The 115,343-nt window shown below is 57.2% G+C and carries 102 protein-coding genes and 2 tRNA genes (2 of these 104 cut by a window edge); 41 read left to right on the forward strand and 63 right to left on the reverse strand.

What is annotated here, in order from left to right; all coding sequences use genetic code 11:
- The 9 genes from WG622_RS04295 to coxB all read right to left on the reverse strand — a co-directional run.
- On the reverse strand, positions 1-152 hold the 5' end (the start) of the coding sequence (locus WG622_RS04295; protein WP_339402444.1) for a GNAT family N-acetyltransferase. The gene continues 433 nt to the left of window position 1, outside the view; the window shows 152 of its 585 coding nt (coding positions 1-152); its start codon is at positions 150-152; its stop codon lies beyond the left edge, outside the window.
- Positions 152-1,414, reverse strand: coding sequence for a M16 family metallopeptidase (locus WG622_RS04300; RefSeq protein ID WP_339402445.1), 1,263 nt, complete (start codon positions 1,412-1,414; stop codon positions 152-154). The genes WG622_RS04295 and WG622_RS04300 overlap by 1 nt, the downstream gene beginning before the upstream one ends.
- Positions 1,411-2,799 (reverse strand): threonine synthase, encoded by a 1,389-nt coding sequence (thrC, locus tag WG622_RS04305; RefSeq protein WP_339402446.1) that lies wholly within the window; start codon positions 2,797-2,799, stop codon positions 1,411-1,413. Before thrC ends, WG622_RS04300 begins: the two co-directional genes overlap by 4 nt.
- A 5-nt stretch (positions 2,800-2,804) precedes the next feature.
- Positions 2,805-3,497 (reverse strand): SURF1 family protein, encoded by a 693-nt coding sequence (locus tag WG622_RS04310; RefSeq protein WP_339402447.1) that lies wholly within the window; start codon positions 3,495-3,497, stop codon positions 2,805-2,807.
- 106 nt (positions 3,498-3,603) lie between these two features.
- Positions 3,604-4,404, reverse strand: a complete 801-nt coding sequence (locus tag WG622_RS04315; protein WP_209356651.1) for a cytochrome c oxidase subunit 3 — start codon at positions 4,402-4,404, stop codon at positions 3,604-3,606.
- 6 nt (positions 4,405-4,410) lie between these two features.
- Positions 4,411-5,019: a cytochrome c oxidase assembly protein gene (locus tag WG622_RS04320; RefSeq protein ID WP_339402448.1), complete on the reverse strand. Its 609-nt coding sequence runs from the start codon at positions 5,017-5,019 to the stop codon at positions 4,411-4,413.
- Positions 5,016-5,177 carry a cytochrome c oxidase system small membrane protein gene (locus WG622_RS04325; protein ID WP_209356653.1) on the reverse strand — a complete coding sequence of 54 codons (162 nt, stop codon included), beginning with the start codon at positions 5,175-5,177 and terminating at the stop codon, positions 5,016-5,018. Before WG622_RS04325 ends, WG622_RS04320 begins: the two co-directional genes overlap by 4 nt.
- A 1-nt stretch (position 5,178) precedes the next feature.
- Entirely contained in the window at positions 5,179-6,117 is a 939-nt protein-coding gene (cyoE, locus tag WG622_RS04330) for a heme o synthase (protein WP_339402449.1), read from the reverse strand.
- 88 nt (positions 6,118-6,205) lie between these two features.
- Entirely contained in the window at positions 6,206-7,060 is an 855-nt protein-coding gene (coxB, locus tag WG622_RS04335; RefSeq protein WP_339402450.1) for a cytochrome c oxidase subunit II, read from the reverse strand.
- A gap of 182 nt (positions 7,061-7,242) precedes the next feature.
- Between coxB and tldD the strand changes: the two genes are divergently transcribed.
- The 3 genes from tldD to topA all read left to right on the forward strand — a co-directional run bounded on the left by tldD (position 7,243) and on the right by topA (position 12,666).
- Positions 7,243-8,664 carry a metalloprotease TldD gene (gene tldD, locus WG622_RS04340; protein ID WP_339402451.1) on the forward strand — a complete coding sequence of 474 codons (1,422 nt, stop codon included), beginning with the start codon at positions 7,243-7,245 and terminating at the stop codon, positions 8,662-8,664.
- Between the two features lie 98 nt (positions 8,665-8,762).
- Entirely contained in the window at positions 8,763-9,887 is a 1,125-nt protein-coding gene (gene dprA / locus WG622_RS04345; protein WP_339402452.1) for a DNA-processing protein DprA, read from the forward strand.
- Between the two features lie 136 nt (positions 9,888-10,023).
- Positions 10,024-12,666: a type I DNA topoisomerase gene (gene topA, locus WG622_RS04350; protein WP_339402453.1), complete on the forward strand. Its 2,643-nt coding sequence runs from the start codon at positions 10,024-10,026 to the stop codon at positions 12,664-12,666.
- 34 nt (positions 12,667-12,700) lie between these two features.
- Here topA and WG622_RS04355 read toward each other — a convergent pair whose 3' ends face one another.
- Both WG622_RS04355 and WG622_RS04360 read right to left on the reverse strand, forming a co-directional pair.
- Positions 12,701-13,069, reverse strand: coding sequence for a DUF6768 family protein (locus WG622_RS04355; protein ID WP_209356659.1), 369 nt, complete (start codon positions 13,067-13,069; stop codon positions 12,701-12,703).
- Entirely contained in the window at positions 13,062-13,607 is a 546-nt protein-coding gene (locus WG622_RS04360) for an RNA polymerase sigma factor (protein WP_339402454.1), read from the reverse strand. Before WG622_RS04360 ends, WG622_RS04355 begins: the two co-directional genes overlap by 8 nt.
- A 178-nt stretch (positions 13,608-13,785) precedes the next feature.
- Between WG622_RS04360 and WG622_RS04365 the strand changes: the two genes are divergently transcribed.
- From WG622_RS04365 to aat, 6 genes are all read left to right on the forward strand, one after another.
- A complete protein-coding gene (locus WG622_RS04365; RefSeq protein WP_339402455.1) occupies positions 13,786-14,508 on the forward strand; it encodes a CoA transferase subunit A in 723 nt (240 codons plus the stop codon).
- Positions 14,508-15,137, forward strand: coding sequence for a CoA transferase subunit B (locus tag WG622_RS04370; RefSeq protein WP_339402456.1), 630 nt, complete (start codon positions 14,508-14,510; stop codon positions 15,135-15,137). The genes WG622_RS04365 and WG622_RS04370 overlap by 1 nt, the downstream gene beginning before the upstream one ends.
- A 201-nt stretch (positions 15,138-15,338) precedes the next feature.
- Entirely contained in the window at positions 15,339-15,875 is a 537-nt protein-coding gene (locus WG622_RS04375) for a LuxR C-terminal-related transcriptional regulator (RefSeq protein ID WP_339402694.1), read from the forward strand.
- Between the two features lie 166 nt (positions 15,876-16,041).
- Positions 16,042-16,557: an acetyl-CoA carboxylase biotin carboxyl carrier protein gene (gene accB / locus WG622_RS04380; protein WP_339402457.1), complete on the forward strand. Its 516-nt coding sequence runs from the start codon at positions 16,042-16,044 to the stop codon at positions 16,555-16,557.
- A 10-nt stretch (positions 16,558-16,567) separates the two neighbouring features.
- A complete protein-coding gene (accC, locus tag WG622_RS04385; RefSeq protein ID WP_339402458.1) occupies positions 16,568-17,917 on the forward strand; it encodes an acetyl-CoA carboxylase biotin carboxylase subunit in 1,350 nt (449 codons plus the stop codon).
- Between the two features lie 9 nt (positions 17,918-17,926).
- The gene (gene aat / locus WG622_RS04390; RefSeq protein WP_339402459.1) at positions 17,927-18,571 is read left to right on the forward strand and encodes a leucyl/phenylalanyl-tRNA--protein transferase; all 645 of its coding nucleotides are present in this window, start codon (positions 17,927-17,929) and stop codon (positions 18,569-18,571) included.
- On the opposite strand, the gene WG622_RS04395 is transcribed toward aat, so the two are convergent.
- From WG622_RS04395 to WG622_RS04405, 3 genes are read right to left on the reverse strand one after another with little or no spacing between them, the layout of a single operon-like run.
- Positions 18,517-19,053, reverse strand: coding sequence for a DUF2155 domain-containing protein (locus tag WG622_RS04395; protein ID WP_339402460.1), 537 nt, complete (start codon positions 19,051-19,053; stop codon positions 18,517-18,519). The genes aat and WG622_RS04395 overlap by 55 nt on opposite strands.
- The gene (gene mlaD, locus WG622_RS04400; protein WP_339402461.1) at positions 19,050-19,502 is read right to left on the reverse strand and encodes an outer membrane lipid asymmetry maintenance protein MlaD; all 453 of its coding nucleotides are present in this window, start codon (positions 19,500-19,502) and stop codon (positions 19,050-19,052) included. Before mlaD ends, WG622_RS04395 begins: the two co-directional genes overlap by 4 nt.
- Before the next feature lie 9 nt (positions 19,503-19,511).
- A complete protein-coding gene (locus WG622_RS04405) occupies positions 19,512-19,895 on the reverse strand; it encodes an NADH:ubiquinone oxidoreductase subunit NDUFA12 (protein ID WP_339402462.1) in 384 nt (127 codons plus the stop codon).
- 216 nt (positions 19,896-20,111) lie between these two features.
- On the opposite strand from WG622_RS04405, the gene nadA reads away from it, so the two are divergent.
- From nadA to nadC, 3 genes are read left to right on the forward strand one after another with little or no spacing between them, the layout of a single operon-like run.
- Positions 20,112-21,188, forward strand: coding sequence for a quinolinate synthase NadA (gene nadA, locus WG622_RS04410; protein WP_339402463.1), 1,077 nt, complete (start codon positions 20,112-20,114; stop codon positions 21,186-21,188).
- A 7-nt stretch (positions 21,189-21,195) separates the two neighbouring features.
- Positions 21,196-22,767 (forward strand): L-aspartate oxidase, encoded by a 1,572-nt coding sequence (locus WG622_RS04415; RefSeq protein WP_339402464.1) that lies wholly within the window; start codon positions 21,196-21,198, stop codon positions 22,765-22,767.
- Positions 22,764-23,612: a carboxylating nicotinate-nucleotide diphosphorylase gene (gene nadC, locus WG622_RS04420; RefSeq protein ID WP_339402465.1), complete on the forward strand. Its 849-nt coding sequence runs from the start codon at positions 22,764-22,766 to the stop codon at positions 23,610-23,612. The genes WG622_RS04415 and nadC overlap by 4 nt, the downstream gene beginning before the upstream one ends.
- A 35-nt stretch (positions 23,613-23,647) precedes the next feature.
- Here the strand turns inward: nadC and nusB are convergent, their stop codons facing one another.
- The 4 genes from nusB to WG622_RS04440 form a co-directional block, all read right to left on the reverse strand.
- Positions 23,648-24,121: a transcription antitermination factor NusB gene (gene nusB, locus WG622_RS04425; RefSeq protein WP_339402466.1), complete on the reverse strand. Its 474-nt coding sequence runs from the start codon at positions 24,119-24,121 to the stop codon at positions 23,648-23,650.
- Positions 24,118-24,669 carry a 6,7-dimethyl-8-ribityllumazine synthase gene (locus WG622_RS04430; protein WP_339402467.1) on the reverse strand — a complete coding sequence of 184 codons (552 nt, stop codon included), beginning with the start codon at positions 24,667-24,669 and terminating at the stop codon, positions 24,118-24,120. The genes nusB and WG622_RS04430 overlap by 4 nt, the downstream gene beginning before the upstream one ends.
- Before the next feature lie 3 nt (positions 24,670-24,672).
- Positions 24,673-25,791, reverse strand: a complete 1,119-nt coding sequence (gene ribB, locus WG622_RS04435) for a 3,4-dihydroxy-2-butanone-4-phosphate synthase (protein WP_339402468.1) — start codon at positions 25,789-25,791, stop codon at positions 24,673-24,675.
- Between the two features lie 140 nt (positions 25,792-25,931).
- Complete coding sequence (locus WG622_RS04440; RefSeq protein ID WP_209356675.1) at positions 25,932-26,519, reverse strand: riboflavin synthase; 588 nt, start codon at positions 26,517-26,519, stop codon at positions 25,932-25,934.
- A 142-nt stretch (positions 26,520-26,661) separates the two neighbouring features.
- Between WG622_RS04440 and WG622_RS04445 the strand changes: the two genes are divergently transcribed.
- The 3 genes from WG622_RS04445 to WG622_RS04455 all read left to right on the forward strand — a co-directional run bounded on the left by WG622_RS04445 (position 26,662) and on the right by WG622_RS04455 (position 31,177).
- Entirely contained in the window at positions 26,662-27,951 is a 1,290-nt protein-coding gene (locus WG622_RS04445; protein WP_339402469.1) for a capsule polysaccharide biogenesis protein, read from the forward strand.
- Between the two features lie 95 nt (positions 27,952-28,046).
- A complete protein-coding gene (locus WG622_RS04450; protein WP_209356677.1) occupies positions 28,047-29,180 on the forward strand; it encodes a polysaccharide biosynthesis/export family protein in 1,134 nt (377 codons plus the stop codon).
- Positions 29,181-29,182: 2 nt separating this feature from the next.
- Positions 29,183-31,177 carry a capsule polysaccharide biogenesis protein gene (locus WG622_RS04455; RefSeq protein ID WP_339402470.1) on the forward strand — a complete coding sequence of 665 codons (1,995 nt, stop codon included), beginning with the start codon at positions 29,183-29,185 and terminating at the stop codon, positions 31,175-31,177.
- Here the strand turns inward: WG622_RS04455 and ribD are convergent.
- The 3 genes from ribD to WG622_RS04470 form a co-directional block, all read right to left on the reverse strand.
- Positions 31,174-32,268 (reverse strand): bifunctional diaminohydroxyphosphoribosylaminopyrimidine deaminase/5-amino-6-(5-phosphoribosylamino)uracil reductase RibD, encoded by a 1,095-nt coding sequence (ribD, locus tag WG622_RS04460; RefSeq protein ID WP_339402471.1) that lies wholly within the window; start codon positions 32,266-32,268, stop codon positions 31,174-31,176. The two genes, WG622_RS04455 and ribD, sit on opposite strands and share 4 nt — an antisense overlap.
- Positions 32,265-32,732 carry a transcriptional regulator NrdR gene (gene nrdR / locus WG622_RS04465; protein WP_209356680.1) on the reverse strand — a complete coding sequence of 156 codons (468 nt, stop codon included), beginning with the start codon at positions 32,730-32,732 and terminating at the stop codon, positions 32,265-32,267. The genes ribD and nrdR overlap by 4 nt, the downstream gene beginning before the upstream one ends.
- A 124-nt stretch (positions 32,733-32,856) precedes the next feature.
- Entirely contained in the window at positions 32,857-33,270 is a 414-nt protein-coding gene (locus WG622_RS04470) for a secondary thiamine-phosphate synthase enzyme YjbQ (protein ID WP_339402472.1), read from the reverse strand.
- A gap of 127 nt (positions 33,271-33,397) precedes the next feature.
- Here WG622_RS04470 and WG622_RS04475 point away from each other — a divergent pair, with 127 nt between their 5' ends.
- Positions 33,398-34,120: a family 16 glycosylhydrolase gene (locus WG622_RS04475; protein ID WP_339402473.1), complete on the forward strand. Its 723-nt coding sequence runs from the start codon at positions 33,398-33,400 to the stop codon at positions 34,118-34,120.
- On the opposite strand, the gene WG622_RS04480 is transcribed toward WG622_RS04475, so the two are convergent.
- The 6 genes from WG622_RS04480 to WG622_RS04505 form a co-directional block, all read right to left on the reverse strand.
- Positions 34,117-34,650, reverse strand: a complete 534-nt coding sequence (locus WG622_RS04480) for an SRPBCC family protein (protein WP_339402474.1) — start codon at positions 34,648-34,650, stop codon at positions 34,117-34,119. The genes WG622_RS04475 and WG622_RS04480 overlap by 4 nt on opposite strands.
- Positions 34,651-34,710: 60 nt before the next feature.
- Positions 34,711-34,923, reverse strand: a complete 213-nt coding sequence (locus WG622_RS04485; RefSeq protein WP_339402475.1) for a hypothetical protein — start codon at positions 34,921-34,923, stop codon at positions 34,711-34,713.
- Between the two features lie 74 nt (positions 34,924-34,997).
- Positions 34,998-36,980, reverse strand: a complete 1,983-nt coding sequence (gene rpoD, locus WG622_RS04490; protein WP_339402476.1) for an RNA polymerase sigma factor RpoD — start codon at positions 36,978-36,980, stop codon at positions 34,998-35,000.
- A gap of 124 nt (positions 36,981-37,104) precedes the next feature.
- Positions 37,105-39,051, reverse strand: coding sequence for a DNA primase (gene dnaG, locus WG622_RS04495; protein ID WP_339402477.1), 1,947 nt, complete (start codon positions 39,049-39,051; stop codon positions 37,105-37,107).
- Between the two features lie 49 nt (positions 39,052-39,100).
- Positions 39,101-39,445 carry a hypothetical protein gene (locus tag WG622_RS04500; protein ID WP_339402478.1) on the reverse strand — a complete coding sequence of 115 codons (345 nt, stop codon included), beginning with the start codon at positions 39,443-39,445 and terminating at the stop codon, positions 39,101-39,103.
- 114 nt (positions 39,446-39,559) lie between these two features.
- A complete protein-coding gene (locus tag WG622_RS04505; protein WP_339402479.1) occupies positions 39,560-40,990 on the reverse strand; it encodes a Glu/Leu/Phe/Val family dehydrogenase in 1,431 nt (476 codons plus the stop codon).
- 344 nt (positions 40,991-41,334) lie between these two features.
- Here WG622_RS04505 and WG622_RS04510 point away from each other — a divergent pair, with 344 nt between their 5' ends.
- Genes WG622_RS04510 through WG622_RS04520 form a run of 3 tightly spaced genes read left to right on the forward strand, consistent with a single transcriptional unit; the run spans position 41,335 to position 44,149 of the window.
- The gene (locus tag WG622_RS04510; RefSeq protein ID WP_339402480.1) at positions 41,335-43,065 is read left to right on the forward strand and encodes a TadE/TadG family type IV pilus assembly protein; all 1,731 of its coding nucleotides are present in this window, start codon (positions 41,335-41,337) and stop codon (positions 43,063-43,065) included.
- Complete coding sequence (locus WG622_RS04515; protein WP_209356689.1) at positions 43,062-43,595, forward strand: TadE/TadG family type IV pilus assembly protein; 534 nt, start codon at positions 43,062-43,064, stop codon at positions 43,593-43,595. Before WG622_RS04510 ends, WG622_RS04515 begins: the two co-directional genes overlap by 4 nt.
- Positions 43,595-44,149, forward strand: a complete 555-nt coding sequence (locus WG622_RS04520; RefSeq protein WP_339402481.1) for a TadE/TadG family type IV pilus assembly protein — start codon at positions 43,595-43,597, stop codon at positions 44,147-44,149. The genes WG622_RS04515 and WG622_RS04520 overlap by 1 nt, the downstream gene beginning before the upstream one ends.
- Here WG622_RS04520 and WG622_RS04525 read toward each other — a convergent pair.
- Positions 44,146-44,631 (reverse strand): hypothetical protein, encoded by a 486-nt coding sequence (locus WG622_RS04525; protein WP_339402482.1) that lies wholly within the window; start codon positions 44,629-44,631, stop codon positions 44,146-44,148. The two genes, WG622_RS04520 and WG622_RS04525, sit on opposite strands and share 4 nt — an antisense overlap.
- A 24-nt stretch (positions 44,632-44,655) precedes the next feature.
- The gene (locus tag WG622_RS04530) at positions 44,656-45,699 is read right to left on the reverse strand and encodes an aldo/keto reductase (RefSeq protein WP_339402483.1); all 1,044 of its coding nucleotides are present in this window, start codon (positions 45,697-45,699) and stop codon (positions 44,656-44,658) included.
- Positions 45,700-45,843: 144 nt separating this feature from the next.
- Between WG622_RS04530 and WG622_RS04535 the strand changes: the two genes are divergently transcribed.
- From WG622_RS04535 to metG, 3 genes are all read left to right on the forward strand, one after another.
- On the forward strand, positions 45,844-46,494 hold the full coding sequence (locus WG622_RS04535) for an ImuA family protein (protein WP_339402484.1): 651 nt from the start codon (positions 45,844-45,846) through the stop codon (positions 46,492-46,494).
- A gap of 44 nt (positions 46,495-46,538) precedes the next feature.
- Positions 46,539-47,771, forward strand: coding sequence for an MFS transporter (locus WG622_RS04540; protein WP_339402485.1), 1,233 nt, complete (start codon positions 46,539-46,541; stop codon positions 47,769-47,771).
- Between the two features lie 130 nt (positions 47,772-47,901).
- Entirely contained in the window at positions 47,902-49,614 is a 1,713-nt protein-coding gene (metG, locus tag WG622_RS04545) for a methionine--tRNA ligase (RefSeq protein ID WP_339402486.1), read from the forward strand.
- Between the two features lie 51 nt (positions 49,615-49,665).
- Here the strand turns inward: metG and WG622_RS04550 are convergent.
- The 3 genes from WG622_RS04550 to WG622_RS04560 form a co-directional block, all read right to left on the reverse strand.
- A tRNA-Leu gene (locus tag WG622_RS04550) sits at positions 49,666-49,752 on the reverse strand.
- Positions 49,753-49,812: 60 nt separating this feature from the next.
- A complete protein-coding gene (locus WG622_RS04555) occupies positions 49,813-50,361 on the reverse strand; it encodes a tetratricopeptide repeat protein (RefSeq protein ID WP_339402487.1) in 549 nt (182 codons plus the stop codon).
- A gap of 30 nt (positions 50,362-50,391) precedes the next feature.
- Positions 50,392-50,868, reverse strand: a complete 477-nt coding sequence (locus WG622_RS04560) for an Lrp/AsnC family transcriptional regulator (protein ID WP_339402488.1) — start codon at positions 50,866-50,868, stop codon at positions 50,392-50,394.
- 105 nt (positions 50,869-50,973) lie between these two features.
- Between WG622_RS04560 and putA the strand changes: the two genes are divergently transcribed.
- Complete coding sequence (putA, locus tag WG622_RS04565; RefSeq protein WP_339402489.1) at positions 50,974-54,393, forward strand: bifunctional proline dehydrogenase/L-glutamate gamma-semialdehyde dehydrogenase PutA; 3,420 nt, start codon at positions 50,974-50,976, stop codon at positions 54,391-54,393.
- Between the two features lie 42 nt (positions 54,394-54,435).
- Complete coding sequence (locus WG622_RS04570) at positions 54,436-55,206, forward strand: rhomboid family intramembrane serine protease (protein ID WP_339402490.1); 771 nt, start codon at positions 54,436-54,438, stop codon at positions 55,204-55,206.
- A 23-nt stretch (positions 55,207-55,229) separates the two neighbouring features.
- Here WG622_RS04570 and WG622_RS04575 read toward each other — a convergent pair whose 3' ends face one another.
- Complete coding sequence (locus tag WG622_RS04575) at positions 55,230-56,021, reverse strand: inositol monophosphatase family protein (protein ID WP_209356700.1); 792 nt, start codon at positions 56,019-56,021, stop codon at positions 55,230-55,232.
- Between the two features lie 85 nt (positions 56,022-56,106).
- Positions 56,107-57,012 carry a LysR family transcriptional regulator gene (locus WG622_RS04580; RefSeq protein ID WP_339402695.1) on the reverse strand — a complete coding sequence of 302 codons (906 nt, stop codon included), beginning with the start codon at positions 57,010-57,012 and terminating at the stop codon, positions 56,107-56,109.
- Positions 57,013-57,108: 96 nt separating this feature from the next.
- On the opposite strand from WG622_RS04580, the gene metF reads away from it, so the two are divergent.
- Positions 57,109-57,975 (forward strand): methylenetetrahydrofolate reductase [NAD(P)H], encoded by an 867-nt coding sequence (metF, locus tag WG622_RS04585; RefSeq protein WP_339402491.1) that lies wholly within the window; start codon positions 57,109-57,111, stop codon positions 57,973-57,975.
- Between the two features lie 63 nt (positions 57,976-58,038).
- The gene (locus tag WG622_RS04590; RefSeq protein ID WP_339402492.1) at positions 58,039-58,539 is read left to right on the forward strand and encodes a PaaI family thioesterase; all 501 of its coding nucleotides are present in this window, start codon (positions 58,039-58,041) and stop codon (positions 58,537-58,539) included.
- On the opposite strand, the gene WG622_RS04595 is transcribed toward WG622_RS04590, so the two are convergent.
- Complete coding sequence (locus tag WG622_RS04595) at positions 58,495-59,586, reverse strand: T6SS phospholipase effector Tle1-like catalytic domain-containing protein (protein ID WP_339402493.1); 1,092 nt, start codon at positions 59,584-59,586, stop codon at positions 58,495-58,497. The two genes, WG622_RS04590 and WG622_RS04595, sit on opposite strands and share 45 nt — an antisense overlap.
- Positions 59,587-60,278: 692 nt before the next feature.
- Here WG622_RS04595 and WG622_RS04600 point away from each other — a divergent pair.
- Both WG622_RS04600 and WG622_RS04605 read left to right on the forward strand, forming a co-directional pair.
- A complete protein-coding gene (locus tag WG622_RS04600) occupies positions 60,279-61,343 on the forward strand; it encodes an Mrp/NBP35 family ATP-binding protein (protein ID WP_339402494.1) in 1,065 nt (354 codons plus the stop codon).
- Positions 61,344-61,687: 344 nt separating this feature from the next.
- Positions 61,688-62,629, forward strand: a complete 942-nt coding sequence (locus WG622_RS04605) for a hypothetical protein (RefSeq protein ID WP_339402495.1) — start codon at positions 61,688-61,690, stop codon at positions 62,627-62,629.
- Between the two features lie 34 nt (positions 62,630-62,663).
- On the opposite strand, the gene WG622_RS04610 is transcribed toward WG622_RS04605, so the two are convergent.
- The 3 genes from WG622_RS04610 to WG622_RS04620 all read right to left on the reverse strand — a co-directional run bounded on the left by WG622_RS04610 (position 62,664) and on the right by WG622_RS04620 (position 65,542).
- The gene (locus WG622_RS04610; RefSeq protein ID WP_339402496.1) at positions 62,664-63,155 is read right to left on the reverse strand and encodes a DUF2244 domain-containing protein; all 492 of its coding nucleotides are present in this window, start codon (positions 63,153-63,155) and stop codon (positions 62,664-62,666) included.
- Entirely contained in the window at positions 63,156-63,779 is a 624-nt protein-coding gene (locus WG622_RS04615) for a class I SAM-dependent methyltransferase (RefSeq protein WP_339402497.1), read from the reverse strand. It abuts the gene before it with no gap.
- An 83-nt stretch (positions 63,780-63,862) separates the two neighbouring features.
- Positions 63,863-65,542 carry a cytochrome c oxidase subunit I gene (locus WG622_RS04620; RefSeq protein WP_339402498.1) on the reverse strand — a complete coding sequence of 560 codons (1,680 nt, stop codon included), beginning with the start codon at positions 65,540-65,542 and terminating at the stop codon, positions 63,863-63,865.
- Positions 65,543-65,794: 252 nt separating this feature from the next.
- On the opposite strand from WG622_RS04620, the gene WG622_RS04625 reads away from it, so the two are divergent.
- A complete protein-coding gene (locus tag WG622_RS04625; protein WP_339402499.1) occupies positions 65,795-66,520 on the forward strand; it encodes an SDR family NAD(P)-dependent oxidoreductase in 726 nt (241 codons plus the stop codon).
- Positions 66,517-67,251, forward strand: coding sequence for an SDR family NAD(P)-dependent oxidoreductase (locus WG622_RS04630; protein ID WP_339402500.1), 735 nt, complete (start codon positions 66,517-66,519; stop codon positions 67,249-67,251). The genes WG622_RS04625 and WG622_RS04630 overlap by 4 nt, the downstream gene beginning before the upstream one ends.
- On the opposite strand, the gene WG622_RS04635 is transcribed toward WG622_RS04630, so the two are convergent.
- The 4 genes from WG622_RS04635 to WG622_RS04650 form a co-directional block, all read right to left on the reverse strand.
- Entirely contained in the window at positions 67,248-68,591 is a 1,344-nt protein-coding gene (locus tag WG622_RS04635; RefSeq protein ID WP_339402501.1) for a CoA transferase, read from the reverse strand. The genes WG622_RS04630 and WG622_RS04635 overlap by 4 nt on opposite strands.
- Before the next feature lie 90 nt (positions 68,592-68,681).
- A complete protein-coding gene (locus WG622_RS04640) occupies positions 68,682-69,152 on the reverse strand; it encodes a c-type cytochrome (RefSeq protein ID WP_339402502.1) in 471 nt (156 codons plus the stop codon).
- A 111-nt stretch (positions 69,153-69,263) separates the two neighbouring features.
- Positions 69,264-69,908 carry a lipoyl(octanoyl) transferase LipB gene (gene lipB / locus WG622_RS04645; RefSeq protein ID WP_339402503.1) on the reverse strand — a complete coding sequence of 215 codons (645 nt, stop codon included), beginning with the start codon at positions 69,906-69,908 and terminating at the stop codon, positions 69,264-69,266.
- A gap of 4 nt (positions 69,909-69,912) precedes the next feature.
- Complete coding sequence (locus tag WG622_RS04650) at positions 69,913-70,692, reverse strand: LytTR family DNA-binding domain-containing protein (RefSeq protein ID WP_339402504.1); 780 nt, start codon at positions 70,690-70,692, stop codon at positions 69,913-69,915.
- Between the two features lie 105 nt (positions 70,693-70,797).
- On the opposite strand from WG622_RS04650, the gene WG622_RS04655 reads away from it, so the two are divergent.
- Both WG622_RS04655 and WG622_RS04660 read left to right on the forward strand, forming a co-directional pair.
- Positions 70,798-71,283, forward strand: coding sequence for a DUF2306 domain-containing protein (locus WG622_RS04655; protein WP_339402505.1), 486 nt, complete (start codon positions 70,798-70,800; stop codon positions 71,281-71,283).
- A gap of 75 nt (positions 71,284-71,358) precedes the next feature.
- A tRNA-Leu gene (locus WG622_RS04660) sits at positions 71,359-71,445 on the forward strand.
- 116 nt (positions 71,446-71,561) lie between these two features.
- Here the strand turns inward: WG622_RS04660 and WG622_RS04665 are convergent.
- Positions 71,562-73,271, reverse strand: a complete 1,710-nt coding sequence (locus WG622_RS04665) for a putative glycosyltransferase family protein (protein ID WP_339402506.1) — start codon at positions 73,269-73,271, stop codon at positions 71,562-71,564.
- Between the two features lie 109 nt (positions 73,272-73,380).
- On the opposite strand from WG622_RS04665, the gene WG622_RS04670 reads away from it, so the two are divergent.
- Together WG622_RS04670 and WG622_RS04675 are read left to right on the forward strand one after the other, a co-directional pair.
- On the forward strand, positions 73,381-74,838 hold the full coding sequence (locus WG622_RS04670) for a UbiA family prenyltransferase (RefSeq protein ID WP_339402507.1): 1,458 nt from the start codon (positions 73,381-73,383) through the stop codon (positions 74,836-74,838).
- Positions 74,835-75,200, forward strand: a complete 366-nt coding sequence (locus WG622_RS04675) for a DMT family transporter (protein WP_339402508.1) — start codon at positions 74,835-74,837, stop codon at positions 75,198-75,200. The genes WG622_RS04670 and WG622_RS04675 overlap by 4 nt, the downstream gene beginning before the upstream one ends.
- Positions 75,201-75,268: 68 nt before the next feature.
- On the opposite strand, the gene WG622_RS04680 is transcribed toward WG622_RS04675, so the two are convergent.
- The 5 genes from WG622_RS04680 to WG622_RS04700 form a co-directional block, all read right to left on the reverse strand.
- Positions 75,269-76,021 carry a CpsD/CapB family tyrosine-protein kinase gene (locus WG622_RS04680; protein WP_339402509.1) on the reverse strand — a complete coding sequence of 251 codons (753 nt, stop codon included), beginning with the start codon at positions 76,019-76,021 and terminating at the stop codon, positions 75,269-75,271.
- A 90-nt stretch (positions 76,022-76,111) separates the two neighbouring features.
- Positions 76,112-78,211 carry an NAD-dependent epimerase/dehydratase family protein gene (locus tag WG622_RS04685; protein WP_339402510.1) on the reverse strand — a complete coding sequence of 700 codons (2,100 nt, stop codon included), beginning with the start codon at positions 78,209-78,211 and terminating at the stop codon, positions 76,112-76,114.
- A gap of 1 nt (position 78,212) precedes the next feature.
- Complete coding sequence (locus tag WG622_RS04690; protein WP_339402511.1) at positions 78,213-79,193, reverse strand: glycosyltransferase family 2 protein; 981 nt, start codon at positions 79,191-79,193, stop codon at positions 78,213-78,215.
- Positions 79,190-80,437: a glycosyltransferase family 4 protein gene (locus tag WG622_RS04695; protein ID WP_339402512.1), complete on the reverse strand. Its 1,248-nt coding sequence runs from the start codon at positions 80,435-80,437 to the stop codon at positions 79,190-79,192. Before WG622_RS04695 ends, WG622_RS04690 begins: the two co-directional genes overlap by 4 nt.
- A complete protein-coding gene (locus tag WG622_RS04700; protein WP_339402513.1) occupies positions 80,425-81,549 on the reverse strand; it encodes a Gfo/Idh/MocA family protein in 1,125 nt (374 codons plus the stop codon). The genes WG622_RS04695 and WG622_RS04700 overlap by 13 nt, the downstream gene beginning before the upstream one ends.
- Before the next feature lie 153 nt (positions 81,550-81,702).
- Between WG622_RS04700 and WG622_RS04705 the strand changes: the two genes are divergently transcribed.
- The gene (locus WG622_RS04705; protein WP_339402514.1) at positions 81,703-82,452 is read left to right on the forward strand and encodes a WecB/TagA/CpsF family glycosyltransferase; all 750 of its coding nucleotides are present in this window, start codon (positions 81,703-81,705) and stop codon (positions 82,450-82,452) included.
- Here the strand turns inward: WG622_RS04705 and WG622_RS04710 are convergent.
- The 11 genes from WG622_RS04710 to WG622_RS04760 all read right to left on the reverse strand — a co-directional run bounded on the left by WG622_RS04710 (position 82,449) and on the right by WG622_RS04760 (position 106,482).
- A complete protein-coding gene (locus WG622_RS04710; protein ID WP_339402515.1) occupies positions 82,449-83,942 on the reverse strand; it encodes an O-antigen ligase family protein in 1,494 nt (497 codons plus the stop codon). The genes WG622_RS04705 and WG622_RS04710 overlap by 4 nt on opposite strands.
- 94 nt (positions 83,943-84,036) lie before the next feature.
- Positions 84,037-84,702, reverse strand: a complete 666-nt coding sequence (locus WG622_RS04715; protein ID WP_339402516.1) for a sugar transferase — start codon at positions 84,700-84,702, stop codon at positions 84,037-84,039.
- Positions 84,703-85,241: 539 nt separating this feature from the next.
- Entirely contained in the window at positions 85,242-86,507 is a 1,266-nt protein-coding gene (locus tag WG622_RS04720; protein ID WP_339402517.1) for a Wzz/FepE/Etk N-terminal domain-containing protein, read from the reverse strand.
- An 84-nt stretch (positions 86,508-86,591) separates the two neighbouring features.
- Positions 86,592-87,317 (reverse strand): 4'-phosphopantetheinyl transferase family protein, encoded by a 726-nt coding sequence (locus WG622_RS04725; protein ID WP_339402518.1) that lies wholly within the window; start codon positions 87,315-87,317, stop codon positions 86,592-86,594.
- Complete coding sequence (locus WG622_RS04730) at positions 87,314-92,047, reverse strand: MupA/Atu3671 family FMN-dependent luciferase-like monooxygenase (RefSeq protein ID WP_339402519.1); 4,734 nt, start codon at positions 92,045-92,047, stop codon at positions 87,314-87,316. Before WG622_RS04730 ends, WG622_RS04725 begins: the two co-directional genes overlap by 4 nt.
- The gene (locus tag WG622_RS04735; RefSeq protein ID WP_339402520.1) at positions 92,044-93,072 is read right to left on the reverse strand and encodes a glycosyltransferase family 2 protein; all 1,029 of its coding nucleotides are present in this window, start codon (positions 93,070-93,072) and stop codon (positions 92,044-92,046) included. Before WG622_RS04735 ends, WG622_RS04730 begins: the two co-directional genes overlap by 4 nt.
- Positions 93,069-99,455: an SDR family NAD(P)-dependent oxidoreductase gene (locus WG622_RS04740; RefSeq protein WP_339402696.1), complete on the reverse strand. Its 6,387-nt coding sequence runs from the start codon at positions 99,453-99,455 to the stop codon at positions 93,069-93,071. The genes WG622_RS04735 and WG622_RS04740 overlap by 4 nt, the downstream gene beginning before the upstream one ends.
- A 98-nt stretch (positions 99,456-99,553) precedes the next feature.
- Positions 99,554-100,942: an oligosaccharide flippase family protein gene (locus WG622_RS04745; RefSeq protein ID WP_339402521.1), complete on the reverse strand. Its 1,389-nt coding sequence runs from the start codon at positions 100,940-100,942 to the stop codon at positions 99,554-99,556.
- Positions 100,939-101,766: a glycosyltransferase family 2 protein gene (locus tag WG622_RS04750; protein WP_339402522.1), complete on the reverse strand. Its 828-nt coding sequence runs from the start codon at positions 101,764-101,766 to the stop codon at positions 100,939-100,941. The genes WG622_RS04745 and WG622_RS04750 overlap by 4 nt, the downstream gene beginning before the upstream one ends.
- A gap of 96 nt (positions 101,767-101,862) precedes the next feature.
- A complete protein-coding gene (locus WG622_RS04755) occupies positions 101,863-104,676 on the reverse strand; it encodes a calcium-binding protein (RefSeq protein ID WP_339402523.1) in 2,814 nt (937 codons plus the stop codon).
- Positions 104,677-104,823: 147 nt separating this feature from the next.
- A complete protein-coding gene (locus WG622_RS04760; protein ID WP_339402524.1) occupies positions 104,824-106,482 on the reverse strand; it encodes an ABC transporter permease in 1,659 nt (552 codons plus the stop codon).
- Between the two features lie 85 nt (positions 106,483-106,567).
- Here WG622_RS04760 and WG622_RS04765 point away from each other — a divergent pair, with 85 nt between their 5' ends.
- Entirely contained in the window at positions 106,568-107,443 is an 876-nt protein-coding gene (locus WG622_RS04765; RefSeq protein ID WP_339402525.1) for a hypothetical protein, read from the forward strand.
- 4 nt (positions 107,444-107,447) lie between these two features.
- On the opposite strand, the gene WG622_RS04770 is transcribed toward WG622_RS04765, so the two are convergent.
- Positions 107,448-107,708: a DUF2312 domain-containing protein gene (locus WG622_RS04770; RefSeq protein ID WP_209356736.1), complete on the reverse strand. Its 261-nt coding sequence runs from the start codon at positions 107,706-107,708 to the stop codon at positions 107,448-107,450.
- Positions 107,709-107,852: 144 nt separating this feature from the next.
- On the opposite strand from WG622_RS04770, the gene WG622_RS04775 reads away from it, so the two are divergent.
- Entirely contained in the window at positions 107,853-108,068 is a 216-nt protein-coding gene (locus WG622_RS04775) for a hypothetical protein (RefSeq protein ID WP_339402527.1), read from the forward strand.
- 3 nt (positions 108,069-108,071) lie between these two features.
- Here the strand turns inward: WG622_RS04775 and WG622_RS04780 are convergent, their stop codons facing one another.
- A complete protein-coding gene (locus WG622_RS04780; protein WP_339402529.1) occupies positions 108,072-110,132 on the reverse strand; it encodes an enoyl-CoA hydratase-related protein in 2,061 nt (686 codons plus the stop codon).
- 169 nt (positions 110,133-110,301) lie between these two features.
- Between WG622_RS04780 and WG622_RS04785 the strand changes: the two genes are divergently transcribed.
- Genes WG622_RS04785 through WG622_RS04800 form a run of 4 tightly spaced genes read left to right on the forward strand, consistent with a single transcriptional unit; the run spans position 110,302 to position 112,478 of the window.
- Positions 110,302-111,165: an MBL fold metallo-hydrolase gene (locus WG622_RS04785; protein ID WP_339402530.1), complete on the forward strand. Its 864-nt coding sequence runs from the start codon at positions 110,302-110,304 to the stop codon at positions 111,163-111,165.
- A gap of 10 nt (positions 111,166-111,175) precedes the next feature.
- Positions 111,176-111,601 carry a YeeE/YedE family protein gene (locus WG622_RS04790; RefSeq protein WP_339402531.1) on the forward strand — a complete coding sequence of 142 codons (426 nt, stop codon included), beginning with the start codon at positions 111,176-111,178 and terminating at the stop codon, positions 111,599-111,601.
- A gap of 1 nt (position 111,602) precedes the next feature.
- The gene (locus tag WG622_RS04795) at positions 111,603-112,031 is read left to right on the forward strand and encodes a DUF6691 family protein (protein ID WP_339402532.1); all 429 of its coding nucleotides are present in this window, start codon (positions 111,603-111,605) and stop codon (positions 112,029-112,031) included.
- A 15-nt stretch (positions 112,032-112,046) separates the two neighbouring features.
- Positions 112,047-112,478 (forward strand): protein tyrosine phosphatase family protein, encoded by a 432-nt coding sequence (locus tag WG622_RS04800; protein WP_339402533.1) that lies wholly within the window; start codon positions 112,047-112,049, stop codon positions 112,476-112,478.
- Positions 112,479-112,481: 3 nt separating this feature from the next.
- Here WG622_RS04800 and WG622_RS04805 read toward each other — a convergent pair whose 3' ends face one another.
- Entirely contained in the window at positions 112,482-115,157 is a 2,676-nt protein-coding gene (locus WG622_RS04805) for an ATP-binding protein (RefSeq protein WP_339402534.1), read from the reverse strand.
- Positions 115,158-115,343, reverse strand: partial view of a hypothetical protein gene (locus WG622_RS04810; protein ID WP_209356744.1) — the 3' portion only. Its footprint extends 96 nt past the window's final position; 186 of the gene's 282 nt are visible here — the last part of the coding sequence; the start codon falls outside the window, past its right edge; its stop codon occupies positions 115,158-115,160.

Genomic DNA, 115,343 nt, shown 5'->3' on the forward strand with positions numbered 1-115,343 from the left:
AGGTGATCCACTGCCCAGGCAGGCTCCCAAGGCGCAAGGAAATCAATGCTGCCTTCGCGTTGCGCAGCCCATGCGCGAAAGTCGCTATGGATCGGCGGGCGCAAGGTCATCCGCTCTGTCTCGATCCGGACTTTCTTGCGCGTCAGTAACATCAGGCAGCGCGGCGGGTTTGGAGTTTCTCAAGCTCGGGTGCAGCCGCAACCGGCCCGTAAAGCGCCAAGGCAGCGCGGGCGTTGACCGCCATATGGGCGGCAAAGTCCCGCACGCCCGCGTCCGAGACCGCGTCGATCTTGGCCACGGTTTCCTCAAGGCCAGGAACACGTCCCCAGATCGAAACCATTCGGGCCAGACGTTCTGCGCGGCTTGACGGGCTTTCCAACCCCATCAGCATGCCTGCTTTCATCTGCACCTTGGCGCGTTCGATTTCAGCAGAACTCATGTCGTCTGCGGCACGCTTAAGCTCATCAATCGTGATGTCGGCCAGATCCGCGACCTGATCGCCCGACGTGCCCGCATAGATCGTCATCATACCGCTGTCGGCATAGGCTCCTGCCGAGGCATAGATCGTGTAGCAAAGCCCGCGCTTCTCGCGCACCTCTTGGAAGAGACGCGAGGACATGCCGCCACCCAGAGCAATCGAATAGATCTGAGCCGTATAGATGTCGTCGTTCTTATAATCCGGGCTCTCAAGACCCAGTGCGAAATGCGCTTGCTCCAGGCTCTTCTCGGTGCGGTATTCACCGCCCTCAAACCGCGCAGCCTCCATCGGACGGAAAGAGCCTTTGGGCAGATGGCCAAACATCTCTTCGGCGACTTTCACAATCTCGTCGTGATCCACACCACCGGCGGCGGAAAGGATCATTCGCTCAGGTCTATAGTGTTCAGCCACAAAGGTCTTGAGATCATCGCGCGTGAAAGCACTGACCCGTTCCTGAGGCCCAAGGATCGTGCGACCCATTGGCTGATCAGGATAGGCGCGCTCTTGCAGCCAATCAAAGATCACATCATCCGGCGTATCCAAAGCCTGACCAATCTCTTGCAGGATCACGCCGCGTTCGACCTCGATCTCGTTCGGGTCAAAGACAGGGTTTAGAAGGATGTCGCCGATCACATCAATCGCCAGCGGCACATCGCCTTTCAAAACGCGCGCATAATAGGCTGTGACTTCGCGGCTGGTATAGGCGTTGATATAGCCGCCCACATCTTCAATCGCCTCGGCAATTTGCAGCGCGTTGCGCTTTTCAGTGCCTTTGAACGCCATATGCTCAAGAAAATGCGCGATGCCGTTTTGCGCGATGCGCTCATGACGCCCGCCTGCTGTCACCCAGATGCCGACTGAGGCCGATTGCAGGCCAGGCATATGTTCCGTGACAATGGTGAACCCATTGGAAAGAGTGTGAAGTTTTACCGTCAACGCGCAGCGATCCGATCTTTGATGAGAGTTTCCAGAAGGGCCAATTGGTTGGGCACCTTACAGACCCGTTCTTCTTTGTCCATCATATCCGCCATGTGGGGTGGCAAGCCGGGGCGCGTGCCCATGGCGGCCTCAACCGCATCCGGGAATTTCGCGGGATGCGCGGTGGCAAGTGTGATCATCGGAACGCTCGACAGATGCTCATTGCCGACCTTCACGCCCACAGCGGAATGCGGGCAAAGGACTTCGCCGCTGGCGGCATATTCGGATTTGATGGTAGCTGTGGTCTCCTCCTCAGAGGCGCGACCCGAAGCGAAATTCTCGCGCAGCATTTCCATCGCGCCTTGGCTGATGGTGAAAGAGCCGTCTTTGAGGTCTTCCATCAATTGCGCGACGACAGAGCCCTCTCGGTCATAAGCGTCAAAGAGCGCACGCTCAAAGTTCGAGCTGACCTGAATGTCCATAGACGGGCTGATCGAGGGCGTTACGCCCTCTTTGGTATACGCGCCGGTTTCCATGGTGCGGTGCAGGATGTCGTTCTGGTTGGTGGCAATCACAAGCTGCTCAATCGGCAGCCCCATGCGCTTGGCGATATAGCCTGCAAAGATATCCCCGAAGTTGCCCGTTGGCACGGTGAAGGAAACCTTGCGATGCGGCGCGCCCAGCGACACAGCAGACGAGAAATAATACACCACCTGCGCCAGAACCCGCGCCCAGTTGATCGAGTTCACACCGGCAAGTTTCACCCCGTCACGGAACTCGAAATCATTGAACATGTCCTTGAGACGCGCCTGACAGTCGTCAAAGTCTCCGTCCAAGGCGAGCGCGTGGACGTTGTTGTCGGCTGGAGTGGTCATCTGTTTGCGCTGGATGTCGGACACACGACCATCCGGGAACAGAATAAAGACGTCGACATTATCAAGGCCGCGGAAAGCCTCAATCGCGGCGGAGCCTGTATCGCCCGAGGTCGCGCCGACGATGGTGACTTTCTCACCGCGGCGGGTCAATTCGAATTGGAAAAGCTGACCGATCAACTGCATCGCGAAATCTTTGAAGGCGAGCGTCGGGCCGTGGAAGAGTTCCAGCAGATAGTGGTTTGGCGCAAGCTGCACCAAAGGCGCGCGGGCTTCGTGGCGGAAACCGGCATAGGCGCGTTCAATGATGCCTTTGAATTCCTCGTCGGTGAAGCTTTCGCCAATGAAGGGTTTCATCACCTCAAAGGCCACCTCTTCATAGGTCTTGCCTGCCATAGCGGCAATCGCATCCGCCTCAAGCGTCGGGATCTTCTTGGGCACATAAAGCCCCCCGTCCCGAGCAAGTCCTGTCAGCATCGCCTCGGCAAAGCTGAGTTCTGGGGCGTCCCCACGGGTAGAGATATATTTCACGTCTCTTAGACCTTATGTTTTGCGCGCATGCGGCGCAGGTAATACAGCGTCATCGCCAGCCAGACCAGAGCCAATCCGTACCAGGTCACGGCATAGTTCAGGTGATCGTTCGGAATGCCGGTTCTCGTCACCGGCAAGGGCGTCACGGCTGGGTTTATTTGCGACGTTTTGCGCGCCACGATGAGGATCGGGGCAGTATTCAGCGCGGCGGCCATGGCATCGACGTCCCGTGCGAACCAGATATTGGCGGCGAGATCATTTTCAGGCGTATAGCTGTCGCGCTCCTGGGGCCAATGCAGATTTCCCTCGACACGCACGTCCACCTCATCTCGCGCGGACGCTTTGTCTTCGGGTTTGATCCAACCGCGGTCGACCATAATGCGGCGACCATCCGTCAGTTCGAAGGCGGCAATTACGCGATAAATCGCGCCGGTCGCTTTAGAGGAGGCATAGACGTGCAGTTCCTCTGTCGTCATCAACCCCTCCGCGGTGACGGCGAGATAACGATCTGCATTGGGGTCGATATCTTCAGGCAGGGCCACCGGATCGGCCGCAATTCGAGCATCGATCTGTGCAAGAATGTCCTCTTTCCATTCCAGTCGCCGCATCTGCCAGTTGCCCAGCGACACGAGGATCACGATGCCAATAATACCAAACCCAAGCGGCAGGATCAGACGACGCACATCAAGCCCTTTCAACACAGACCTTCAAAACGAAAATCGCGGCGAGGTGCCCCGCCGCGATTTGCTTTAATCCTATCAGGCAGAAAGGTTCAACCTTTCGCGCCTCGATCGCCCGAGCGACTTATTGGCCCCAGACGTAGACGGCTGCGAACAAGAATAGCCAGACAACGTCAACAAAGTGCCAATACCACGCCGCTGCTTCGAAACCGATGTGGCGTTCTGGGGTGAAGTGACCGCGCAGCGCGCGCATCAGGCAGACGAACAGGAAGATCGTGCCAACCACAACGTGGAAGCCGTGGAAGCCTGTCGCCATGAAGAAGTTCGCGCCATAGATGTTGCCAGCAAAGCCAAAGGCCGCGTGGCTGTATTCGTAAGCCTGCAGAACGGTGAACACAGCACCCAGAGCAATCGCGATGATCAGCCCGTTGACCAGATCCTTACGGTTGTTCTCATGTGCAATCGCGTGGTGCGCCCAAGTTGCCGCACAGCCAGAGCACAGCAGGATCAGAGTGTTAATAAGTGGCAGGTGCCAAGGGTCAAATGTCTCGATGCCCGCAGGTGGGAACATGCCGTCAATCGCTGGGCTGTCTGGGCCCATTGGGTACATTGCGTGCTTAAAGAAGCTCCAGAACCATGCCGAGAAGAACATGACTTCGGACATGATGAAAAGGATAACGCCGTAACGCAGACCGATCTGAACAACAGGCGTGTGGTCGCCCTGATGGCTTTCCACAACGCATTCAGACCACCAGCCGAACATGACGTAAAGCACGCCAACGAGGCCGATCAGGAACATCCATGGACCATTGTCATGGAACATGAAAACTGCGCCAACAAGCATGATGAAGCCCGCAAGTGCGCCCAGGAATGGCCACCATGAGGGGTTCAGAATGTGATAATCGTGATTTTTAGCGCCTGCCATGAGTTGTCATCCCTCGTTGGTGCTGGTGTTTAGGATAGGTTCTACAGAATTGACGCCCGTGGTCAATTCCGCGATGTCTTCGGGAAGATCGATTTCATAGAACGTATAGCTCAAGGTGATTTCCTTGATGTACTTCGCGTCCCGATCTTCAATCATTTCCGGATCAACAAAGAAGGTCACTGGCATGTCGACGCGTTCGCCGGGCATGAGGACCTGTTCGGTGAAACAGAAACATTCAATCTTTGAGAAAAACGCGCCGGCCTCGTAGGGGGCAACGTTAAAGCTCGCCTGCCCTGCGATGGGGCGGTTGGTAGGGTTATAGGCCTCATAAAAGGCCAGGCCCGTCTCGCCAAGGCGGACGGCCATCTGATGCTGTTGGGGTTTGAACTCCCACATCATGTCGCGGGATTTGCTGGCGTCGAAAACCACTTTCACAGTCTGATCCAGAATCACGTCAGATTCTGCATCAGCTTGTTGGGTCACGCCGCCAAAGCCGGTCACCCGGCAGAACCAATCATAGAACGGCACTGACGCCCAAGCCAGCGCGCCCATCGTGACTACGACGCCCGCAAGCTTGAGAACTGTTTTGCCATTGCTGTTGACGGGTTGGGTCATTGATTAGCCTCCTGTGCCGCCAGAGCGCGGCCCTCAGAGGTGACTTTCACAACCGTCAGCCCCATGAGCAAGACGACAAAAGCGCCCAGTACGAGGGCAAGACCCAGATTGCGACCAAAACGACGGTGGTGGATTTCGTGATCTTTGTGGATCGCCATCTTACCAGCCTCCAAGACCGTAAGGGGCCAGCGCCACCTCGGCCAAAATCGCACCGAAATGCAGGAATAGATACAGAAGCGAGAGGCCAAAGAAGCGTTTCTCGACCTTATGCTCGTCGGCCTCACAGGCCGCGTCGTCACGACGCCAGATCCGGATCGCTCCCACAATGAACAAGGCGTTCAGCACCAGCGCGGTCGCGAGGTAAATCGGACCACCCACAGAGGTGAAGCCCATGCCAATCGCAATCGCTGCCAGAAGCAACGTGTAAACAAGGATATGATTCCGAGTCGCCGGACGCCCGTGGGTCACGTTCAGCATCGGAACGCCCGCGTCGCGGTAGTCGGTCTTCATAAAGAGGCAAAGCGCCCAGAAATGCGGCGGCGTCCACATGAAGATCAACAGGAACATCAGAGTGCTCTCAACCGACACGCCGCCGGTCACCGCAGCCCAGCCCACCATCGGAGGGAAAGCGCCCGCCGCGCCACCGATCACGATGTTCTGCGGGGTCCAGCGCTTGAGCCACATGGTGTAGATCACCACATAGAAGAAAATCGTAAAGGCCAGAAAGCCGGCCGCGAACCAATTGGTCGCAAGGCCCAGCATAACTACCGAGAAAACGGACAAAGTGATCCCGATGGCAAAGGCTTCGTCGCCAGTGACTTTGCCGGATGGAATAGGGCGGCTCTGCGTGCGGGTCATGATGGCGTCGATATCCGCGTCATACCACATGTTCAGCGCACCCGAAGCCCCGCCCCCGATGGCGATGCAAAGGATCGCTACAAAAGCGACGAACGGGTGAATGGAGCCCGGTGCAGCCAGCAGCCCCACCATGGCGGTGAACACAACCAGTGACATCACGCGCGGCTTCAGCAGTGCAAAGAAATCCCCGAAAGAGGCCTCTTTGGTCTGCGCTGGCGTATGGATGCTGGCGTCGCTCATGATGTGTCCAGGGTCTCTCTTGTCAGAAGGGCGAGCCTAGGCTCGCCCGATCCACTTTAATGGGGCACGGGCTGTGCCCCAGAAAGGCTTAGCTTTCTGCCGCAACCCAAGCGTCAAACGCTTCTTGGGAGACGACTTCGACGGTGATCGGCATATAGGCGTGGTCCTTGCCGCAAAGCTCGGAACACTGACCAAAGAAGATGCCTTCTTTTTCAGCTTTGAACCAAAGTTGCGCCAGACGGCCAGGCACTGCGTCCTGCTTCACACCGAAGGATGGGATGGTCCAGGAGTGGATCACGTCATCCGCAGTCACGCCCATCACAACAACGGTGTTCACTGGGATAATCACGCGGGTGTCGGTCGCCAGCAGGAATTCGTCATCGTTGTAGCCTGCGTTCACAAGCATGCCGCGCATTGCGTCAGAGTTTTTGAACGCTTCGACACCAGCTTCTTCGTCAGCTTCGGTGATGGTTGCCGGGTGGCCCAGCATGTAGCTGTCAAATTCGATGCCCTGCTCTGGGTATTCGTAGGTCCAGTACCACTGGTGGCCGGTCACTTTAATATAGAGCTCACCTTCAGGGATCTCTTGCTGCTTGAAAAGAACAGGCAAAGAGAACGCGCCGATGATGACCAGCACCATAATCGGGCCAAGGGTCCACGCCACCTCAAGTGGAGTGTTGTGCGTAAAGGTGCCTGGTTCTGGGTTGCTGCGGCGGTTGAAGCGGACAATGCACCAGATCAACAGCAACGCGACAAAGATGGTGATCGCGAAGATGATGTAGTTGATGAAAGTATCCAGCCCCTGGATGTCACGTGCCAGTTCAGTGGTGGCTGGCTGAAAGTTCAGACCTGCGTCTGAGGGCTTGCCGATTGTCTCCTGAGCCATTGCTGGAAGTGCGAGAAAGGCTGCCCAGAGTCCCATGAGGGTCGAAAGAATTCGCATGTGTCACCCGTGCGGTTGCGTATTTCGTCGTGTCTTATTCGGTCTTCCGCGCCATTGGCAATGGAATCCCATTGTTTTGTCGGTGCTTTGAACCATATTCTGCGCACCAGATAAAGGAATATACTTGCGGCAAACAGCCGCTTTTTTGATTTGCTTCAAAAAACCTGAAAGGCAAGCACTCTATGGCAGACGCAAAATTCGCCCCGTTTGAAACTATGCTGGATGAAAATCGGGCTTTGGCCATGCTGCAAGAGGCCACGGCGGGTGCTGAGGACGGTGAGTTATTCCTGGAGCGTTCGCGTTCTGAAGCACTGGTTTTTGATGATGGTCGCGTAAAAACAGCAAGTTATGATGCAACTGAGGGCTTTGGCCTGCGTGCGGTGAACGGCGAAGTGGCCGGATATGCCCATTCCTCTGAGATTTCCGAATCTGCATTAAAGCGTGCCGTTGCAACCGCACGGCTGGCCGTTGGCAAGGGCGGTGGCGCTTTGGCGGCGGGGCCCTCTGCGACAAATCAAAAGCTTTACACCGACAGCGACCCCATTGGATCTGCAAGCTTTCCCGTCAAAATCGACACCCTTAGGGAAATTGACGCCTTCGCCCGCGATTTGGATTCGCGGGTGGTTCAGGTCAGCGCGACTCTGATGGCATCGCTGCAAGAGGTCTTTATTCTGCGCCCCGACGGCACGCGTATCTCCGACGTGCGCCCAATGACTCGGGTCAATGTCTCGGTGATCGTCGAAGATCAGGGCCGCCGCGAGTCTGGATCCGCCGGTGGTGGTGGTCGTGTCGGGCTGGATGGTCTGATCGCTGCCGAGGACTGGCAAGCGAAAGCGCGAGAAGCGCTGCGGATCGCTTTGGTCAACCTAGAGGCCGTCCCTGCCCCCGCTGGCCAGATGGATGTACTGCTTGGCCCGGGCTGGCCCGGCATTTTGTTGCACGAAGCGGTGGGGCATGGGCTTGAAGGTGATTTCAATCGCAAGGAAAGCTCTAGCTTCTCGGGTCGGATCGGGGATCAGGTGGCCTCTAAGGGTGTCACCGTGATTGATGACGGCACCATCCCAGATCGCCGCGGCTCGTTGACAGTGGATGACGAAGGCACGCCAAGCCGCAAGAACACTTTGATCGAGGACGGTATTCTTGTGGGCTACATGCAAGATCGCCAGAATGCGCGCCTGATGGGGGTTGAGCCTACAGGCAATGGACGTCGTCAAAGCTATGCCCATATGCCGATGCCGCGCATGACAAACACATATATGAATGGCGGTGACAATGATCCCAAAGACCTTCTGGCGGATCTGAAAGACGGCATCTATGCGGTCGGCTTTGGCGGCGGTCAGGTTGACATCACCAACGGCAAATTCGTTTTTTCCTGTACCGAGGCCTATCAGGTCAAAGACGGCAAAGTCGGTGCCCCCGTCAAAGGCGCAACCCTGATCGGAGACGGCGCCACCGCGATGACGCAGATCCGCGCTTTGGGCAACGATATGGAACTCGACCCTGGCATGGGCACCTGCGGAAAAGCAGGCCAAAGTGTGCCCGTGGGCGTCGGCCAGCCGACAGTTTTGATGGGTGGGCTGACGGTCGGAGGCTCTGCGACCTAAGTTGTAAGTTGAGCGTCGTCCAAATTTTGCCATCTTACTTTACGGTCCATTAACCAAGGATTCGTAAGACTTGGCTCTGCAAGCAGGCGGAGCCAAGGATGACCGACGGTCAGTTTTCTTCCACTCACCCCAAGAACCCACCCACCACGGAAGATGAACGGTTTCTCTGGCTCCGTCTCTTGCGCTCGCGACGTGTGGGGCCGGCGACGTTTCATCGGTTGATGGATGAATATGGGTCGGCACAAGCCGCGCTATCCGTTTTGCCTGAAATTGCGGCTGAAGCTGGGGTTGACGATTATAGGATCTGCCCCGATGGCGTCATTGAGGCTGAACTCAAAGCGGCCCGCAAAGCCAAGGCGCGGTTAATTTGTTATGGGGATCCCGACTATCCTAAACCACTTTATGATCTGAGCGACGCCCCCCCTCTTTTGTGGGCACGTGGCGATATCGGATTATTACACCGCGACGCGATCGCTCTCGTTGGTGCTCGCAATGCGTCGTCTCTGGGCTGTCGCATGGCACGCAGCTTGTCGCTGGAACTTGGCCAAATGGCGCAGGTGATCGTCAGCGGTTTGGCCCGTGGCATCGATGCCGCGGCTCATGAAGCCGCTTTGAAAACCGGAACGATTGCAGTTTTTGGCGGAGGCGTGGACAGGATCTACCCCGCCGAAAACAAGCCACTAGCCCAAGATATCCTGAAACAAGGACTGATCCTGTCCGAGCAACCCATGGGCTTGCAGCCACAAGCGCGGCATTTCCCTGCGCGCAACCGGATCATTTCAGGACTTTCCCGCGCCGTCGTCGTCGTTGAGGCCGCCGCCAAATCAGGTTCTCTGATCACCGCGCGCAATGCGCTTGATCAGGGGCGTGACGTGCTTGCGGTACCGGGTCATCCCTTTGATGCACGTGCCGCGGGGTGCAATATCCTTATCCGGGACGGCGCGACTTTGGTGCGCAATGCCGAAGACATTATTGAAGAACTCGCAATTCCCGAGCCCGTGCAACCAGATCTACCACTGGCAGGCGCAGGCCAGGACAGCCTGAGCGACTCAGCAAAGCTCCACGACAGGATCCTCAATCGATTGGGGCCGATCCCATTGGCCGAGGACCAGTTGATCTTTGATCTCAAGTCTAAGGCGAAATCGCTGGCCCCTGCCCTGTCCACACTCGAGCTCCACGGGAAAATCCTGCGTCGCGCAGGTGGGCTCTTGTCTCGGCGGTAATGTCAAACTACATGCCGTCAAAGCCTGCGGCGCGGGTCCGGTTTTCCAGTGGTCATTGACAATGCCCCCTTCCACCGCACATCTTCTGCCGCCATAAGGCCAAGAAAAACGAGTCTTGAGGAGTCGAGAATTAAGCATGCCCGTCGTCGTCGTCGAATCCCCGGCAAAAGCCAAAACTATCAATAAATACTTGGGGTCTGACTACACGGTACTCGCCTCTTATGGCCACGTGCGTGACCTGCCTCCGAAGGACGGATCGGTCGACACGGACAATGATTTCGCGATGACATGGGAAGTCGGCAATGACAGCCGCAAGCATGTCAAAGCCATCGCGGACGCCCTAAAAGAAGACAACAACCTGATCCTCGCGACCGACCCCGATCGCGAAGGAGAGGCGATTTCTTGGCACCTCGAAGAAGCCCTGCGCAAGCGTCGCGCCATTAAGAAAGACACGCCCGTCAGCCGCGTGGTTTTCAACGCGATCACCAAGTCGGCTGTGACCGAAGCAATGCAGAACCCGCGACAGGTCGACGAACCTCTGGTTGAGGCCTATCTGGCGCGTCGTGCTTTGGATTATCTGGTGGGCTTTAAACTCTCGCCCGTGCTCTGGCGCAAACTGCCGGGCGCGCGCTCTGCTGGACGGGTTCAGTCGGTTTGCCTGCGTTTGATCGTCGAGCGCGAAGAAGAGATCGAAGCCTTTAATGCGCAGGAACATTGGTCCGTGCGGGCTTTGCTGCAAACACCTCGCGGCAAGGATTTTGAAGCGCGTCTGACTGTGCTGGGCGGTCAGAAACTGGACCGCATGTCGCTTAAAGACAGCACGGCTGCGGAACTTGCAGTTCAGGCCGTAACCTCCCGCAATCTTTCTGTAAAATCGGTCGAAGCGAAGCCCGCGACGCGCAATCCGTCCGCGCCCTTTATGACCTCGACGCTACAGCAAGAAGCCAGCCGCAAGTTCGGCATGGGCGCGCGGCAATGCATGAACACGGCGCAGCGTCTCTATGAGGCAGGTCTGATCACCTATATGCGGACCGACGGCATCGACATGGCGCCTGAGGCCGTGATGGCCACGCGCGACACGATCAAAGATCGCTATGGCGAGGACTACATCCCGAAATCGCCACGGATGTATAAAAACAAGGCCAAAAACGCGCAGGAAGCGCACGAATGTATCCGCCCGACGGATATGAACAAGGACGCGAGCCAGATTAAGGTGAGCGAACCGGACCAGCGCAAACTTTATGACCTGATTTGGAAGCGCACCATCGCCTGCCAGATGGAGGCCGCGCGGCTGGAACGCACCACGGTGGATATCGCCTCTGACGACGGTCAGGTCGAGTTGCGCGCCACCGGCCAAGTCGTCATGTTTGACGGCTTTATGAAGGTCTATGAAGAGGGTCGCGACGACGTTCAGGACGACGACGACAAGCGCCTGCCTCAGATCATGCAGGGCGAAGCGGCGGTGTTCTCGTCCAAAGGCCTCGCGGATCAGTTTAACAAGGCCGCCGGTCGCGAAGGCGATGTGATCGAAGCCACCCGCGCGGACAACGCAATACTGTCTGAAAACGCGGGCGTTCTGGCCTTGCAACACCACACACAACCGCCGCCCCGCTATACCGAGGCGACCTTGGTTAAACGCATGGAAGAGCTGGGTATCGGACGTCCGTCGACCTATGCCTCGGTCATCACGACGATCCAAGACCGCGAATATGTACGCAAGGACAAGAACCGTCTGTTCCCTGAGGAAAAAGGTCGGATCGTCACGATCTTCCTCATGAACTTCTTCCGCAAATATGTGGGATATGAGTTCACGGCGAACCTTGAAGAGAGCCTGGATGACGTTTCGGCCGGCGATCAGGACTATAAAGAAGTCCTAGCAACCTTCTGGCGCGATTTCTCGGCAGCCATTGCAGAAACCAGCGATCTGCGGGTGTCAGAGGTTCTTGATAAACTCGACGCAGCGCTTGCCCCGCAGCTTTATCCGCCGCGTGAGGACGGGTCAGATCCACGCATTTGCCCGAAATGCGGCACGGGCCAGCTCCATCTCAAAACCTCACGCACTGGCGGTTTTGTCGGCTGCGGCAACTATCCGGAATGCCGTTATACACGCCCGTTGAATGGCGACTCTGATGACACGGGCGATGTTATCCTCGGTCAGGACGAACACGAGAATGATATCCTGCTGCGCAAGGGCCGCTTTGGTCCCTATGTGCAGCGCGGTGAAATCACCGAAGACAACAAGAAACCCGACCGCTCCTCCCTGCCCAAAGGCTGGGACGCGGCGGCGATGGATCTGGAAAAGGCGCTCACGCTGTTGTCCCTGCCCCGCGCAATTGGTCTGCACCCTGAGGGCGGCGAGATCACTTCGAACTTTGGCCGCTTTGGTCCCTATGTGATGCACCAACTGCCGGATGAGGCGAAACCTGTTTATGCGAACCTCAAGGACCCCAATGATGTCTTTGAAATAGGCATGAACCGTGCCGTCGAACTCTTAGCAGAAAAACGTGCGAATCCAGGGCGACGTGGGTCATCAGCAGCCGCGAAACCGTTGCGTGAGATGGGCGAACACCCAGATGGTGGCGCCATGAACATTATGGACGGTCGTTATGGACCCTACGTGAAATGGGAAAAGGTCAATGCGACCCTGCCCAAGGACGTTGAGCCCAAGGATGTGACTGTCGAAATGGCGATTGAGCTGGTCAATGAAAAGGCGGCCAAGAAGGGCACGCGCAAAAAGACCACCAAAAAGACGACCAAGAAAAAAACCGCTGCGAAATAACATAGGCCGGGAGATGTCCCGGCCTTTTCATTTTTCAGTCGTTGCGCGCCATAATCAGTTGCAACCGTTTCACTTCGCGGATCACTCGGTCGGCCTGAAGCTGTGGCATCAGGCTCAGCTTAAGCTGCGTTGCCATCAGGATCAGAACGCCACCGCTGACACCCCATTTCACCGCCAAGATCGCTTCGGTCGCGCCAAAAAACTGAACCGCGCAATAAAGCCCGACCGCAAAGAGCGCGATCTGCACAATCATCACAACCCAAGTGACCCAACCCAGCTTGCCGCCAAACTGCGACAGCCCCAGCTGGAACCAGCCAAGCTCTTGCGTCTCGCGCAGGATCTCACTGTCTTGCCCTTTCAGAGCATCTTCGATCATACGATCAAGGTCATTTTTGCTAGACATCCAAGTCTCCTTTCAAAGCGTCTTTCAGCGACATGCGCGCCATTGAAAGGCGCGATTTTACCGTGCCCACCGGCACATCCAGCGAGACGGCCACCTCGGCTAGGCTCATGTCTTCTAGGTAGAACAGCGCAATGGCCGCGCGCTGGGGTGTTGGCAAGGCGTCTATGGCTTGGCGAAGGATCTGTGCCTCTTCGTTCAGATCGACTTCACAGCTGTCCTCAATGAGAGGCGTAATCTCTCGTTTGGCGTCCTGGACCCGAATGCGTTTTTCTATGATCCTGTAGCAACATCGAGATACAATCCGAGTAGCCCACGCCGGAAAGGCCGCCACGTCTTTCAGCTTTTGCAGGTCGCGAAAGATCTGCACCCAAGCGTCTTGCACAGCGTCCTGCGCCTCGTCTTTGCCGTTCAGCAACCGCGCCGCATGCACCAAGAGGCGAGGTCCGCGAAGGCGCACCAGCTCAGCCATCGCCGCGCGCCGCCCAAGGCGCGCTTCGATCACCAAAAACTCTTCTAAGGCGCGGCGTTTGCCGGTCATGTTTTGCCCTTTCCTGGCCAACTATCCTATAGTGCGCGTGATCGGGCAAAAGGTTCAGTGCGGCGGTGAAAAAAACGCCCCTTGCGGTAAGTCCGTAGTAATACCGGACGCCCCTGTATGCGTTGACTTGAAGCAAGGCAAAATTCAAAAACACGCCAAATGGAATTGGGAGACATCCATGAAAAAAATCTATGCAAATGCAGCGGAGGCGTTGGATGGCCTCTTGCATGACGGCATGTTTATTGCCGCCGGAGGCTTTGGCCTCTGCGGTATTCCGGAACTGCTCTTGGACGCGATCAAAGACGCGGGCACCAAGGATCTGACATTTGCGTCCAACAACGCGGGCGTGGATGACTTTGGCATCGGCATTCTGTTGCAGACCAAGCAAGTTAAGAAGATGATCAGCTCTTACGTAGGTGAGAACGCGGAATTCATGCGCCAGTATCTGTCGGGTGAGCTGGAGCTGGAGTTTAACCCTCAGGGCACTCTGGCCGAGCGTATGCGCGCCGGCGGCGCAGGCATCCCGGGCTTTTTCACCCGCACTGGCGTGGGCACCGTGATCGCCGAAGGCAAGATGGAGAAGCAATTCCCAACTGGCCAAGACGGCGCCATGGAAGACTATATCATGGAAGAAGGCATCTTTGCGGATCTTTCGATCGTAAAGGCGTGGAAAGCAGATGAGACCGGGAACCTGATCTTCCGTAAGACCGCGCGCAACTTTAACGCGCCAGCGGCGACCTGTGGCAAGATCTGTATCGCCGAGGTCGAAGAGATCGTTCCAACCGGTTCGCTTGACCCGGATGCGATTCACCTGCCTGGCATCTACGTGCACCGCATCATTCAGGGCGACCACGAGAAGCGCATCGAACAACGCACCACACGCAAGCGGGAGGAAGCATAATGCCTTGGGATCGTAACCAAATGGCGGCCCGCGCCGCGCAAGAACTGCAAGACGGCTGGTATGTGAACCTGGGTATCGGTATCCCGACGCTCGTGTCCAACTACATTCCAGAAGGCGTTGAAGTGACGCTGCAGTCTGAAAACGGCATGCTGGGCATGGGCCCTTTCCCATACGAGGGAGAAGAGGATGCAGACCTGATCAACGCAGGTAAGCAGACCATCACCGAGCTGTCTCAGACCGCCTATTTTGACTCCGCGCAATCCTTTGCGATGATCCGCGGTGGCAAGATCGCCATGGCGATCCTGGGCGCGATGGAAGTGGCCGAGAACGGCGATCTGGCGAACTGGATGATCCCGGGCAAGCTGGTCAAAGGCATGGGCGGCGCGATGGATCTGGTCGCAGGCGTTGGTCGCGTTGTGGTCGTCATGGATCACGCCAACAAACACGGCCAGTCCAAAGTTCTGAAAGAATGCACCCTGCCGCTGACTGGTAAAGGCGTTGTTGACCGCATCATCACGAACCTCGGTGTTCTGGATGTTGTCGAAGGCGGTTTGAAGATTGTCGAGTGCGCCGACGGCGTCACCGAAGAAGAGCTGCGCGCGGCAACTGAGGCGACCCTGGTCGACTAAGTCATTTTGACATGAATTTGGAAAAACCCGGCCTTGCGCCGGGTTTTTTTGTTTTGTTAGCCTGAGAGCGAACAGACGATCAGAAATCTGCTTTGTGACGCTTGGTAGTGACGCGGCAATAAACAGGTGGCCTCTTCTTATCTATGCGCAAACTGTGTCCTTGGCTTGCGGGGCCAACCAGTGCATTCTGCCGCCATGAATATTTCAGAACTTGCCTACCAGCACGCCCCGATCGGGATGTGCATGCTGGACAAACGCCGCATCCATGCCGCCAACAAAGCCTTTGGTGAAATGTTTGGAATCTCGCCAGAAGACTGCTCTGGGAAATCCATCGCGGAATTTTATGCCAGCCAAGAAGACTTCGAAAGCTTTGGCGAAAAAGTACGCGCCGCCATGGAGGACACAGGGCGTTACAACGACGAACGCATCATGCGGCGCGCCGACGGGAGCCTGTTTTGGTGTCGCGTGCGAGGCAAGTCTCTGTCGCCGGACAACCCGTTTCAAAGCGGGGTTTGGACATTTGCAGACCTGTCGGACGAACGCCCCGTCGTCGAACTCACCCAACGCGAGCGTGAGGTGGCGATCCTGACCTGCCGGGGTCAGACCTCTAAGGAAATCGGGATAGAACTGAACCTAAGCTACCGCACTGTCGAAGAATACCGCGCACGGCTTTTGCGAAAATTCGGGGCCCGCAAATTGGCCGAATTGGTCGCGAAACTTTCTGGCATGCCACTGTGATTTTCCGCATGATCTTTAGGGGATGGATCGAAAATCGTTAACCTAGGGTAAGAAATGCGGTGTTTTCCCCGTTCCCCGAGCTTTTCCTTAGCTTTCTGATAGCCTATATACAGCCGTTAGGGAAAACCAAACAGACGCGCAGCTGTCGCGCATCAGAGGATATATTATGAGCAAGAAGACCCACGACGCGGACGTCTCCTTTATTCAGGCGCTGGCCGAATTGCTTGAGAAAAACGATCTGACCGAACTGGAAGTGATGCGCGAATACGGCGACAACGACAGCATGAATGTGCGTGTCAGCCGTCAAAAAGAAGTCGTCACCATGGCGGCCCCCGCCCCGGTGGCAACTGCGCCAGTGGCCGCGCCTGCGGCACCGGCGGCACCGGCGGCTCCTGCAACTGCGGCACCTGCTGCGCCTGCGGCGAGCAACGAGGATCCTGCAAGCCATCCGGGCGCTGTGACCTCTCCGATGGTGGGCACGTGTTATCTGCAGCCAGAACCCGGCGCGCCTGCGTTTATCACCGTGGGGGCTCAGGTGGCCGAAGGTCAGACCATCCTGATCATCGAAGCGATGAAAACCATGAACCAGATCCCTGCTCCAAAAGCAGGCACCATCAAGCGCATTCTTGTTGAGGACGGCGGCACGGTTGAGTTCGGCGCGCCTCTGGTCATCATCGAATAAGGTATTCGCGATGTTTGATAAAATCCTCATCGCCAACCGCGGAGAAATCGCACTTCGCGTGATCCGCGCGTGCCGCGAGATGGGCATCAAGTCGGTCGCGGTGCATTCCACCGCAGATGCGGACGCGATGCACGTGCGCATGGCAGACGAAGCGATCTGTGTCGGCCCAAATGCGGGTACTGACAGCTATCTGAACATGGCGTCCATCATCGCAGCCTGCGAAGTCACGGGCGCACAGGCGATCCACCCAGGTTACGGCTTTCTGTCTGAGAACGCACGTTTCGTGGAAATCGTCGAAGACCACGGTCTGACCTTCATCGGCCCAAGCGCCGCTGACATCAGCACCATGGGCGACAAGATCACCGCCAAAGACACCGCCAAGAAGCTGGGTATCCCAGTTGTGCCGGGCTCTGAAGGTGGAGTTCCAGATCTGGCCGCTGCCAAAAAGATCGGCGAAGACTTCGGCTATCCGGTCATTGTCAAAGCCACCGCCGGCGGCGGCGGGCGCGGCATGAAAGTCGCTCTGACCGCAGACGATATGGAAGAGGCCTTTGGCACCGCGCGTTCCGAGGCGAAAGCGGCCTTTGGCAACGACGAAGTCTATATCGAGAAATACCTCACCACCCCGCGTCACATCGAGATCCAGGTCTTTGGCGACGGTCAGGGCAATGGCGTCCATTTGGGCGAGCGCGATTGTTCTTTGCAGCGTCGCCACCAGAAGGTCTTCGAAGAAGCCCCCGGCCCCTGCATCACCCCAGAAGAACGCGCCTATATCGGCAAAGTCTGCGCCGATGCGGTTGCCGAAATGGGCTATCGCGGGGCTGGCACCGTCGAGTTCCTTTATGAGAACGGCGAGTTCTATTTCATCGAGATGAACACCCGCCTGCAGGTGGAACACCCTGTTACCGAAAGCATTTTCGGCGTCGACCTCGTGCGCGAACAGATCCGCGTGGCGGCCGGCATGCCTCTGTCCTTCACGCAGGATGACCTTGAGATCAACGGTCACTCGATTGAGGTACGGATCAACGCGGAAACCTTCCCCGGTTTCGCGCCACGTCCGGGCAAAATCAGCCATTACCACGCGCCAGGCGGCCTCGGCGTGCGCATGGACAGCGCGCTCTATGATGGCTACTCGATCCCGCCCTACTACGACAGCCTCATCGGTAAGTTGATCGTGCATGGTCGCGACCGTCCAGAGGCACTGGCGCGTCTGCACCGTGCCCTTGGCGAGTTGATCGTGGATGGGGTTGAGACCACCGTACCGCTGTTCCATGCTCTGTTGGAAGAAGCTGACATCCATTCCGGTGACTATAATATTCACTGGCTGGAGAAATGGCTGGACGCCAACTACGGCGCCTAACGCCGCGCCATGAGCCGCCAAGAGATCACCCCCGATCTATTGATGCAGGCCTATGCCATGGGTGTCTTTCCCATGTCCGAACATAAGGACGACCCAGAAATTTTCTGGGTCGATCCGAAACAAAGGGGGATCCTGCCACTTGATCGATTTCATATCTCGCGCAGCTTGTCCAAAGCGTTGCGGCGTGGGGATTATGAGGTGACGCTTAACCGCGACTTCGAAGGCGTTCTGGATGCTTGCGCGGACCGTTCCAACACTTGGATCAACGACAGGATTCGAAGCCTTTACATAGGCTTACACCAGAAGTCTCAAGCCCATTCTCTGGAAGTCTGGCGCGAGGGTAGCTTGATCGGGGGTGTCTATGGCGTCGCCCTAGGCGCTGCGTTTTTCGGCGAAAGCATGTTTTCGCGGGCTACGAATGGCTCCAAAATCGCGCTCGCCTATCTGACAACGCATCTTCGAAATTGCGGCTACACGCTCTTTGACACGCAGTTCATCACGGATCATTTGGCCAGCCTAGGGGCCGAAGAAATCCCCCGCGCCGACTATCAATTCCTGTTAAAAGACGCCATTCACCGGCGCGCAGACATCACAGGCGCTCAGTTGCCAGATGTCTCTTCTGTACTGGCGTCCGCGACAGCCGCATCGGCCTGACATCGCAGCACCCAGACGTCAAACCGCGCGTGATCCATCGCGTTCAACGCAGGAGACGACGCAATCATCCAGCCTTGAAACACAGGGGCTGCAGTGTTCGCCTCTTCGACAATGGTCAGATAGGCATAGGCTTCGCCCGTTGCATTGTCGTCAGGGTGGCGGCATTCCGTCAGACCAATCCGCAAATACCCAAAGACTTCGGATTGCCCATCAGCCAGCGTGATATCCCGCACTTCACCGGTGGTTTTGTCCAAAGCCCTCAGATCAACGCCCGAGCCTTTGACCGCGCGTACCTCTTCGGTGATTTCCTCAAACAAAGACGCGCCGCGCAGGAAGACATCACTGTCAGTTTCCGTGATGAACCCGGTTTCACCGTCCACCGGATCATCCAAGGATTCGACAATGATTTCCTGAGCTTGCGCCGAAGCCGCCGACAAAATTCCAGCCAAAATGGCCGCTTTTACAGAACGCAAAGCGCTCATTCCTCGCCACCGCTCACAAAGCGCATCAGCAAGGACACAAGGCTGACGGCACCCTGAGTATCGATGATCTCGGAGCCCGGTTCCAGGTTGAAGGGTGAGCCACCCGGCAGAACCTCGACGAAATTCCCGCCGAGCAAGCCTTCTGACGAAATCACAATCGCTGAGTCATCTGGCAGAAGGATGCCGTCTTGAACATTCACAGTCGTATTGGCCCGAAACGTCACCGGATCCAATTCGATCCCTGTCACCGTGCCAACCTTAACGCCCGCCAGCCGCACATCGCTGCCAACACTCACGCCTTCAATCGAGCGGAAGGACGCGCTGAGCTCATAGCCAGAGCCGCCCGAGCCAAAGGTCGCGACCTGCCCCATATAGGCAGCAAACCCGATCGCAGCGGCCAGAACCAGCCCGCCAACGGCAATCTCAGTACGTTGCGTAGAGGAGGACATGACCCGATCCTATTCCGGAGACCACGCGTCGTAGTCGCTGCGCTCTACCGGTGCTTTGGAGCGGATCGAGCCCGCCGGCGCATAGGCCATCATCGTGCCCGTCAGGTTTTCCTGATGCGGCTGCTCCCATGATTTTTTCGGCAGTGGCTTCTCGCTTGGCAACTCGTCAAAAGTGCGGTGCAACCAACCGTGCCAGTCAGGCCCAATACGGCTTGCCTCGGCCTCGCCGTTGTAGATCACCCAGCGTTTGCTGTCATTCTTGGTGCGGTAATAGACATTGCCCTGATCGTCTTCGCCAACTTTCTCGCCTTTGCGCCAGGTAAAGATCCGCGTGTTCAGCGTCTGGCCCTTCCACCAGGTCACAGCGCTAAGAAGCGTGTTCACAATGCCCATATGTGCCTCCTAAGTTCGTGATCTCTATGCCCCATTCCCCATCAAAGGTCCAGTCTTTGAACACGGGCGAGCGAAGCTATGCCGCACGGGTTTCATCTTGCCAAAAATACTCAAATCGGAACGCTTGTTTCGCAAAAGCGCGGCCTATCGGGAATAACCCCGCGTTTTCCCCGTAAAACCTTTATTTCACTGGCCTAAATTGTAACAGCACTGTAAATGCCACCCAAGCCACAGCCAACCGGAGCCAAGCCGTTGCTAGATATCACGACGAAACTGTCAGACCACTATGATCTTGCACCGAATCCAGACCTCGCCGCGTCGATGGCCGACATCTATGACCGGATGGATCGCGTCGTCAGCCCTGCCGACTGGGCGATCTATGCGCCCTACGTGAAGGCGATCAACGATCTGAAACGCGAGCGAAATGCGGTTGTTTTGGCCCACAACTACATGACGCCGGAAATCTTCCACGGCATTTCCGATGTCTCGGGCGACAGCCTGCAGTTGGCGATTGAGGCCACCAAAGTCGATGCCGATGTAATCGTCCAATGCGGCGTGCATTTCATGGCCGAGACCTCAAAAATCCTGAGCCCTGAAAAAACCGTCCTCATGCCGGACATGAGCGCAGGTTGCTCGCTCGCGGAATCCATCACCGCCGAAGGCGTCGAAGAAATGCGTGCCAAATATCCCGGCGCGCCTGTGGTCAGCTATGTAAACACGACCGCCGAGGTGAAAGCTGCCTCTGACATCTGCTGCACCAGCTCTAATGCGGTGCAGATCGTGGACGCGATGGAGAGCGACACCGTCATCATGACCCCAGACCAGTATCTGGCGCTGAATGTGGCGAACCATTCCAAGAAGAAAGTCGTCTTCTGGGAAGGCTCCTGCATCGTCCACGAGCTTTATACAGCGGACGACCTGAAGGCCTACCGGGAGTATGATCCTGAGGTGAAAATCATCGCCCACCCGGAATGTACCCCTGCCGTTGTGGCTGAGTCCGACTTTACTGGTTCGACCTCGGGCATCATCAAATGGGTGCATGACAACAAACCCAAGAAGGCGATGTTGATCACTGAATGTTCGATGGCCTCCAACATCGCCGACGAACTGCCAGAAGTGGATTTCGCCAAACCCTGCAACATGTGCCCATACATGAAGAAAATCTCTTTAGAGAAGGTTCTTTACGTCTTGCACACAATGGAAAATCAGGTCGAAGTCGACGCAGACGTCGCTGAAAAGGCGCGACTTTCCGTGCAACGCATGATCGACCTGTCTCAGAAACTGGGCCTCTAAGCACCTCATGCAAGAGATCAAAACAGATCGGGTCGTGATCGTCGGCGCAGGCCTCGGCGCGCTTTATGCGGCGCTGAAACTGGCCCCGACACCGGTTGTGATGATCTCTCCAGAGCCTTTGGGCGAAGGCGCAAGCTCTGCCTGGGCGCAGGGCGGCGTAGCGGCGGCGATGGCGGATCAGGACAGTCCCGAGTCCCACGCCGAAGACACGCTGAGTGCTGGCGCAGGCACGGTCGACGCCGACGTCGCGCGCATGGTCACCCGCGAGGCGCGCGATCATATTCTGGATCTGACGACGCTCGGCACGCCTTTTGATCGCACAGAAGATGGCGGCTATGTGCTGTCTCGCGAGGCCGCCCATTCCTATGCCCGTGTCGTGCGCGTGAAAGGCGACCAGGCGGGGGCCGAGATCATGGCCGCCCTGATCGAAGAAGTCCGCGAAACGCCATCAATTCAAGTGCTTGAGGGCACGATGGCTGTGTCACTCGACACCGAGGGCGGCGCGGTCACAGGCGTTGCGATCACGCAGAGTGACGCGGATTGCTCGGTTTCGATCATGCTGCGCGGATCGGCTTACCTATTGGCGGGCGGCGGCTCTGGCGGGCTTTACGCGCTGACCACCAATCCGCATCGCATTCGCGGTCAGGTGATCGGCATGGCGGCGCGCGCGGGCGCTGTGATCGCAGACGCCGAATTCGTCCAATTCCACCCGACGGCCATGGATGTCGGCGAAGACCCTGCCCCCTTGGCCACCGAAGCCCTACGCGGCGAAGGCGCGACGCTGATCAACGAGGACGGTGAGCGGTTCATGCTTTCGGTCCACCCCGATGCGGAACTCGCGCCGCGCGATATCGTCGCCCGTGCCGTCTTTGCGCAGCATCAGGCAGGCAACCGGCCGATGCTTGATACGCGCGAGGCGATTGGGGCCGAGATCATCGACCTGTTCCCCTCAGTTGCGGAGTATTGCGCGCGCAATGGCATTGATCCGGTCAGGCAGCCGATCCCCGTAGCCCCTGCTGCGCATTATCACATGGGCGGGATTGCGACTGACGCCGAGGGCCGCGCGAGCCTTGGAAACCTTTGGGTTTGCGGTGAAGCGAGCTCGACAGGCCTGCATGGCTCTAACCGTTTGGCCTCTAACGGATTGCTTGAAGCCTTGGTCTATGCGCGCATCTGCGCTGAGGGCATCAAGGTGCAGAGGGTTGAGACGCAAGCCGCTGAAATTAATATGGATTTCAAAGGCACAGCAAAAGCGCCGGAAGCCGACGACGTGACACGACTTCGGTCCACGATGTCCAACAATGTCGGCGTGATCCGCGACGCAAAAGGCCTCGCCGAGGCGTTGAACACCCTGCAAGAGATCGAGGCAAACGCCCAAAGCGAAAGCCTTTTGAACATGTGCGCAACAGCCACGCTGGTCGCGGCCTGCGCCTTTGTGCGCGAAGAATCCCGCGGGGCGCATGCACGCTCTGATTTCCCCGACCCTATGCCAGGACCCGGGAAACGTTCTAAAATGACCCTATCTGAGGCGCGCGCCATCCGCGCCCGCGTCACCGCCAAAACCGAGGACCCCCTATGAGTTTCGCCACCGTCCCCGATCTGATCCTGGAACCGATGGTCAAAGCGGCCCTCATGGAAGACCTCGGAAGCTATGGCGACGTCACCACGCGCGCGGTGATCGCTGCGGACACGACCTATGCGGCGCGGTTGAACGCCCGCGAGGACTGTGTGGTCTCGGGGATGCAAATCGCAGCATTGGCGTTTCGCATGGTCGATCCTTCGCTTGAGGTCACAACACGCGTTGGGGATGGGGAAAGTGCCGAAAAAGACACGACGCTGATGGAAATCAAAGGCTCTGCGGCCTCCATCCTATCAGCCGAACGCGTGGCTTTGAATTACGCGGGCCGCTTGACAGGCATCGCGACCAAAACCGCGAGCTTTGTTGCCGAGGCCGAGGGCACCACCGCCCGCGTCACCTGCACGCGCAAGACCACGCCGAATATGCGCTTGGCGGAAAAGCTGGCTGTGCTGCACGGCGGAGGCTACAATCACCGCTATTCCCTGTCCGATGCGATCCTGATCAAAGACAACCACATCGCCGCTGCCGGTGGGGTGAAACAAGTTCTGGAAGCCACCAAACGCCACGCCAGCCACATGATGGCCGTTGAGATCGAAGTCGACCGTCTGGATCAGTTGGAAGAGGTTCTGGCAACCGGTGGTGCGTCAGTCGTGCTCTTGGACAATATGGACAATGACCAGCTGCGCGAGGCAGTTGCGATGGTCAATGGCGCGATGAAAACCGAAGCGTCGGGCAATGTGAAACTTGACCGGATCAAGTCGATTGCAGCGACAGGTGTGGACTACATCAGCTCAGGCGCGCTGACCCATTCGGCGCGCACGATTGATCTGGGATTGGATTTCTAGAGGCCCCTCATCGGTCGAGGCCTCGCCCTCTTCGCCTAAAACGCTTCAGGTTTGGCTTCGCGTGCCATGTGATCGAGCACGGCATTCACGAAGTTGCCTTCCTTGCCTTCCGGAAAGAAGGCCTGAGCCACCTGCACGAATTCCACGATAACCACTTTGGGCGGCGTCTCGGTTTGGGTCAGCTCTGCCCCCGCCGCGCGAAACAAAGCCCGCAAAGTGCTGTCGATTCGCCCCAAAGGCCATTTCGCCACCAGCGCACGATCCGTCATCTGATCCACCAGCGCCTGATGGTTCACCGCCTGCTCCAGCAGCTCGGAAAACAGCGTAACGTCGCCCTCAAGCATCTCATAGTCTTCGAAGACTTCACCAAAACGGTGGTCCAGAAATTCCACGCGCACCTGATCAAAGGTCTGACCAGATTGCTCCATCTGATAGAGCGCCTGCACCGCGAACAGACGGGCGGCGGACTTCATCTTGCGTTTTTGGTTACCTGAGAGCTCAGAGGTCATGCGGTCGGGGTATCCTTTGTCGCGCCCGCGATTTTAAATTCGTCAGTGGCCGGAATAAAACCGACTCCCTTACGCGGGCCGCCCCATTTGCGCGAAAGCGCGATGAGATGCAAGGCCGCAGCGGCCGCTCCGCCGCCTTTATTTTGATCTTTGGGATCGGCACGGACTTCGGCCTGGGGCCGGTTTTCCACGGTCAGGATGCCGTTACCGATGGAAAGCCCTTGCAAACCAAGCAGTTGGATCGCGCGCGAGCTATCGTTGCAGACCGTATCATAATGAGTGGTTTCACCACGGATCACGCAGCCCAAGGCCACAAACCCATCGAAATTCGCCATGCGACCGGCCATGCCAATGGCGGTTGGGATTTCCAAAGCGCCGGGGACTTCGACGATCTCATATGTGCCGCCACAGGCCTCGATTTCGGCCACAGCGCCCGCGACCATATTGTCGGCGATGTCTTTGTAGTAAGGCGACACGACGATCAGGATCTTCACCGGACGGTCAAATTCCGCGCGCGGCATGATGTAATGTTGTTCGGATCCGGCCATGATTTACTCCACTTCGATCGGGCGAGTGTCGGTGATTTCCAACCCATAGGCCTCTAGGCCCAGATAGACGGCCTGCGGGGAATTTGTCAGCAAGACCAGCTTGTTAAGGCCGAGCTTTGACAGGATCTGCGCGCCGATCCCGATTTGTTTGACGGTGCGGGGGCCCTCGTCCTCTTCGACAAACAGACGGTTCTTGGGAGACCGGAAAAGGCAGACAACCCCCCGCCCCTCGCGATCCACCGCTTCCATGGCCGAGCGCATCTCATCGGCACGTTTTGCGCCAAGGCCGAGCATGTCTTTTTCGACTTTCAGCGCGTGGGTGCGCACGAGCACAGGTTCATCCGTTGTGATATCGCCTTTCACCAAGGCCACATGTTCCACGCCATGGGTTTGGTCGGTGAAAATATGCATGTCCCATTCGCCGCCGAATTCGGAATCTACGGTGCGGCGGTCAGTTAATTCGACAAGATTGTCATTGCGGGAGCGATAGGAGATCAGGTCAGAAATCGTGCCGATCTTGAGCCCATGTTTGCTTGAGAATTCAACAAGATCCGGCAGACGCGCCATCGTGCCGTCTTCGCGCATGATCTCGCAAATGACTGACGCCGGATAGTGGCCGGCAAGACGGCTGATGTCACAGCCTGCTTCGGTATGCCCTGCCCGCACCAGAACGCCGCCTTTGCGCGCGCGCAGAGGGAAAACGTGACCGGGAGTCGCAATATCAGCGGGCCCGCATTGTTCGTTGATCGCGGTTGCGACGGTCAAAGCGCGATCGGCCGCGGAGATGCCCGTGGACACACCCTCACGCGCCTCAATAGACACCGTAAAGGCCGTTTCATGACGAGAGGAGTTGTGCATCGCCATCATTGGCAGACCCAACTGGTCAATGCGCTCGCTGGGCAGTGTCAGACAGATCAACCCGCGCCCATGGGTGGCCATGAAATTCACCGCGGCGGCGTCTGCAAACCCCGCTGGGATCACCAGATCGCCTTCGTTCTCGCGGTCTTCATGATCGACAAGCACGAACATACGCCCCTGACGGGCCTCTTCGATGATCTCTTCGATGGGGCTGATTGCATCGCGCAGAGACTGTTCGATGGGTCCGGGGCTTTCAAACGCCATGGGCTTGCCTTTCCAAAAATCCTGCCTCGGAGATAGCCTGATTAACGCGAAAATACCAGTGTAACAATTTCACCCCGCCCCAAAACGCAAAAGGGTCGCCCCTTGGCGACCCCTCAAATTCCATCAGCAAAGACAGATATTTACGACATATCCTGCAGCCGCGCCACGTAACGCGCGAGCGTATCAATTTCCAAATTGATTCTGTCGCCAACCGCGACATCGCCCCAGGTCGTCACCTCTTTGGTGTGGGGGATAAAGTTGATTCCAAAGTCGCAGCCCTCGACTTCGTTGACCGTCAAGGACGTGCCGTTCAAAGCAACAGAGCCCTTGGGCGCGATGTATTTCGCCAAAGCCTCAGGCGCGCGCAAAGTCACGCGCGTGCTGTCGCCTTCGTCCTGCATTGCAATCACCTCGGCGACGCCATCCACGTGGCCTGAAACGATGTGGCCGCCCAGTTCGTCTCCGACCTTGAGGGCGCGTTCTAGGTTCACGCGTTTGCCAACAGTCCAGGCATCCAGATTGGTTTTGGATACGGTTTCCGCCGAGATCTCGACGTCATACCAGTCATCGCCCATCGCGATCACCGTCAAACAGCAGCCATCGCTCGCAATCGAGGCGCCCATATCGATGGTCGAAATGTCATAAGACGTGCCAATCCGCGCTCGCAGATCGCCGCGCTTCTCAAGCTCTCGAATTTCGCCGATATCAGTGATGATGCCTGTGAACATGGTGTCTCTCGTGTTGCATTCCGGACTCAGACCTAAACAAGAGCGCGGCTCGGCACAAGATGCCATAGTTTGGCCACGAAAAACCGTTAACCTCTCTGAAGAACAAGTGCTATAGACTTAGGTAACCAACACGAGCGCAGATATGCAGCCGAGCAGCGAAAACCGCAGTTTTCTTTTCTTACAGGGGCCTCATGGGCCTTTTTTCCGGTTGCTGGCCGATATGGTCGCGAAATCTGGCGCGGACATCTGGCGGGTTGGGTTCAATGCGGGCGATCAGGCGTTTTGGTCTGATATGTCGCGCTATATCCCCTATCGTGGCGATCTACTCGATTGGCCTACGGAATTCACCCGGATTGTTGACGAGAAAAACGTCACGGATGTCGTGCTTTATGGCGACACACGCGGCGTGCACGCCGAGGCAGTTCGGCTCGCGAAAGCACGCGGCCTGACCGTCCACATTTTCGAAGAGGGCTATTTGCGCCCCTTCTGGGTCACTTATGAGCGCGATGGCTCAAACGGACATTCCCGACTGATGGACATCACCATTCCTCAAATGCAAGAGGCCTTGGCCGGTGCGGATATGGAATCCCCTATGCCTCCGGCGCATTGGGGCGACATGCGTGAGCATATCTTTTACGGCGCGCTTTATCATTGGTTCGTGATGTTCGCGAATGGCAAATACCCTGCGTTTCAACCACATCGCGCATTGAATGTGCGGCAGGAATTTGCGCTGCATTGCCTGCGGCTTTTGAAAATGCCCCGCCACGCGATCCAACGCCGGATAGCCACCTGGCGGATCCGCCATGGTGGCTTCCCCTATCACCTGTGCCTTTTGCAGCTGGAACATGACACCAGCTTTCAGGAACATTCACCGTTTTCCACCATGAGTGAATTTATCGAACTGGTGGTTGAAAACTTTGCGCTTGGCGCACCCAAGCATCACCATCTGGTGTTCAAAGCCCACCCGCTTGAGGACGGCCGTGTGAAAGTGCGCAGTCTTGCGATGGAATTTGCCCGCAAATACGGCGTCGCAGATCGTGTGCATTTCGTACGCGGCGGCAAACTCGCGCAGTTGCTCAATGAAACCCGCAGCGTGGTCACCGTGAACTCCACCGCCGGGCAACAGGCGCTTTGGCGCGGCATTCCGGTCAAGATCTTTGGCAAGGCGGTCTATGACCAGCCCGAATTCATCAGCGATCTGAGCCTGCGGAACTTCTTTGCAGAGGCCACACGCCCGGACATGGCCGCCTATCGCGACTATCGCCGTTTTTTGCTGGAAACCAGCCAGATCGCTGGCGGATTCTACGCACATCGCGGCCGCCAACAACTCTTGCGGCAGGTGGTGGATATGATGCTCGCAAAGGAAGATCCCTACGCCGCGCTCCAATCCGGACGCGCCGCGCCGAGGCAACAGTTGCGTGCGATCAGCTAAAAGACACAAGGTCTAGCGCTGGATTTTATCCCAGTAATCTGGTAATTTAGCGTTAATAATTGAGGCAGAAAAACATAGGTCGAGGAGACCGAGCAGTGAAAACCCATTCCTCCCGTTGGGCGAAGTCTATCGCCGTGGTGGCGGCTTTGGCCGTTGTAACGTCATGCGGCTTGCCCCGCTCTGGCCCGAACAAGCGCGAGATTTATTCAGGGTCCGTTCAACAACAGGGCGACGCTTTTGTGGTGTCCGTCAATGACCGCGTGACCCGAGCCACCGCTGTGGATATGGCGCTGGGGTTCTCGAATAAATTCAAAAACGCGGGCATCCTGGGATCTGACATTATTAGCCCCGGCGACACTCTGTCGCTGACCATTTGGGAAAACGTCGACAAGCCTTTGCTTGGCCCGGAAGGTCAGGTTGCGGCCGTTCTAGAACAGGTTCAGGTCGATGGCTCTGGCCATATCTTTGTGCCCTATGCAGGCCGCATCCGCGCGGCAGGCAACACACCAGAGGCCGTGCGCCGCATCATCCGCGGCAAGCTCGAAGACCAAACCCCCGATCCACAGGTCGAAGTGCGCCGCGTGGCGGGCGATGGCTCTACCGTGTCGATTGTGGGCGCGATTGCAGGCCAAGGCGTCTATCCAATCCAACGCCCCACCCGCACCCTGTCTGCGATGCTTGCGCAGGCTGGCGGTGTCACCGTACGCCCCGAAGTGGCGCAGGTCACAGTCACCCGCGGCAAGGAAACCGGCAAAATCTGGTTCCAGGATCTTTACGACAATCCGCATCTGGACATCGCGCTGCGCGGCGGCGACCGCATTCTGGTCGAGGCCGACACCCGCGCCTTTACAGCCCTTGGCGCAACTGGCACCCAGACGCGTATGACTTTTGACAACCAAGCCATTTCGGCGATTGAGGCAATTGCCCAAGTCGGAGGCCTGAACACCCGCGCAGCTGACCCGACCGGCGTTTTTGTCTTCCGCAACGAACCTGCAGAGATCGCGAATGTCGTGATGGGCCGCGACGATCTGATCGGCGCACAGCGTCTGGTCTATGTGCTTGATCTGACGCAGCCCAATGGCATGTTCCACGCGCGTGACTTTGTCATTCGCGACGACGACACGCTTTACGTAACCGAAGCGCCGTTCACCCAGTGGGATAAGACGATCTCGGCGCTCACCGGATCTGCAGGCCAAATCAGCGGTCTGACGTCTTTGACAGGCGGCTAAGGGTGATCACGCCCCATAATGAAAGCCCACACGCCGAGGACCAAAATCCTCGGCGTGTTTTTGTCTATAACGGCGGCTTTCTGTGGCAACGGCGCCTGCGGCGGATCATGCGATTGGCTGGCTATCCCATTGCATTGGGGCGCCCCCGCGAAGGTGATCTGGTGGGCGTATGGGGACAAAGCCCCATCGCGCCACGAGGTGAAGCCATGGCTGCGCGCTATGACGTCCCGCTTTTGCGCGTCGAGGATGCCTTTTTGCGCTCTCTTCACCCGGGCCGCGCAGGAGAGCCTCCGATGGGGATCCTTATCGATCAATCGGGCGTTCACTTTGACGGGCGCACGCCCAGCGATCTGGAAACGCTCTTGGCCACGCATCCTCTTGATGACGCAGCGCTTTTGACCCGTGCCCGCGCCGCGATTGAGCGGATTCAGGACGCGCATCTCAGCAAATACAACGCATTTCTGCCCGACGCCCCTGCCCCCCAGCCGGGCTATGTCCTCGTCATCGACCAGACCCGTGATGACGCTGCGGTGCGCGCCTCTGGCGCAACGGATGCCGACTTTCAAGAAATGCTGGTGATGGCGCAAGAGGAGCATCCCGGTGTGCCTGTGCTGATCAAAACCCATCCAGAGACCCAGCAAGGGTTTCGCGAGGGGTATTTCGGCCAAAAGGATGTGAACGAACGGGTCAAACTTTGGGATCAACCGATTTCGCCCTGGGTGCTGTTTGAAGGCGCCGTTGGCGTTTATACGATATCCTCGCAAATGGGGTTTGAAGCGATCTACGCAGGCCATAAACCACGCGTTTTTGGCCAGCCGTTTTATGCAGGTTGGGGACTGACCTCTGACCAAAACGCGCCAGCGCGGCGGCAGCGGGTTTTGACCAAAGCCCAACTCTTTGCCGCCGCGATGATGCTATACCCGACATGGTACGATCCATTGCGAGACCAGCTTTGCGAGATCGAAGACGTGATCGGCGCGCTGGAGGCGCAAGCACGGGCGTGGCGCGAAGACCATCAAGGCTGGACAGGCGACAACATAAGACTCTGGAAACGCGGGCATTTTCAGAAGTTTTTCGGTGGCACAAAGCGAATGGGTTTTGGCAAAGCAAAACCAGAGCGCCCCGCGATGGTCTGGGGCGCCAGCGATCAGGACGCCACCCGCGTCGAGGACGGCTTCCTTAGATCGCGAGGTCTAGGCGCCGAGTTGGTCCCGCCTTTATCGCTGATCCTTGACCGTTCGGGGATTTACTTTGACCCCTCTCGCCCCTCAGATTTGGAAACGCTGATCTCCAAACGCGCACGCCTCTCGCCTGCCCAAACACAGCGCGCCGCGCGTTTGATCGAGGCGATCACGGCCCATCATCTCAGCAAATATAATCTGGATGGGCAACTCCCTTCCCTGCCCGAAGGTCACCGAATTCTCGTGCCCGGTCAGGTCGAGGACGATGCCTCTATCCTCTTAGGAGCAGGCGAGATCCGCACAAATCTTGACCTGCTAACCGCAGTGCGCGAGGCCAACTCGGACGCGGTGATTATCTATAAAGAACATCCCGATGTGGTCGCAGGTCTGCGTGCAGGCAAGGTCGAGAACGCCGGTGACATCGCGGATGTTGTCATCAAGGATGCGAATATCTCGGCCCTGCTCGCCGAGGTTCAGGAGGTGCATACAATGACCTCTCTCACCGGATTTGAGGCGCTGATGCGGGGGCTGCCTGTGACGACATATGGCGCGCCATTCTATGCGGGCTGGGGGCTCACGCGGGACATGTCCGAGGTGCCCGAGCGCCGCACAGCAAGACCGAGCCTTGAAGGTTTGGTCCATGCCTGCCTTATCGACTACCCGCGCTTTTTTGATGCCAAGGTAGGCTTGCCCTGCTCCGTTGAACACGCTGTGAACTTGCTGAAATCAGGCGAAATCGCCCATCCGGGTCGCCTGAACCGTTTGCTGTCTAAGGCACAGGGGGTCTTTGCCAGCTATCAGCACCTCTGGCGTTAAGGGCGACGCCAAACGCTCATGATGTCATCGCCAACACGCTCTTGCGTCGCAAGCTTAAGGCGTGGGGCTTCGGCCATTTTCTGAACCCCCAAAGCGCCAATACCCGGATGCCCCTCAGCCCCAAGCGCCAGACCGGCCGTAAAGACGATCAGTTGATCCACCAACCCCGCCTGCAGCAAAGACGCCGCAAGAGACCCGCCGCCTTCACAGAAAACACGCGTAAGCCCCTGCGCCCCAAGCGCCGTGAGCAGAGCGCCCGGATCAAGCTGAGCCCCGTTTAGGTCACACGGCAGCAGGGTCGCGCCGGCCACTGACCAGCTTGTCTTACGCGCCTCCAACGCGTCGGGCCCATGCACCAGCCAAACAGGCACATCCCGCGCGGTTTTGGCCAAAACACTGTCCATCGGCAGATCCAGACGACGGCTGGCCACCACGCGCACCGGTTGATGCGCAATGCCCATGTCACGCACGGTCAAAGAGGGATCATCGGCCCGCGCTGTGCCTCCGCCTACAAGCACTGCATCGTGATTGGCCCGCTGCGCATGAACGCGACGCCGCGCCTCGGGACCTGTGATCCATTTGCTTTCGCCAGTCGCCGTGGCGATCCGCCCATCCAGCGTCATGGCGAGTTTCAGAGTTACAAAGGGCCGCCCCGCGTCGGTTTTCAGGAAAAAGCCCTTTAGATCCCAAGCCGCCTCGTCCGCCAAGACGCCTGTGGTCACGTCAATCCCCGCATCCTCTAGCATCTTGAGGCCACGCCCAGACACCCGCGGGTCATTATCTCTGAGCGCCACAACCACGCGCGCGACGCCCGCCTTGATCAGCGCCTCTGCGCAAGGCGGGGTTTTTCCATAATGAGAACAAGGCTCTAAAGTGACATAGACCGTTGCCCCCAAAGCGGCCGCGCCCGCTTGCGTCAATGCCTGAGGTTCCGCATGCGGCCGTCCGCCAGGGGCCGTGGTGCCGCGACCGACGATGCGCCCGTCTTTGACGATGACGCATCCCACAGCCGGATTAGGCCAGCAAAGCCCCTGCCCGCGTCGCCCCAACGTGAGGGCGAGCGCCATGTACCTTTTGTCGTCGTGGATCAATCTTCGGGCTTCACGTCTGGCCGCAGCTCTGAGACGAATTTGTCGAAATCATCCGCCGCTTGGAAGTTTTTATAGACCGAGGCAAAGCGCACATAGGCGACCGTGTCGATGCGCGCGAGGGCTTCCATGACGATCTCGCCGATGGTCTTGGACGGGATATCGGTTTCGCCCATGCTTTCCAGACGGCGCACGATGCCAGAGATCATCTGATCGATGCGCTCTGGTTCCAGCGGGCGTTTTTGCAGAGCGATGCGGATCGAGCGTTCCAGCTTGTCACGGTCGAAATCTTCGCGACGGCCGCTGGATTTCACCACCACCAGATCGCGCAGCTGCACGCGTTCATAGGTGGTAAACCGGCCCCCACAGGACGGACAAAACCGACGCCGCCGGATCGAGACATGATCCTCTGCAGGGCGTGAATCCTTTACCTGGGTGTCAACATTTCCGCAAAATGGGCAGCGCATTGTGGTCCCCCAACCTTCAACTCTGTCAATCGTATTGGGGCGTTCCCCCAGTTATCCACAGGCACTATAGGGGCTATACTTCACTTTGGGTAGAGGGGAATTTCACCCCCCAGATAAAGCGTAACTACGCGTTAAAGTGAGAGGCAATTCGGCGGGTATGGGGCGCGTTTCGGTGTTCAAACACATAGATCCCCTGCCATGTGCCCAGCATCATTTGCCCGTTCTGAACAGGGATCGACAGGCTGACGGGCATCATGGCCGCTTTGATATGGGCGGGCATGTCATCAGGGCCTTCGTAAGTGTGTGTCAGATAGGACATCGAAGGATCCGTCGTCGGAGGCACCAAACGGTGGAAATAGTTCTGCAGATCCGTTTGCACTTCGGGATCGGCGTTTTCCTGAAAAAGCAGGCTGGCCGAGGTGTGGCGGATCATCAGGGTTAATAGCCCATCGCCTGCGCCCACACAGGTGCGCGCCACGTCACGTGTGATTTCGTAAAGGCCAGCACCTTGCGTCTGGATTGTCAGCTCTTGGATCATAGAGAGACCCTGATACGGGCAACGACCAAAGGCAAGGCGTTAACCATAATCTCGGAAATTTGTTAACTTTTGCGCACCAGCGCGAATAGTTAACAAAACCTTAACGCCAAAACCCAACGAGGCCGCGATGCTGAAACGCGCTCTGCTGTGCTCTGCCCTGAGCACTGCCACCCCTGTGCTGTGCAATGCTCAAGCCGTTGACGGTTTTGACGAGAGCTTTCGCAGCCTGAGCCCTTCAATGTGGCATGTGGCGCAATATGACTTTAGTCACTCCAGCTTTGACACAGATTGGCGGCGCGCCCGCGTCAGCATCAACCACGGTCTGCGCCTGAGCCTTGCGCCCCATGCAGGCGGGCTGAACCACTTTGCTGGCGGCTCTGTTCGTACGTTAGAAACGCTTCACTACGGGCGCTATTCGGTGCAGATCCAACCCGCAAAGGGCGACGGGCTCGTGACTGGGTTTTTCACCTATACCGGCCCTTACTACGGCACGCGTCATGACGAGATCGATATCGAGTTTCTGGGCAAAGACACGACTAAACTGCATGTTGCCTGGTTCGTGGACGGTCAACTGCGTGAACGCGATATTCCGCTCGGGTTTGACGCCGCTACGTGTCTGCACACCTATGAATTTGACTGGCACCCCAAAGGGATAGACTGGTTTGTGAATGGCAGGAAGGTCTTTGCCATAGACGCCGATATCCCGCGTATCCCGGGGCGGCTCTATGCCAATATCTGGGCGGTGGACCCCTCTATTGCCAATTGGGCGGGGCGCGCAGACCCCGCGTTGCAGGCCACCTCTGTGATCAAATCGATCAGCTTTCGCCCCTATCAGATCCCAGAGTCTTAGGCGCCCTCAACCAGCTTTTTCAGATTGTTAAGACCCTGCTCATAATCCGGCCCAACCCAGCCATCCATCATCAGGCCCATCCAGCGAAACATCGGGTTATTGCCATTGTCAGAGGTAAAGCCCCAGGTGACCGCTGTGCCACCCTCTGCGGCGACCAGATTAAAATAGGCCGTGGCCGTACCCATCTCACCGAAATCCAAGGCCGTGACCAGACGCCGAGGATCTTGCGCCTCGATGATAATCATATTGCCAGAGCCAACCTGCGGATGTTCGGACTGCCAGCTCATCGCCGCGCCGACGCCTTCGGGGACATCATTGAACGCAAGCTGGATGTCAGGGTCGCGGTCGAGCCATGGCGACCAGGACTGATTGGCGCGGAGGTTCGCGATATAGGGAAAGATCACTTCGGGCGCTGCATTCATTGTCACCGTGCGCGCAACAGAGGTCTCCTTTGGCAAAAGAAACGCCCCGCCGACGAAGATCACGGCCAGTAAAACGAGCAGGCGAACAACCCATTTGATGATACGCATAACACGCTCCCCTCTTAACCCTGAGAAGCTTATATCATGAGGTCGCCAAATCGCGAAAAGTCAGTGGGTCGGCTTGCGGATGATCACGCGGGCAAGGATCCACGACAGGATCAAAACGATGATCAAATAGATCAGGATCGGAATGCCGCCCATGAAAGAAGCCACAAGAACAAAGGCATAGAGGCTATTGGCCATTTCAGCGAGCCAGCCCCAATCCGGCGAGCAAGCCGCAACCTGCATGGAGCCTTCGTTCCAGCCGCTACAGCGGGACATGATCCAGATGGGCACAGCAAAGCTGAGAAAAAGAAAGGCGAGGAATACTCCTCGCCGTTTCCATTTGTATGTCACTACTGGTCCAGGAAGCTCCGCAGCTTCCTGCTCCGGCTTGGGTGCTTGAGTTTCCGCAAGGCCTTCGCCTCGATCTGACGGATCCTCTCGCGGGTCACGCTGAACTGCTGACCGACTTCTTCGAGTGTGTGGTCGGTGTTCATGCCGATACCAAAGCGCATCCGCAGGACCCGTTCCTCACGCGGCGTGAGTGACGCCAGAACGCGCGTCGTGGTTTCCTTGAGGTTCTCCTGAATGGCGCTGTCCAGAGGCAGCACAGCATTCTTATCCTCGATGAAATCGCCGAGCTGTGAATCCTCTTCGTCGCCAATCGGGGTTTCGAGCGAAATCGGTTCCTTGGCGATTTTCATCACCTTGCGGACCTTTTCCAAAGGCATCTGCAGCTTTTCTGCCAGTTCCTCTGGCGTCGGCTCGCGACCAATCTCGTGCAGCATCTGACGGCCAGTCCGCACCAGCTTGTTGATCGTCTCGATCATGTGGACCGGAATTCGGATCGTACGGGCCTGATCGGCAATAGACCGAGTGATCGCCTGACGGATCCACCAGGTCGCATAGGTCGAGAATTTATAGCCGCGACGGTATTCGAATTTATCGACCGCCTTCATCAGGCCGATGTTACCTTCTTGAATAAGATCAAGGAATTGCAGGCCGCGGTTCGTGTATTTCTTGGCGATCGAAATCACCAAACGAAGGTTCGCTTCGACCATTTCTTTCTTGGCCTGACGGGCTTCTTTTTCGCCCTTCTGCACTTGGTTCACAATGCGGCGGAATTCAGGGATATCCAGACCGACATATTGACCGACTTGCGCCATGTCGCCACGTAGCTCTTCGACCTTTCCAACAGAGCGTTCCATGAACATCTGCCAACCACGGCCCGGCTTTTGAGACATCTCGTCCAGCCAGTTCGGGTCGAGTTCGCGGCCACGGTAGGCCTCGATGAATTCTTTACGGTTAATACGGGCTTGGTCCGCCAGTTTCACCATCGAGCTGTCAATCGACATGACACGGCGGTTAATGCCGTACAGCTGGTCGATCAGTGCTTCGATACGGTTGTTGTGCAGGTGAAGCTCGTTCACCAGCTCGACGATCTCGGAGCGCAGTTTCTGATAGGTCGCCTCTTCTTTGTCCGAGAAGCTGTCGTCCTCGTTCAAGGTCGCAGAAATCCGAAGATCCTGCATATCCGAGAGCATCACATAGTCTTCGGCGATGCGGTCGAGCATCTCGAGAACGCGCGGCTTCAGAGCGGCTTCCATCGCGGCCAAAGACATGTTGGCCTGATCATCGTCGTCATCATCATCGTCGTTCTGGATCGGATTGCCGTCGGCATCCAGCTCTTGCTCGGCCTCTTTCTTTTCAGGCTTCGCCGCCGAAGAGGTGTCGACGACATTCTCTTCCTCTTCGCCGTCCTCGTCCATCTGATTGCCAAAGGTGGCCTCTAGGTCGATGACGTCGCGCAGAAGAATGTCTTCGGACAGAAGTTCGTCGCGCCAGATGGTGATCGCTTGGAAGGTCAGCGGGCTTTCACAAAGCCCGGCGATCATCGTATTGCGGCCCGCCTCGATGCGCTTCGCAATCGCGATCTCGCCTTCACGAGACAAGAGCTCAACAGAACCCATCTCGCGCAGATACATCCGGACAGGGTCGTCGGTACGGTCTAGCTTTTCCTGATTGCCAGAGCCCAGAGCCACTTCGCGGGTATTGGACGAGGTATCGACCAGCGCTGTGGTCTTTTGTTCTTCTTCCTCGACCTCATCGTCCTCGATGATGTTGATGCCCATCTCAGACAGCATCGACATCACATCTTCGATTTGCTCGGAACTCACCTGATCAGGCGGCAGAACCTGATTGAGTTGATCATAGGTGATGTAGCCACGTTCCCGCGCCTCAGCGATCATTTTCTTGACCGCAGCCTGGCTCATATCCAGGGAAATCTCGGCGTTTTCGTTGTCGGTCTTTTGGTCGTCGTTATCTTTGGCGGCCATGTTCTGCTCCTACACCTGAGTCTCGGGTGATTCGTTGACACGAATCAATAGCGTGATTCTGTGATTCGCACACCCAGATAACCCCGATTTCTTTATCAATTCTTCACCAAACGTGATGATGTGATCATGACTTGCGTTTGGTAAAGCTAATCTTCTCCATCAGCGCGTCCAGTGCGGCACGCTCGTCTTTGTCGATGGCGGCGCCATTGTCGCCCACCAAGTATTCTGCAGAATCTTCCTGAAGGCTGCGCACCGCTTGGTCGCGCTCCTTTGCGGCTTGGCTGAGACGCCATGTGACGGCCTCATCCGCGATCTCTGTCAGGTTTTCCTCTGCTTCGGCAATTTCAGCGCTTAGACCGGCCTCGGAGCTCAGTTTTCGCAGTTCCTCGGAAATGGTCAGACGCGCGCAGTCTACATCCCCCTTGCGGCGCAACGGGGGTGCAAGACGCACATGTGGATTGCCCATCAGGAAATCAAGGGCTTCGGGGCCCATTGAGTCCTCAACAACGGTTTTTAGATCGGTGACTCCGCGATGGGCCTGCCGCAGCAAGAGATCCCGCAGAAAGTTGTGGTCTTGATCATCACAGGTGAGGTTTTCCAAACCGGCCTCAAATTCATCCAGAACGGCAGGGGTTGCGATGATGGACGCAAGGATGACCGCCTCGCGCATATGGCGCTGGCGTGCCTCATCGGCCGAGACCAAAAGCGAGGCTTTGGTCGACGCCTGCGCGCCGCTGGGCGCTCCCCATTTGCCGCGGGGCTTGAAGCCGCCTTTTGCACCGCCGCGCTGGGGTCGGAATAGCTGCCAGCGCAGGTCTTTGATCGTCTCGCCATAATGGGCGCGGATGGACGGGTCTTTGATCAGTTTGATCTTGGCACGCAGAGCCTTGTCCAACGCCGCTTTGCGTTCGGGGCTGTCAAAGACCTTGCCTTCGATTTCGCGCTGCCAGAGCAGGTCCACCATGGGCCGCGCCTGATCCAGAATGGTCTGCATGGCCTTGGTGCCGCCGGATTTAATCACGTCATCAGGGTCTTGGCCCTCGGGCATAATCGCAAAGCGCAGGCTTTGGCCTGCCTCTAGCATCGGCAAGGCCAAATCGATCAGGCGCATGGCTGCGCGTATGCCAGCTTTGTCGCCATCCAAAGCGACAATCGGCTCAGGCGACATGCGCCACAAAAGCTGGAGTTGGTTTTCGGTGATCGCCGTGCCCAAAGGCGCAACGGAGGACGTGAACCCGGCCTCAGCCAGAGCGATGACGTCCATATAACCCTCGGCCACCACCAAAGGCTGACCTTTGCCCGCGGCGGCACGGGCGTCCTTGTGGTTATAAAGGCTCCGCCCCTTATCAAAGATCGCGGTCTCCGGTCCGTTCAGGTATTTCGCGCGGGCATTTGGATCAAGCGCCCTGCCCCCCAGCGAAATGCAACGCCCGCGAGCGTCGCGAATGGGAAAGATGATCCGGCTGCGGAACCGGTCATAAGGCGCGCGGCCATCGTCGGGCACGGCAGCCAGCCCTGCATCAATTACAAGCTTGGGATCGATGCCCTTGCCTGTGAGATGCTTAAAGACCGCGTTGCCTTCAGGCGCGTAGCCGATGCCGAATTTGTCTTGTGTGTCCTGAGACATGCCGCGCCGCTCAAGATAGGCGCGCGCCTCAGCGGCTGCACCGGTTTTGAGGGCCATGCGATAGAATTGCACCGCCTGCTCCATCACCTCGACAAGCTGGCCGTGACGGTCGGCCTTTTCCTGCGCACGGGGATCGCGGTCGGGCATTTGCATGCCGGCCTCATCCGCGAGGATTTTTACGGCCTCCATGAAACCGACATTCTCGGTTTCCTGCACAAATTTAAAGGCATCCCCTTTGGCGTGACAGCCAAAGCAATAGTAAAAGCCTTTGCTGTCATCCACATGAAAAGACGCGGTTTTTTCGTGGTGAAAAGGGCACGGTGCCCACATGTCACCCTTACCGGGATTAGACTTGCGGCTCTCCCATTGCACTTTGCGCCCCACCACCTGAACCAGGCTGGTGCGGCTGCGCAATTCATCCATGAATCCGGGAGGCAGGCTCATGCGCTACTATAGGAATGGGCAGGCTTGAATGTCCAGAAGCCTCGGGCGCTTATTCGCTTGCCTCGGCGTCGTCCTGCGGCAAGCAGCTGGCTTTAAAGGCCTCACCTGCTGCACCCGGAACCACCGCCTCTTCGGGAAGCGAATAGAAATAGGTCACCAAAGTCGGCACACCCGCGTGATAACGTTCATCCACGGCTTTGCGGCCACGGGTTAGAAGGCGCGTCGTGCGACGCTCGGATTTACCGTCCTGGCGATATTCCGCAATCAGATCAGAGATCTCGGCCATCGCGAGGCAATCTTCTTCGGAAATCTTGGCGGCACTTTCGCTGACCACATCCTCAGCCAACAGAGGGCTTGCGGCCATCATCAGAACAAAGCTTATGGTCTTGCGCATCTCTCACTCCTTTACAGGTGGTGTTCTGTTTGTGCCCAGCGCGTGCGTGTTTCGCAAGGGGGAATAAAAAAGGGGCACCCTCAGGACGCCCCTTCTCGCAAAACTTTGACAGGCTCAGAGGCCCTTCGCGCGATAGCTCGATGCAACTTTGTCGATGGACACCAAATAAGCCGCCATGCGCAGATCCTGCACATCATCGCGCCCATGCCAGATGTCGCGCATGGACTGGTAAGCAATCCGCATCGTGTCATCCAGACCCGAGCGCACCAATTCCAGCTCGCCCGCACCTTTCAGGTATTTCTCTTTAAAGCTCGCATCCAAGCTCCAGGAGTCGCCGACGCTGGCCGACAGGTTTTCGAGCTGGTCGACCACCAATTGGTGCCGGCTTTCTTCCTGACGACGCTGCATCCGGCCAAAGCGGATGTGGCTGAGGTTCTTGACCCACTCAAAGTAGGACACGGTCACACCGCCGGCGTTGGCATACATATCCGGAATGATCACACAGCCCTTTTCGCGCAGGATCTTGTCTGCGCCTGCCGTGACCGGGCCATTCGCAGCCTCGATGATCAGCGGCGCTTTGATGCGATCAGCATTAGAGAGGTTGATGACCCCTTCCATAGCCGCGGGGATCAGGATGTCGCACTCTTCTTCCATGACCGCTGCACCGTTTTCGGTGTAGCTCGCATCCGGGAAGCCTTTGACACCGTCATGCTTGACGATCCATGCGCGAACATCCTCGACATTCAGCCCGTCTGGGTTGGTCAAAGCCCCGTCGCGTTCGATAATGCCGACGATCTTACAGCCATCCTCTTCGCTGAGGAATTTCGCAGCGTGATAGCCCACATTCCCAAGACCCTGCACAATGACGCGCTTGCCATCCAGAGTGCCTGACATATTGGCTTTCTGAACATCACGGACATCTCGGAAGAATTCCTGCAACGCATATTCGACGCCGCGACCCGTGGCCTCGACACGGCCCGCGATGCCGCCTGCATTGAGCGGCTTGCCCGTCACACAGGCGCGCGCGTTGATATCTGTGGTGTTCATCCGCGCATATTGATCGGCCATCCAGGCCATCTCGCGCTCACCGGTGCCCATGTCCGGCGCTGGGACGTTTTGGGATGGGTGGATTAGGTCGCGTTTGGCAAGCTCGTAGGCAAAACGGCGGGTGATTTGTTCCAATTCGTATTCATCCCACTCGCGCGGATCGATGCACAGCCCACCTTTGGATCCACCAAAGGGCGCCTCAACCAAGGCGCATTTATATGTCATCAGCGCTGCCAGCGCCTCGACCTCGTCCTGATTAACAGAGGTGGCATAGCGAATGCCGCCTTTCACAGGCTCCATGTGTTCAGAATGCACAGAGCGATAGCCGGTGAAAGTCTTGATCTCTCCGCGCAGCCGCACGCCGAAACGCACAGTGTAGGTGGCATTACATACTCGGATTTTTTCCTCTAATCCCGGCGGAAGATCCAACAGTCCAACCGCACGGTTGAACATCAAATCTACGCTTTCTCTGAAACTTGGTTCGTTTGCTACGCTCATAATTAACCCCTAACGGCCTGCAACGACTCTCATGCCTAAATGGCTGCGTTAACTATGCCTGAACCACAGGGAGTTGCGAGCGAATTCGTCCGATCCGGTCCAAATTTTGCACAAATTTTAGTCAAAATGAAAACTTTCTTAAGGGCAGTAAATTTGCTGCCGCGCAGCATGCTGAATGTTTGCGCTAGCGTGCCCAACTTTACCCCAGAAGCTTAAAAGCAAAGGCCACAGAATTGGGCGAAGACTGCCTTATTTCAGCCCGATTCCAGCATCAATGAGGTTTGTGAGGGAGTGTATCTGGCGCGATTGCCAGAACAGCGTACCCGTGAACCAGTGAGGACACGATGCGTGTTTTTGGAAAAAACAACGACGTGAACAGACTTCGGCGCTTTGCCAAGCAGTTTCAGCGTGACGAAAGCGGAAGCATGATCTTTTTCGGGATCATTGTCTTTCTGGTTATGCTTTTGGTGGGCGGCATTGGTGTCGACTTTATGCACGCCGAAATGCGCCGAACGAAGCTGCAGGATACTCTGGACCGCGCCGTGCTTGCGGCGGCCTCATTGGATCAGGACCTTCCCGCGCAGGATGTCATCCAGGACTATTTTGCCAAAGCCGACATGAGTGATCACCTGGGTGATGTCACCGTGGACGAAGGGCTTGGATATAAATCTGTGACAGCCACCGCCGATACCTCGATGGACACGCAGTTCATGAATCTGGCTGGCGTCAGTTCGCTTGCAATGTCCGCCGCCAGCGCTGCGGAAGAGCGCATCGGTGGCGTTGAGATTTCCTTGGTTCTGGACGTCTCAGGCTCCATGGGCTGGAACTCTCGCCTGACCAACCTCAAAATCGCGGCCAAAGACTTTATCGACACACTCACAACCACAACAGAACCCGGCAAACTGTCGATCTCTATCGTTCCTTATGCCACACAGGTCTCTGCCCCCAGCAATCTCATGGCAGAGCTGAATGTCACAAGTGAGCACAGCTACTCGAACTGCGTCAACTTTAGCGCCGCAGACTATGAAGAGACGGGATTGGATTTCACCGAGACCCTGCAGCGCACCATGCATTTCAGCCCATGGAGCGATTATGACGGACGTCCCTATGATCCAAAGCGCTTGGTCAGCAGCCCGGTCTGTGAACCCGACACCGATGCAAGCCGCCAAATTCAAGTTCTGCAAAACGATGCAAACGCGCTGAAAACCTTCGTCGACTCAATGTGGGCCGGAGGGAACACCTCCATTGACGTTGGCATGAAATGGGGCACCGTTCTGTTGGATCCATCGTTGCAGCCCGCGATCGGCAATCTGATCACAGCAGGTGCCATCCCTGGTGATTTTGTTGAACGCCCCTATTCCTTTGACGCGGGCCAGACGCTCAAGGTCATCGTTCTGATGACCGACGGTCAGAACACGTCGCAATACTACATTGAACCGGACTACCGCGAGGGTGAGTCCAACATCTGGTGGAACGACCAAGAAGAGAAGTATTCGGTCTATATCGGACAGGACACAGGCGATGAGGACAACGACGGCAACACCGAAGAGCCGATGTACTATTGGCCGCATCTGGATGCTTGGCGTGACCACGCCTATGGCGAGGGTACCTATGAGGAAACTCAGGTAACGTGGAAATGCCGCTCCTATCGCCGCAACGGATCCTGCCGTCGGTATCGCAAGATTAAGAAGGTGGTCACCGTCAACGAACCCGGCTCCGCCGAAGTCCTGAGCTATGCAGACCTCTGGGCCTATACCTCGATTGAACACAACGTCGAGCACCACTATGAGCCATGGATGTACTATTGGGACGCACAAGCGGACTGGTATGATGGCGTCTTTGACGCGGTCGGTAGCACCGAGAAGAACAACCGCACCAAGGACATTTGTGACGAAGCCAAGGATGAAGGGATCGTGGTCTTTACCATCGGCTTTGAAGCCCCCTCTTCCGGTCAAGCAGTCCTGAAAGACTGCGCCAGCTCGGACAGCCATTACTTTGACGTGCAAGGCCTTGAAATCAGTGATGCATTCTCGGCCATCGCCTCATCCATTCGCCAGCTAAGGCTGACCCAATGATCCGCCGCACGACATCATTTCTGCGCCGCTTTAAGCGCGATGAGGACGGCAACGCTGTCGTCGAATTCGCCCTACTGGTGCCGATCTTCATCTTCTTCATGATGGCCGCTGTCGAAGTCGGCATGATGTCGATCCGCAATACGATGCTGGAACGCGGCTTGGATCAAACCGTCCGCTGGATCCGCCTGAATACAGGTGCGGCGCCGACCCACAATGAGCTCAAACAGATGATTTGCGCCCAAGAGGTTGTGCCGGATTGCATGGAAAATCTGCAGTTGGAAATGGTGCGTCGCGACATCCGCAACTGGCAAGCTCTACCTACCGAAGTCTCCTGCACAGATCGTGCCCTAGAAGTACAGCCTATGGCGAACCTGAGCTTTGGGATGGACAACGAACTCATGATCCTGCGCGCATGCGCCAAATACGAACCGATCTTTCCAAGCACATGGTTCACCAATGAACTCACTCTGGATGAGTCAGGGGACGCCCGCCTGATCGCCATGACCGCCTTTGTGCAGGAGCCACGCTAATGTTTGCGCAAAAGATACTGAGATCACTCAAGAATTTCCGCGATGACACAAGAGGTGTTGTCTCGGTCGAGATGGTCCTGATCCTACCGCTGCTGTTCTGGTCTTTCGCGGCCGTTGCAACCTTCTTTGACGCCTATCGCACTCGGTCCTTGGCCGAGAAAGCCGCCTTTACCATCAGTGACATGCTGTCACGCGAAACCAACGCGGTCACGGCGCAATATATCACCAACACACGGGCCCTGTTTGACGAATTGGCAAACTCTCGGTCCGCAAGCTCTCTGCGCGTGAGTGTGATCAGCTGGAATTCAGCCCTCAATGCCTATGAGGTCGATTGGTCCGAAGCCCGTGGGGACGAATTGGTCGCCCTGCAGACCTCAGATATGACAGCGCTTGAGCCACTGCTTCCGGTAATGTCAGAAAGTGATGATCTGATCCTGGTGGAAACTCTGAACGACTACACACCGCGTCTGAACGTCGGCATCGGAGAGGTCGCAATCGACACCTTCGTCTTCACCCGCCCCCGCTATGCGCCGCAGTTGGTGTTCCAGAGCTAGTCTTCGAGTTGCCCGCGCTCGACCAAAAGCGCTTCGATGATCTGCGCCATGGCTTTGGTCTGATGCCCTGGAGCAACGCCCCCAACCCCGACACGGCGTCCAAATCGCCACCAAAGGCCCGGCGCCCAGCGCGCGGTTTCGGCCTTTGAGTGGGCAATCAGCATGAAGCCATTGGACGGCTTCAGCGCGAATACTCCGCGTTCGACTTTCTTGATTACATCGAGCGGCATAATCTCTTCGCCGGTGCTGGAGGTCAGCCCCTCGCGGGTCAGAATGATCCGATCCCGCGTGGCGCGGAAGGTACGGAACGCCATGCCAAGCGATCCAAACCCCAAAACCACGAGGAAGATCTGCCAGCCAAAGCTAGGCGGCGTGTTCATCGCCACATAGACCAGAATAAAGCCCAAGAGGCCCTGCATCGCCACAGCCAACCAGCGGCGCGGCACAGAGGCCCCGACTTCGGCCAAGATTTCGTCGTTCATATATCCCCCCGCTTCGCGCGCGCTTTAATAGGGCATTGGGTGCGCGCGATGTGCGGCGTCAATATCCTTCATCACCTCAGGGCTCAAGACAAGATCCTTGCCCGCAATGATATGGGCGAGCTGATTGACATTGGTTGCCCCAAAGATAGCCGACATCATAAAGGGCCGCTGCATACACCAGGCCAGCGACATATGCACCAAATCCAACCCGTGTTTCTGAGCCACCGCCATATAGGCCTCCACAGCTGCCGGCGCGCGATCTGACACACGTCCGCCCAGGTTGCCATTGATGTCCATTCGAGAGCCCTTTGGAACCGCGCCATCGCGGTACTTGCCCGTCAGATACCCAGTCGCCAGCGGCGAAAAGGCCATAAGGCCGACGTTTTCATTCACAGAAAGCTCTGCAAGATCAGTGTCATACATGCGGCACATCATGGAGTATTCGTTCTGAACACTGGCCACACGTGGCAGGCCTTTGTCCTCAGAGATCCGCAGCCATTGCGCCGTACCCCAGGCGCTTTCGTTGGACAGCCCAAAGGCGCGGATGCGACCCTTGGCGACCTCTTTCTGCAAAGCCTCAAGCGCGTCTTCCATATGCGCCAGCGTCTCGGCCTTGTTCTGTCCCGAGGGGTCATAGGTCCAGTTCTGACGGAACATATAGCTGCCGCGGTTGGGCCAGTGGAATTGATAGAGGTCGATGTAGTCTGTTTTCAGCCGCTTCAGCGAGCCTTCGATCGCTTCTGGAATAGTTTGTGAAGAAATCGGCGCGCCGTCGCGCCAGATTTTAAGCCCCGCGCCCGAGTGTTTGGTTGCCAGCACGACCTCATTGCGGCGGCCAGTTTTCTCAAACCAATCGCCAAGGAATTCCTCAGACCGTCCGGTGTGCTCGACGGCAATCGGATTGACAGGATACATCTCGGCGGTGTCCCAAAAATCGATCCCGGCCTCCAGCGCCATATCCATCTGCTGGAAGGCGTCATCCTTGGGCGTCTGCGTGCCAAAGGTCATGGTCCCAAGGCTCAGGGCCGAGACCGTGATATCTGTTTGTCCAAGTGGATTGCGTTTCATGTCCCTGCCCTTTTCGGAGTTGCTTGAGACATAGCTATGGCTTTGCACCGTTTGCGCAACCGCTTGACTGCAAGTTTTCGCGCAAAGATCGGGTTGGTGCAAAATCACATTGAGAACAAAATAAGAACATTGTAATTTTTGAGCATGTCGACTCACCCTCTCAAACGCGGCCGCGAACGCCCTGTGCCGGAATTAACCCTTGCGCCGGATATCGCCCTCAGGCTGGGGCGGCTGCATGAGGCCTGTGGATCCGCGCGCCGATCCCTGGCGCTTTGGGTGGCCAGCCGGATGCAGGGGCCAGTGTTCTGGATCTCTCCGCCCTGGACGGTAGAGCAGCTTTATCCGCAGGGGATCAAACATCTGCTGCATCCGGGGCGCGTGACCTTTCTGTCCCCCACGCGGGCGGAGGATGTGCTCTGGACCTTGGAAGAAGTCTTGCGCAGTGGCGAAGTCCCTCTTGCGATTGGGGATCTGCCGGGCATTCCCGCGCTGACACCCGTGCGGCGCTTGCATCTGGCCGCCGAACAGGGTGGCGCGGCGGCGGGGCGTCTGCCTTTGGGGTTGATCCTGACCCCCGGCGATGGCGGTGCTGCGGGCGTCGAAAGCCGCTGGCAGATGGAGCCGCGCCACACGCGGGGTTTGAACAACTGGGATCTGAAGCGGCTGCGCGCCCGGACCGCACCGGTCAAAGACTGGCCTGTGACGATGGGCGCACGTGGCTTTGCGCTGGCGCAGCGCAAGAAAATCGCGACTGACACAACAAAGGTGAAAAACGACCTCGAGAAGGTCGAATAAACACAAGCGACGGTTGTTTCGAAGGCGTCTATCCTAAAGATGTTATGCGCCTCTTCATTTCCTTCTCCGCTCTCTTCCTTTCGGTCATCCTGCTGCAACTCTCAAACGGCGGGGTTGGTCCGCTAGACGCGCTCAGCGGCATCGCACTGGGATTCACCACCGCAGAAATCGGCCTCTTGGGCTCGGCGCACTACCTAGGCTTCTTTATTGGTTGCTGGTGGGCCCCCCGTTTGATGGGAGACGTCGGCCACTCGCGCGCCTTCGCGGTCTTTACGGCCATCGGCGCCATTGGCCTCTTGATGCACTTCCTGATCATCGACCCCATCGCCTGGGCGATTATGCGGATCGCCGCTGGGTTCTGTATTGCGGGAAGCTATACGGTGATTGAGGCCTGGCTCCATGCCAAGCTGACCAATGACATCCGTGGCCGCGCCATGGGCACTTATCGCGTTGTCGACATGGGTGCCTCACTGGCGGCGCAAATGGTGATTTCTGTTTTAGAACCAGCCTCTTATGTCTCCTACAACATCCTTGCCTTGGTCTGTTGCGCAGCGATCATTCCACTAACTTTGACCAAAGCCAGCCAGCCCTCTATGCCCGAGACCCCTCGCCTGAGGCCGCAACTGGCGCTCATCAGCTCCCCCCTTGCGGTGGCGGGCGTGATCGTTGCGGGCATCACCTCGGCCAGCTTTCGCATGGTGGGTCCGGTCTATGGCCAAGAGATCGGGCTATCGCAGGCCCAAATCGGTTGGTTCCTTGCGTCCTTCGTAGCAGGCGGCGCGCTCGCGCAATTGCCGATGGGTTGGCTTGCAGACAAATACGACCGGCGTTGGGTTCTGATCTGGATCTCGGCGGGGTCTATCGTGGCCTGCGCCGCAACGGCGACCCTCGGAGGGCCACCGGCCATGACGCTGATCCTCGGAGCTTTTGCTGGGTTTGTCACCTTTCCCGTCTTTTCCATCGCCTCCGCACACGCCAATGACTTTGCCAGTGATGATCAACGGGTCGAACTCGCTGCAAGCCTCATGTTTTTCTTTGCCGTTGGCGCGATTGCTGCGCCCTATGTGGCGTCGACGTTGATCGCAGGCTTTGGCCCCTCTGCCCTCTTTGTTCTGATCTCGGTCGGTCACGGGTTCCTTGTCGCCTTCGGCCTCTGGCGCATGCGGTCGCGTCCTACCGAGGACGAGCGCACACGCTACATCTGGGCACCGCGCACGTCTTTCATTATCGGTCGCCTCACAGGGCGAACGCAGCGCTCTGAAGACCGCGAGGGATGAGGGGCGCTGCCCCCTTGGCCTGACGGCCAATTCCCCCGGAGTATTTTCGGCAAGATGAAAGCCGCGCGACACTCTGGAACTGGCTGCGGCTTTGCGTTAGGGAGTTCGCGAACGAACGAAGGATAGCTTTATGGCGCGCCACCTCATTACCTCTGCCATTCCTTATATCAACGGCATCAAGCATCTGGGCAATCTGGTGGGAAGTCAGCTGCCGGCGGATCTGTTTGCGCGGTATCAGCGCGCGCGCGGGCATGAGGTTCTGTTTCTTTGCGCGACGGATGAGCATGGCACACCTGCGGAGCTGGCGGCGGCGAAAGCCGGTAAACCTGTGGCCGAGTATTGCGCCGAGATGCATGAGGTTCAGGCCAAGATCGCCGAAGGGTTCCGCCTGTCTTTTGATCATTTCGGGCGGTCATCGTCAGAGCAGAACCAGAAGCTGACCCAGCATTTTGCGGGGCAACTGGCGGACAACGGGCTGATCCGCGAAGTTTCTGAGACGCAGATCTATTCCAATGCGGACGGGCGCTTCCTGCCGGATCGCTATATCGAGGGCACCTGCCCGAATTGTGGCTTTGAATCCGCGCGCGGTGACCAATGTGACAATTGCACCAAGCAGTTGGATCCCACCGATCTGATAAACCCCTACTCCACGATTTCAGGCTCCACCGATCTGGAGGAACGTGAGACCAAGCATCTCTATCTGCGCCAATCTGAAATGCGCGAAAAGCTGGGCGAGTGGATCGACAGCAAGCATGACTGGCCGGTTTTGACCACCTCGATTGCCAAGAAATGGCTGAACGACGGCGATGGTCTGCAGGATCGCGGCATCACGCGGGATCTGGACTGGGGTGTACCGGTCAAAAAAGGCGACGAAGACTGGCCCGGCATGGAAGGCAAGGTCTTTTACGTCTGGTTTGACGCGCCTGTGGAATATATCGCCTGCGCTCAGGAATGGGTCGATGCGGGCAAAGGCGAGGATTGGGCGCGCTGGTGGCGCACGGACAAGGGCGCAGAAGATGTGACCTACACCCAGTTCATGGGGAAGGACAACGTGCCGTTCCACACCCTCTCCTTCCCTGTCACGATCTTTGGCTCGGGCGAGCCTTGGAAGCTTGTCGATTACATCAAGTCTTTCAACTACTTGAACTATGATGGCGGCCAATTCAGCACATCGCGCGGACGCGGTGTGTTTATGGATCAGGCGCTTGAGATACTACCTGCTGACTACTGGCGCTGGTGGCTCTTGAGCCATGCACCGGAAAGCAGCGACAGCGAATTCACCTGGGAGAATTTCCAGAGCTCAGTCAACAAAGACCTCGCGGACGTACTTGGCAACTTTGTCAGCCGTGTCACCAAGTTCTGCCGCTCTAAGTTTAGCGAGGCGGTGCCCGAAGGCGGCGACTATGGCCCCGAAGAACTGGCACTGATCGAGGATATCTCGGCGAGGGTATCCGCCTATCAGGCGCATATGGACGCGATGGAAGTCCGCAAATCCGCTCAAGAGCTGCGAGCGATTTGGGTTGCGGGTAATGAATACCTGCAGACCGTCGCGCCATGGTCGACGTTTAAAGAAGACCCAGCCAAGGCCGCCGTTCAGATCCGTTTGGCGCTTAACCTGATCCCGCTCTATGCGGTGCTGTCCGCGCCGTTTATTCCCGATGCTTCTGCCTCTTTGCTAGAGAGCATGAACGCCGAAGGCACCGAATGGCCAAGCGATGTTCCGGCCGCGCTTTCCGCTCTGCAAGCAGGTCACGCATTCACCGTTCCCGAAGTGACCTTCCGCAAGATCACCGATGATGAGCGCGATGAGTGGCAAGAGAAGTTCGCTGGCACGCGGGACTGACAAGCCTCTCACAAGAAACAAAAAAGCAGGCCCAGCAGCCTGCTTTTTCTTTGGTACCCTCGGCCGGACTCGAACCGGCACGGCCTATACGGCCTAGAGATTTTAAGTCTCCTGTGTCTACCATTCCACCACGAGGGCGCAGATTGGTGAGGCCGGACAATAGCGGCAAGTGACTGGGTGTAAAGGGGGATTTATGCCCTAAAGGTCTTCGCCCGGCTTTGGGTGCGGCGCGCGTAAGAGATGGCGTTCTTGCACCCATGGGTTCAGCTCGACGGCTGCCGCCAAAGCGTCCTGCGCTTCGGCCTCTTGCCCCAGGGCCAGAAAGGTCAGCCCCTGCCCCGTGAGAACCCCAACGTGACGCGGGTTCAAAGCACGGGCTTGGGCCAGATCATCACGCGCAGCAGAGAAATCCTGGCGCAGGAAATGCACGAAGGCGCGCTGGTTCCAGCCCTCTGCATAGGTCGGACAGTAATCAACCAATTCGCTCAAGGCCTCGATCGCACCAAGAAAATCGAAGCCCGCGCGTTTCTCCATACCGCGGTCCAGCAAGGCCTGCGCTGTCGCATCCGGAGCCTCCGTCCAGAGTTCCCACATCTGTTGAGAGAATTCCTCGGCCACACGCTCATTGGGCGCCATGCGAGCGCTTTCAAACAAAGCCTCCAGTTGCTCTGTATGATCAGGCCCATCGGGGCAAGCATTCACAGCAAGCGGGATCGAAAGACATATGGCGGACAGCAGAATGCGCATGACCTAAGGATGGCGCAAACCGCGCGCCGATCAAGTCACATTCCCGAGACCGATTTCCTTGACTGCCTCCATCGCGACAAAGGTTGAGGTGCTGGAAACATAGGGCAACGCCGAAATCTTTTCCCCAAGCACGCGCCGATAGGCCTCCATGTCGCTGGTGCGGACTTTTAGCAGGTAGTCGAAATTGCTCGCAATCATATGGGCTTGCTCGATTTCCTGAACTTTGGAAATCGCGTCATTGAACGCTTGCAGCGCCTTTTCCTTGGTGTCCGAGAGTTTCACCTCGACAAAGGCCACATGGTTGAACCCAAGTTTGATCGGATCCAGCATCGCGCGATAGCCAACGATCGCCCCCTCGCCCTCAAGACGGCGCACCCGCGCCTGTGTCGGACTTTTGGACAGGCCGATCTCGCGCGCCAGATCCGTGATCGAGATCCGCCCGTTGCGCGCCAGCACGCGCAGGATTTTGTGGTCAAAACCGTCAAGGTCCAGTTTTTCACTTTGCATAGAAATACTCGAAATTTCGATCCATCTGCATCGCATATCACACCCAATCAGGAAATTCGACCTTAGAATCGCTGCTATCATAGGCCATTCACCAAGGAGGCCCTCATGACAGATTCCCGCCGTTCCATCGATACAGAAACCTACGCCCCAGAGGCTGAGGTTCTTGCCAAGCTTATCGAACAAGCAGGTCTTGACGACACTGCCCGCGCTGCCATTGGCCAGCAGGCCGAACATCTTGTGCGTCAGATCCGTGGGAATTCGAAACCGGGTCTCATGGAAGTGTTCCTGGCGGAATACGGCCTGTCCACCGACGAAGGCGTCGCGCTCATGTGTCTGGCCGAAGCGCTGCTGCGTGTGCCAGATGCTGAAACCATCGACGCTTTGATCGAAGACAAAATCGCACCGTCTGATTGGGGCAAACACCTTGGGCAGTCCACCTCGTCTCTGGTGAACGCGTCCACGTGGGCGCTGATGTTGACAGGCAAGGTTCTGGACGACGGCGACAGCGGCGTCATCAGCGCCTTGCGCGGTGCGATCAAGCGTTTGGGTGAGCCTGTCATCCGGACAGCCGTGGGCCGCGCGATGAAAGAAATGGGCCGTCAGTTCGTTCTGGGTGAAACCATTGAAGCCGCGATGAAACGCGCTCAGGAAATGGAAGCACAAGGCTATTCCTATTCCTACGACATGCTCGGCGAAGCCGCGAAAACCGACGCCGACGCAATGCGTTATCACCTCGCCTACTCCCGCGCGATTTCTGCGATTGCGGCGGGCTGTACGAATGACGACATCCGCGACAATCCGGGCATCTCGGTGAAGCTTTCCGCTTTGCATCCCCGCTATGAAGTCGCGCAAAAGGCCCGCGTCATGGACGAGCTGGTGCCACGCCTGCATGGCCTTGCACTCTTGGCGAAATCTGCGGGCATGGGCCTTAATATCGACGCCGAAGAGGCTGACCGTCTGTCTCTGTCTATGGATGTGATCGAAGCGGTTCTGGCTGATCCAGCTCTTAAGGAATGGGACGGCTTTGGCGTAGTGGTGCAGGCCTATGGCAAGCGCGCCGCCTATACGCTGGACTACCTCTATGAACTCGCGACCCGTCTGGACCGCAAGATCATGGTGCGTCTGGTGAAAGGCGCCTATTGGGATACCGAAATCAAGAACGCGCAGGTGATGGGGCTGGACGACTTCCCTGTATTCACGGCCAAAGCCGCGACCGACGTCAGCTATATCGCCAATGCGCGCAAACTCTTGGGCATGACCGACCGGATCTATCCGCAGTTCGCAACGCATAACGCACACACGGTTGCGGCCGTTCTGGGCATGGCCGAAGACTTCGACACCTTCGAATTCCAGCGCCTGCACGGCATGGGCGACGCGCTGCATGATGTTGTTCTAAAAGAAAATAAAACCCGCTGCCGAATCTATGCCCCTGTCGGCGCACACCGTGATCTCTTGGCATACCTCGTGCGTCGTCTGCTGGAAAACGGCGCGAACAGCTCTTTCGTGAACCAGATCGTGGACGAAGAGGTTCCGCCATCCGTAGTCGCGCGTGATCCGTTTGAGGCCATCAAAGACGAGCTGCCGAAACTGCCAACCGGCGACGAGCTATTTGAGCCCGAACGCCCGAACTCCAAGGGCATGGATCTGCGCGATATCCCAACAATTGAGCGTCTCGAAGAGACCCGCGCGCCATTCCGCAAGACCACTTGGGCGGCAAGCCCTCTGATCGCGGGCAAAGCGCAACCAAAAGACGCGCAGCCCGTGGAAAACCCTTATCAGCCCGCGGATTCAGCAGGCACGGTCGCGCATGCCAGCGACGCCGACATCGAAACCGCATTGACCTCTGCCAAACCATGGGACGCGGACGCCGAAACCCGCGGAGCCGTTCTTGCGAAAGCTGCTGACCTCTACGAGGCCAATGTCGGCACCTTCTTTGCCCTTCTGGCACGCGAGGCAGGAAAAACCCCGCTCGACCAAATCGCAGAACTGCGCGAAGCGGTGGATTTCCTGCGCTACTACGGAGCCAATGCGCCAACCACGCCACTGGCGGGTACTTTCACCTGCATCAGCCCTTGGAACTTCCCATTGGCGATCTTCACCGGCCAGATCGCGGCGGCTCTGGCGGCAGGCAACGCGGTGCTCGCAAAGCCTGCGGATCAAACGCCCCTGATCGCCTATGAAGCTGTGAAACTGCTGCATGAGGCAGGTGTCCCACGCGAAGCTCTGCAACTTTTGCCAGGTTCTGGCGCCCATGTCGGGGCGGCTCTGACGTCGGATCCACGTGTCGACGGTGTGTGCTTCACTGGCTCTACCGCCACAGCCAAACGCATCCGCAGCACCATGGCAGACAACCTTGCACCAGGCGCGCCTCTGATCGCGGAAACCGGCGGTCTGAACGCAATGATCGTGGACTCCACCGCCCTGCCCGAACAGGCCGTGACAGCCATCGTCGAAAGCGCCCTCCAATCTGCTGGCCAACGCTGCTCCGCCCTGCGCTGCCTCTACGTGCAAGAGGACATCGCAAGCGATCTGCTGCATATGCTGAAAGGCGCTGCCAAAGAGCTGAAGATGGGCGATCCTTGGGAATATTCCACCGATGTCGGCCCGCTGATTGATGCGACCGCTCAGGCACGCTTCAACGACCATATCGCCGCTGCACGCGCCGAAGGCCGCGTTATGTTCGAACTGGACACACCAAACACCGGCAACTTCCTGGCACCAACCATGATCAAAGTCGGCGGTATCGAAGACCTCAAGGAAGAGATCTTTGGCCCCGTGCTGCATGTGGCGACCTTCAAAGCCAACGAGCTGGACAAGGTCATCGCGGCGATCAATGCCACCGGATATGGGCTGACCTTCGGCCTGCAAACCCGGATCGATGACCGCGTGCAGCATGTCTCGGAAAGCATCCATGCGGGCAACATCTATGTGAACCGCAACCAGATCGGCGCGATCGTCGGCAGCCAACCCTTTGGCGGCGAAGGCCTGTCCGGCACAGGCCCTAAGGCAGGCGGCCCGCAGTACCTCTCGCGTTTCGCAAAGCGGGAGACCCCGTCGGTTGACACCACATGGCCCGACGCAGCCGAGGCCACGAAAGTGGCCCAAGCCATCGCCGACTGCCCTGCTGGTGCTGCGCCTGTGACGACATCCCTGCCCGGCCCAACCGGTGAATCCAACCGTCTGGCGCATTTCGCGCGCGACCCGTTCCTGTGCCTGGGACCAGGCCAGTCCACCGCCGAAGCGCAACGCGACGCAGTCGTCGCAGCCGGTGGCCGTGCGGTCATCGTAGATCGGAAAGTAGACCCACAACAGCTCGCACATCTTGAGGGCATCGCAGGTGCAATCTGGTGGGGCGACGCAACTCAGGCCCGCGCCTATGATCAGGCACTGGCGTCTCGCGATGGTGCGATCCTGCCTCTGCTGACCGGCCAACCGGATGCAGGCTATGTGCGTGGCGAGCGTCACGTCTGTGTCGACACAACCGCCGCCGGCGGCAACGCGGCACTTTTGGGTGGGGCCTCCTAAGCCCCACTTGACCTGGAGCACCCAAGTGGTCACCTATCAGACATGTTTCCGATACGTGACCACAACCCCTCCGGGCGCACGCCCTATGTGACCTACGCCCTGATCGCCATTAATATCGTGGTGTTTCTTTACAGCTTTGGCCTTGATGGGCGCGGGCTGAACCAGTTTTATTCCGACTACGCTATGTTCCCCGCGCGGATCAGCCAGGGGCAGGATCTGCAGGGGCTGTTTACCTCGATGTTCCTGCACGGCGGCTTTATGCATCTGGCGGGCAATATGCTGTTCCTCTGGATTTTCGGAGACAATCTAGAGGATGACATGGGCCATGTGCCTTTTACGCTGTTCTACCTTGCAGGCGGCATTGGGGCAGGCCTCGCGCAGGTGATATCAGAGCCCATGGGCACGATCCCCACGGTCGGAGCCTCTGGTGCCATTGCCGCTGTCATGGGCGGATACCTTTTGCTCTACCCACGCGCCAAAGTCGATATCCTATTGATTTTGATCATCTTTTTCAGGATTTTCACGATCCCCGCATGGGTCATGCTGGGCCTGTGGTTTGCACTTCAACTGGTGAATGGAGTCAATGTCGACCCCGAAACCGGAGGCGTGGCCTATTGGGCCCACGCAGGCGGCTTCATCATCGGCTTCGCCATGGCGCTGCCGCTTTGGCGGCGCAAGGGCGGCACAGACTACTGGAGCAAAACCGAAGGGCACCCGCCCCATCCAGAGGCCGAATACCGCCTAAGCCGCAGCAATGTGCCAACCGTTGGTCGAAACAGGAGCAACGTGCCAAGGATTGGTCGACGCCGTTAGGCTACGACCAAGATTTGCAGGAATTAAGTGTTGCGAATGACCTTCGCGAATTGATCAAAGATCGGCTCATTCGCTGCCAGAACGGTGCCGCTTTCCAGCACAGAATCTTCTTTGTCCATCGCCTCAACGAAACCACCGGCTTCTTTGACGATCAACATGCCAGCCGCCAGATCCCAAGCGTTCAGCCCGCGCTCCCAATAGCCTTCATAGCGGCCCGCCGCCACATAGGCCAAATCCAGAGCCGCAGAGCCCCAGCGACGCACACCGGCGCACGCCGGCATAATCCGCGCGAGATCTTGCAAGGTCGTTGGCAATTCAGGACGGCCCGCAAAAGGAATACCGGTGGCAAACACGCTTTCGATCATCCGGTGGCGGCTCGACACACGCAGACGTTTGCTGTCATTCAACCACGCGCCTTCGCCGCGTTCTGCATAGAACATCTCGTCTTTGGCCGGGTCATAGACCACACCCGCAACGATCTCGCCCTTATGCTCCAGCGCAATGGAAATCGCCCAATGCGGCATGCCGTGCAGAAAGTTCGTGGTGCCATCCAGAGGATCCACGATCCAGCGACGGGTCGGATCCTTGCCGTCCTGGCCACCGCCCTCTTCACCCAGCCAACCATAGGTCGGACGTGCGCCCAAGAGTTCCTCTTTCAGAACCGCCTCAGCCTGCACATCCGCGCGGCTGACAAAATCGCCTGCCGATTTCGCCGAGACCTGCAGGTTCTCAACCTCGCCAAAGTCCTTAACCAGACCGCGGGCCGCTTTACGTGCGGCTTTCATCATGATGTTGAGATTTGCGCTGCCAGCCATGGCTCGGCTCCTTTGATATCAGAGCGCGCGTATACGCCGCAAAAGCGGCTTTGCCAAGGGTGAAACCGGGGGTTTTGGGCGTATTCTATGCCTCTTGCAGACGCCGCGCCTCTTGGCCTGCAAGCCGGATCAAATCGGTCATGAAAGGTTTCTCAAGATCAGGCGTTCTGACAGCGGCATAGAGCCCGCGTGTGACGCCCTGTTCGGTTAGCGGACGGGTCACATAATCCGAGTTGTATTTCACCTCGCGCACCACCCAATCCGGCAGCACCGCGACGCCGCGATTTGACGCCACAAGCAAGAGGATCACGGCAGTCAGCTCAGCTTGACGCACGCGGTCTGGCTCGACCTTGGCGGGCATCAAGAGCTGGCTGAACACATCCAAACGGCTGCGTTCCACAGGGTATGTGATCAAGGTTTCGCCGCGGAAATCCTCGGCGTCCACCCAGTCTTTCTGCGCCAGTGGGTGATTGGCTGACGCCACAAAAACCGGATTGTAATCAAAGAGATGCTTGAACTCGACGCCCGGAAGGTTTTCCGGATCAGAGGACACCACAAGATCCACGTCTTCTTTTTGCAACGCGGGCATGGCGTCAAAGGCAAGCCCCGGGCGGATGTCCACGTCCACATCAGGCCAGCTCTTGCGGAAGGTCTCAAGCACCGGGAAGAGCCACTCAAAACAGGCGTGGCATTCAATCGCAATGTGCAGGCGGCCAGACTTGCCGTCGCGCAGCCCCATGAACTCTTCTTCAAGGGCCTCAACCTCGGGCAAAACCTGTTGCGCAAGTCGCAACAGGCGCTGCCCCGCCGCCGACAGCTTCATAGGTTTTGAACGGCGCACAAAGAGTTCAATCCCCGCTTGATCTTCTAAACCTTTGATCTGATGGGACAAAGCGGACTGGGTGATATTCAATTGATCCGCCGCACGGGCCAATCCCCCACATTCGTGGATCGCCTTAACCGTGCGAAGGTGGCGGAATTCAATGTGCATCTTCATGTTGAACTCATGTTCTTGTTGAGAATTATGAAGTTTTCTCACAATGCTGCACGTGCAACAAGGGGTCAACGCAAAAATTGGACTAATACGATGACCACGCCTGATATTTCCTTTGAATTCTTCCCGCCCCGCAATCTGGAGGCGTCTTTCCGGCTGTGGGACACGGTTCAGGCACTGGCCCCTCTCGCTCCCCGCTTCGTCTCGGTCACCTACGGTGCAGGCGGCACCACCCGTGACCTGACGCGCGAAGCGGTGGAAACCATTCACAACCACAGCGGCCTCAAAGTCGCAGCGCATCTGACCTGCGTGGACGCCACCCGAGAAGAGACCATCGGGATCGCGCAGGAGTTCGCAAAAGCAGGTGTAAGTGACATCGTCGCCCTGCGCGGCGACCCGCCAAAAGGCAGCGCGGGGTTCACGCCGCATCCCGAAGGCTTTGCCAATAGTGTCGAATTGATCAGCGCTTTGGCCGATACGGGTGATTTCAACATCCGCGTAGGTGCCTACCCTGAGATCCACCCGGAAGCGGCTGATCAGCAAGCCAATATCGATTGGCTTAAGGCCAAGATCGACGCGGGGGCCTCGGAAGCTCTGACGCAGTTTTTCTTTGAACCTGAAACTTTCCTGCGGTTCCGAGACGCCTGTGCGAAGGCGGGTATCGATGCGCCGATTACGCCGGGCATTCTGCCGATTGAGAACTGGAAGGGCGTGCGCAACTTTGCACTGCGCTGCGGCACCTCCATCCCCGCATGGCTGGATGACGCCTTTGAAAAAGCGATCCGTGATGGGCGCGAGGACCTTTTGGCCACAGCACTTTGCACGGAAATCTGCTCTGCCCTAATCGATGAGGGCGTCGACAAGCTGCATTTCTACACGCTCAACACACCAGAGCTGACCCGCGACATCTGTCACGCCATTGGCGTCACCCCCGAAGTGAAACTTCAGAACGTAGCGTAATTCAAACTGGGCATTGAATTCGCTGCTGTTTGGCCGCCTCCTACTCCCTGTGAGGAGGCGGCCATGTCACAACGCAAAATAGCAAATTCCATCGACGAACTCCCAACGTTCCAAGACATGCTGTCCATGTCCGGGTTAGAGTTCATGCAAGGCGTCCGAGACGGAACCCTCGCGGGGCCGCCGATTGGGCGCACACTGAACTTCGGAGTTGCCGAGGTGGAAGAAGGCCGTGTGGTGTTTGAAGGCCGTCCACAATTTGAGGCGACCAACCCCCTGCGCACCGTGCATGGCGGCTGGTATGGCACCGTGTTGGACAGTTGTATGGCCTGTGCCTTTATGACGACCTTGGACAAGGGCAGCTACTACACCACATTGGAATTCAAAGTGAACATCATCAAACCCATTCCGCTTGATACGCCAGTGCGCGCCATCGGAACTGTTCAACATGCAGGTCGCAGCACGGGTGTTGCCATTGGGGAAATCAGGGGCAAAGAGGACGATCGGCTTTACGCGACCGGATCAACCACCTGTATTGTTATGAAAGCCGAACCGCCTCACCAATAGGCTTGGCACAATCCGCCAGCGCCGCTTCACCTTTTCGGGCACCGTATCATGAATACGTTCTGACGCGTCCTGTCCTACTTTCCTTCTGTGACGCGCAAGAAACAATTTCCCCCAACCCCGCCAAGTGCCAATCGAAGGCGCGGTTACATCCATGGGAAACCGCGCTTTCCAACCCGCGGGCATCTCCAGACCACAGCGCTCTGCGTTCTCAAGCATCCAAACCAGTGGAATATTGGCCAAAGGACGTACGTCGCTCATCCCATCGATTTGCCCACCGACATCTCCGTGGGTCCCCCGGAACCATACCTGTTCCACATTCCCCTGCCAGCCATTCTCAGTGGACCACATGACCGGCGCATAGACGGATCTGGTTTCGTTGAGCGCCAATGCGTGAAACCCATTGCGCACCGACTGACCAAGCCGGTGGTCGTGAAAGTCGTGCTGACGGTCTGAAAGTTTCCAGACCAGAGGCAGACGCACGCCCAAAGCCTTCACGGTATCCCATACACCGATCATCTGAATCTCGACGGTCTCATGGCAGAATGCTTTGGCAAATTCACCCACGACCGGAGCATTTGGGTCCGTTTCATAGTGGCGATAGGCCTGACGTATGTTGCGTTCGGTCGCATGCTGGGCCTGAAGCAAACCAATTCGGTCAATCACGCCTGCCAAGGAGCGCACCGCAAAGGCACCCCGCGAATAGCCAAACAGAAAGATTCGGTCTCCGGGTCGATAGCGCGACGCCAAGACCCCATAAGCACGTCGGATCTGACGGTTGATCCCGCGCCCCATCATAATATCCGGCGCATTGTGCCATTTGGTGAATTGCAATCCAGCCTCATAAAACAGGCTGATTCCACCCTTTTCAGACAAAAGCTGATACGTGCGACCCGCGTTGGTCTCCATCCCCTCTTCGAGCGAGGACATGGTGCCATCCAGAATAATCACATGCGTGCGCACCCCGCGTATGGGGGCTGCGTTTTCCTGAGATCTTAGCCCGCCACGGAGCCAGTCCCGGATTTTGGATGTAAAGCGAAAAACCTTCATACCCGCGTGCACTGCTCTTCTTTTGGTCAGATTACACTACCAGAATATGGTTAATTTTTGGCCTGCATAGGGAAATCCCCTCGCGCGGGATCAGCTTCGCGTGACTGCTTTGAAATCCCCCACCCCCAGAATCAAAAACGGCGGCACTAGGGAGGAGGAGTGTGCCGCCGTTCTTGGTTACCTAGGCCATAGGGAGGAGAAGAGGCCTTCGGTATCTCGGTGGGCGCTCGGCCCGGAATTGGTCCGGCGGCTCCAGGGAGGAGGAGGGAGCCGCCGGTCTTGTTGCAAGCGCCCCTAGGGAGGAGGAACGGAGCCCTTGCAATCTCTTGGGCACGAGGCCCGGAATTTGCGCGGCGACACCAGGGAGGAGGAGGGTGTCGCCGCAATCATCAAAGAGCTAGGGAGGAGGAGAAGCCCTTCGAATTCAATATCTGTGACCGCGCTTCGCGGTGTGAGCGATAACAATCCAGAGGGTTTGTTGTTGCTCTGTTGTGATTGAATATAGATGAATGCTGCGACTGCACAATATCCGCCTGCGCAATGCTGCCATGCAGAAAGTGAATAGCTCGTAAATTTTGTGTTTGTGATCAAAGATTAAGCAGTGAGACAGCCTGTCGCCGGGATTTTGCTGGCAATTGGCCTTGTTCTCCCTAGGTAAGAAGACTTAGAGCAGGGTGAACAAGGAGATTCAGATGGCTGTTTCGCAGGACGACGTAAAAACCGCATTGGAACAATTGAGCTTGCCTGACGGCGGTACTCTGGTCAGCCGGGATATGCTGCGGGCGTTGACAATCGACGGAGACACCGTCCGCTTCGTGATCGAAGCCCCCTCCCCTGAAATCGCCAAACATATGGAGCCCCTGCGGCAAGCCGCCGAACGCGTGGTGCAGGCCCTGCCCGGCGTCAGCAAAGCCTCGGTCGCTCTGACGGCTCCGACGGTAGAAAAACAGCCACCGAGCCTTAAAGTCGGAGGTCACCCGAAGCCACAGCAAGGGCCGATGACTGTCCCAGGTGTCAAAAGCATTATTGCAATCGGATCTGGCAAAGGCGGCGTCGGAAAATCAACTGTTTCAAGCAATCTGGCGGTGGCCTTGGCGAAGCAGGGTCGCAAGGTTGGCCTGCTGGATGCAGACATCTATGGCCCCAGCCAACCGCGCATGATGGGCATCAACAAACGCCCCGCGTCGCCAGATGGGAAAACCATTATTCCCCTGAAATCTCATGGGGTTACCCTGATGTCCATCGGCTTCATGCTCGAAGAGGACAAGGCCGTCGTCTGGCGTGGACCAATGCTGATGGGGGCACTGCAACAGATGTTGGGGCAAGTGGAATGGGGCGAGTTGGATGTGCTTTTGGTCGACCTGCCGCCCGGCACAGGCGACGTGCAATTGACGCTTTGTCAAAAGACGAAGATCAGTGGGGCGATCCTTGTGTCTACACCTCAGGACGTCGCTCTTTTAGACGCGCGCAAGGCGATTGATATGTTCCAGACGCTCAAAACACCGGTCTTGGGAATGGTCGAGAACATGTCGACCCACATCTGCAGCAACTGCGGTCACGAGGAACACATCTTTGGGCATGGTGGAGTTGCGGCTGAAGCGGAAAAACTAGGCGTACCTCTATTGGGGGCCCTGCCAATTGATCTGGAAACCCGACTTGCCGGAGACAGCGGTACGCCAATTGCCGCCAAAGAAGGACCGATGGCGGACGCCTATGCGCGCATTGCACAGGGAATGATCAAAGGCGGAATTGCATAGGGCCGCAGTGAGCAATCTCCTGAGTGAGAGAAGGAAGCAGCAAATCTCTAGGTAATATGATTCGCTGCCTCTTTCTGATTTGAAAGTTATTGCGCCACTCTTCGCCTTATTATTGGGCGACTAGGTGCAAAACGGTTATGCAAACGCATAAACTGCGGGCAAAATTCACCTAGGCCATTGATGCAAAAGAAATTTCACGCCCGAGTTGAGGCATAACAGGTGTTTACAGCTTGACCATACAGGGTCCCGAAGTTGTACAAACCCGCAAAATAATCAATGAGCCTACATCCCACGTAAGATCTGCGCGAAGGACACTGTCGGCCAGCACAATCGAGTAAGCAATCTTGGCCAAAACACTGTTCTGCGCCCGCAATATCTTTGCGCCGATTTTCATTGGCGTGTCCCTCTTTGCAACTTCTGCAAGCGCTCAGTCACGCGCGGCGATGCAATCGATCGATTGCGAAAGAGTGACCGTATATGGATCAGTGTCCGCGCAAAAAGATGACGGAGTTATTGATTGGCTGGCGCTTACCAACCAAGCAGAACTGGGAACCGGAGAAATAGAGAGCCATGACGGCTGTCTCATCGACACAAACGGCGTTGGAGCAAATGAGATCGTCACATCTGCGCTTGAAGGGGCAGCAATCGCCGACGACATAGATGGAGAGGTGAAAATCCATCAACTTGGCACTAAATTTCGTGGGGAACGCGATCACGGAAGCACACTTCAGTCAGAGGGAGCTAACACCGAGAATGTCAGCTTCTTAGAAGCGATTAATAAGCTGCCAACCTTCGTGATCATTCTGTTGACGCTTATTCCTCTGGGCGCAGCCGCAGCCATTCTGCGCTATATCGCGATAACTGTTAAAAGCGCAACAAACACCAGTGGCCGTCGTTTTACCTGCCGCATTCCCGCAGAAATCACCGTTTCAGGCAGAACAATTGACGGGCGTATCATGCGCTTTGGACCAAACACCTGCAATTTCGTCCCAAACTCGGAGTCCGACGCCGACATGATTGCCGGGATTCTGATGAAATCAGCGGTGCCCGACTTTGATTTGAACGTTGGGTCTGTGTCGTTGCCAATCATTCCCGACACCCCAGGCAGCCGCTTTACTGTTCTATTTTACGTTAATCCGCTGTCCCCTGAGCAAATCGAAACCCTGAAAGGGCTCTCTCTGACGGGGGTCAGGATTGAGAAGCAGTCCACGCCGCCTAAACGGTCCGCGCATAGAGAGAGCCTGCGCGCATCGCGCTTGCGGCGCATGCAGAGTGCAGCGACCTAAAGTATGTGAAATTGACTGAATCGTGCGCAAAAGCTTACTTGCGCGCGGCTGTCGACAAATAAGTCTGTACTTCATTAAACAGATCTTTCCGCTCGTCCTCTGACAGAAATCGCCCAAGTTCTACTTGGCGTCCGTTGCCCGATAATGTCACGTAGTTTGGGACAGGCCCGCCCTCTTTGTGCAACTCGGCACGCACCCAATAGATATTACATTCCCAGGACAAATCATCGCCGCGCGCTGGCCGATGTGTCAGTGTCAGAATATCCCCAGCGCGCGTTATGTCCTCAGAGACCTCACCGTCCTTGTAGGACCGCCTCAGAGCCGCCCAGAGCGCCCATACGGCTGCCCCTAGGAACGGGAGCATCCACCAGAGTACCGCGGTCCCAAGGACGCTGAGCAGAGGCAAAGTCAGAAATGCCACGGTAATCAAGATCACGGCGGCAAAGCCACGTGGAGGCAAAGACCGATGGGCGGTCAAAGTCAGGACTTCTGGGCCCTCTGGCGTGTCCGTCCAGTGGTACGGCATCTAGGCTTTCTCCGCGGCAAACAGAACAGAGCGGCCTTTGACCCGCGCATCTTCGAGATGCAGCTCAACATGACCAAAACCGCCAGCCTTCAACAAGCGCTCATATTCCGATGGATCTAGGCTGCCGTGATAGACGGTCTCTCCGCCGACCGTACCAAGCGCCGTGCCCTCAGCAGGCCCCACTGTCATCATCAGACGCCCATTGGGTTTGACCATGTCAGCCAGCTTCGGGAGAAGATCTCGCTGGTCTTCTGGACTCAGATGAAAAAATGCGTCCCAGCTGACGATGGCGTCAAAAATGCCCTCTTGGTCCAGACTACGCATATCTACCACTCGGAACCGGGCGGTCGGAACGTTCTGCCGTGCCAGCTCGATCATCGGGGCGCTCGCATCAACGCCCGTCACGTCAAACCCAGACGCAACCAAATGCGCGGCAATCGGGCGCCCTGCCCCACAGCCCAGGTCCAGAGCAGCAGCACCTGCGGGAAGCCCCTCTGTCAATCGATCCAGCCACACCCGCTCATAGAGACTCTGGTCGCGCGTCTGGTCCCAATGCGTGGCCTGACGCTCATAGACGCCAATGGTGCCCATGCGCAGTTCTTCTATGTCGGTGTCGCCTGTCATCAATCTGAACCTATGGCCCATCGGGCAAAAGAAAAGGCCCCGGAACTCTCCGGGGCCTCGTATTTCGCTTTACCTAAGAGGGATTAGTGCGCGTGGCCTTTGTCCCAGTCTTCCTGCTTTGGCAGGATTTCGAAGGTATGCTCTGGTGGTGGGCAAGGAAGTGTCCATTCCAGAGTATCTGCGTATTCGTTCCAGTAGTTGTTCTCGGTCACGCGACGGCCTGCAAAGACGCCGTAGAACATAATGCCGAAGAACAGGATGAAGGACGCGAAGGAAATGAACGCACCGTAAGAGCTGATCTTGTTCCAGTATGCGAAGGCTTCTGGGTAGTCGATGTAACGACGTGGCATACCCTGACGACCCAAGAAGTGCTGTGGGAAGAAGGTCAGGTTTGCGCCGATGAAGAAGGTCCAGAAGTGGATCTTCGCCGCGAACTCTGGGTAGTGACGACCGGTCATCTTACCGAAGTAGAAGTAGATGCCCGCAAAGATCGCGAATACCGCACCCAAGGACATAACGTAGTGGAAGTGCGCAACCACATAGTAGGTGTCGTGGTATGCACGGTCTACGCCCGCCTGGGACAGAACGATGCCGGTCACGCCGCCTGCGGTGAAGAGGAAGAGGAAGCCGAAGGCAAAGAGCATAGGCGCTTTGAATTCGATCGATCCGCCCCACATGGTCGCGATCCAAGAGAAGATCTTAACCCCAGTCGGTACCGCAATAACCATCGTGGCCATCATGAAGTAGGACTGCTGTGTCAGGGACATACCCACGGTGTACATGTGGTGCGCCCATACGACGAAGCCCAAAGCACCGATCGCGATGATCGCCCAGACCATTGGCAGGTAGCCAAAGACTGGCTTACGCGCAAAGGTCGCGATGACATGAGAGATGATGCCAAAGCCCGGCAGAATAACGATGTAAACTTCTGGGTGACCAAAGAACCACAGAATGTGCTGATAGAGGACTGGGTCGCCGCCACCTGCTGGGTCAAAGAAGGTCGTGCCAAAGTTACGGTCGGTCAAGAGCATGGTGATCGCGCCCGCCAGAACTGGCAGCGCCAGAAGGATGAGCCATGCGGTCACGAAGATCGACCAAGAGAACAGAGGCACTTTGAACAGGGTCATGCCTGGGGCACGCATGTTCAGGAAGGTGGTGATCATGTTGATCGCGCCCAGGATCGAGGACGCACCGGATACGTGCACCGCAAAGATCGCGAGGTCCATGGACATGCCCGCCTCGGTGGTGGAGAGCGGCGGGTAAAGAACCCAACCCACACCAGAGCCTGCCAGACCGTTACCGCCTGGAGAGAACATGGAGACAACACCCAGAGACGTACCCGCAACATAGAGCCAGAAGCTCAGGTTGTTCATTCGTGGGAACGCCATATCCGGCGCACCGATCTGCAGAGGCATGAAGTAGTTACCAAAACCGCCAAACAGCGCTGGGATAACCACGAAGAACATCATCAAAACACCGTGGTAGGTGATGAAAACGTTCCAAAGGTGTCCGTTCGGGGTACAGCCTTCGTTGGTCGCGTTCAGATGGAAGAAACGGCTGCCTTCAGTACACATGTACTGAACACCCGGTTCCATCAGCTCAAGGCGCATACCGACGGTCAGGGCAACGGCGATAAAGCCTGCCAGCGCGGATACGATGAGGTAAAGAATACCGATATCTTTGTGGTTGGTGGACATGAACCACCGAGTGAAGAAACCTCGGTTGTCTTCGTGTTCGTGGCCGTGAATGGCTGCGTCTGCCATGCCTCGCCTCCTGTTGAGTGCACGTAAGAACAGCAGAGTCGCCTCTACCGTTCGGATTCCAGCTTGTTTTAGTGCGATGGGCAGGGTTCGGCAATGACCGTCTTTGACGCAGGACAAGAAAAAATGTCGCGCCCACGAGGGCAGCAGGGTGTTTTTCAAGAGCCAAGGGCGGAAATTTGTCCGAACGCTTCGGATTTCGCTTGGTATCAAGGTCAAAGCGCTCCTAGCCTTCTTGCTGAGGGAGGCTGAAAAATGCAGGGAATTTCAGGAAAATACGCTCTGGTTACCGGTGCGGCGGGGGGAATTGGGCAAGCCATCGTGGCCCGTTTGCGCAAAGAGGGTGCAATCGTCTGTGGAACCGACCGGGAAACTGCGGAGGCGGATCACTTTATCCAAGGCGATCTCATGGATGCGCGCTTTGCTGATTCATTGCCCCAAACAGCGCAAGACATGATAGGCGGTCTGGATATCGTGATCAACAATGCTGGCATCATCACCCGAGGCGAGATCACGCAGGCGACTGACGAAGACTACCGCCGGACAATGGCGATCAACGTCGAAGCCCCCTTCCGCATTTGCCGAGCAGCTATTCCTTTGATGGCAGACAATGGTGGCGCGATTGTGAACCTTGCCTCCTGCTGGGGCGTGCATCCGGGGCCAAACCATCCGCTTTATGTGATGTCCAAAGCCGCCGTCGCTTCGCTGACGCAATGCCTGGGCTTGGACCACGCCCATCAAGGCATCCGCGTGAACGCGGTTTGTCCCAACGAGGTCAACACACCCATGCTCCGCACTGGTTTCGCAGCCCGCGGGCTGGATCCCGACGCCGCCATCGAAACGCTCAACGCCTCGGTGCCCCTTGGACGTATCGCTGAGGCGCAAGACATCGCGGACGTCGTGGCCTTTCTGGCGTCCGATGACGCGCGCTACATGTGTGGTGCGCTTTTGGAAGTGAACGGAGGCAAGCCGGTCCAATGACAGATCTCTCAGGCAAAGTGGCTCTGGTAACAGGCGGCCGCAGCGGAATTGGTGCTGCGAGCGCTGAGGCACTCGCCGAGGCTGGCGCGAGGGTTTTCACAGCCCAACGGGGCGCAGACGTGCAATTCGAATTTTTTGAAACCGACTTTATGGACAGCAGCGCCCCTGCCCGTCTGATCGATCAGGTCATCGAGACCGCCGGTCGTTTGGATGTCCTAGTAAACAATGCAGGCCTCATGCGCGAAGGCACCGTTCTGGAAAGCAGCCCTGAGGACTGGGACGCCACTCTGCAAGTGAATCTGACGGCCCCCTTTCTTTTGACCAAAGCGGCAATGCCGCATCTCATTGAAACCAAAGGATCAATCGTCAATATAGGCTCAATCGAGGGCATTGGATCCAATCCGCGCCACCCAGCCTATTGCGCCTCAAAGGCTGGGCTTCACGGCCTGACCCGCGCCGTCGCTGTTGATCATGGCCCTGATGGCGTGCGCTGCAACGCGGTGGCTCCGGGCTGGATCGACACCGATCTCAACGTCGCCTTCATCGAAAGCCTCGGAGACCCTGACGCCTTTCGCGCGAAAATAGGCGACATCCACCCGCTTAGACGAACTGGCGCCCCAAAAGACGTAGGTGCCTTGGTGGCTTGGCTCGCCTCAGATGCAGCCGACTTCGTAACCGGACAGGTCTGGACTGTCGACGGCGGACGTATGACACAGCTTAGCCTGCCCTAACCCGCCCATTCCGCTGCATGACGCCGCAATGCCCCCGCAGCGATAGGCCATTTAGGGGACTCTCCGTCAATGGTAAAGGGAGGTGACACGCGCTGAATTGGACCCCACGTGGTTTCTTCCAGAGTTGGTGCGAAATCCTGATCGCTTGGCGCGAGCCCGCCGCCCATTGCATCATGTGAGCCTGACGACACTAATAGATGGGCCGATCGAGCCAAGGACAGCCGAGCCTGTGACACCCGCCCGTCCAATTGCTGCAATCGCAATGCGCGCAAAGCCGCGGCCGCTACCAAATACCCTGTCGCGAAATCCAAAGCCTGCACTGGCAAAGGCACAGGTTTGTCGGCACCTGCACGCACCATGCCCTCATGTGCGATCCCACAGCTCATTTGCACAAGGGAATCAAAGCCCCGACGTTCGGCCCAGGGCCCGCTCCAGCCATAAGCACAGAGGCTGACGTCACATAGAGTCGGGTTAAGCTCTGCGATCTCGTCCGGCCCAAAGCCAATGCCCGCCAAAGCGCCCGGCCGATAGCCATGGATCATAAGATCGGCCTCAGAGATCAAGCGTTTCAGCGCATCCCGGTCTTCGTTCTTATTCAGGTCCAAACCGGCACAGCGTTTGCCAAGCGTTACATCGACCTCGACCGCTGGCTCGTTCCAATGCGGCGGATCGATCCGCAGAACATCCGCGCCAAAGCCAGCCAAGAACCGCGTGGCGACGGGCCCCGCCAACACCCGCGTCAAATCCAGAACCTTAAGCCCCCTCAAGCCTTGGCGCTTGGGCTTGTCCCCCGGACGAGACGTCCAACCAATCAAGGGCGACTCTGCGACGGCTTTTCCCTGAGGGTGTTCAGACCATTCCTCCACCGACATCATCGCTGCCGCGCAGCCATTGTTGTCGACGACCGCCTGCTCGACATCATGTTTCGACTTATCGCCTAAAACAGCGGCCACGCTGTCGCGGTCACAAGAGCAGTCCAAAACCTCTAGGGCCGCCTTTTGGTGGTGCGGAGCATTCGTGTGTAGCCGAATCCATCCATCGGCGCATTTATAATCGCCAGCAATGGCGTCCCAAACCGAGCCGACCTCCCAGCCCACGGGACGTGTTGTCAGATGAAACCACAAAAGCGCCAAACGCCGGTTGATGTCGACGAACTGCGCATCCACGAGCCCGCCGTACTCACTAAGGGCCGCATTGGTCGTCGCCATCGCGAAATCATTGACGTCAAAATAGGACCGATAAGAGTCGCCCCCACTATGCGGGATTTCAAACTTTGGCTGAAAATCAGGCCCTAACGCCTGATTGATGATCGACTGAAAGAAAGTATATCGAGAACTCATGGGTTAATTTACGAAGCGCTTTGCTGCACTGCAACAAAAACAAAAGGCCACGCGATCTGCGTGGCCTTCGCAATCAGCATTTAAGAGCAGTTATTCGCTCGCTGCTGCGCCTTCTGTGCTCTCAGTTTCCGCTGCCTCAGCCTCTTCTTCGGCAACCACTGCGCCGAAGGTCGCCAGATAAGCGGCAACATCCTCGCCACCCTTACGCAGCTTGAAGGTCATTTTGGTTTTATTGTCACCACCGAGCTCTTTCAGGAAACCACGTGGATCCAGAACAAAACCTGCAATTTGAGCTTCATCCCATACCAGACCGTTTTCCCCTGCCCCAACCAGAGCCTTGGAGAACCGGAAATCAGCCGTACCCGCTGTGCGGCCAACAACGCCATAAAGATTAGGACCGGTGCGACCGCCTTTGACAAATACTTCGCCATCAGGCGCAGCAATCGTATGGCAGGACTTACACTTGCCAAAAACCGACTTACCCTTGTCCGCATCTCCTGCAGCCAAAGCCGGGCTGGCCAGAGCAAGACAGGTGAGCGTGGCTGTAACTAGGTGTTTCATATGTGCCTCCACATTCTAAACAGGCTTATTACATGCAGGACTTAGGCCTGTTCGCCGCGGGTTTCAAAGGACAAAAGCGCGCAGGCCACCTGGCAATCAGATGACCACAGGTCAGCCGAAATTGCGCTCAAAGGCGGCTTTTAGCGCGACGTCCAGATCTTCCATCGTGACAGGCAGACCAAGGTCGACCAAGGACGTCACCCCATGCTCAGTGATACCGCAGGGTACGATGCCCGTGAAATGCTCGAGGTCGGGCTCCACATTGATGGAAATGCCATGAAAGCTGACCCATTTGCGGAGCCGAATGCCAATGGCCGCGATTTTGTCTTCAGCTACCTCTCCAGTGATAGACAAAGGCTTTTCAGGCCGCGTGACCCAAACTCCGACACGCCCTTCGCGAATTTCGCCTTTCACATTGAAACTGTCCAGTGTGTCGATAACCCATGCCTCAAGCGTGTGAACAAACTGCCGCACATCTTTGCCGCGCTTGTTCAGGTCGAGCATCACATAGGCCACACGCTGGCCAGGGCCATGATAGGTGTATTGCCCGCCGCGCTTTGCCTCATAAACCGGGAAACGTTCGGGATCGACAAGATCCTCAGGCTGCGCCGAGGTGCCGGCGGTATAAAGCGGCGGGTGTTCCAGAAGCCAGATACACTCGTCAGCCTCACCGCGCGAAATCGCATCCACCCGGGCCTCCATAAAAGCCAGCGCGTCCTCATAGGACGTCAAACCGTCTGAGATCTTCCACTCCATCAGGTCACCGAGGCAAAAGCCCCGCCTCCCGGATCTTGGGAAGGTTTGCACGGCTCACGGGAACTTCGCTTCCGTCTTTCATCGTCAAAATCGCTCTGTCTCCTTCGCGACGCGCCGACGCCACATGGGAATAAGAGACCCAATGACTGCGATGAACCTGATCTCCGATCGCGTCTCCGGTTTCCCGGATCGCATCAGAAAGGCGCATCAAAATCATCTCTACTCCGGCCGTCGTCTTGATACGCACATAGTGATCTTCGACCGAAAGTGCCACCAAATCACCGCGCTTATCCAGCGGAAGCCGCTCAAGCAGAGGCACAACGGAAGGTTGCGTCGAGGAGGGCTCGGGCGAGACGGCCTTTTGCCGGCTATACACAATCGACGCGATCGTTGCCCCGGCAGCCGTAACAAAAAATCCGATCAGAAAGACGCGAATGACAAATGTATATGGCCCATTGGGCATAGACGTTGGCCCAAAGACCAGGTGATTGAGCGACACGATATAAAGAGAGATTGTGGCGCCGTTTAGCACGCCTGCCAGAATGCTTTGCAGCAAAACTGGACGCGTGCTCAGAAAGTTCTGTGTCAGTGTTAAGCCGAACAGACCGATCCCATATGTCGAGTAAACCACCCAAATCCAATACAAAATACGGGGTAGGATCAGCACCGTGTCCTGTGTCCCAAAGGGACCAGAGATTCCTAAGACTGCGCCCACGCAGGCCTGAACAACCAGACCAATCGGATTGAAGAAATGCTCCCTCCATTCACGAAGCGTGAGCTGCATAGCACCGTCACCCACGAACAGAACCCTTTATTCCACGCATTCAAATTCGCAAATCGATATGCGAAAGTCTAGACAGGAATTGTGCAATTTCCCTCTAGGGGTCCAATGTCCATCAATCCCATCCTTGATGCATCCAGCGCAATTAAAGTCCACACTCTTGCGGCGAGTTTCGCGTTGACACTGGGTCCCTTCATATTCACCCCGAAAGCAAGGGGGAAATTGCACAAATCCCTCGGCTACATCTGGATCGTAGCTATGGCGACAACGGCGATTTCGTCGTTTTTCATCCACGGGTTCAAGCTCATCTGGGTGTTCAGCCCGATTCACTTTTTGTCGATCTTTATTCTCTTCGGCCTGTGCCGCGCTTTTTGGTACATTCGCAATGGCAATGTCGTCGGGCATGCACGCACGATGCTCGGCATGTATTGGTACGGCGTGCTGGCGGCGGGTATCTTCACCCTCTTGCCCGGACGCATGCTGAACCGCGCGCTTTTCCCCGAAGCCCCCTGGCTTGGCTACCTGTTCATTGCCTGTGGCGCCCTTCTGATCATTCGCCACATCCGCCGCGAATCTGCCGGACTTGTCGGATAAATTCACCCGAGTGCATTTTCCTCTTGAGCCTGCCCGTGGCTTGGTCTAGTGACCCGCTACCAAGTCTATGACAGTGCGGTCGTGGCGGAATTGGTAGACGCGCAGCGTTGAGGTCGCTGTTCCTTAACCGGAGTGGAAGTTCGAGTCTTCTCGACCGCACCAATAGACTAGGTTCCCAGGACAACTAGCGCAAAAACGATAGGCTTTGGCTTACCCCGAACGCTCGCGCATCCGGTGCGAAGCATACGTCCTCTCAAGAGGTAGAAAATCTCGACGGTCTATGAGTCGAGACGGCAATCCAGCACGCTCACATCACGTTCCAGGAAGAGCGGCTTGCGTGCCGAAAAGACCTGAACGCTTTCACATTCTGTTTCCACTTGCTGAAAGAATGCCTGCATAATCGGTGCATTGTCTTTTCCGAGCCATCCCTCCAGATCGCTGATCACAAAGAGATCGACTCCATCCGCGCGCCAGTTCGCGAGGTTCCAGTCATCCGGTTGGGGTGGCCAAGCGAAGGGGGCGACGCTGCCCTCAAGATCGGCATCCGTAGAGCCCTCAAGGCCGAACATGACCTCGGGCATCGGTACAACAAAAAAGGCACCAGCAAGGCCCTCTGGGATGCGGCGTTCCGCGGCGATCTCTGGCATGGTGAGATCGTATTTTTCGGCCGTGCGCGTCACCCGCGCCCATTCAAAATCCTGCGCTGCGCGGTTTTGCTGGATTGGCAGATCCAGCGACGTCATCACCTTGCGATCTGGGTGCACCGTCTCGATGTAAGAGGCCACATCCACATTCACCGGACGCACGATGGCCTGCTTCCAAATCATGATGTCTCCGACCACGCAAAAGCCCAAAGCGGCTGCGGCTGACAAAGCACCAAGAGCACGCGAAACGCGGAACAGGCAGGCGATGCTGATCGCTCCGAAAAGTTGGATCACCATGAAATGCGCGATCCAAAGTTGCTCTGGCTGACGAAGGCCAACAAGATACGCCAGACCAAGTGTCGACAGGATCGTCGCGCCCCAAACGCCCAACAACATACCAGGCTTTTCCATGCCCAGCGCAAAGATCGGAAACAGCAAAAACGCATAGGGCATCAAGAGACCGATCCCAAATTCCAAATCCATTGCCGCCCGCAGCATTTTGCCAACAGAGTCAACGAAACTCACGTTTTCTGCGATCGACATCACAGATTGAATTTCCTGAAATTTCAGGAAGTTATCAAAGTCCAGAATGATCCCAATGTTCAACGGCGGCCAGAGGATTACTGCGGTCACAAAGATTCTCAGGATCGACGCCATCGTGGTTTTGAACCCGATCTGCGCACTCATCGCGCCGATATAGGCCAAGGCAAATGGCACCATCAAAAGCACGAAGGAATGCTTAAAGCTCAACCCCAGAACAACGGCGATCCCCAAGAAGATATCGATGCGTTTGAGGCTAGGGCTTTGCACCTTGCGGATCATCAAAAGCACGATCCAGATTGAGGCTGCAGCGACACCAACGTCGCCTTTAAAGATGTAGGAGAGGAAGACGGACAAGGGTGCGAAAACTGCAAAGAGCGCGATGACGAAACTCTCGCCTTTCGTGAACCCTAGCAGCCGTCCGATACGGTAAAACAAGGGGGCCATCAAAGCCGAGATCGCGCCGGTCATGGCCCGTGCTGTCAGGTAGAAAATGGTTGGGTCATTGAAGTACTGCGCACGAAATTCCTGCGTGCCGGACCACATATCCAGCCCCCGGCCAACGACATAAAGGACACCATAGAGAACCGCCGCCATATAATGCATCAAAGGGGGATAGAAATGCTGGTCCGGGATCAACTCTCCGGCCAGTACTTTGGCGGCTTGGTTCACACGCTCATCGCCATGCAGGTAGCCCCAATCAAGGCCAATGACCCTGAGGCCCCAAGCGACAAAAAACAAAAGAAACAGGATGCCCCAATCCATCTTGGGGACGGCTTTGCTCGGTAAATTGGATGTCTGCACGGCTATTCCTTACGCGCCCCTCGTGAATACCGCAGGAAAACCACATTTGTGTCAATATTTCTTATTAACAAATCTGTGTTGGTAATGGTTATCCGTACAGTGAGACCGCATGTATAATAGGCAAATAAAAGAGCAGCTTCCCCTCTACGTTGATTTAGACGGGACACTTATAAAGTCAGATGTTGCGCAGGAATTGATCGTGCAGCTGATCGCCCGCCCCGATTTGTGGCGCGCGGGACGTCGCGCGATGGGACAAGGTCGCGCTGCGCTGAAACGCTTCCTGTCGGAAAACCTGTCCTTTGATGCCGCCGCCCTGCCCTATACCGAGGCGGTTCTGGACTACATCAAAGCCGAAAAAGAAAAAGGCCGTCGCGTGGTTTTAGCGACCGCTGCAGACCAGTTTGTCGCCGATCAAGTGGCCGAACATCTCGGCTGTTTTGACGGGATTATCGCCTCAAGTGAGGATCACAACCTGAAGGGGGACGCGAAACTCGACGCCATTCGCGCTGACGCCGGTGGAGACTTTGAATACCTCGGCAATGATTCCCCTGATCTGGTTATCTGGGAGGACGCAGCCCGCGTCGGGATCGTCAATGCCCCAAGCCGCGTCAAGGCGCGCGCTTTGAAAGACTCAGAGGCCTCGCTGGTGGTCGAGGATCGCCCGTCTGTAGCGCGGGGCATCCTCAAGGCGATGCGCCCTCATCAATGGGCCAAGAACGTGCTGGTGCTATTGCCGCTGTTCTTTTCGCACAGCTACCTGAACCCAGGCATGCTGGGCGCCGCGCTTTTGGCAATGGCTGTGTTTTCCATGTGTGCCTCGGCCATCTATATCATCAATGACCTGCTGGACATCGAGGCCGACCGAAAGCACGAACGCAAACGCAGCCGGCCGTTTGCAGCGGGCATTTTGTCGCCCAAACACGGGCTGCTTGCCTCAGGCGGACTTTTGGTCACGGCCTTTGCCGTCAGCCTCTGGCAGTTCAACCCCATGGTGACCGCGCTTTTTGCGCTCTATATCCTGACGACGACGCTCTATTCGACGTGGTTCAAACATAAAGCCGCCATCGATATCGTTGTTTTGACCTGCCTTTACGCCCTGCGCATCTTTGTCGGAGGCGTGGTGATCGGCGTCATCGTCTCCCCCAGCCTTCTGAACTTCTCGCTGTTTTTCTTTGCAAGCCTCGCGTTGATGAAACGCTTCACCGAGATCCAAAAGCTTGAGAAAAGCAAAACCAAAGACAAGGTGCGCGGCTATTACCTCTTGGACAATCAAACCATCCTGCCAATGGGCATCACCGCGGGCGGTCTCTCTGTCCTGACGCTGACGCAGTATTTCGGCACAGAGTTTGTGGCCACGACCTATGGCGCGCCAGAGCTTCTGTGGCTGACGGCTCCGCTGGTTCTGTTCTGGATCTTCCGCGCCTGGCTCTTGGCGATGCGTGCGCAGATTGATGACGATCCTGTGGTCTTTGCCCTGCGCGACAAAGTCAGTCGCATTGCGATCCTGATGTCTGTGGGCCTTGTGATTGCTGCGAAGTTCCTCACGATCGAAGGGCTCTTGGTATGACGCTGAACAGTTTCATTCTGGTCGTGATCTCGGTCACCCTTTCGGCCTTCGGCCAGACAGCCTTCAAAATCGGGGTCGAGCGCGTGCATTTCGCGCCGGACGCCGCCGTGATGGGCAAAGTCATGGGCTTTGCGGCCTCCCCCCATATCATTGGCGGCTTGCTGTTTTATGGTGTTGGCACGCTGTTCTGGCTCTTTGCCCTGCGCACGCTGGATCTGTCGCTGGCCTATCCCTTTGTGGCGATCAGCTTTATCGTAGTGTTCCTGATTGGGATCTTTGGTCTGGGCGAACCGTTCAATGCGACACGCCTTGCAGGGCTATTGATCATCACCCTTGGACTGGTGGTTATGGCCCGCGCCTGACCTTCGATACAGGGCAACAAAAAAGGGTCGGCGGGATGCCGACCCTTTTTGTTTTTGATCTCGGTGCGTTAGACCAGAATGCCTTCGGATTTATTCAGCACAACACCCAGCAATTGGGTGCGATCCTCAAGCGCTTGCTCAGCCCGCAGAACGTCCTGCGGCTGCGTTTGACCACCACCTACAACCAGCAACACGCCGTCAACATTGGGCAGAAAGCTCAAGAGCTCGTCGCTTTCAAGAACCGGCGGCAGATCATAGATCACGATGTCAGGGGCCAAAACATCCTGCAGCTCTGCAAGGACATCCACCATCATCGCCTCTTGGAACAGCTCCGCAGAGTTCAGATCACGGGTTTCATTCAGACCCAGCGCAAGACCACGACCTGCGCGCAGGAAATAGTCTTCGGGCGGGATGTGCCCGCGCAAATAGTCCGCGATATCCGTGGGATCCGAGACCCCTAGAATACGCGACAGGCTCGGTGCAGACAGGTTCATGTCCAACAGAACCGTACGAAGGCTTTCCATCCGCGCGAAGGAAATCGCCAGGTTGGACGCCACAAAGCTTGACCCACAGCCCTCGGTCGGCGCAGTCACCGCAACACGGCTCCAGCCGTTTTCGCGCATTGCCAGCAAAAGCCGTGTGCGCAGCATGTCGAACTGTTTATGCAGCGGATCGCTTTTATTCGCGGTCACGATCCGGTTGCGCCGCAGATGTCCCGGGTCCAGCCCGATTTGCTCCATGGAATCCCATAGAACCTGCGCCTCATCAACATTGGGCGCATAGACGTCGCGGTTCTTGCTTGGAACCAATTGTCTGTTCATGCTCGTATCCTCTCTCGGATCCGTGTTGGACGGTTTTTCGGCCCTTTCCGCGCAGAATAGCCGCCAAATGCGGGCAAATTATGGCAGGGGTTAAAAGCCAAGCAGGTCGGCCTCTTTGATGGCGCGGCGGATGAAATCCGCGCGACTGGGTTCTGGGGTCCAGCCTAGCAGGTCTTTGGTCTGGCGGTTGTCAAAGGGCGAGAAATGCGCGCGGGATTTCCAATCCGCCAGCGACGGACGGATCGCGCCCTTACGTCCCAGCGCATAGCGTTTCAGCAGGTATTTCACCGCATCAGAGGCCCTAAAGACGTTCAAATTGCCAGTCGAAACCGAGATTTTCGCACCCAACTGTTTGTGGATCGCGGCGAAATAGTCCCGCCCTGACAGCATTGGGTCGCCAATAAGGTTAAAGCTCTGCCCAACCGCTTTGTCGTGATCCATCATTGTGACGAGCGCGTCAGCCACATCGTCTATCAAAACAAATGGCAGGATATTCGTCCCTGGCCCCCAAATGCGAACCGCCCCTGCCCCATGCCAGCGCCCAATGCCCCAATGTTGCAGCGGGCCGCCTTTGCCAACGACGATACCGGGCCGCGCAATCACAAGCGGCAGGCCTTCGGCATCATGTAGTTTCAACAGTTCTTCTTCGCATTTCGCTTTCGAGCGCGCATAGAGGTTGCGGTCGCTCATGTCCTCGCCAAAACCAGTGCTTTCGGTGATCACGGTCGCCGGATCGCTCATGTCATAAGAGGCAATCGTGCCGGTATAAACAAAGCGGTTCACATCAGCCGCCATCGCCGCGCGAGCAAGGTTCAGCGTCACGCCAACGTCATTCCTAAGGCACTCTTCCCAAGTGCCATCCAGCGATTTGCCAAGGTGATAGACCGCCTCAATCCCCTCCATCGCGCCCGCAAGTGCGTCGGGATCATGCAGCGAGGCTGAATAGAGCTCGACATGTTTGGCGATATCCGCAAAAGGACCGGATTTACCGCGGCTCAGGACGCGTACGTCCTTGCCTTCACTCACCAATTTGCGGGTCAAAGCGCGGCCAATAAAACCCGTGCCGCCAACCACAAGCACCGTCGGCTTGGGTTTGCGCTGGCGTTTAGGTTTCGGCGCGTCCTCGACCTCTGGCATCAGCGCCAAAGTGTTATCAATCGCCTGCATGACAGTCACCGCAGACGCGCCACCAAACCGCGCATCCATCGGCGTTCCGTCTCTAAGGCTCTGATAAAAGGCCTTAAATGTACCTTGAAAGCTTAACCCATAGGCCGATTTCCGATTGAGCGATGAGACCTGGCGAAGAGCGTTCACCCCGCCTTCACGCAGATGCTGCCAGGCAAGCCCCATCTGTTTGCGGAACGGATTCATGACGATGTCGCTGGCGTTCTCGCCCTCGATCACCAAAGTGTCCTCGGCATAATTCAGCCGCGCCCGCGCGGTCGAGCCCAGCACAGTCACCGAACGATCATCCGCGGTTTCCACAAGCGACAGGTTCAGCGTTACATCCACATCCCCAGCACGCGCCAGAATGCGCCAACTTTGAGGGCGTGTGCCCGCCGATGGGATCTCGATCTCTTTGCCAAGGCTGAGATGTTCGATTTGCAACGGTCCAAAGAGGTCCACCGCAAAGCCAAACAGATGCGGGCCCAGTTCCAGCAAAAGGTTCTTAGGCTCTCGCAGCAGCCAAATCCCAAAGGGACCAGAACGTAACGGCGCGAGTGGGAAATGCCAATTGATCTCGGCGGAGCCGACACGACCCAAGGCGCCTGCCGCCATCTCAGATTTCAGGCGCTCATAGCTGGGCAGACCCATAAAGTTATGGCCTGCAACAAAGAATTTCCCCGCCTTTTCAGCGGCATCCTGAATTTCTTGCGTCTCACCAGCACTCAGCGCGACAGGTTTTTCAACCAGACAATGCACACCCGCCTCAAGGCATTTCTTCGCTAAAAATGCATGGCTGTCTGGAGGCGTCAGAATGTGAACCGCATCGCAGACATTCGCCGCGAGCATCTCATCCAGATCGCCAAAAGCCTGCGCCCCATGCGCGCTCGCAAGCGCCTCTGCCGCGCCTTTGGACAGGTCGCAGACCGCGGTTAACACAACACCCGGCGTCATTTTCAGGCCCTCAGCGTGCCAGTCTGCGATATAACCTGCGCCAATCAGAGCGGTGCGGATAGATGTCGTCATGTCACTTGTACTCGATAATTTGCATCCGCCGTCCCTTAAGACGCCGGTAGTGGAACATCCCCATGCCGAGGATGTTTGGGAATTTCGAAAGGGTCAGCAAAACGCCATGGCGGCGCGCACGTAATGAGGCCATGCCTGCAGTCGTCAGACCTTTGACGGTGCGGAGGTAGTTCATCAGGTAAATGGCCAGAATAAGGATCAATGCAATCGGCAGAACCATCCACAAGAACACCGCAATAAGCGGGATCACCCCGCCATAGATCAACACGCGCTTCTGTTCGGTCGCGAAATACGGCGGGTGCATGTAGCCCACCTGCGCAAACCCGTGACCCGAGCGGATCGCCCGTTGCCACCATTGCGAAAACCGCGTCATGGCCGCGTCGTGAAACGTCATCTCAAAGGGGATACGTTTCAAAACCCAACCCGCCTTGCGAAGACGCACACAGAACTCGTCGTCCTCGGCCGCAATCACGGTCTCATCAAACCCGCCAGCATCCTCATAAGCAGCCGGGCGCACCATCATATCCCCGCCACACGTCAGGATTTCACCTTCGGGACGATCCCATTCATCCTGACATAAGTCATTGTAAACACTGGCATCGGGAAACCGCTCACGCCGCCAGCCGGTGACGAGCCCTAGTTCCATATCTTGTTCCATCGCGGAGACTGCGCGCGCGATCCATTCGGGATCAACCGAACAATCCCCATCGATGAACTGCACATAGTCAGGCATCTCGCCCGTCTTCAGATGTTCATACCCCGCAGCCCGTCCCCGCGCTGCGGTGAATGGACGATCGGAGGAAAGCTCAACGACCTCGGCCCCCGCGTCTCGCGCGTTTTGCACCGACATATCGAGCGAGCCGCTGTCCACATAGACCACGCGATCCACCTTGCCTTTCAGCGAGGCAAGGCAATCGACCAAGCGCTGACCTTCATTGCGGCCAATGGCGACGACGGCGACTTTTGGGATATCGGACGTCATGCCAGAGCCTCCGTCGGTCGCAGATCCAGCGCGGTGCATTTTTCCGGGCGTTGATAGGATTCGATCAGATCTGACAACCATTTCGCTTCATCAACGGCGCGGTAGTCAAGTTCGACCTTGGCGCGACCTGTACGCCCCATTTTCTGTTGCAATTCAATATCCTGCGACACAGAGCTAATGGCGCCCGACAAAGCATCCACATCACCGGGCGGCACTAAAACACCCGAGACCCCGTCCTCGACCAGTTCCGGCACACCCGCGATGCGCGTGGTGATGACAGGGCGCGCGGCGGCCATGGCCTCCATCAGAACGACCGGCACGCCTTCGGCGAAACTTGGTAAGACAAAGACATCATGCGATTTCAGCGCCTCGGCCACCTCGGTTTGGGATTGATACCCCAAGAAACGCACGCGCTCGCGAAACGGCGCAGCTTGCTCTTCTAAAGCCGCACGATCAGGCCCGTCGCCGATGACTGTCAACGTCACATCCTTTGGCAACCGTTTCATCGCATCCAAAAGTACCGGCATGCCTTTGACGGCAGCTAAGCGTCCGACGAACAATAGCTTTTTGCCACCCGCGGGCGCTCCGGCATAGCGTTCGGGTTCGACCCCGCAATGCACGATATGCAGCTTGCGCCAGTCCTCCATCGGCGAAAAAGACATCGCCTGAGAGCGGCAGAAGTGGCTGATACAGGCGACAAAACGCGCCTTCTCGATCTTCTTGTCCAAACGCCAGTGATCTGGGGCGAAAAAGATGTCTGGGCCGTGCAAGGTGAAGCTAAAAGGAATGCCAGAGATCTCGCTGGCAAGCATGGCAACCGAGCAGCTCGACTTGGCGATGTGGTTGTGAAGATGGGAGACGCCCTGCCTGCGCATCTCATCGGCCAGAACGCCGGCCTCTGCGAAATAAAACATTTGATAGGCCAAGGCCTTGAGGCCGCCCGGCGACATCTGAAAGGCAAGCTTCAACCCCTTCCAATAAGAGGCCGGTCGCCGGCTCAGCCAACCCAAATGGCTTTTGACAAGCCGCCCCAGGGATTTCGCGTGGCGCAGAACATAGAAGGTGCGGGCCGCCTCTTGGCGCTGCTCTTCGCCAACAAGATGCTCGACACCGGTCTCGCGGATGGAATAGGTCATGACCTCATGGCCATGTGTGCGCAGGGCTGCGACTTCGCGTTGGATAAAAGTATCCGTCGCGCGGGGATATTCCCCTGTCAGATAGGCAATTTTGCTTAGGTGGCCCATGGCATCGGCTCCATTGGATCGCAGCGGGTTGTCATGTCTTGAGGGCCGGTGGACTCCCCAGCATTCTGAATCGCCAGCGTGACCTCATTGAGGTGCAGGGCGAAGTCATTGCTTAGACGGCAGGCGCGGTTTTCCTGAATACTTTCAAGCACTTCCACAGGCCCCAGCGCGAAATTCATATTGGCCGCGCCCCATTTGCCCGCAAGAGGATGAGTCTGACCTTTCAGTCGGATGCGCTTGCCAAAGGGCAGCTCTAGCAAGCGGCGACGCACCCGCATACGGCGGTAAAATTTCACCGGCGCGCGGTTGTCCCAAGCGCGTTTCAGCCCCAGCACACCATTGTCGCCAATCACTCGGATCTGATGATCATGTGGCGCGACAATCGAACAGGTCAGCCGCGTCACCGGGCCGTTTTCAAAATAGAGCGTCGCCGAGGAGTAATCCGGCGTCCCTGCCCCGCTTGGATCCTTGTCAGGGATCACTTCAGCCGAAGCCGCGACCACGCGGCGGACGCTGCCGAAGTAAGAAATCAGCCAAGCCAGATAATAGCCTGCGTGCTCCAAGGTGCAGCCCACGCGGAACTCGTCCTCCGCAGGCCAAACCGCACCGCTTTCGCTCTTCCAGTCTGCGAAGGGCGCTTGAGGGATAAACCCGTCGTCCAGTTCTGCGTAAATCAAGCGAGGCGCCCCAGCGACACCGTCGCGCAGGGCTTTGCCGAGCGTCTGCGCCGCTTCGCCCAAAACACTACAAGGGGCCGAGGCCAGCATCAGGCCCTTGGCTGCCGCAAGCTCATAAAGCGCGCGCGCCTCATCCATATCCACTGCCAAAGGTTTTTCGGAATAGACATGATGCCCCGCCTCAAGACAGGCTTTGTTGATCTCAAAATGGCTTTTGGGGTTTGTGAGGTTCAGAACCAACGAGCCCGACGGCAGCCCCTGAAAGAAGGCATCCAGCGTGTCACACGTCGGCACGGACCAATGTGCTGCAAACACCTTCAAACGATCCGCGTCGCGGTCATACACACGATCTACCGAGACATGCGGAAAACACGCCAAAGACCTCATGTATAGGTCGGCGACAAAGCCACATCCGATGATGGATACGCGCGTCATGGTCGGTTCTGCTCGTTCTTTTATGGGGGACACATTGGTCCTTTAGCGCCAATCAAACCGAGAAATGGGACAAGAATAAGTCGGTGCTCGGGCAAAGCTGGCACCAGCGGGCAAAAAATCGTATGGCTTGAACAGGCAAAGACCGAGGGACGCGTGCAGTATCAAACAAAGAACGGCGACATCCGTGTGAATATTGGATCCAAAGCGGATCTGGAAGCACGCGTACGCGACAAGTTCAAACAAAAACAGGGCTTTAGCCTTGCGACCATCAATCTGGATCACTTGGTCAAAATGGACCGGGACTCAGGGTTCTATGAGGCCTATCGCAAACAGGATTTTGTTGTTGCCGATGGGAATCCAATCGTTTGGACCTCGAAATTGGCACATAAACCAGTGGATTTGCTGCCCGGATCAGATCTGGTTCTGCCACTGTGTGAATGGGCGGCCTCTGAGGGGCGCTCGATTGCCTTGTTGGGCAGCACAGAGGCGGCTCTGAATGAGGCGGGAAATGCTTTGGCTACCAAGGTGTCTGGCTTGCATGTTGCCTGTATGATCGCCCCTCCGTTTGGGTTTGACCCGAACTCTGACGACGCGGCAGACATTTTGAAAACTGTCGAAGCCTCCGGCGCATCGCTCTGTTTCCTGGCCCTCGGCGCGCCCAAGCAAGAGCTGTTGGCCGCCCGTGGTGCAGATTTTGCGCCCTCCGTTGGCTTTGCCAGTATCGGCGCGGGGCTGGATTTTCTGGCTGGCACGCAAACCCGCGCGCCGCGCTGGATACGGGCGATGGCGGTCGAATGGGTCTGGCGTTTGATGCTGAATCCAAAGCGTCTTTGGAAACGCTATTTCGACAGCGGACTGATTATGCCGCGACTGGTTTTGCAAGCAATCAGAGACCGCGACTAGAGAACCGTGCGTGGTCGCGCCGTTGCTTGAGGCACCGGCAGGTCTACCTTGGGTTTAGGTGCATTTTTTGGCACCAAATATGCCTCTGCATAGCCCAAGAGCGCCCCTGCAATCAGCCAGGTCATCGTGGTCAGCGTCGCATTAGGCAGCAAGTCTACTGTATTGATTGCCAACAATAAACTCAGTCCGCCGACGATGGGCGTGACCTTTTGGCGCTGTACTGAATTTCTTATACCGCCTAGCGCAGCAAACGTCTTCCTTTCTGGCTGATGTTTGCGCCAATTGTCTTCCATTGGCGCGCGCACAGACAACCGGTAGACAAGAAAGATCGGAAAGATCAAAAGCCCGAATTCTCCGATAAAACCCAGCCAGCCCAGCATGCCGAGAGTCAATACCCAGCGCCCATCGGCCACCGAAGTCATACGCCCTGAAATCGGATCGTGGATCTGGTTGCGCCCCCAAATCCCCCAACCGAAATAGGGCTTTTCCTGCGCGCGATTAAGCAGCGCGCCTTCGTGTTCAAAGCGGAATTCCAGCGATTGCGCGCGGTCGTCGCTGACACGAGAGGCCATCTCGAGCAGGCGTTCTTCGGGCACCAAATGCGCACCTTTCGCAATCGGGTAAGCCAGGGCCAGACAAGCCAAGACCATCGCAAGCTTGGCCTGCATACGCCAGTTGGTGAACAGAACCATACCGATGATAAACGTCGCATAAATCAATGCGCTGAGTGTCTTGGCCAGAACCAATACAGCCGCCAAAAACAACGCCGTCCAAATCAGTTTTGTGCGCAAACGCCCTTCTGTATTCGCAATCAGGATCACGGCAGCGCTCAGGCTCATCATCGTCAGCATAGCTGCCCAAATGCCATGTGACAGGAAGACAATCGGGCGGAACCCATCGCCCCGGATCATCTGATCAAACATATGCTGGAAGAACCCATAAACCCAAATATTGATCTGTGGGCTCAGGCGTACTTCGACCAGCATCGGGAAGGCATAGGCCGTACCCGCGATCACCATCGCCAAAAGCAGATCACGGAGGTCTTTTTCGGTTGTCAGCAGATTTCGGGCCAAGGCGAAATTCGCAAGCAGGATGCACTGCATCACCATCATCGCAAAGATATCCTGCGCATAAAGGCCGCGCAGCATGTCCATCGCAAAAACGATGGGTTCAGGATTGGTCAGAACTGTTGGGATTGGCGCCAGAACAAAGATCGCCACGAGCACCTTGCCCAACACAGTATCCGGCAGCCATTTGATCTTTTCCTTAGCGTAAAACACCGTCAACAGGATCGCCATCACATTGGGGATGGTTGTCTTATCCAGCGCTGGAAACAGCGGGAAATCGAACTCTGTCGGATAAGGCGGCAACAACAGATAGCTTGCCAGAACAGACCAAATCAAAGCACGCCCGGGCGGCAGGGCACGGAAAATGCCCAGCATGACCAACGGCCATAGCGCCAGTACCAGATGAGCGAATAGATTTGGCATGCTCGATGAAGTGTCCTTAGTTACCTGCGCAGCCTAGGATCACAAATGGCCGATTTTGAGGCGGCTTTCGGATTATTTCATATCCAAAAGCGCTTTAGTGACCCGTTGCATTCACCACAACACCGACGGTCTTGAACATGATGCGCACGTCAGAGGCAAAGCTGAGGTCGTTTAGGTAGTCGCCGTCGAAATCCGCACGCTCGACAAAAGAGCTCTCGTTGCGGCTGGAAATCTGCCAAGGGCCGGTGATGCCGGGACGTAGATCGTAGTAGGCGTCGCTCGGGTAGATCTTCTTTTGATCGACCATGATCGGGCGCGGGCCCACCAGGGACATATCGCCAATCAGAACATTCCAAAGCTGAGGCAGTTCGTCCAAAGAGGTCTTGCGGATCAGGTGGCCAACTTTCGTGATGCGAGGATCATTCATCAGCTTTTGCTTTTCATTCCACTCACGCGCCTCAGTTGGGTTTGCCGCCAGATAATCCGCAAGGATTGCGTCCGCATTGGCAACCATGCTGCGCAGTTTGACCATCTTAAAGCTGCGACCTTGGCGACCCAGACGTTTTTGAAAATAAAAAGGGTTTTTCCCATCCAGAGCGACAAAAGCCGCAAGCACCAGAACAACAATGGTCACAGGGATCGCAAGCACGGCAACGGCGGCAATATCCAGAGCACGTTTGAACAGACCGCGATAGAGGCCCAAAGGCTCTTGGCTGCGGTCTTGTACAAATTCAAAGCTTCCGTGGTCTTGAAACGCCATGTTTTCAACTCCAAAACGAGAACAGACAAAGCTCCGCCACCGCACCCGAAGGGCACGCTTGAAAAGAACTTGCTGAAGGGGGGCCGTTGCCAGTTTCGGATCCCTTTGGATCCTGGCACTTGTGGTCCGCTATTTCAGCGCCTGTGGAATGTGTTCAACTTGTGTCTATTTTTACCAAAAATGGCGCAATTCGTCCATGAATGCGGAAACAAGGTTAATTTCTAAGTTACTGTTTTTGTTCACTATTTTGGAAAAGGACGCAAATTTCATGACAATATCGTCAAATTCTCTGTTTTTTTGTCCGAACCCGCGAACCAATCCCTAATTTTCGCGAAATTTGTTCACCTCAGCGAACCAAAACTGTTTCGCGAGAAAGATCAATTTTCGAACAATTTGAACTTTGTTTGCCGAAACTTCCGGTCAAAATTCGCCCTTCAATCCAGCGTTGAATTTGATTCGCGAATTACGCGCAAACGGGCCAATAAAAAACCCCGCGAATGCGGGGTTTTGTAAGACTCAAAGGGCTATAGTTTCTAGCGTCAAGAGCTTGAAATCACGACAACTATTGCCATTGCAATCAAGACGGCGACAAAGACGCCTGTCACCCAAATCATTCGGCTTAGCAAACGCTCGCGTTTCACTTGCACGTTGGGAATTACAGCAACCGCCCTCAAGCCCAAGACACGTTCCAACTGGGCCTCAGTTCGGATAACGGGATTGCGCAATTCCATCAAGTAGACCAAGCCTACGCCAACCATCATCGCCAAAATACAGCCCGCCAAGGCAATCTTTTTGCGGTTGGGCGACACAGGCTCATCCGGAGCCACCGCACGCTCCAGAATAAAGAAGCTTTCAGACCGCTCAGTTTCCTGCAGCATAAGCCGCATTTCGGCCTCTGCCCTGCCCCGCGTAATGGCCTGATATTGATCGGTCAGCTGTCGCAGTTCGCGCTCAAACCCAGTCAGCTGGCGTTCCAGTTCTGGTGCCGCCGCAATAACCACTTCGACCTGATCGATACGGGCGCGTAGCAGATTGCGCTGCTCTTCCAGGCGGGACACACGGTTGGCAAAGACCGTGCTATTGGCGCGCTGGCCAGAGTTCAGTTCCAGGATTTCGCGTGACACGACAAGTTCTGCATCCCGCAGCGTCCGCAACTCTTCGCGTTGTGCTGTGATACCAGTCCCCAGTGAGGCAGAGTTCTTTTGGCGGAAATCCGCAATCTGGCTTTCATATTCACGGATCGCCGCGCCGATGCGTTCTTCTTCGCCTTCGAAAAACGCCATGGTTTCGCGCGCGCGCATTTCGCGGCGGGCGCGGTTCTGATCCACCACGTTGTCGACAAGCTCATTGGCGACTGCGGCCGCCAAATCGGGATTGCCGAGGGCAACGGTAATACTCAGCGCCGTTGGAATGACATCCGGACGCCAGGCCAATGCCGGATCCGAGATCTGCGACACAGAGGCCGCCTCGCGCAGTGCCGTAATTTTCTTATTCGGTGTCATCGAAGGGAGATCGTCAAAGAGATCGAACTCGTCGATGATGCCTTGCAGGTTTTCCCGCGCCATCACGCGTTGTTCGATGATCTGCAATTGCTGCAGGATCTGCCCGTTGGCCGTCGCGGTCGAGGACGCCGTTTCGATGTCGGGCTGTTCGATCTGGATGACCGCCATGGTTTCATAGGTGCGCGGCAAGCTCAGGGCAAAAACCAAAGAAGCAATCACGCCAACAAACACCACGAACACCAATAGCGTGACGTGGCGCAGAAACGCGCGAAGGATCTCGTCTAGGATGGCAAGCCTGATCATATCTCGTTACCTAATCTGCTCTTCCCAATGTGTTCGGGCACATCTTTTGCGGGTGTTGAAGCGTAAGATGCACCCGTAATGTGTTTATCCTGTGACCGAATCTTGGAAATCCGCGTCACTGTGATGGCCCTCGCCAATCCAGCAGAGGCTGAGGATCTGATCGCCCACGAGCGCTGTCATGCCTTTGAAAATCGTGCCGGATTCAAACGGGCCCGCATCCTTCATCAGACGTGCATCAAAACGACCCTGGCGGTCAAAGACGACGCTGAGATTGTCAAAACCAAAGATCTTGCGGCTGATGGTGTACTGGCATTTATAAACCGCTTCTTTCGCCGCAAAGAAGCGACGTGCCACCATACCACGGCTTTCAAAAGGCAACTGGCGCAGCCAGGCCAGTTCTTCGGGGCGGCAGATTTCCTGAAACAGCTCGGCTTCGACTGGGATGGACGGTTCAATATCCACGCCCAGCGCTTTAAAGCGGTCACGTTCTGCGGTCACGGCGATACAGGCTGTGTCGTCATGCGCAATGCTGCCAACAATGGCGCGTGGCCAGATCGGTGCGCGGTCATCCCCGACGGGAATGGCAGAAGGCGCACGGCCCAAGGCCAAAAGCGCACGGCGCGCAGCCATGCGGCCCGCCGCGAACTCGCGCTGACGCGCAGGCACGGCTTTGGAAATGGCTTGTTCTTCGACCGGCCAAAGCGGATCTGGATCGGCTGTCGGAGAGGTTACAGAAACTGCGACACCTGTTGGCAGCACCGCACGTGCGGCCAGTTCTAGGCGTGAATTATGTCGCATCATCATCGTCATAGCTGGTTCTCCTTGCGAGTGGCACGTAATGCGCGCCGTTTGGACATGGCAGCGTGACGAGCGAGAGACCGCTCGTTCGTTGTTTCCAACACGCGAGTCTCAGGCGCCTGAGCAGAAGGTGGCGTTGCCTGAGGATGTGTCGGAGTCTTGGTGGTTGTGCGCCCGGATTCCCTCGAGCCGGTCAGGCTCTCCAGGCGCGCAACGAGGTCTCCCAGGACCGGGAAACGGAAGATGTCGGTGATGGACAGCGCCTTGAAGCCCAGCGCATCGCGGAGTTCACGATGGGTTTGCACGGCCAAGAGGCTATGCCCGCCAAGGTCAAAGAAGTTGTCCTTCAGGCTGACCGCATCCGTCCCAAGGACACGGCACCACACCGAAGAGATCGCCGCGCCAATGTCTGTGTCCGAGGAGGGCACGGCGTCAGACACTGGCGCAGGATCTGGTGTCGAGGCCTGAGCCGCCTGTGGCGCTGGGGCGTGGGCCTCGGGTTTTGCGGACCGTTTTGCAGGCTTTGGCAAAGCCTTGCGGTCCACTTTTTTATTCGGCGTCAGGGGAAATTCCGTCAGCTGAACAAAATGGCTTGGCACCATGTATTCAGGCACCTCGGCGTCGAGATGCTGTCGCATGGTGGTTTCATTGGCGTCACCGCGGACATAGGCGACAAGACGGACATCGCCAGGCGTGTCTTCGCGGGCGATGACGACGGCTTGTTTGACGTCGGCAAGTGTTTCCAGGCGGGTTTCGATCTCGCCCAGCTCAATACGATGGCCTCGGATTTTCACCTGGTGGTCGGCACGACCGATGAAATCGAGACCTCCGTCAAGACGCGCGCGCACCAGATCGCCGGTGCGATACATGCGTCCCTCGCCGCAGAACGGATCGGCACGATAGCGATCTTCGGTCAGATCCTCGCGCTCCCAATAGCCGCGCGTGACCCCTGCCCCGCCGATCCACAATTCGCCAGCCGCGCCCAACGCGACAGGGTTTTGCGCATCGTCCAGAACATAAAGCTGCGTGTTCGCGATAGGTTTGCCAATGCCGATGATGCCCTCATCGGTCTTGGTCTCTTCGGTCGACGACCAGATCGTGGCCTCGGTTGGCCCGTACATATTGGTGATCCGCGCATCCGTGAGCGCCTTGAGATCCCGCACAAGTTGCCCCGGCAGAGCTTCACCGCCGACCATCATATGTTTGATCTGCGCCAGCGCCGTGCTGGCCTCATCGTTCATGGTGAACATGCGGGCCATGGATGGGGTGCATTGCAGATGCGTCACCTCGTGGCGCATGATCTGCCCTGCGATCGACACATCGCTGTCCGCAACGCTCTGCATGTTGGCCGAGGCCGCAACGACTTGTGCCAAAGGACGCAGGCCCTCCAGAACCACATCGGTGGCAATGCCATAGTCGATCAGGCAGGCAATTTCTGTCACGCCGATGGCTTTGACCTGCTCAACCCGCGCCAGACAGTCTTCGACAGTGCCAAAGAGGCCGGATTCCTCGAAATAGCGGTGGAAGGCGTAGTCCAGAATGCCCTCAAGCTCTTCTTCGGTCAGAGAGCCAAGGTCGATCTCGAACGCATTGCTGGCCCCTTCAGGCTTTTTGAACGCAGGGAAGGCCCAGGCGTATTGCTTGATCAGACCGGCTGCTGAGCGCAGATAGTCTTTCATCGGGCCGCGTGCGATTTCACGTGCGGTTTCGCGATCCTCGGCCACAAAGCTGTGCAGCATCAGCGTGACCTTATAGTCCGCCGGATCAAAGCCCGCCTCGCGCAGCGCCTCATGGTAAATCTTGATCTTGCCCGCGACCTCATCAACCGATTGCCCCAACAAATGGGTCAGAACGTGACAGCCATTCCGGCCGGCCTCGCGCCAGGTTTCAGGATTGCCAGCCGTCGTGACCCAGAGGTCGATGTCCTTGGACACCGGGCGCGGTTGGGTCAGAACCGCGTGCATTTCGCCATCTTTCCGCGGGAAAGACACCTCTTCGCCGCGCCATAGCTTGCGCAGCTCTTGCATCTGTTCAAACATCGCCGGTTTGTTGGCAGGTGGAGTATTCTCGGGCCGAAGGACAAAGTCATCTGGCTGCCAGCCGCTTGCAATCGCAAGACCCGCTTTGCCGTTGGTCAGATTGTCGATGACGGACCATTCCTCAGCAATGCGCGCCGTGTGGTGGAGCGGAGCAACGCAGCTCCCTGCCCTCACACCAATGTTCTTGGTGACAGCCGCCACCGCCGCGCCCGTCACGGAAGGGTTCGGGTAAGGGCCACCAAAGGCGTGGAAATGACGTTCCGGCGTCCAGACCGCGCAGAACCCGTTGTCGTCTGCGAATTTCGCACCTTCCAGCAGCAATTCATATTTGCCGCGCCCGATGCCATCGTCATTGCCCCAATAAAACAGGCTAAAGTCCATACCGCCCGCGCCGGAGCCAATCGGACCGTCAGAAATCTGAGCCGCGCCCTCATCACCCGCAATCACAACCTTGAAGCCGCGAGAGAGTGTGTAGAAGAGCTCGAGCACCGAGATATCAAAGCTAAGGCTGGTGACTGCAAGCCAAGTGCCCGGGTCTTTGTGCTCGATCTGGGCATCCATGCCAGCAAAGAAATTCACCACATTGCGGTGCTCGACCATGACGCCTTTGGGGCGACCGGTGGAGCCTGAGGTGAAGATCAGATAGGCGAGGTCTTCGCCTGTGGCCTGGGTCTCGACAGGCTCTTTGGAGGCCGTCGCGAAGACTGGATCGCTGTCGATTTTAAGAACTTTCGCGTCACTTGCAGGCAAGCTTTCGGCAATCGCGTCCTGGGACAGGATGAACTTGGCCCGGCTATCCTCAACATAGATCGCGATGCGGTCTGCCGGGAATGCGGGATCAAGCGGCAAATAGGTGCCGCCCGCTTTCAGAATACCAAGACAGGCCACGACCAAATCGTGACCGCGACGGCAATGCACGCCAACGACGTCCCCTTTGACCATGCCATTGGATTGCAAGACGTTCGCGCATTGATTGGCGCGGGCTTCTAACTCAGCGTAGCTCAGAGTGTCATGCTCAAAGACCAGAGCCGTTGCATCCGGCGTCTTGGCGGCTTGATCGGCAATCAACGCATGGATCGTCGTGGTCAAGTCCACGTCGCAATCCGTTGCGTTCCACTCCGTCAACAGATGCGCCTTCTCTGCAGGCGGCAAGAGATCTAGATCGGCGATGTGCGCGTCGGTGCTTGAAAGCTGCTCTGCGATCCATTCCAAACGCGCAACCAGCAGTTCCGCATGACTTTCGTCCACGCGGTTGGCATCATAGCGCAGACGCATGCGCGACCCAGAGATCATCAAATTCAGAGCAACACCGTCAATGGCACCCGCATCAGGATCAGTGATCATGGCCAGATCAGGCACTTCCAGCGCCGCGAGGTCTGGCGCGCGGGCGATCAAGTCCAGAGGATAGGTGTCGCGACGCGTCACGGCATCGATGTCTGTGGCAGTGGCTTTCACTGCGGCACCAACAGGTTGATCTTTGGCAACCTCGACGGAAAACGGAACCCAAGAGGCCAGATAGCCCGCGGACCGCGTCATGCCCTCATGGACAATGGCGATTTGCGCGCCTTCTTCACAGCCGCTCATCGACGCAAACAGCCGTGCGACGGTCAGTTGTTCGGCGGCATCAAGCTCTGAAGAGACAGACAAGCTGGCCCAATCCGCAGGCTCTGACATGGGTTTGATCAGTGGCAGGCGCGCGGGCGCATAGCTGCACAGCGTGTCGCGCCAGTAAGCCTCGTGGTTCGCAACCTTAGACAAGGCGCGTTCCAGCCGGTCGCCGTTCTTAGGTGCAGATAGGATCGAGCCGACGGTCAGCGCATGCACCTCTGTCACCGCATGCCCGTTCAAATCGCAGATATCAGAGAGCACGACCGCCCCGTTTGCACAGGCAACGGTCAGCTTGCCATCTGCACTGGCAAGAACCTCACCAGGACGGCCTTGCGCATCTGTCAATTCAGCGGCCCGCACGGCCAGAATATCGCCCGCAACCGAGATTTTCGGCAAAGTCAGCGGGTTCCAGTAATCCCCGTGACCGAGCGCTTTGATCAGGGAAACAACCTCTGCGGCTGGGCGGTCAAAATCGATCCGCCCCCCGGCACCCGGCCGATCCGCCGCGCCAAAGTAACGGCGCACAGAAAGATCCTGTTTGCGGCGCGGCTTCCCGCCCGCCTCAAGCGCTTTGATCACCTCGGGAAAGCTGTCCATCGCGGCTTCAAAACACTTGGTGTTGAGCGTCAAAGCCGTGTCTTCGCGCGCAATGTCAAATCCGCGCTGCACGAGGATATCGCCCTCGTCGACACCGTTTTCAATCAAATGCCAGGTGATCCCGTGCTTGGCTTCACCATTCAACCGCGCCCAAACCGGCGCGTTCAATCCGGCGTAATCCGGCAGTGGCCCGTCGTGGAAATTCACTGCACCCCCGGCCTTCGCCAAAAGCGCCTCCGGCACGATCTGCAAATTCGCAATGCTCAAGAGCCAGTCGAAGTCGCCCTCAACAGTCACATCCTTCAACGCACCATAATGCAAAACCACCGCATAGCCTTGTGCCTTAGCCCAATCGGCAATCACATCAGAGCGCGTGACGACCTGTGCCACCTCATGGCCTGCGGATTGCCAGGCCTCGGCGCATTGGATCAAAAGCGTTTCATTTCCGATGAAAAGACCGGACAATGGGGCTGCGACGGATTTGCTTTGAAAATTCATGACTGCTCTCCATTCAGGATCGGCACGCCTTTCGGGTCCGTGATCTGCCTCTGTTTGCGACCGGCACTAAAAAACGCGGCCTTTAAGCCATGGAGTGCCATGTCAATGAGGAAGAATTTGGGCGTGGATGCGGGTTTTCTTTGGAGGATCTCTCGACATCTCGCAAAGCTGCCTCCTGCCAAATGCAGGAGCGTGGCCGCTACCGTATAGGCGCGACCGTGGTTTCTGAGGAAATAGTAGAGTCGGCTATCAAACCAATAGCTCGGCATGCGTTTGTGGGTCTTCATGCCTGTGGACACAGAGCCGATATGGGTCACAACGCTCTCGCGGACATAGGTCATTTTATGGCCCGCAAGGACTGCACGCAGACAGAGGTCGGTTTCTTCGAAATAAAGGAAGAAGCTCTCATCAAAGAGGCCGATTTCGTCCAGAACTTCGCGGCGGATCATAAGGGATGCGCCTGCCAGCCAACCCACGTGGCAGGTTGCGTCGGGAATGGGCAGCGCGACGATTTTGTTGCGCAAAAGACGACTGACCGGGCCGAATTTGATCGCACCCTCAAATTCACTGGATATCGTGGGGAAGCGAAACGCAGTTTGATGCGGAACCCCATCGTCTCCAATCGTCAGGCTGCCTGCAAACCCAGTTTCTGCGTTTTCTTCCATATGTTTAAGCAGATAGGAAATCGCATGGGGCTCGGGGAAAGCATCAGAATTCAGGATGTAAATATAGTCGGGACGTTGGTCCGGCATGGTCTGAAACCCAGCCCGAATGCCAAAGTTATTGCCCGCTCCGTATCCGCCATTGCGACCCGATTGCAGCACGCTGACCATGGGCCAATCCTGCCGCGCCACAGCATCGCGCATCATCTCAAACGAGCCATCCTGACTGTCATTGTCCACGATCAGGATCTCACCACGAATGCCGTCCATCGCGGCCACAGCTGCCTCGGCGGCGTCCAGCGTCATCTGCGGCGTGCGCCAGTTCAGGATGACGGTCAGGACTGTTGGATCTGTCTTGCTCATCCTGCGGCCCTCCGGAATGGGACGATGACCTGATCGGCCTCTTCGGCGTCCTCGATGGCTTTGCGGATATGTGCGGCAAGTACCCGCACGTTGGGTTCGAGAACCATACTGTCGTGGTCCCCCGGCACCTCGAGCACCGACAGATCAGACACAAATTGGCCCCAATCGTTATCAGCCAGCACATAGGCGCGGTCTTTGTCGACCAAACGGTCCTCGGCGACCTGCCATTTGCCCACCATTGGCGGACGATAGAGCGCGACGCGGCCGGACCATGGGCGCACCTGATAGCTGGCGACCGCCTTCAGGAAGGCCGCTTCGATCTCGGCATTGTGGAAGTGCGCCTCGCCGTCATCCGCTTGCGTTTCAGCCTGTGGGCGACGTTTCTCGATCTCCCAAGCGATGCGGTTCTTGGCCCAGCGTGTGACATATCCGATGCCGCCGGATTTCAGCTCTTGCAGCTGGATCTTCATGCGATCCTCGCGGCTGAGGGGGCGGCGTTGCGGTAAGGGTGTGTCCAGCATCACCACTAGTGAGACCTCTTCGCCCATGGCCTTAAGCTGATGGGCGATCTCATAGGCCGTGATGCCTCCGCCAGAAAAACCGCCTAACATATAAGGCCCATGCGGCTGCACTTGCTGCATCTCGGCAATATAGTCCCGCGCGGCTTTTACAATGGAGTCATGCGGAGCAACGTCGCCAAAAAGCCCCCGCGCCTGCAGCCCATAGAAGGGCCGATCCGAGCCGATCAGATGCCCCAGATGGCGCAGGTTCAGAACGTTGCCGTACATGCCAGCGACCAAGAAGAATGGCGTTTTGTCGGACTGCAACGCGCCATGCATCGGCACCAAATGTGTGTAACGACGTTCCGGCGCGCTTGGGCCGGGGATGATCTCGGCGCTCTCGGCCTCTTGGGGGCCGATACGCTCCTCGATCAGGGCGGCGCAGCTCTCAATCGTGGGCGCCTCAAACAGAACTGAGATCGGGAAGGAGACGCGATAGGCTTTCTTGACCATCGCAAAGAGGCGCACGGCGATCAGGCTATGGCCGCCAAGATCAAAGAAACTGTCGTGAATGCCGATCTGTTCGATGCCCAGAAGCTCGGACCAGAAGCCCGCCAGAGTGCGTTGAATATCGGTTTCCGGTGCCACGAAATCTGCATCAAGATCCGGGCGTTCAAATCCTGCGGTGTCTTCAGGCTCGTCACCTTCCGCCGCCGCTTGGTCCATCAGCCCCAGCAGATCCAATGAGGACACGACAACACGCGGTAGACCGGTCGCTAGGGCAAGTCGCAACGCTTCGCCGCCCTGTTCGGCTGGAATGCCCTCGGCGATATTGTCTGCCAAACGTTGCTCGCCCGGCGACAGCGTTTGTGGCGCGTCTTCCTGATCGCGACGGATGTCTTTCGCGCTCACGGGTGGAGTTGACCCCAGCGAGCCACCAACCGGTAGCTGTTTGATCGTCAACCCGTCGACTTCGACACAAACACGGCCATCCAGATCGGCGAGGGTCACGTCAAAGGACGCGGTCCCCTCAGCGACCGAGCCGCTAGTCAACGTCACATGGCTGATGATGTCCGCAGGCAGCGTCGCGAAATGGCGCAGTGCCCCGTAGCTCATGGGCACCCAGAGGGAATCCGCCTGATAGCCCTCAATCAGATCCATCGCCCAGCCGGTCCCGATATCCAACAGGCCGGGATGCAAGGACATGTCCTTTGCCTCGCTGGAAAGCGTGTTTTGCAGGCTGAGGCAGGCAAGGCCTTCGTTCCCTTTAAAGCTCTGGGACACAAGTGTTTTCCAATGCGGCCCAAAGTTCAGATGCGCTTCCTGACGGGTCACCAAGGTCTGACCAACCGGCGCGTCTTCAACAGAGGTAAACCGCGCGCTCAGGGCTTTGACGTCCAAATCCTTGGGCATCGACAGAGCGACCATGGAAATGCGCCCTTCGGCATGCAGGACAAACCCGTCCTGATGGCTGCCAAGGATCTCAAACTCGTATCCGGCGTCGGTTTCTTTCAGGCTGATCCGCAGCTTGCGAGACTGGCCGTCCTCGACATGGAACGGGCGAAGGAACAAGAGATCACGCACCTCATAGGCTCGGGTTTCATCCAGCGCCTGCATTGCTTCGGAAATCAGCTCCAGATACCCCGTCCCCGGCAGGATCGCCGCCCCATCGCAGGTGCGGTGTTGATCCAGCATCCAGCAGTTTTCCGCGCTGAGCTCGGCGGAAAACACGATTTCATTGCCCGGCAACACCCTCAGGCGCTGCAAAACAGGGGCAGAGATAATGCGGTCCTGAGGTTTCTGCGCCGCCTCTTGGCCAAGGCTATCCACCGCCATGCCCACATCGGCCCAAACGCCCCAATTCACTGACATCACTTGCGTTTTGTCGTCTTTGCGCGCAGCAGCATAAGCATTCAGAAATTCGTTTGCGGCGACATAGTCCACCTGCCCCGCTGGCGTCGTCACCGTTGAAGTCGAAGAAAAGAGAACCAACCAGTTCAGGTCTCCGTCCGCGAAGAGCTGATCCAGAACCAGCGTGCCATGCAGTTTTGGTGCCATGACATCCGCCACATCCACCGAGGATTTCGCGAGCATCGGCCCATCGTTGATCACTCCGGCCGCATGCACGACACCGTTGATCTTGCCAAACCGCGCCTCGACTTCGCGCACAGCACGTTGCATATCGTCCAGATTGCAGACATCGGCGGCCACGATCATCAGCTGGCCTGGCAGCTTTTCCAGATCCTCAACCAGACGCACACGCCGCGCGAGCGGATCGCTGGCCGCGCGGAAGGCTTTGATTTTATCCCAGTTTTCGCGATCCGGCAGCGCCGAGCGGCTTTGCAACACGACATTCGCGCCCTCAGCCAGCATCTCGCGCGCAACGGTTGCGCCAATGCCACCAAGACCGCCGGTGATCATATAGGTCTCACCCATGCGCCATTTGGTCGGTTCTTGCGTCAGGGCATGCGGCTTGGTCATTTGAGTGAACCGTTTTGCGCCGCGATAGGCAATTGTACCTTCACTTGGCTCGGCCAAAAGCTCTTCGAAGAGGCGATCTGCGAGACCCTCTGTGAGTTCGACATCAATAGAGGCCCCGCTCACACCGGGCACCTCGCGAGGCAGCACACCCAGAGGTCCTTTGACCACCGATTTCTCGGGATATGGCAACGCCTCACCCGCGACTTTTGCCGCGCCATTGGTGACGCTCATTACATGGACGGGACGTGGCAGGTTTTCTTCAACCATCGCTTGGGCGAGATAGAGCAGCGTGTGAAAGCCCATCTCGAGGTTGCGGTGGAAAAAGCTGCTGCCCGGACGGAAGGTCTCGGCCTCGGTCACGAGCCATAGGTGCAGAATGCGATCGGGCGCGCGGCCATTGGCGATCAAATCTGCGATCAGTTGATCATAGCCCTCACGACCGCGTTCCGGTGCCAGCACATAGCGATCTGAAGCCAGTTTCCCGAAGGCATCGCCCGTGGAAACTTCGGTCACAGAATGCCCTGCGCCGCGCAGCTTATCAGACAGATCGCGCCCCAAACCGGTGTCATCCATAAAGATCAACCAACTGCGCGGCGTGCTCAGGGCTGGATCGGCCAATAGATCTGGATCGCAATCGGCAAGCTCTGGTTTCCAGGCCATGCGATAGCCCCAATCGGCAATATTTTCCTGACGCATCAAGGCCCGAGGCGCAGTCGCCGCGGACTCACTTGGCGCAATGAAATACGGCGCCTTTTGGAAGGCATATGTCGGCATCACAACGCGATTACGACGCGCCTCGCCCCAGATCTGAGACCAGTCGAAGGCGACACCACAGGCCCAAAGGCGGCCAAGGACCTCCATGAAGAACTTATCGTCCTCGATCTCTTCTTTCGGATGGCGCAGGCTCGACAGAACCTTGCCACCCGCGATGTCGGAATGCATCCGCGCGAGTGAACTCAGCGCTTTTCCCGGGCCGACTTCGAGAAACACGCGACCAGGGATTTGTGCCGCCGTCGCAAGGCAATCAGCAAACATCACCGTGCCGCGCAAGTGAGCGCCCCAATAGTCTGGATTTTGTGCGTCCTCAGCACTTAGCACCTGACCCGAGCGGTTCGAGATGATCGGCATCTGAGGCGCGTTCAAAGCGATGCTGGCGAGATAAGCGCGGAAGTCGTCCAGAATGGGTTCCAACATCCGGCTATGGGCCGCGATGTCGATCTGGATGCGTTGGGCTTCGATCTCGTCCTTGGCAAGGCGGTTTTGCAATGCGTCAAGCGCTTGCTGAGGGCCGGACACCACTGTTAGATCGCTGGCATTCTTAGCTGCAATATCAAGGTCTTGATCCATGTAAGGCGCGAGGGCCTCGACGGACAGAGGCACGCTCAGCATGCCGCCCGCAGGCACTGTGTCAAAGAGCTGGCCGCGCAGAAGAACAAGGCCGATGCAGTCCTCAAAGCTCATCACTCCAGCGAGGCAAGCCGCAGTATTTTCACCCATGGAATGGCCTACCAGAGCCGCAGGTTTCACCCCCCAACTCATCCAAAGCTGCGCCAGCGCGTATTCCGTGATCATGATCAACGGCAGCTGCACAGAAGGTTGCGTCAGCTTGGCATCGGCCTCCTCGCGAGACATATCTTCGGCCAGCCAGATCGCACGGGGGTCATAATCGACCTTGCGCCGCAGAATATCGAGGCCCTTGTCCATCCATTCATGAAACACCGGCTCGGTTTCATAGAGAACCTGCGCCATGCCCGCGAATTGAGCGCCGCCACCGGGGAACATAAAGACCACCTCGGGCGCATCAGTTTCAGCCGCATGATCAAAGACCCGCGCCTTGTCGCCGCTTTCCAGCAGGGTGATGGCTTGTTCATGGCTTTCGGCCACTACAACGCGACGTTTCTCAAAGGCGCGGCGACCTTCTTGCAGGGTGTAGGCCACATCGGCCAAAGGCACATCAGGGTTGCCCCGCAAGTAACTGGCAAGACGCGTAGAATTGCCATCCAGCGCCTTGGATGTCCGCCCCGAAATCGTCAGCAAATGAAACGGCCAATCGGCCTCTTCCGACGGGATCTGCGCGGGCGCCTCTTCGAGCACCACATGGGCGTTGGTCCCGCCAACACCCAACGAGTTCACACCGGCGCGGCGTGGCCCCTTGTGGCTGACCCAATCCGTCAGACGGTCGTTCACTTTGAACGGCGAGGTTTCAAAATCAATCGCAGGGTTTGGCGCTTCGTAACCCAAGGACGGCGGCAGTTGTTTATTATGCAAGCTCAGCGCGGTCTTGATCAAGCTCGCGGCCCCTGCGGCAGTGTCCAGATGGCCAATGTTGGTTTTAACAGATCCGATCCGGCAGAAGCCCGCATCCTCTGTGGTTGCGCGAAAGGCTTCGGTCAGAGCCGCGACCTCGATCGGGTCGCCCAGATAGGTGCCCGTGCCGTGACATTCCACATAGTCGATGGTGTCGGCCGAGATATCCGCGACGCCATGCGCCTCGGCAATCGCCCCCGCCTGCCCGTCCACGGACGGCGCGAGGTAGCCTGCTTTGTCCGACCCATCGTTGTTCACAGCGGTCGCACGGATCACGCCCCAGATGTGGTCGTTGTCCGCCAATGCATCGGACATGCGGCGCAGCACCACGACGCCCGCGCCGGATCCAAACACCGTGCCTTGGGCGCGATGATCAAAAGCGTGGCAATGGCCGTCCGGCGACAGAATCTCTCCGTCCTCAAAGATATAGCCACGACCATGCGGCATCTCGATGGTCACGCCGCCCGCAAGCGCCATGTCGCATTCACCGTTCAAGAGCGACTGCACCGCGTAGTGTGTCGCCACCAAAGACGTCGAGCACGCGGTCTGCACCGACAGGCTTGGGCCTTTCAGATCCAGAAAATGGCTGAGGCGTGTGGACAGGAAATCCTTGTCGTTGCCCGTATGGCGCAGCAGGAACATGCCCGTGGTGTCGACCAGATCGCGATTGCTGCAGACGTTGAAATAGAAATAGCTGCCCATGCCGCAGCCGGCAAAGACCCCAATCGGCCCGCCAAATTTCTCGGGCATATGGCCTGCGGTTTCCAAGGCCTCCCAGCTGACTTCGAGGAATTTGCGATGCTGAGGGTCCATGATCGCCGCTTCTTTGGGGCTCAGGCCAAAGAACTCTGCGTCGAATTTTTCGTAGTCTTTCAGGATCGCAGCAGAGGGCACGTAGTTCTTGTGGCGCATCCGCGCGGCGGACTCGCCTGCCTCGGCGAGGTCGGCCTCGCTGAGTTGCGTGATGCTTTCAACACCATCTCGCAGGTTTGCCCAATAATCGTCCAGCGTATCAGACCCCGGCAAATGGGCTGCCATCCCAACGATGGCAATATCATTTTCCGACCATGTATCTTGCGCGTTTTCTTTGACCATTTGACCACTCGTCTGCACTGCTTCCTCCCCCGAAATCCAGACAGACTCGGGGCGTTGGTTAACGGATAGACCGCAAACCAAGCGTTAAATGGGAGAGATCAAGGCGAATTTAGGGCGACCAAAGCGGTGACAGCGGGCCAGTTCACCGAAAAGGCGAGTAGCACCAATATCACCCCAAGTGCCCCAAAGACCCCATCGTGCAGAGGATCCCAGGTGCCCTGATGGCGTGCCAGCCACACCACGACAGGGTAAATCAGAATGCCTGCGAGGGTCGCACCGATGAGGGCACCGAAGAGGCCCCCGAGCACCACACCCGCCCAAAGCCCCGCGATCATCAGGACCGCGCGGGTGGCATTCAAAACAAAGAAACGGCGGCTGTCGCCTGCCGCCAAAGCCGCCTGATCATAGGTCAGCAGGATCAGATGCGGGATTTGGGAAACGGCGACAAAGACCAGAACGCCTCCGGACAGCATATATCTGGAATCATAGAGAAAACCGATGATCCAATTGCCGAAAAGCGCGAGGACACCTGACATCGTCAGCAAGGCTGCCGACACCAAAAACCGCATCTTTCGCAGTTTGGCATAGTTCTCGGGCGAGTCCTTGGGCGGGCGTTCTCGATAGATCGGAATGAGCACTTTCTGGATCGCGAGATTGCCGAGCAGGAAGGGAAAGCTCGCGAGGAAAAACCCGATATTATAGATCCCCAGCATCTCGATGCTCAGGAATTTCCCAAGGATGATCTTGTCGCCCTGATAAAGGAAGAACCCCGCTATCGTAGAGAGGAATATCCAGCGACCAAAGTTGATCAGTTCCGAGACCGCCGACTTATCCCAACCAAAGCGATTGTGATCTCCGGGCAAAAACAATGTGTAGAGCACCAGATGCGCGACCGATGTCGCCAGACCACTGATCACCAGCGCCCAGATCGACCCCGTCAGCCATGCCAAAACCACTCCGACAATGATCCCAAAACTCTGCCCCGCCAGTTCCAAGAGGGTGACGCGTCCCATCATCAGATGGCGATTGGCCGTATCCTTGCGCGTTGGGAATAGCCCTGAAAGCACCAAAGTGATCCCCAAAACAGGTAGGATCTGCGCCAGTTGAGGGGCCTCATAGAACGCCGCCAAAGGCCAAGACAAAGCTATCGCGCAGAACCAAAGGATCACGCCGCGCCCGACCTGCAGCGTCCACGCTGTATTGAGGAACTTGGGGTCATCGCCCCGTTTGCTCTGCATGATCGCGGGGGTCACGCCCGCGTCCGAGAACATGTTGAGGCCCTGAATCACCATATAGACCAAGGCCATCATGCCGAAGGCTTCGGGGAACAAAAGCCGCGTCAGGATCAGGTTGGACGCCAGTCGCAGGGCTTGCTGTGTGCCGTAGCTGCCGACCGTGAGGGCAGAACTCCGCATCGCCCGCGCGCCAAGGCCAGAGCCGGTAAACAGCCCCCTCACCCGTCCGCGCAAGCCGCCTGCGTTATTCATCGTCCACGTTTCCATTCATCGCCAGACTGATCCTGCGTCAGCCTTACGATCAAGCTCACGCCCGCATAGGCGATGAACCCAAACGGATCGCCCAGCGCATATCCAAGGATGCGCAATTTGGAAAAATCGCCCTTGTCCTCGTTCTTCATCAGCTCCGGATAAAGCTCTTCGAGCTGAGCAACGCCTCTGTTCTGACGACGGCGGACTTTGATCAGGTTTGCCCAACCTTCAGCGACGGGCCAGACATAGGAGCTGGGCACAGCAATGCGCTCACGCCCCGTGAAATGCAGGCGCACATACATGTCGTCCGAGATGATTTCCGGGAACTTACCCCAACGCGCGCGACCCGCGCGGTTGACGGCAAAGAGACCAGACCCCGGAACTGAATTCGACATAAACGGCGTCTTCATCCAGAACCGCGCATAGGCTTTACTGACGCCACTCGCTGCCGCCATCTGCAGCTGGCCACTGGCCCAGGCCGGTTCTTCTTTGTCCAGAACCCGCGTGATCTGGAAAATGACCCTTTCGGACACACGCACATCGGCGTCCAGATAGATCAGAATATTGCCCTCTGCCGCGCGTTCACCGACATTCAGAGCATGCAGCTTGTCGCCGCGTTCAAGGTCGATGATTTTAAGACCCCACCCGAGTTCCGCCGCCAAGACCTCGTATTTGCTGGCAACCTCAACGGTGCGATCCTCGCAACCATTGGCGACAACAATCACCTCGGCCTCCTCGACACGCTGGGATTTGAACAGCGCGTCCAGACAATAGCCCATCCAGGCTTCTTCATTGTTTGCGGGGATGATGATGCTTGTCTTCATCCTATGTCCTGCTCGTGTCGCTCTGTTTCCGTGGCGAGTTTCAAACAGTATTACCGCATTTTGACGCGGAAACCCAGAGCCGGATTGCCTGCAGGCCTAGAAGAAATCCGCGAAGCCCACATTCACACCGGGCATTTTGGAAAATGACATGGTCTCAACCGAGCTGATCTGGACGGTGCCATATTGGGATTCCGCCCGCAGGGTCTGACCATCGCGGAAGAACCGGTATTCCTCCATAAAGCCCTGCAGTTCGACATGGTCGACGCCTTCTCCGCCATCGACAATATCGCTGCCGCCGTGACTGACCAGAGTGTCATCCCCCGCGCCTCCTAAAAGGATATCGGCATAGACCGAGCCATCCAGCATCTCGCCCTCAGGCGCTGCCGAGAGTTGCACACCATTGGCGAAGACCTCGCGCCCGCGTCCATCAGGCTGGCCGAAACCAGAGGTATTATAGGCCATCAAAGCCTCAAACCGCGCGTTGCTGTCGTTCAGGCTGCGCAAAGCACCCCAGCTGCCCCATTTGCTGGTCGGGGCCACGTCGACAAAAGCGTTGAAAAGCTTGCCGCCGGCTTTGGTCCACTCGGCGATGACCTCTTGATAAAGCGCGCCCATTTCTGGCGAGTAATTCAGAACTTCAAAGAAGGCTGTCAGTTTCTTGTCATTCACCCAATCTCCGTGGCCGACCACATGGGTGCCGCCTTCATACATGATCAGATCCAGCCCATAAGACTGAGACACCCGCGCGTGATGCGGCCAGGCCTCTTTGGTCAGGAAGGCCACAGAGGTCTTGCGGATCTCTTCCACAGATTTCTCTATCGCAACCTGCTCACCTTGCTTGAGCCACCGGCGGACTTGCGCGGGTCCTTCTTCGTCGCCCAACTCATGGCCGAAATAGCCAGTGATCGCATAGGCGTCGAAATGATCGGCAGGGCGCATTGGGTCTAGGTCTGCCTCAAGGAAAGGCTCCTCCAGCCCGACCCATCCGGTGTGAACGGCTGCCACGCGCACGATGCGATCCTCTTGGCCTGCGAAAACGCGGCTCCAGCCCTGCATCACCTTGGCCGCATTCAGCCCAGCCAGTTGGAACCACGCATTATCCGGTGCGCGCGATCCCCATTTGGCTTTGGCTTCATCGACCGCCCATTGGGTTTGCGGAAAGATGAAGTTCCAAAGCTCGTTGGAATATTCCACATAGGCCTTCAAACTTGGACGCATCTGATCGCGCACAAGGGTCGCGAAGCCTTCGATGTAACTGTCATCCGCCATATGAGGCATGTTGAACCAAGCATCAGTGCCGATCTGGTTCACAAGCTCGATCATGACTTCGGCGGGCGCGCCGCGGCGCATGTAGGTATAATCGGAAACCAATGGGCGTTCTGACCAAGAAGCGATTTCGGTCTCGTTGGTCTCCATCCAGTCCATGAAGCGCACGAGGCGCATGTCTTGGATCAGCTTCAGCCACTTGGGATTGAAGGTGACGCCCATGTCGTAAAGCGGGATATGGTTTTCATGCACAACCGCGATGTTGCGAATGTAGTCGCCGGTTTTGTCAGGATCTGTCTTGGTGATCTTGATCCCAACCGAGCCTTCGCCCGGCGCATAGCGGAACCAGATCTCACCATCGTTATAGCGTACAGGCCGCGCGAGGCCGGTGAAGTCGATGCGTCCCTGCCCCTCGTAGGTCAGACGATATAGGCCGCCGAGTTCGGTCAGCTCTTCGGGCATATCGGTCAGAATAAACGTCTCGACCCCATCCATGCGGAAGGGGAATTCTTTGGGCCAGCCATTGGCGTCTAAAATACCGTCGGCCTCTAACTCGTCAGCCTCAAAGCCGCCCCATTGGCCACGTCGGTGTCCAACCCAAGGGCGGGCAGATTTCATCAGGTCTAGAAATGGCAATTGCGTCGACCAGTCCGAAATCGCGTTCAGGCCAATGCCTAGACTTGGTGCATCGGTCGCGGCAACCTGCATGACAGATGCCGCGTCTTTTGCCGCGGGTGCCTTCACCCGCTTCATCACCGCCTGCACCTGCGTATCTGCGATGTTCATTTCCTCGGCAATGATCCCTTTGAGCGCGTTGAAATAGGGCTCAACCATAGGATCGATCTCAGGCGGCAAACCTCCGAAGATTGGCATTTCATTAAACAGACCCGCATAGGTCACTGCGGCGGCCAGATAATAGAGCGTCGCGCTGCCGTGGGTCATGTCATCGGCGTAGATGTCCAGCGTGCCGATCTTCGACAGGCCCGTTTCCCGGAACGCGCGAGACAGAACGCGGGCGACAGGGATCAGTTCGACCTGCATGTCTGGCCGTTCGCGTTGGATGCGCTCGGCAAACTCAAGGTACCACTCGTGGTATTCGCCAATATTGTATTCGTGATACTTCCGCAGCTTGCGGCGCGATGGCGGGTAGCCATAAGGCTCCATATCCGCCCAGCCCTCATAGATCACCACGCGTTTGCCGTCTGCGGTGCGATCCAGCAGATCCAGCGCAGCCGTCACCGGAGACCAATTGTCCGGATTGTCCCAACGATAGGGAATGCTTGGGCCGCGATGTTGCACGAAGTTCGTCGGGTTAAAGACGATCGTGTCATAGCCGATGCCGTCGAAGGTCTGGTTTTCACCCCATGCAGATTTCACATCTGCGAATTTCCACTGCGGCTCTGGAGGCAACTTGGCGGGGAATTCTTTGAGAAAGCCGAAATGCCCATCCAACTCGAACTCTCGGCCAGATTGTTCGGCAAAATGCGCGAGCCAATGGGGCACGGTCGTGGTGTCCGTGTCGGTCAAATGGTGGATCAGGCTATTGCCAAAAAAGAACAGCTTCTTGGACTCAGCACGCGCAAAACCCGCGGCCAAAGCCACCAGAATGAAACTCAGCCAAACGCGGCGAAGTAGTTTTCTCATCTCGAACTCTCAATAACTGCTGGCCCTAAGCTCTGTGCCAAACCCGCCATTTTTCAAGCGTGACTGTGGTATTACTGGGGAAAGCGGTGCGAGATTGGAAACAAACTCAGCGAGGATCGCTATTGTTCGACATATGAGAACAATGACCTAGCGGTTCGCGCGTGCCAGCAGGAGCACCGCAACAAGGCCGACAAGCACGATCATCAGTGCTCCGGGGCTTGCGTCGCCGATGTTCTCAAGGCTCGCTTGATCGTGCACCCGTGTGGCCAAGGTCTCGTAGTTAAAGGGCCGCAAGAGCATCGTCGCCGGCAGTTCTTTGACGCAATCCACAAAGACCAACAGAAGCGCGGAGCCAATAGAGCCTCGGATCAGAGGGAAATAGACCTCGGCCAGAACCCGCGCTTTGCTGCGGCCCAATGATCGTGCGGCCAAGGCCAGATTGGGCGGCACGCGCCCCATCGCGGCGTCTGCTGCGCCCTGAGCAATTGCAAAGAAGCGCACGCAATATGCCAGAACCAAGGCAAAGGCCGATCCGGTCAGGATCAACGGGAATCGCCCGCCAAAGATGCTTTCCAGCAGCTCGGCCAAACGGTGATCCAAGAACGCCAATGGAATTAGAATACCAACGCCCAAAACCGCCCCGGGCGCGGCATAGCCAATGGTGGTCAAAGGCAAGAGCAGCTTGGGCAGGCTCTGCCCAGACAGGCGGACGCCATAGACCAAAAACACGCCCGCGAGCACAGTGATGACGGCGGCAATTGCTCCGACTGTGACCGTATTCGTCAGTGCTCGGATGAGCCCTTCGTCCGTCCAGCTTTCCATATTCGCCAGCGCGTGATCGCCCATAACGCCAACGGGCAGCACAAAGCCGATCAGGAAGGGCAGCAAACAGACCAAAGTCGCTAGGATCGCATTGCCACCTTTCAACGTCACGCGCGTGACAGGACGCGCGGATTTTCCAAGGTTAAAGAACTTGATCCGGCGACGGCTGATCTTTTCCGAGGTGACCAGAAAGATCACCAAAATCAAAATCACGCAGGAAATCTGGGCCGCGCCACCGGCGTTATTGCTTTCCAGCCAGACGCTGAAAATACCCGTGGTCAGAGTTTGCACTGCGAAATAGTCAACTGTGCCAAAATCGTTGACGGTCTCCATCATCACAATGGCCATGCCGGCCGCAATTGCGGGGCGTGCCAACGGCAAAGCGACGCGCAAAAAACGCCCCCAAGCCCCTGCCCCCAAAGACCGCGCCACCTCGTCGCTGGTGGCAGATTGCTCGCGGAACGTGGCGCGGGCGAGGATGTAGATGTAGGGATAAAGCGCGACTGACAAAACGATGATCGCAGCCCCCAACGAGCGCACTTCGGGGAACCAATAATCGCGCGAGGTTTGCCAGCCAAAAATGCCCCGCAACCACGTCTGCACCGGCCCCGCGTATTCCAGAAAATCCACCAGCGCATAGGCCCCAACATAGGCCGGAATCGCCAAGGGCAGCAGAAGCGCCCACTCCAGAACGCGTCTGAGCGGGAATTGATACCGGCTGACCAGCCACGCCGTGCTGGTTCCGATGACTGCGGACAGCACCCCGACCGAGACCATCAAAATCAACGTCGTGCGCAGATATCGCGGCAAGGTGGTCGACAGCAGATGCGGCCAGATGTTCTCGGTTGGAAAAAACGCAAGCGCTGCCACGGCACAGATCGGCGCAAGGACGATGGCCGCTATGACAATAGCACCCAGAGACCATGGGCTAAATGCGCCCTTCAGGCCTTGGCCCTTGGCTGTGACTGTCTCTGCGCTGCTCATGAGGCTGACTTGCCCGAAATAGGTTTCACTGTCCAGAAAGGAAGTTATACTAAGGTCTAAGAAGACAAAGAACCACAGGCAAACAATGCAGGTCGCACTCCATTTCGGCGCGCCATATACGGATGAGAACAGGCTGCAAATGTGCCTGGGCAAAAACCGTGAGCTATTGGCAGGCATGGACACTGTCGTGCCCCGGCCCGGCCAGTTCCGCAAACAGCTGCGCCCTTTGATGTCGGAGGTTCTGAATTCGTCTAACCCGATCCCTCTGCAGCAGGATTTCCTGCATGGGATCACCGGCGGCGACCGCCCCAATCGCATCATCTTTTCTGCCGACAATTTTCTGGGTTTTCCGCGCACCTCCATCAGCGAGAATGAGTTTTTTCCCGGTCCCTTCAATCGCTTGGTCAGTTTTCTGCGTCTGTTTGAAGACGCCGAGGTTGAGCTGTTCTATGCGATCCGCAACCCGGCCACTTTCATGCAGGCGCTCATGGTAGCGCATAAGGGCGATGACTTTAGCGCCCTTACGGGACATAGCGATCCGATGGCGCTGCGCTGGTCCAGCTATTTCGAAAGGGTGATAGAGGATTGCCCGAACACGCAGATCACGGCTTGGTGCAACGAGGACACGCCTCTGATCTGGGAGGAAATCCTGCGCGAAATCGCAGGCGTGGACCCGACGATCCCATTGAAGGCGCAATATGATCTATTGCAGGACATCTTGACCAAAGAAGGGTTTGAAAGGTTTGAGGAATACCTCAAGGCACGACCAGACCTGACCCAAGTGCAAAAACGCCGCGTGATCGCGGCGTTCTTGGAAAAATTTGCGGACGAAGATGCTTTAGAAGAAGAGCTCGAAGTGCCCGGCTGGACGGATGATATGGTTGAGGCGATGACGGATATCTACGACGATGACGTCTATCTGATCCAAGCCATGCCCGAGATCAACTTCATCGAACCCTAAGCGCTTAGTGCATACCAAGCGCTTCTTTGTACATTTCCAGCACCGCTTCTTCTTCGGCGATGTCGTTCTGGTCGCGTTTGCGCAGCGCGATGATCTTGCGCATCACCTTGACGTCATAGCCCCGGCCTTTCGCCTCAGCCATCACCTCTTTCTGGTGATCCATGATGTCTTTTTTCTCTTGTTCCAGACGCTCGAAACGTTCGATGAACTGGCGCAACTCGTCTGCGGTGACGCGGTAGCTTGAGTCGGTGACTTGCTCGGACATGGGGCCTCCTATTGGTGTTGGCGCGCACCCTATCGCCCGTTTTGACGGGCCACAAGCGGCCAATGTTGCCGCGCGCGGATTTCACCTTGCGACAGGCGGCGCGATGGTCTAGGCCCGAGGCGGTTTTGACGGAAGGAGACGGCCATGGAGTGGCTCATCTGGGTAGGCGCTGCGATTTCTTTGGTTGGTTTGGTGGGGCTGATTGCCTCGATCCTGCGTGTGAACCGCGCACGCAAATCTGGCCTCAGCGACGAAGAGCTGCGTGCCGCCGTTCAAGCTGCGATGCCGCTTAATCTGGGGTCGCTGTTTCTGTCCGTCATTGGGTTGATGGTGGTGATGTTGGGGCTGGCGTTCGCCTAGGGCTTAAATCCAATCGCCAAACTTTTGGCCGTTTTTGATCAGATCGTCAAAGACCGGTGATGGGCTCCAGAAGTCATCGACTTCGGCCAGAGCCCGCATTTTCTTGCGCAATGTCAGCAATCCATAGAGGTCCGCTGCTTTCATCGGCCCGCCGCGATGGCGCGGGAAGCCGTGACCAAGGGTCATGACCAGATCAATGTCACTGCCCGATTGCGCAACACCCTCTGACAAGAGGCGCGCGCCTTCGTTGGCCATCGCCGCGACGCAATAAAATTGAATGTTCTCGGTGCTCAGGTATACGTCGGGGCCCTCTTTGCCTTCTCGAAGAGCATGCACAATGCGGACCGCCTGTTTGTTCGGTGCGCGGCGCGTTTGCCCTGCTTCGTAGGTGTAAAACCCGGCGCCACGCGCCCGCCCGGTCAGCCCCTGCTCTGCCATGGCCTGCGCCAGCCGCCCTGACCTGGGAGCGCGCCCCAAATCCCACAGACGAAAGGGGCCAAGATTGAACCCATAGGCGCGCATAGCGTCGTCGATCTCTTCAAATTCGACACCGAGATACAGCAACTGTTCAGACGCCTTAAACAGAGCATTCTGCACGGCATTCCCAATCAACCCCGGCGCATCGGCGGCAAACACGCAGTATTTTTCCAGCCGCGACACAAAGCGCGCCATGGCGGCCACCACGACTTGTGACGTCATAGGGGATTGCGCCACCTCGATCAGCGGAAGCACCTCGACAGGTGCATAGGCGTAAAGCCCGACCACTTGCCGCGACCTCTGCGCCTGGCGTCCTAGTTCAGCCAAACCACCCTGCGCCGTGCCTGTGGCCAGCACCGAATGGCCCGGCATAAATTCTCCGAGCAGTCGGAACCGATCCAATTGGTCCTCTTTGCTGCCACCGGCCAAATCGAGCACCATATCGCTGTTGACGCAATCCTCGATGCGGGGCGCGAGCTCAAAGCCCTCGATCACCTGATCCAAGGTCTGGGAGGTACTGCCAGCACGTTGCAAGATCCGGTCGACCTGTTTGCGCACCCCTGCCCGCACACGCACCATATCTTCGCCCGGGGCAATCACGATGACGCCCATACTGGCGCAGAGACAAACCGCAGCCAATCCGATTGCATTCACAGAGGTCCCAATGATCGCGAGCTTGTGCACATCCCAAGCGCCCTCATCCATTGTTGCAACCTGCGCGCGCACTCGTGCCTCCGCGCGCAACAGATGCCGGTAGGATTGCGATACATGCGACTTCAGGGATTCTTCAAAGGCATCCGCTTCCAACGCCATGCCCGCCTCAAACGGCAAGAGCCCCGCAGCCTCTACACAACGGATCATATCTAATGTCGCCCGCCCTGCTCCTTTTGCGGAAGCTCTTGCATCGGCGATAGATGCCTGAAACGCCATCGGATCCTGTAGGCCCAAGGTCAGCTCGCTGGTTTGACGTTTTGGTTTGCCTTCAGAGATGATCGCTTCGGCAAAGGCCTGATATTGCGCCTCAAACTGCCCCAGAACGATTGCGTCAAATACCAATCCCAGCGATTTCACCGGCAGGCGTCGCCCGCCCAACAACACCTTGAGGCTGTTTTCGGCCCCGATCAGACGCGGCAGCCGTTGCGTCGCGCCGCCACAAGGCGTGAGGCCAAGGTTTATACCTTCAAAGCCGACTTTCGCAGTGCCCGACGCAATCCGGTAGTGCGCGGCCAGAGCCAGCTCAAAACCCGCGTCATAGGCCGGACCTTGAAGCGCGGCGATGACCGGCAACTCGAACTCTTCGATGGTGCGGGCGACATCCGCCACAGTTGGCGAGATCTGCGCGTCTTCGAGTTCTTCAAGTTCAAGGCCGGAGGAAAAATACGCGCCACGCGCGGTCAGAACAACAGCACGTATGCCCCCCAAACGTCGCACTTGGCGGAATGCATTAATCAGATCAGACCGAAGTGTCAGCGTGAGCGGATTGCGGCCGCCGGAGGACATCCGCAGCACAGCAACTTCGCCGTTGGTTTCGACGTCAACCGTTCCTTGCATCCCCGACTGCCCGATGGTCTTTTCGCGTCTTGTCACCCCATTCTACGCTCAGTTCTTGGTGAGGCAAGAGGCAGCAGCTGTGACACGCGTTCCGAATATACGACGTTACGTCGATTGGTGATTTATTGTACGCTAACCGCATTGAAATGTTTGACACACCCCACACATTCACTAAGCTGAATGTGTAAAAGTAGGGATACGATTGATGACTCCTGACGTTAAAGCCTTTTTCGATACCGCCACCAATACAGTCTCTTATGTCGTGCAAGACCCCGCAGGCAGTTCCTGCGCGATTATCGATAGTGTTTTGGACTTCGACTATGCAGCCGGTGCAACCAACACCAAATCCGCAGATGAGGTCATTGCCTACATCAAGGCCAATGACCTGCGCGTGGATTGGATCCTAGAGACCCATGTACACGCGGATCACCTATCGGCTGCCCCCTATCTGCAAGAGCAGATCGGCGGCAAGATCGGGATCGGCAATCAGATCACAGTGGTGCAGGACACATTCGGCAAAGTCTTTAACGAAGGCACAGAGTTTCAACGGGACGGCAGCCAGTTTGACCAGCTGTTCAGCGACGGCGATACGTTGATGATCGGCCAAATGCGATGTGATGTTATGCACACGCCGGGCCATACGCCGGCTTGCCTTACCTATGTGATTGGCGATGCGGCCTTCGTGGGTGATACACTGTTCATGCCAGACTTTGGAACTGCGCGCTGTGATTTCCCCGGTGGGTCCTCCGAAAAGCTCTATGAGTCCATCCAGCGCATTCTGTCCCTGCCCGATGACACACGCATTTTTGTGGGCCACGACTACAAAGCACCCGGCCGCGACGAGTTCGCGTGGGAAACCACTGTGGCCGAAGAGAAATCGCGCAATGTGCATATTGGCGGTGACGCCTCGAAAGAGGCCTTTATGGAGATGCGGGACGCGCGAGACGCAACCTTGAAAAAACCGGCGCTGATTATCCCGTCGCTTCAGGTGAATATGCGCGCGGGTCAAATGCCTGAACCTGACGATCAGGGCGATGTCGTCCTCAAAGTCCCTCTGAACAAACTCTAGGAGATCGAGCATGCCAATGGATTGGATAATGGGCCTTGTCGGAGGCCTGATGATCGGCGTCGGTGGCGCGGTGTATCTGTTGATCAACGGACGCATCATGGGCGCCAGCGGGATTTTGGGCGGCCTCATTGATGGCAGCGGCAAAGCCACAGCGGGCGAACGCCTTTGGTTTGTTGCCGGCGTTTTTGGCGTACCAACAGTGATTTATCTGCTAAGCGGCCCGATCGACACGCATGCGACCACCAATGTCGCGGTTTTGATCGTCGCGGGCCTTTTGGTCGGCGTCGGAACGCGCCTGGCGAACGGCTGCACTTCGGGTCACGGCGTCTGCGGGATCTCGCGGTTTAACCTGCGCGGGATCGTGGCGACTGTTTTCTATATTTTGGCGGGTGGTCTGACTGTTGTGCTTTTCCGCCATATGCTGGGAGCAATCTGATATGTCTCGGAACCTATATGCATTAATCGCTGGCGGTATTTTCGGTGCAGGCCTTTTGGTGTCCGGCATGACGGACACGTCCAAAGTGCAGGGATGGCTGGATATCTTTGGCGCATGGGACCCAACCCTTGCCTTTGTTATGGGCGGTGCAATCATCCCGATGGCCATTGCCTGGAGGCTCACAGAAGGGCGTGCGCCAGTCTTGGGCGGCACCTTTCCAGCCAAACCCGATGCACGATTTGACCGAAACCTCGTCTTGGGCTCTGTGCTCTTTGGTATGGGCTGGGGGCTTGCGGGCCTATGTCCCGGCCCTGCGATTGCGTCTCTGGCGTTCGGCGGATGGCCGCACATTTTGTTCTTTGTGGCGATGCTTTCGGGTATGTTAGCGACACCAAGGATCAGGACTCGTCTGGACAGCCTCGCAACCTAGAGGTAATCACCTCCTATGGATATTCGTGAGATCACACCCCGCTACTACGTTGCGCCTCAGATTGACGCAAAAGACCTGAGCGAACTGAAAGCCCAGGGCTTTACCTGCGTCATTTGCAACCGCCCGGACGAGGAGGTTCCCCCGTCGCACCATGCGGTCGCGATGGAGAAAGCCGCAAAGGACGCGGGGCTTGATTTTGTGATCAATCCTTTGACCCACGACACGATGACCGACGACCGGCTGGCGCTGCAACGCGCCACGCTTGAAGGCGCAGATGGCAAGGTTCTGGCCTATTGTGCCTCTGGGACTCGATCGACCGTGGCCTGGGTTCTCGGACATGCGGATAGTGAACCAGCAGATGCGCTTTTGGGCGCTGCGGCGCAAGGTGGATACCACCTTGACGCGCTGCGTGGACGCATCGATTTCATCGCGTCCCAGAAACGCTAAGCCTTACTGAACGGGCGGCGTCGCCGACTCTGGCAGTATCACGCGAAACGCAGCACCGCCCTGCCCTGGCAGATAAGTAATCTCGCCGCCAAGGCTGGTCATGACTTCCCGACAAATCGAGAGACCAAGACCGGCCCCACCCGCCTTTGACGCATTCACGCGCACGAATTTATCAAAGATCCCTTCTTGGGATTTGCGCGCGATGCCGGACCCGTTGTCGATGAAATCGATGGTCAGCCGCGCGTCCGATTGCGCGACTTTGATGCGCAATTCGGGCTTTTCCGCATCGCAATACTTCTGCGCATTCCGGATCACATTGATAAAGACCTGACGCAGGCGTTCCACGTCCGAATAGATCTCGATATTTTCCGACGCACGGTTGCGGCGGACCCTGAGGTCGACCTCCTCTCCGGACAAAGCCACCGTCGCGGAATCATCCAAAAGGTCCGAGAGTGTCGCACGCTCGTAGTTCAGCTTCACACGCCGGTTTTCCAACATGCTCAGGTCAAGCAAGTCATCCAAGAGACGCGTCAGCCGCATGGCCTCGCTGTGGATGATGTCGCTGTATTTAAGTTTGTCCTTGGTGCTCAGCTTTTCAGAGTCACGCAGGATCTCGGAAAAGGCCCGAATAGAGGTCATCGGCGTGCGCAGCTCGTGACTGATCTGGGACAGGAAGTCGTCTTTCTGTTCAGATACTTGCGTGATTTTTTCATTCGCCCGACGTAACTGGCGAGCCGTGCGTTGAAGTGCTTCGGATTTTGCCTCAAGCTGGCTGGAGTATTCCATAATCTGGGCGGTTTCATTGGCCACGGCCAAAAGATCCTGCACAGAAACAGACGCCCGCCCAACAAGTTGCGACACCATCGCATGAGCGGTTGCCGCGCCGACAACACCCGAGAATTGCCGTTCCAAAACTTGCAGGAATTCCGGATCAGGGTCGGGCAAATACCCGTTTACGCCCTGCCTGCGCGCTTCTCGTTCAAACAGATCTTGCGTCTCGCGCGCGCCGAGGATCCTTTGCGCCATGACCATCAAGTCTTCACTCTGCGCGACCCCGCCGGACCAGCTTGGCGCTTGCGTCGAGTGGTCAAAAACATTGACAAATTGTGCGCCCTGCAGCCGTTCGATTGGAGTTGGGAAAGACCCCAGCGACACCACAACGAAGGTCAGGGTATTCAGGGAAATCGACCAAAGCATCGCATGCAGCAACGGATCCATACCATTGATGCCAAACATCGCCTGAGGACGCAGCCATAGGATGCCAAAAAGCCCTTCGTTCATGATGAAAGGCGACCAGGCTCCGAAACTGGGCAGCAAGAGCGTATACATCCAGATCGCAAAGCCCACGGTCATGCCGGCAAAGGCGCCGATCCGTGTGGCACCGCGCCAGAACACGCCGCCGATCAACACCGGCAGTACCTGAGCCACGCCAGCAAAGGCGATGAGGCCAATCGCAGCCAGTGCAGAGCCACCACCGCTGAGTTGGAAATAGAGGTACCCCAGAAGCGTAATCCCGACGATCGAAAACCGGCGTGACAAGAGCATCACATGGCGCACGTCGCCCGAGAGGGTCACTTGCTCCATCCGGTTCGCCCACAGCCAGATCGGAAGAACTATGTGGTTAGACACCATTGTCGACACAGCGATCACAGCCACAATCACCATCGAGGAGGCGGATGAAAACCCGCCAATGAAGGACAACATCGCAAGGGCTTCGTTGCCGGTGGCAAGGGGCACGGTCAAAACGAAGAGGTCAGGGTTGGATCCCTCAGGCAAGAGTTCCAGACCGACGACCGCGATAGGTACAACAAAAAGGCTCATCACCATCAGATAGGTCGGAAAGGCCCAACTCGCGGTGCGCAAATGGTCTTCGTTGTCGTTTTCCACGACCATGACCTGAAACATGCGTGGCAGACAGAGGAAGGCCGCCGCTGACAGGAAAATAAGCCCTGCCCAGCGCCCGCCTGAAATATGCCAGCCGGAAATCGGAGAGGCTTCGATGCGTTCCAGAATATCAGCCGGGCCGTCTGCCACGAACCAAACCACAAAGACCCCAACGGCCAGCAGCGCGAAAAGTTTGACGACAGCCTCAACCGCAATTGCCATGACCACGCCATAGTGGCGTTCGTTCACGTCCAGATTTCGCGTGCCAAAGAGGATGGTAAAGATCGCAAGGCCAATGGCGACATATAAAGCAACAGAGGTCAGCTCGACATCTTGCCCGCCCGAAGCCCCAACAAAGACTGAAGAACTCAACGCAACCGATTGAAGTTGCAGCGCAATATAGGGCGTCGTTCCAATGACCGCGAGGATCGTCACCCCTGCCGCAACCACATTGGACTTGCCATAACGAGAGGAAATCATATCGGCAATCGAAGTGATCCGCTGCGTGCGCCCAATACGCACCATCCGCCGCAAAAGCCACCACCACCCGATCATGACAAGTGAGGGCCCGATATAGATGGTCAGATACTCAAGACCGGATCGCGCGGCATATCCTACCGCGCCGTAAAACGTCCAGGCTGTACAATAGATCGAGAGGGACAGTGTATAGACGACAGGCATCCGCAAAAAGCCGCCCTGCCCGCGCTTGTTGGCGCGTTCGGCCAGGAAGGCAACGCCAAACAGAAAGATCACATAGGCAATACTCACTGCGATCAGGACGTTTAACGCGCCCATTTAGTGCTCCTCCGGCCTTTGACCGTCTTCGGAGATCTCCCTGTCTCCGCCCTTTCCCAAAACAGTAGCCGCAATCGCAGACAAAAGGATCAACACAAACCAGACCAAAAAGATATAAACCGTCGCGCTTGATGTGCTGATGGTCGAAGGGCCTTCGCGTTCCCACGTTAAAGGCAGCATCCAAAG

This window comes from Cognatishimia coralii (genome assembly GCF_037478305.1).
Lineage (GTDB): Bacteria > Pseudomonadota > Alphaproteobacteria > Rhodobacterales > Rhodobacteraceae > Cognatishimia > Cognatishimia coralii.

What these genes read in the sequence shown, in the direction of transcription:
- WG622_RS04315 (WP_209356651.1), bottom strand. Translation starts at nt 4,404, where the DNA reads ATGGCAGGCGCTAAAAATCACGATTATCACATTCTGAACCCCTCATGG.
- WG622_RS04320 (WP_339402448.1), bottom strand. Translation starts at nt 5,019, where the DNA reads ATGACCCAACCCGTCAACAGCAATGGCAAAACAGTTCTCAAGCTTGCG.
- WG622_RS04325 (WP_209356653.1), bottom strand. Translation starts at nt 5,177, where the DNA reads ATGGCGATCCACAAAGATCACGAAATCCACCACCGTCGTTTTGGTCGC.
- cyoE (WP_339402449.1), bottom strand. Translation starts at nt 6,117, where the DNA reads ATGAGCGACGCCAGCATCCATACGCCAGCGCAGACCAAAGAGGCCTCT.
- coxB (WP_339402450.1), bottom strand. Translation starts at nt 7,060, where the DNA reads ATGCGAATTCTTTCGACCCTCATGGGACTCTGGGCAGCCTTTCTCGCA.
- tldD (WP_339402451.1), top strand. Translation starts at nt 7,243, where the DNA reads ATGGCAGACGCAAAATTCGCCCCGTTTGAAACTATGCTGGATGAAAAT.
- dprA (WP_339402452.1), top strand. Translation starts at nt 8,763, where the DNA reads ATGACCGACGGTCAGTTTTCTTCCACTCACCCCAAGAACCCACCCACC.
- topA (WP_339402453.1), top strand. Translation starts at nt 10,024, where the DNA reads ATGCCCGTCGTCGTCGTCGAATCCCCGGCAAAAGCCAAAACTATCAAT.
- WG622_RS04355 (WP_209356659.1), bottom strand. Translation starts at nt 13,069, where the DNA reads ATGTCTAGCAAAAATGACCTTGATCGTATGATCGAAGATGCTCTGAAA.
- WG622_RS04360 (WP_339402454.1), bottom strand. Translation starts at nt 13,607, where the DNA reads ATGACCGGCAAACGCCGCGCCTTAGAAGAGTTTTTGGTGATCGAAGCG.
- WG622_RS04365 (WP_339402455.1), top strand. Translation starts at nt 13,786, where the DNA reads ATGAAAAAAATCTATGCAAATGCAGCGGAGGCGTTGGATGGCCTCTTG.
- WG622_RS04370 (WP_339402456.1), top strand. Translation starts at nt 14,508, where the DNA reads ATGCCTTGGGATCGTAACCAAATGGCGGCCCGCGCCGCGCAAGAACTG.
- accB (WP_339402457.1), top strand. Translation starts at nt 16,042, where the DNA reads ATGAGCAAGAAGACCCACGACGCGGACGTCTCCTTTATTCAGGCGCTG.
- accC (WP_339402458.1), top strand. Translation starts at nt 16,568, where the DNA reads ATGTTTGATAAAATCCTCATCGCCAACCGCGGAGAAATCGCACTTCGC.
- aat (WP_339402459.1), top strand. Translation starts at nt 17,927, where the DNA reads ATGAGCCGCCAAGAGATCACCCCCGATCTATTGATGCAGGCCTATGCC.
- WG622_RS04395 (WP_339402460.1), bottom strand. Translation starts at nt 19,053, where the DNA reads ATGAGCGCTTTGCGTTCTGTAAAAGCGGCCATTTTGGCTGGAATTTTG.
- mlaD (WP_339402461.1), bottom strand. Translation starts at nt 19,502, where the DNA reads ATGTCCTCCTCTACGCAACGTACTGAGATTGCCGTTGGCGGGCTGGTT.
- WG622_RS04405 (WP_339402462.1), bottom strand. Translation starts at nt 19,895, where the DNA reads ATGGGCATTGTGAACACGCTTCTTAGCGCTGTGACCTGGTGGAAGGGC.
- nadA (WP_339402463.1), top strand. Translation starts at nt 20,112, where the DNA reads ATGCCACCCAAGCCACAGCCAACCGGAGCCAAGCCGTTGCTAGATATC.
- WG622_RS04415 (WP_339402464.1), top strand. Translation starts at nt 21,196, where the DNA reads ATGCAAGAGATCAAAACAGATCGGGTCGTGATCGTCGGCGCAGGCCTC.
- nadC (WP_339402465.1), top strand. Translation starts at nt 22,764, where the DNA reads ATGAGTTTCGCCACCGTCCCCGATCTGATCCTGGAACCGATGGTCAAA.
- nusB (WP_339402466.1), bottom strand. Translation starts at nt 24,121, where the DNA reads ATGACCTCTGAGCTCTCAGGTAACCAAAAACGCAAGATGAAGTCCGCC.
- WG622_RS04430 (WP_339402467.1), bottom strand. Translation starts at nt 24,669, where the DNA reads ATGGCCGGATCCGAACAACATTACATCATGCCGCGCGCGGAATTTGAC.
- ribB (WP_339402468.1), bottom strand. Translation starts at nt 25,791, where the DNA reads ATGGCGTTTGAAAGCCCCGGACCCATCGAACAGTCTCTGCGCGATGCA.
- WG622_RS04440 (WP_209356675.1), bottom strand. Translation starts at nt 26,519, where the DNA reads ATGTTCACAGGCATCATCACTGATATCGGCGAAATTCGAGAGCTTGAG.
- WG622_RS04445 (WP_339402469.1), top strand. Translation starts at nt 26,662, where the DNA reads ATGCAGCCGAGCAGCGAAAACCGCAGTTTTCTTTTCTTACAGGGGCCT.
- nrdR (WP_209356680.1), bottom strand. Translation starts at nt 32,732, where the DNA reads ATGCGCTGCCCATTTTGCGGAAATGTTGACACCCAGGTAAAGGATTCA.
- WG622_RS04470 (WP_339402472.1), bottom strand. Translation starts at nt 33,270, where the DNA reads ATGATCCAAGAGCTGACAATCCAGACGCAAGGTGCTGGCCTTTACGAA.
- WG622_RS04475 (WP_339402473.1), top strand. Translation starts at nt 33,398, where the DNA reads ATGCTGAAACGCGCTCTGCTGTGCTCTGCCCTGAGCACTGCCACCCCT.
- WG622_RS04480 (WP_339402474.1), bottom strand. Translation starts at nt 34,650, where the DNA reads ATGCGTATCATCAAATGGGTTGTTCGCCTGCTCGTTTTACTGGCCGTG.
- WG622_RS04485 (WP_339402475.1), bottom strand. Translation starts at nt 34,923, where the DNA reads ATGTCCCGCTGTAGCGGCTGGAACGAAGGCTCCATGCAGGTTGCGGCT.
- rpoD (WP_339402476.1), bottom strand. Translation starts at nt 36,980, where the DNA reads ATGGCCGCCAAAGATAACGACGACCAAAAGACCGACAACGAAAACGCC.
- dnaG (WP_339402477.1), bottom strand. Translation starts at nt 39,051, where the DNA reads ATGAGCCTGCCTCCCGGATTCATGGATGAATTGCGCAGCCGCACCAGC.
- WG622_RS04500 (WP_339402478.1), bottom strand. Translation starts at nt 39,445, where the DNA reads ATGCGCAAGACCATAAGCTTTGTTCTGATGATGGCCGCAAGCCCTCTG.
- WG622_RS04505 (WP_339402479.1), bottom strand. Translation starts at nt 40,990, where the DNA reads ATGAGCGTAGCAAACGAACCAAGTTTCAGAGAAAGCGTAGATTTGATG.
- WG622_RS04510 (WP_339402480.1), top strand. Translation starts at nt 41,335, where the DNA reads ATGCGTGTTTTTGGAAAAAACAACGACGTGAACAGACTTCGGCGCTTT.
- WG622_RS04515 (WP_209356689.1), top strand. Translation starts at nt 43,062, where the DNA reads ATGATCCGCCGCACGACATCATTTCTGCGCCGCTTTAAGCGCGATGAG.
- WG622_RS04520 (WP_339402481.1), top strand. Translation starts at nt 43,595, where the DNA reads ATGTTTGCGCAAAAGATACTGAGATCACTCAAGAATTTCCGCGATGAC.
- WG622_RS04525 (WP_339402482.1), bottom strand. Translation starts at nt 44,631, where the DNA reads ATGAACGACGAAATCTTGGCCGAAGTCGGGGCCTCTGTGCCGCGCCGC.
- WG622_RS04530 (WP_339402483.1), bottom strand. Translation starts at nt 45,699, where the DNA reads ATGAAACGCAATCCACTTGGACAAACAGATATCACGGTCTCGGCCCTG.
- WG622_RS04535 (WP_339402484.1), top strand. Translation starts at nt 45,844, where the DNA reads ATGTCGACTCACCCTCTCAAACGCGGCCGCGAACGCCCTGTGCCGGAA.
- WG622_RS04540 (WP_339402485.1), top strand. Translation starts at nt 46,539, where the DNA reads ATGCGCCTCTTCATTTCCTTCTCCGCTCTCTTCCTTTCGGTCATCCTG.
- metG (WP_339402486.1), top strand. Translation starts at nt 47,902, where the DNA reads ATGGCGCGCCACCTCATTACCTCTGCCATTCCTTATATCAACGGCATC.
- WG622_RS04555 (WP_339402487.1), bottom strand. Translation starts at nt 50,361, where the DNA reads ATGCGCATTCTGCTGTCCGCCATATGTCTTTCGATCCCGCTTGCTGTG.
- WG622_RS04560 (WP_339402488.1), bottom strand. Translation starts at nt 50,868, where the DNA reads ATGCAAAGTGAAAAACTGGACCTTGACGGTTTTGACCACAAAATCCTG.
- putA (WP_339402489.1), top strand. Translation starts at nt 50,974, where the DNA reads ATGACAGATTCCCGCCGTTCCATCGATACAGAAACCTACGCCCCAGAG.
- WG622_RS04570 (WP_339402490.1), top strand. Translation starts at nt 54,436, where the DNA reads ATGTTTCCGATACGTGACCACAACCCCTCCGGGCGCACGCCCTATGTG.
- WG622_RS04575 (WP_209356700.1), bottom strand. Translation starts at nt 56,021, where the DNA reads ATGGCTGGCAGCGCAAATCTCAACATCATGATGAAAGCCGCACGTAAA.
- WG622_RS04580 (WP_339402695.1), bottom strand. Translation starts at nt 57,012, where the DNA reads ATGCACATTGAATTCCGCCACCTTCGCACGGTTAAGGCGATCCACGAA.
- metF (WP_339402491.1), top strand. Translation starts at nt 57,109, where the DNA reads ATGACCACGCCTGATATTTCCTTTGAATTCTTCCCGCCCCGCAATCTG.
- WG622_RS04590 (WP_339402492.1), top strand. Translation starts at nt 58,039, where the DNA reads ATGTCACAACGCAAAATAGCAAATTCCATCGACGAACTCCCAACGTTC.
- WG622_RS04595 (WP_339402493.1), bottom strand. Translation starts at nt 59,586, where the DNA reads ATGAAGGTTTTTCGCTTTACATCCAAAATCCGGGACTGGCTCCGTGGC.
- WG622_RS04600 (WP_339402494.1), top strand. Translation starts at nt 60,279, where the DNA reads ATGGCTGTTTCGCAGGACGACGTAAAAACCGCATTGGAACAATTGAGC.
- WG622_RS04610 (WP_339402496.1), bottom strand. Translation starts at nt 63,155, where the DNA reads ATGCCGTACCACTGGACGGACACGCCAGAGGGCCCAGAAGTCCTGACT.
- WG622_RS04615 (WP_339402497.1), bottom strand. Translation starts at nt 63,779, where the DNA reads ATGACAGGCGACACCGACATAGAAGAACTGCGCATGGGCACCATTGGC.
- WG622_RS04620 (WP_339402498.1), bottom strand. Translation starts at nt 65,542, where the DNA reads ATGGCAGACGCAGCCATTCACGGCCACGAACACGAAGACAACCGAGGT.
- WG622_RS04625 (WP_339402499.1), top strand. Translation starts at nt 65,795, where the DNA reads ATGCAGGGAATTTCAGGAAAATACGCTCTGGTTACCGGTGCGGCGGGG.
- WG622_RS04630 (WP_339402500.1), top strand. Translation starts at nt 66,517, where the DNA reads ATGACAGATCTCTCAGGCAAAGTGGCTCTGGTAACAGGCGGCCGCAGC.
- WG622_RS04635 (WP_339402501.1), bottom strand. Translation starts at nt 68,591, where the DNA reads ATGAGTTCTCGATATACTTTCTTTCAGTCGATCATCAATCAGGCGTTA.
- WG622_RS04640 (WP_339402502.1), bottom strand. Translation starts at nt 69,152, where the DNA reads ATGAAACACCTAGTTACAGCCACGCTCACCTGTCTTGCTCTGGCCAGC.
- lipB (WP_339402503.1), bottom strand. Translation starts at nt 69,908, where the DNA reads ATGGAGTGGAAGATCTCAGACGGTTTGACGTCCTATGAGGACGCGCTG.
- WG622_RS04650 (WP_339402504.1), bottom strand. Translation starts at nt 70,692, where the DNA reads ATGCAGCTCACGCTTCGTGAATGGAGGGAGCATTTCTTCAATCCGATT.
- WG622_RS04655 (WP_339402505.1), top strand. Translation starts at nt 70,798, where the DNA reads ATGTCCATCAATCCCATCCTTGATGCATCCAGCGCAATTAAAGTCCAC.
- WG622_RS04670 (WP_339402507.1), top strand. Translation starts at nt 73,381, where the DNA reads ATGTATAATAGGCAAATAAAAGAGCAGCTTCCCCTCTACGTTGATTTA.
- WG622_RS04675 (WP_339402508.1), top strand. Translation starts at nt 74,835, where the DNA reads ATGACGCTGAACAGTTTCATTCTGGTCGTGATCTCGGTCACCCTTTCG.
- WG622_RS04680 (WP_339402509.1), bottom strand. Translation starts at nt 76,021, where the DNA reads ATGAACAGACAATTGGTTCCAAGCAAGAACCGCGACGTCTATGCGCCC.
- WG622_RS04685 (WP_339402510.1), bottom strand. Translation starts at nt 78,211, where the DNA reads ATGACGACATCTATCCGCACCGCTCTGATTGGCGCAGGTTATATCGCA.
- WG622_RS04690 (WP_339402511.1), bottom strand. Translation starts at nt 79,193, where the DNA reads ATGACGTCCGATATCCCAAAAGTCGCCGTCGTCGCCATTGGCCGCAAT.
- WG622_RS04695 (WP_339402512.1), bottom strand. Translation starts at nt 80,437, where the DNA reads ATGGGCCACCTAAGCAAAATTGCCTATCTGACAGGGGAATATCCCCGC.
- WG622_RS04700 (WP_339402513.1), bottom strand. Translation starts at nt 81,549, where the DNA reads ATGACGCGCGTATCCATCATCGGATGTGGCTTTGTCGCCGACCTATAC.
- WG622_RS04710 (WP_339402515.1), bottom strand. Translation starts at nt 83,942, where the DNA reads ATGCCAAATCTATTCGCTCATCTGGTACTGGCGCTATGGCCGTTGGTC.
- WG622_RS04715 (WP_339402516.1), bottom strand. Translation starts at nt 84,702, where the DNA reads ATGGCGTTTCAAGACCACGGAAGCTTTGAATTTGTACAAGACCGCAGC.
- WG622_RS04720 (WP_339402517.1), bottom strand. Translation starts at nt 86,507, where the DNA reads ATGATCAGGCTTGCCATCCTAGACGAGATCCTTCGCGCGTTTCTGCGC.
- WG622_RS04725 (WP_339402518.1), bottom strand. Translation starts at nt 87,317, where the DNA reads ATGACGATGATGATGCGACATAATTCACGCCTAGAACTGGCCGCACGT.
- WG622_RS04730 (WP_339402519.1), bottom strand. Translation starts at nt 92,047, where the DNA reads ATGAATTTTCAAAGCAAATCCGTCGCAGCCCCATTGTCCGGTCTTTTC.
- WG622_RS04735 (WP_339402520.1), bottom strand. Translation starts at nt 93,072, where the DNA reads ATGAGCAAGACAGATCCAACAGTCCTGACCGTCATCCTGAACTGGCGC.
- WG622_RS04740 (WP_339402696.1), bottom strand. Translation starts at nt 99,455, where the DNA reads ATGGTCAAAGAAAACGCGCAAGATACATGGTCGGAAAATGATATTGCC.
- WG622_RS04745 (WP_339402521.1), bottom strand. Translation starts at nt 100,942, where the DNA reads ATGAATAACGCAGGCGGCTTGCGCGGACGGGTGAGGGGGCTGTTTACC.
- WG622_RS04750 (WP_339402522.1), bottom strand. Translation starts at nt 101,766, where the DNA reads ATGAAGACAAGCATCATCATCCCCGCAAACAATGAAGAAGCCTGGATG.
- WG622_RS04755 (WP_339402523.1), bottom strand. Translation starts at nt 104,676, where the DNA reads ATGAGAAAACTACTTCGCCGCGTTTGGCTGAGTTTCATTCTGGTGGCT.
- WG622_RS04760 (WP_339402524.1), bottom strand. Translation starts at nt 106,482, where the DNA reads ATGAGCAGCGCAGAGACAGTCACAGCCAAGGGCCAAGGCCTGAAGGGC.
- WG622_RS04765 (WP_339402525.1), top strand. Translation starts at nt 106,568, where the DNA reads ATGCAGGTCGCACTCCATTTCGGCGCGCCATATACGGATGAGAACAGG.
- WG622_RS04770 (WP_209356736.1), bottom strand. Translation starts at nt 107,708, where the DNA reads ATGTCCGAGCAAGTCACCGACTCAAGCTACCGCGTCACCGCAGACGAG.
- WG622_RS04775 (WP_339402527.1), top strand. Translation starts at nt 107,853, where the DNA reads ATGGAGTGGCTCATCTGGGTAGGCGCTGCGATTTCTTTGGTTGGTTTG.
- WG622_RS04785 (WP_339402530.1), top strand. Translation starts at nt 110,302, where the DNA reads ATGACTCCTGACGTTAAAGCCTTTTTCGATACCGCCACCAATACAGTC.
- WG622_RS04790 (WP_339402531.1), top strand. Translation starts at nt 111,176, where the DNA reads ATGCCAATGGATTGGATAATGGGCCTTGTCGGAGGCCTGATGATCGGC.
- WG622_RS04795 (WP_339402532.1), top strand. Translation starts at nt 111,603, where the DNA reads ATGTCTCGGAACCTATATGCATTAATCGCTGGCGGTATTTTCGGTGCA.
- WG622_RS04800 (WP_339402533.1), top strand. Translation starts at nt 112,047, where the DNA reads ATGGATATTCGTGAGATCACACCCCGCTACTACGTTGCGCCTCAGATT.
- WG622_RS04805 (WP_339402534.1), bottom strand. Translation starts at nt 115,157, where the DNA reads ATGGGCGCGTTAAACGTCCTGATCGCAGTGAGTATTGCCTATGTGATC.